Below are 115343 nucleotides of genomic sequence, written 5' to 3' on the forward strand. Positions count from 1 at the left end.
ATTCTTGCAAAGTAACGCCTTGATATTAAGCACCTGTGAAACGCTGAATTCTGCATCTTGAGGTGGCTTGGGTATAAGCACATGCAAACGTAAAAAAAGGCAGTTGAGACTGCCTTTTAATATTTAGACTGTGTAGTTTAAATTAAAACATGTATTGGAATGATACTGAGGCAACATCCATATCTGGGTCGATATCATCTTCTAATTCATAGCGCTCATATTCTAAACGTACTTGCATATTCGTAGTGAAAGCATACTCAATACCTGCACCATAAAATACATCACCACCATTAGTGTCGGCACTAATACTGCCAAGTTCACCTAAGTCTTGCTCAATTTCAGCATCCCATTCTAGCCAGCCACCTTTGGCATAGACAGAAAAACTTTCTGTAATCGGCGCTGCTAATCGTGCAGCCAGTGAAACACCGTCAATTTCAGCTTTAGAATCGATATCGCTTACTTCATCAAAGTTTTGGTATGCAAGTTCAAGGCTTAGGTATTTATTAAATTGCGTACCAATATATCCTTTTAGCATTTGTGAATCATCATCGAAGTCAGTGTCATTTTCGCTGTCTTCAAACTCAAAAGAATATTGACCGTAGCCGATACCGGTATAAATACGCGGAGAATCCATTTCGGTAATATCTGCATGTGCAGCATTGTTAAAACCTAGTAGTGCTAAAGAAAGTGCAGACATTGAAATTGCTTTAATCATTTAATAGCTCCTTTATAAATTAAAAAACGAATGTTTCGCGTCATTCACTAGGAGTATTGCAATGGCAATGCCAACGCAAAAACAAAGCCTAAAGTATTGTTTTTAGGCTTTATTAAGCGATTTTATGACCAGGTTGTTGAAACTGTAAACAGGCGTTCAGTTTGGCAGTCGTAACAATTTCAGGGTGCTCTGTAGAAGTTACCAGGTGCAGTTTTTTAATCAGTGTTGTTTTACGCTTTTTGCAAAAGGGTTTCTGTTTCTATTGCGATCTCTTTCATTTTTATCGCATAGTTTTCAATTTTCTTTTCTTCGTCTGTCACAGCGGTATAAGAAGGTACTTCGATTGGGTAACCTGCTTCATCCATCGCAATAAAACTAATAACACAATGATTGGTTTCAACTAGGTTTTGTGTTTTTGGGTCACCGCAGCGGACTTGAATAAAGATTTGCATGCTGGTTTTACCAGTGTGAGCAATACTGGCTTTAACTTCGACAATTTGGCCAACCAAAATAGGGCGCTGAAACTTTACACCCGCTACTGAAACAGTAACGCAGTAATGACCACTCCAACCTGCAGCACAGGCGTATCCTGCTTGGTCAATCCACTTCATTACCACACCACCATGAACCTTACCGCCAAAATTTACATCGGTAGGTTCAGCTAAAAAACGAAAGGTTACACTTGAAGACGGCATATTTTACTCACTTTTAATCACGACTAATATCAGTTCACCTTTAACGTCTTAATCTGTAAAGGTAAACAGACCTTAAGCATAGCCTAAAAAAGGGGCCGAAGCCCCTGCAATTTAGGATGAATTTTAATTAAATGAGTAACGTTAGTTATTACATATTTGGGTAGTTTGGTCCGCCAGCTCCCTCAGGTGTTACCCAAGTAATGTTTTGACTTGGGTCTTTTATGTCACAGGTTTTACAGTGCACACAGTTTTGCGAATTAATCACAAACTGTTTTTCACCTTCGACTTCTTGTATTTCGTATACACCAGCAGGGCAGTAGCGTTGCGCTGGTTCATCAAATTGCACCAAATTCACTGTAATTGGAATCGAGTTATCTTTTAGCTTTAAATGGCATGGTTGCGATTCTTCATGATTGGTATTTGATAAAAACACCGATGAAAGTTTATCGAAGCTGAGTTTGCCATCTGCTTTTGGGTAGTCGATTTTTTCGGCCTGATCAGCAGTAACTAAGGTGGCATGATCTGGCATGTTATCTTCAAAGTTAAATGGTAAGCTGCCACCAAATAGGTTTTGGTCTAGTGTGTTATAAGCCCCCCCTAAGAACTTACCCAATTTGTGCATAACAGGGCCAAAGTTACGCGATTGATAGAGCTCTTTATACGCCCAGCTTTGTTCAAAGGCCGTTTTATATTCTGCTAAATCGGTATTTTCTTTTCCGTCGCTAAGGGCTGCTACAATCACATCAGCAGCGACCATGCCTGATTTCATTGCGGTATGGTTACCTTTGATCTTGGCAAAGTTTAATGTGCCGGCATCACAACCAACAAGTAAACCACCCGGGAAGTGCATTTTTGGTAATGAGCGCAGGCCACCTTTGGCAATGGCTCTTGCCCCATAGGCTATACGCTCACCGCCTTCTAACACATCTTTAAAGACAGGGTGATGTTTCATTCGTTGGAATTCATCAAACGGGCTTAAATGTGGGTTTGAGTAGTTAAGGTCAACAATTAAGCCTACGACTACTTGGTTGTTGTCGCTGTGATACATAAACGCACCACCACTTGTATCGCCGGTTAATGGCCAGCCTGTGCCATGTACAACGGTGCCTTCTTTATGTTTACTCGGATCGATTTGCCATATTTCTTTGAACCCTAAACCGTAATGCTGTGGAGACGCATCTTTATCAAGGGCAAAGTGTTTGATTAACTCTTTACCTAAATGACCTCGGCAGCCTTCGGCAAATACGGTGTATTTTGCTCTAAGCTCCATACCCGGCATATAACCGTCTTTTTCGTTGCCGTCTTTATCAAGACCCATATCGCCAGTGATAATGCCTTTTACTGTCTCGTCTTCAATGATTAAAGAATGCGCACTAAAGCCTGGGAATATTTCGACCCCTAAGTTTTCAGCTTGTTCAGCTAAAAAGCGACATACATTACCCATAGAAACAATGTAATTGCCCTCGTTATGGAATGTTTTAGGGCTCGCAAAGTGGGGGATGCTGGTGGCTTTTTCACTGTTATTAAACCAGTAAATATCATCTTGCGTTACTTTTGTAGTAACCGGTGCGCCTAATGACTGCCAATCGGGTAGTAATTCATCGAGTGCTTTGGTTTCAAAAACGGCACCAGATAAAATGTGTGCGCCCACCTCAGAGCCTTTTTCTACCACACAGATCATTAATTCTTGTTGTTTTTCTTGTGCTTGTTGAGCCAATCTAATCGCAGTTGATAAACCTGCTGGGCCTGCGCCTACGATGACTACATCAAATTCCATGGTTTCGCGTTCGACCATATAAACCTCTTCTCGGTGACGGACCTGCTGTAAAGAACCTTATTTCATACTTGCAAATGAAACGTTACAGGCTGTGAATACTTTAAGGTTATTTTAGGTTGACGTTTACGTCAACAGGAAGTAGTCTGAATTCATAAAATAAATAAGTTGACGCGAAGGTCAACTTTGAGAACACACAATTGATGGAGTCACGATGAAAGTCCTCGTTCCAATTAAAAGAGTAATTGACTACAACGTCAAAGCACGCGTTAAAGCCGATAAAACGGATGTTGATCTAGCTAATGTAAAAATGGCGATGAACCCGTTTTGTGAAATTGCAATTGAAGAAGCTATTCGTTTAAAAGAAGCAGGGACGGCCACTGAGGTTGTTGCTGTGACTATTGGTAATAAATCATCTCAAGAGCAATTACGTACGGCCTTAGCACTGGGTGCCGATAAAGCCATTCATATTGAAACAGAAGAAAAGCTCGAGTCTTTACATGTTGCTAAATTACTGAGCAAGATTGTAGAGCAAGAATCACCTGAGCTAGTTATTTTAGGTAAGCAATCGATTGACTCTGACAACAATCAAACCGGTCAAATGCTTGCTGCTCTAACAGGTCGTGGCCAAGGTACCTTTGCATCTAAAGTAGATGTACAAGCGGGTACAGTTAATGTAACGCGTGAAGTGGACGGTGGCTTACAAACAGTCGCTCTTAAACTACCTGCTATCGTTACGACAGATTTACGTTTAAATGAACCACGTTACGCTTCATTGCCAAATATTATGAAGGCAAAACGTAAACCACTTGATGTAATTGCTGCTGATAGCTTAGGTGTAGACCTTACGCCTCGCGTCCAGCTGGTTGAAGTAAACGAGCCAGAAAAACGCAGTGGTGGCATTATCGTTGAAGATGTTGCGACATTGGTAGAAAAGTTAAAAACAGAAGCGAAGGTGATCTAAATGAAAACATTAGTGATAGCCGAACACGACAAAGGTGTTCTAAAGCCTGAAACAAATAAAACGATTACTGCTGCTGTTAAACTAGGTTTTGATGTAGATTTACTACTTGCAGGCGAAAACTTATCTGCAATGAGTGAGCAAGCAGCATCTATTGCAGGTGTTAGCAGCGTCCTGATTGCTGATGATGCCGCTTACGCACATCAGCTTGCTGAAAACCTAGCGGATCTGGTTTTATCTTTAGCAGATAACTATTCACACATTGTCGCGAGCGCTACAACAACGGGTAAAAACTTTATGCCACGTGTTGCAGCACTTTTAGATGTTGCGCAAATCTCTGAAATCATCGATGTGATTGATGCTGATACCTTTAAACGTCCTATTTATGCAGGTAATGCGATTGCCACAGTTAAATCTCTGGATAGCAAAAAAGTAATCACCGTTCGTGCTAGTAGCTTTGATATTGCATCAGAGCAAGCACCGGTAGCTGTAAAAAGCGTTACAGGTAAAGGCTCTGTTGGTTTGAGTGAGTTTGTATCAGAAGAACAAACTGAATCAGAACGCCCAGAGTTGACTGCTGCACCTGTGGTTATTTCTGGTGGTCGTGGTATGCAAAATGGTGAAAACTTTTCGTTGTTGAATGGTATTGCTGACAAACTAGGCGCAGCAATTGGTGCTTCACGCGCTGCTGTTGATGCTGGTTTTGTGCCAAACGATATGCAGGTTGGTCAAACCGGTAAAATTGTTGCCCCAGACTTATATATTGCTGTAGGTATCAGTGGTGCGATTCAACACTTAGCGGGTATGAAAGACTCTAAAGTGATTGTTGCCATCAACAAAGACCCTGATGCGCCAATTTTCCAAGTCGCTGACTATGGTTTAGTTGCTGATTTATTTGATGTGTTACCAGAGCTTGAAAGCGCTCTGTAATTCATAACGATTCTGGTTGTTAAAAGCTGTTCACCTTTTAGGTGCGCAGCTTTTTTTATGGTAATTTAAAAACACGAGCTGGAAAGGACGTTATACATAAACCGTTTTTCAATAAACCGATAGTTTAGAAGTTTTCATGCTTGCTTCATCTAACCTTTCGGATATTGGCTAAAGGGATTTTACATTCTAAAATTAAACTATAACTTCATAATCCAGAATCACATTTCAATGTTATTTTAAGGCAAGAACCATGTTCAAAAACCTTTTACTTTTATGTTTTTTATTCTGTCCTTTAATAGTCTTTGCTGGCAGCAGTTTTAGGTTATCTGATGGAGATCTTGTACTTAAAGATATGAGCAAAATCGAAGTTTTAGATAAATTAGGCGCTCCCTTACTCAAAGACGTGCAAAGTTTAGGTATTGATACAGGCGGTAATATAAAGCCCGGTCAAAAGGTAGAAACTTGGTCATATAACCTTAAGGGCTCAATTGGCGGTGAGTATTTAGTATCTATCACCTTTGAAGGAGATAGAGTTGTCGATATTACATCTGTACAAAAGAAAAAATAAAAAGCCGCTCTCGAGCGGCTTTTTATTTGCTAGGCGATACTGATTAGTATGTCGCGCTGCCTTTAGTACGAGGGAAGGCGATAACGTCACGAACGTTGCCCATACCTGTTACATAAGCAACTAAACGCTCAAAACCTAGGCCAAAACCAGAGTGAGGTACAGTACCGTATTTACGTAGGTCACGGTACCAGCTGTAGTCTTCTTTGTTTAAGCCCATTTCTTCTAAGCGCTTATCTAATACATCTAGTCGTTCTTCACGTTGAGAACCACCGATGATTTCACCAATACCTGGTGCAACTACGTCCATCGCTGCCACTGTTTTACCGTCTTCGTTTTGACGCATGTAGAACGCTTTGATATCACGTGGGTAGTTTTTGATAACTACTGGCGCGTTAAAGTGTTCTTCAGCAAGGTAACGTTCGTGCTCAGATTGTAAATCCACACCCCATTCAACAGGGAACTCAAACTTTTTACCACATGCTTTTAAAATTTCGATAGCATCAGTGTAATCAACTTGTGCGAAATCTTTAGTCACGAATTCTTCTAAACGAGAGATAGCTGTTTTCTCAACACGTTGTGCAAAGAATTCCATATCATCACGACGTTCAGTTAATACTGCTTTGAACACATATTTAAGCATGTTTTCAGCAAGTTTAGCGATGTCTTCTAAATCTGCGAATGCAACTTCAGGTTCAACCATCCAAAACTCAGCTAAGTGACGAGATGTATTTGAGTTTTCAGCACGGAAAGTAGGGCCAAAAGTATAGATTTTTGACATTGCCGATGCGTATGTCTCACCATTCAACTGACCAGATACAGTTAAGAATGCTTCTTTACCGAAGAAATCTTCACTGTAGTCAATCTCACCTTTATCTGTACGCGGTAAGTTTTCCATATCTAAAGTTGATACACGGAACATCTCACCAGCGCCTTCACAGTCACTTGCAGTGATGATAGGTGTGCTGATCCAGTAGAAACCTTGCTCGTGGTAAAAACGGTGAATCGCTTGAGCTAAACAGTTACGTACACGTGTTACCGCGCCCATAATGTTAGTACGAGGGCGAAGATGTGCGTGTTCACGTAAATACTCAATGCTGTGACGTTTAGCTGACATAGGATAGGTGTCTGGATTCTCAACCCAACCTAATACTTCAACAGAGTTAGCTTGAATTTCAAAAGACTGACCTTGACCCGCTGAAGGCACAAGAATACCCGTGACAGATACTGAACAACCAGCAGTTAAACGTGTTACTTCATCATAATTATTGAGTGAATTAGGTACTACCGCTTGAATAGGATCAAAACACGAACCGTCATGAACGGCTAAAAATGAAATTCCTGCTTTTGAATCGCGGCGTGTACGGATCCAGCCTTTTACTGTTACTTGGCTGTCAACCGCAACCTTGCCTTCTAATAGCTCTGAAATCGCTAAATGGCTCATCTTCACTCCAATGATATAAGTTGCCTAATATAATAATGCTGTGCATTGCACTTGAATCGACTATCTTACCTTCGTAAATCAAATAAAAAAACTATTCAGACATACTCTTTACTAGTTTTTCTTCAATTGAACAAAATAACAGCGGTTTTTTGCGTAAAATTCGTGATAATTTAATTTCTCACTGCGCTAATTGGTTATTTTGTGGCATTATTAACAATTCTCAACAGGATAACTGTCCTTTAGTTTTTATTTTTTATTGTATTACAGGTGCTATGAAACAAGTTTTTATTCTTCGCGGCTTACCCGGCTCGGGTAAATCATATTATGCGCAAAGCCTAGCTGATGAGTTAGTTGCTGGTAACGAAAGTGAGTATGTCGTTTGCGCAACAGATGATTATTTTTATAACAGCGAAGGTGTGTATCAATTTGATAAATACAAGCTTCCTGAATATCACAACTTAAACCTTGCGCGGTTTATTAATGCTTTAGCAGAAGAAATCCCATTGGTAATTGTTGATAACACCAATATTAAAAAGTGGGAGTTTATCGCCTACGCGCAAGCGGCTACAGCCCTTGGTTATCAAGTAAAAGAAGTGATTGTTGGTGAAATTAAAGATAAATCATTGCAGCACCTTTATGCTAAACGTTGTGAACACAATGTTCCTTTACGAACCATAAGTAAAATGGCGTATATGTTTGAATGGTAAAGTATGAATAAGAAAGGAAGCATGAGCTTCCTTTTTTAATGTCTTCAATACGCCTGTTGATCAATAGCTGCGAATATAGCATCACATAACTTAGTTAGGCATTGCAGATCACTTATATAAGGTGGCATTAGGTAGATAAGTTTACCGAACGGACGGATCCACACTCCTTGCTCTATAAAAAAGCGTTGAATTTTTGCAACATCAACATTACGTTTTAGTTCTACAACACCAATTGCACCAAGGGTGCGAACATCTGCTACGTCTTCAAGTTGTTTGCATTTAGCAAGCTGCTCGGTGAGTACATGGTTAATATGTGCTATTTGTTCTTGCCAAGGTTGTTCGAGCAGTAAATCAATACTGGCGCAGGCAGTTGCGCATGCTAATGGATTACCCATAAAAGTTGGGCCATGCATTAATACGCCGGCTTCACCTTCACTAATACCAATAGCAACTTTGCTGGTGGTTAAGGTTGCAGAAAGTGTCATCATGCCACCCGTTAATGCTTTACCAATACACAAAATGTCTGGTTCTATATCGGCGTGCTCAACAGCAAACAAGGTACCTGTGCGGCCAAAGCCTGTGGCGATTTCATCACAAATAAGTAAAACATCATACTTATCGCAAAGTATGCGTAGATGTTTTAAGTAATCGGGATGGTAAAAATTCATACCCCCAGCATTTTGCACAATGGGTTCAATTATAAATGCCGCAACGTGTTGGTGGTGAGCTACAAAGTAGTTTTCTAGGTTTTCAGCCTCTGTAGAACTAAACTCACCGTTAAACTTAGCACTTGGAGCAGGAACAAAAACATGCTCAGGTAAAAAACCAGAGTACATACTGTGCATTGAATTTACAGGGTCGCAGACACTCATGGCAGCAAAGGTGTCACCATGATAGCCCTTAAGCGGCGTCATTAGTTTTTGTTTACCAGTATGTCCTTTACTCAGCCAGTATTGAAGAGCCATTTTTATTGCTACTTCAACACTGACAGAACCGCTGTCGGCTAAGAACACTTTTTCAAGTGAGGGTGGCGTCATACTAACGAGCTTTTTACACAGTTCAACAGCGGGTTGATGTGTTAGGCCACCGAACATAACATGGCTCATTTTGTTTAGTTGTGTGGCTATTGCTTCATTTAAAACCGGATGGCAATAACCATGAATAGCACTCCACCAAGATGCCATTCCGTCAATTAATACTTCACCCGTCTCTAAAAAAATGCGGTTTGCACGAGCATGACTTACCGGATAAACAGGCAAAGGATTAGTCATTGATGTATAAGGGTGCCAAATATGTTCGCGGTCAAAATTTAGATCTATAGATTGTTTTTTGTTCATATGTAAACTTTAATAGCCTCCTGTTCGTTGACAATGTTACGTCAACTCGTAGACTTAGCCAATCATACCGTCCATTAATTTAAAAAAAGAGACTATTATGGAGCACGCTGTTGTCCGTCACGATTGGACTCACCAAGAAGTAAAAGCATTATTTGAAATGCCGTTCAATGATTTATTATTCAAAGCGGCCAGTGTTCATCGTGAAAACTTCAACCCAAATGAAGTACAAATTTCTACTTTATTATCGATTAAAACGGGTGCTTGCCCAGAAGACTGTAAATATTGTCCTCAGTCTGGTCATTATAAAACGGATTTAGAGCGTGAACGCCTAATGGAAGTTGAAAAAGTGGTAGAGCAAGCACGTGCAGCTAAAGAAAAGGGTGCAACGCGCTTTTGTATGGGGGCCGCTTGGTCTGATCCAAAAGATCGCGACATGCCATATATCGAGAAAATGGTAAAAGAAGTGAAAGAGCTTGGGCTTGAAACCTGTATGACTCTTGGCATGCTTGATAATGAAAAAGCTCATGCATTAAAAGACGCGGGTCTTGATTACTACAACCATAACCTTGATACATCCCCTGAGTATTACCAGCAGATCATTACAACTCGTACTTACCAAGACCGTTTAAACACCATAGATAACGTGCGTGATGCCGGAATGAAAGTGTGTTCTGGCGGTATTGTTGGTATGGGCGAGCAGGCAGCTGACCGTTTTGGTTTATTAATGCAATTAGCTAATTTGCCGCAGCAGCCAGAGAGTGTGCCAATTAATATGTTGGTTAAGGTAAAAGGCACGCCACTTGAAGATGTTGAAGATTTAGATCATTTTGAGTTTATTCGTACCATTGCTGTAGCACGTATTATGATGCCAAAAAGCTATGTCCGTTTATCTGCTGGTCGCACGGCCATGAATGAACAAATGCAATCAATGTGTTTCTTTGCCGGTGCTAATTCAATTTTCTACGGCGATAAATTACTGACTACAGAAAACCCTGAAGCAGACGCTGACATGATGCTGATTAAAAAATTAGGCATGAACCCAGAAAGGCGTGAAGATTATTCTGATGAAGCAGTAGAGGCATCACTTTCATCAAAAGTTGCTGATAAAGCAACATCAGAACTATTTTACGAAGCGTAACATTTAAATGGCTTTTGATTTTATTGCCGAGCATCTTGTTGAGCGTAAAGCTGATGCATTACTGAGAAAGCGTCAGCTTGTTGAGCAAGCAAGTGGGCGCTTTATTCAGGTTGCAGGTAAACAGTATTTAAATTTTGCCAGTAATGACTACCTTGGTTTTGCTGATGATTTTATTGAAATACAAACGCAGCAACTAGGTAGCCACAGTTCAGCGCTAGTGAATGGTTATAATAAAGCACAGCAACAGCTTGAGCAGAGTTTATGCGAGTTATTAGGCTATGAAAGCGCCATGTTATTTAATAGCGGATTTAGTGCTAACAGCAGTGTATTAAAAGCGTTGTTTCAAGATAAAAGCGTGGCGCAATCATCGGCAATCTTCCAAGATAAACTTAATCATGCCAGTTTAATTGATGGTGGACTTCATTCTGCCGCTGCCATGGTACGGTTTAATCATAACGACCTTAAGCATTTAGAATCTCGGTTACAAAAGTCAAAAGCAAAGCATAAGCTCATAGTGAGCGAAGGGGTATTTTCGATGGATGGCGATCAAGCCCCCATTGCAGCACTCTGTAAACTCGCTAAACAATACAATGCCTGGCTGATGATTGACGACGCCCATGGCTTTGGCGTATTGGGTGAGCAAGGTTTAGGCAGTTGTGAGGCAATCAAACCAGATTTACTGATCATCACTTTTGGAAAGGCACTGGCAAGTAGTGGTGCTTGCCTGCTTGCATCAAAACAAATGATTGATTACATGCTGCAGTTTAATCGCGAATACATTTATTCAACAGCAATATCTCCTCTGATGGCTAGTTGTACTCTTGAACGGCTCGAAAAGTTATTAAAAGCGGATAATAGACGCGCTCAGCTTACAGATAATATTGCTTACTTTAGAGCGCTTACCAAAGAGCGTAACTTAGCATTAATGGAATCATCAACGGCTATACAACCTCTGGTATTAGGCGATGCAGAACACACGCTTGCTGTTGCTAATAAGCTTAAAGAAAAAGGCATATGGTTAACCGCTATTCGACCGCCCACGGTACCTTTTAATACCGCACGGCTTCGGATCACCATAAGTAGCGCACATCTTCCAGATGATATAAAACAGCTGGTTGATTCGCTAGTGGAGTGTTTATGAGTGTTCAACTGCAAGTACCTTTAAGCTTTCAAGACAGTAATAAGCTAACAACACAAACTAAGTTCTCAAAAGCGGCTGCGAATTATGCAAGCCATGCCAATGTACAAAAACAAGCGGCTGCGCATTTATTAAAAATGATGGCAAATAAACATCAGCAGGGTACTTGCCTTGATTTAGGGGCTGGGCCATTAGTTAATACGGCAATGCTTAAAACACATTTTGATACTGTATTGGCAATGGACTTAAGTCATTCCATGCTAAGCACAGAGCAAAACCCGCATTGTTTAAAAGTGTGTGCTGATATGGATAACCTACCATTACAGAAAAGTTCGCTAGATTGTGTGTTTAGTAATTTTGCAATGCAATGGTCTGCTGATTTAGAAGCACTACTTAAAAGTCTCTTTTATTCACTAAAAGTAGGCGGAAAGCTTTATTTAAGCTGTGTGGTAGATGGATCGCTCAAAGAGATCAAACAGGCTTTTGCTTGTTTAGATGAGCAAAACCATATTAATCAGTTTCATGGTGCTAATAATATTATTGAGTATGCACAAATGGCCGGATTTAAACTCAATTTTGCAGCCGATAGATGTTATATAGATGCCTATAAATCGCCCTTAGAAGCACTGCGCTCGATAAAAGCGATTGGCGCTACCTCATTGCAAACTAAGAAAAAACGCCAAGGGTTATTAACGAGGCAGGCACTTAATAGTGTTTGTAAAGCATATCCACTGGTTGATGGGCATGCTAGAGTGAGCTATCAAGTTGTCCTTTTAGAATTAGAAAAATAGAATTAACTCAAAAATGAAAGAATTTTTTATCACGGGTACAGACACCGATGCCGGAAAAACCCATGTCACCAGTTTATTATTAAACTTACTAGCGCAACATAAACAGCGTGCGGTTGGTTTTAAACCCATTGCCGCAGGTGCAGAAGAAGCGTTTGGGCAACTAGTTAATGATGATGCATTAACCTTAATGGAAAGCTCATCAATTGGGGTTAAATATAACATTGTTAACCCCTTTACCTATGAGCCACCCATTGCACCACATATTGCTGCAGCCCAAGTAGGCGACAGGCTGACATTTGATAAGCTTGATGCTGCTTATGCGAACGTAAAAGCACTCAATACCGATTATATTCTTACAGAAGGTGCAGGTGGTTGGTGTTTACCTATCAACGAAACCGATTTACTCTGTGATTGGGTTAAATCACAAAATCTTAATGTAATTTTAGTGGTTGGCATGAAGCTAGGCTGCCTTAATCATGCATTACTGACAGCTGCTCATTTTAAAGCGCTAGGTGTTAATTGTGTGGGCTGGATTGCAAATCATGTAGACCCAAACATGCGTGAACAAGAGGCCAATTTAGAAACCTTAAAATCAGCATTACCTTTCCCGCTTTTAGCGATTAGTCCGTATACAGACGGCAGCCCTAAATTAAAAATTTACAAAACCTTACTTGAAATTTTATCTATCAACCCATAATAATTGAGTTGTTACTTTTGACATACTCTGTCACAATTGGTTGCAATTAGTTCCTTGCAACTAATTGCATAAGCCCTAAACTGAGTTGGTAGAACACTCAGATAATTTTATTAACTAACGATTTTTAACCATGTCGTTAGTTAATACAATTGGTATGTTTATTCTGAGGTTTTTATGAAGCGTGTATTTTTGTTTCTACTGACTAACTTAGCGGTAATGCTAGTGTTAGGTATTGTGTTGTCTATTGTGATGAGCGTACTGGGTATTAGCCATCGCAGTTTAGGCGGCATTTTAGTTATTTCAACCGTATTTGGTTTTGGTGGCTCGTTTATTTCGTTATTTATGTCGAAATGGATGGCAAAAAAATCAACCGGTGCACATGTTATTGAACAGCCTCGTTCTGAAACAGAACAATGGTTAGTTTCTACGGTAGCAGCGCAAGCGAAAAAAGCAGGTATCGCGATGCCAGAAGTGGCTATTTACGATAGCCCTGAAATGAACGCTTTTGCGACCGGCCCAAGTAAGAACAACTCGCTGGTGGCTGTGAGCACAGGTTTATTACACAACATGAACCAAGATCAAGCTGAGGCGGTATTGGCACATGAGGTGTCTCATATTGCAAATGGTGACATGGTTACGCTTACTCTTATTCAAGGTGTAGTGAATACCTTTGTTATCTTTATAGCGAAAGTATTAGCAGGTATTGTTGATAACTTCTTAAATAGTGATGAAGAAGAGGGTGGTAGTAGCTGGACTTACTTCTTATTCGATATGATTTTCCAAATGCTATTTGGTGTTCTAGCAAGTATGATAGTTGCTTACTATAGCCGTAAACGCGAGTTCTCTGCGGATGCCGGTGCAGCTAAGCTAGTAGGTGCAGATAAAATGCGAAGCGCCCTTGAGCGTTTAAAGCAAAACCACCCATCACAACTAGAAGGTTCAATGATGGCGTTTGGTATTGCAAGCGGTAAAGGTGTTGCTGAGTTATTCTCATCGCACCCTCCACTTGACGAGCGTATTAACGCATTACGTTAATTTTAAACACGAAAAAGCCAGCTTGATGCTGGCTTTTTTTATTGTTGGCTTTTCTCTCGCTCTAGCTGTTGCGGTAATAATACCTCAACAATTTCACGGGCTGGTAAGGTATACCTTACGCCATCGAACATCACAGAAGTATGCTCATCAATGCTGGTGATCCCTGTTAAAGTCCAGCCTTCGCCGCGCTCTTTACAATACACTGTAGTGGTAGGTTGAATTACTTTAAACTCTTCACTCATCGAACTTAACCTAATTGCTTGTATTTGCCTTTATAGTAAGACAATAATGTCAGCTCATAAAGAAAAAGAAGTAATTACCGTGTCAAGCCACAATGACTTAGCCTTTGACTTACGCCCAATTCGACATAAAGATTGCCAAGCAATTTGGGATATTTTAAAAGATCCTCATGTTCAATCTTTTAATGATTACAGTGCTGACATAACCAAAGGTGACGTTTACGACTTTATTCAAGGCGACATAGAGAGTTTTTATAATCAACAAGGTATTCGGTTGGTTATCGTTTTGCGAAGTACTGGCCAAGTTATTGGTAGTGTTGGCATATTTAACATAATTAACGGGCAGGGTATTTTAGGATTTGAATTGTCATCGCAATACTTTGGCAAGGGGATAATGCAAAAGGTATTAGCCATGTTATTTGGAAAATTGACAACCTTTGTACCAGCGCCGCTAAACACTATTGTAGCTTTAGTTAACCCAAATAATAGTTCATGTATTAAGCTTTTAACAAAATGCGACTTTCAACAGCATGACGCTCAGTGGATAAAATATGTTAGCTAATTACTATAATAGTACAATCTTGTTCTGCTAAGGTTGCTACTATAAAATAGCGCCTCATTTTTAAAAAGGAGCGCTTGCAACTATGGCAAAAGCCAAACCAATTACCAGTATTGAAAGTTACGGCATTTACAGTCATTGGGATGCAAAAGAGAAAGACCTGCCTCAAATCACCGAATTTACAACAGACGTTCCTGCACAGTTAGATATTGAATTTGGTTTTATTGTTAACATTAAAAAGGCCAAAGGACAAAAAATTAAATTTTGCGTTTACCACCCAGATATCCCCGATGAGGATGGCGATATTATGCCGCCGTTTGAGGGTGAACAGTATGTTAAAACAAATGATTGGCAGTTTTACTTAGGTGATACTATATGGGCACCTGTTGATAATAAAGTAGGTATTTGGCGCATGACTATTGAGTTAAATGGCCATATAATTGCCGATAAATCCTTTAACTTATTAAAGGAAGCCGAAGGCACTGCCACTGATTTTTGGAAGCATCGCGGCTATTAAGCTTTAACCTTGTGAGGGACTATGTATAAAGGAAGTTGTTTGTGCGGCAAAGTAAAAGTAACGATTGCTGGTGGTATAGACTCAATTATTCATTGTCATTGCTCGTTGTGTCGTAAAAATTCTGGCACAGCTTACGCAACCAACGGCTTTATTCAACGAGATGGTTTTAACCTAACAGAAGGCAAGCAGCATCTAAGTGCGTTTGAATTTAAACCCGGTAGAATTCGCTATTTTTGTAGCAGCTGTGGCTCCCCAGTTTATAGCGAAAATAAAGATGACCCAAGCCGCTTACGTATTCGCCTAGGTTTATTAGATAGTGATATAAACGAACGTCCGATAAGCCATAATTTTGTGAGCTCTAAAGCAAACTGGGATACGTTTAACACAGAAATCCCATGCTTTGATGGCTTTGAACCTAGTAGAGGGAGGTAATAGCCATGATAGCGAATACACCAAAACCGCCTTATTACGCCGTAATCTTTACGAATATCTTATCTGACGATACCGCTGGTTATGAAGAGGTGGCGAATAGAATGGTGGAGCTCGCAGAACAACAACCTGGGTATTTAGGCATGGAGTCTGCTCGTGATGGGTTAGGTATTACTGTGTCGTATTGGCAAAGCTTAGAAGCAATTAAAGCCTGGAATCAAAACGTAGAGCACTTAAATGCCCAACAAATTGGTAAAGACAAATGGTACAGCGCTTTTACAACGCGCATTGCAAAAGTAGAACGTGATTATTCATTGTAGTAATAATTCTCTGTATAGGAACACATCATACTGTATTCGGCCTTAATATAACCTCAGCGTATCTTTAAATTTAAGTATATTGATAAACAAGATAAGTAGTTATAGAAACTCAGGCGTGGAATCTTCTCGGTTTATCGAATGCGATGGTTTTTCTTGAATTTTTATGACAACATTTTAAATGTTAAACACCCTAAATACACACTTTTAAAAGTAACATGGAAGGAATTCATAGGCTTTCTGTTATATATCCTTGGCGGTCTACCCGCAACAGGTAAGACTGAACTTTCTAAGTTTTTAGCTTCTTCCTTGGGCGCAGTTCATATTCGTATTGATACTATCGAGCAAGAATTAAAAAACTGTGGTTTTAATAAACTACATGACGAAGGTTACAAGGTAGCTTTTGCTCTTGCGTTAGAAAATCTAAAAAGCGGCCTTTCTGTTGTAGCTGACTCAACAAACCCAGTTTTGGAATCTCGAGAAGGGTGGATAAGCGTAGCAAATAAAGCTTCATCACCCTATATAGAAATTGAAGTTATCTGCTTGAATAAAGCCGAACATCGACAACGTGTAGAAAACAGGCAAGCAGATATTCGAAACCTTTTACTTCCATCATGGGAAAGTGTGATTTCAAGAGATTATGACTTGTGGGAAACAGCACGTATTGTCATAGATACTGCGGGCAAAAATCCTGAGCAAAGTAAGAAAGAGTTGAGTGAGTTACTCAATAGAAACAATGAACCATAACAAGCAAGCTGGGTTAGTCAATAAAAGTGCATCAACGAAATGCTTGAAATTGATGTAACTAGAATCAGTTTATTGATTTGGATTGCGAACAAAAAGCAAAATATTTGAGTGTACATTAATTAGAATATATAAAAGCCCACTAAGGTGGGCTTTATGTAAATACAATTACAATGTGTAATTAAATCCGATGGCAATACCATCATCTTCGGTTTGTGACATCTGTGCTTTTTGCTCAGCATCATTACTTGAAAAGTCACTAAAATCTTTACGCGCTTCGATGTATAAAATAGTGTCATCGCCCAAAAAGTAGTGCAAACCTAAAACAGCAAATTGTCGTTTAAACACATCATTAGGATCAGCATTAAAGTTTGGTTGAATCACGTAATCGTCACCAGCATCAAATATGTTGTAGGCTAAGAAAGTGCGGATATCGTTATCGAAACGGTAACTGACTAACGATTCAGAACCGACAGCTTCTTTAATTAACCGACCTAAATTATCAGTATCATGGTTTTCATTTTTATTGATATTCACTGATGCATACCAACCAGGTTTATTAAAATCACCATAGGTCATACCCACACCATAAATTAGATCTGTTACTGATTGTTTTCGCCCGCCAGCATACAGAATCTCAAATTGGCCTCGGTTTACACCTGCGGTAAATTTAAGTTCATCAGTTGCATAGTAGGAGAGGGCAGCACCATAAGTTGAATTAAACTCAACTTTTTGAGCAGCATTATTACCTTGATCCCATAATGCCTGACATGATGCACGCGAAATATCGGCGATATCGCAGGTATAAAAGTCATCTGATTTTAATTGCGTTTGCAATGCTATATGGACATTTCCCCAGTTGTTACGATACTGCAGTACTTTATCGCCTCGACCAGTACCATTTACTGCTCCATCGTCTTTATTGTAGGTGTAGACCCCAGCAGCATTGCCATCCCATACTAGGCTGTAGTTTGTGTTATAAACCACGTCATACCAAGCACCCCATTGCTTACCTACAGTAATTCGTCCATATTTTTCGTGTTTTACACCAACATAACCTAAACGGTTGTATAAAAACTCGTCTTGCACAGTTTCAAAGCGATTATTGTAAACAATGTCACTATTACCTACAGGGTTTACTCCCCACTCTAGGAATGCCAAGGCTTGCCATTCATTTTTTAGCTGGCGTTTAAAATCCAAATTTATACGGGATACACCATTTACAATTTCAGTCTCACCTTGAGTGCTGATCACTCTGGCATCAATAAAGCCACCAACAGTGACACTGTTTTTATCATCTTTATATATCTCAATAGCATGACTGTTAATTGTGACCATGCTCATACTTGCGATTAATGTTGCTATGTAAGTTCTTTTCATAGAAATCCTTGTTTATACATCGTCCCTAATAAGTGTTATTTTGCAAAAGTAGGAGATTATCAGAGCTAAAATAGGGTAAAAAGTGAAAAAAATCAACAAAGATATCAGTTTTGAGGAATATTTATTCATTTTGAGTTCACTATACTGAATTATCAATAAGTTAATGTAGCTAAAAAATGGACACCTTTTGACTTAATGTTTTTAGCATATCTTTTGTATTGGGTTTGTCTGAGCATAAACCGTGCAATAAGGTCATAAAATAGCAGTCTAGTAGAATGGCTGCTTTAACTTTATTAAAATGCGGTTGATCGGCAAATATTAATGATTCCATCAATCTTATGTGCTGCTCCTGAAACGACTCACTAAACAAACGATCGCTGAAAAGAGGTTTGTAAAACTGATGGTGTGTGCAATAGAATTGATAAAAATACTGTGCATAGTGGCTTATTTTTAAACGGGCAGGGCGGTGGATGTCTGTTTCTTTAGCATGCTCCAACACTTCTGCAAATCTGTTTTCTAAGCAGCCCTCTAAAATAGCAACTTTATCTGGAAAATAATTAAATAAAGTACCCACAGCAATATTACTGGCCGCCGAAATTTGTCTAGTAGAGGTGTCAGAAAACCCTTCTTTTTCGAATAATGACCAAGCAGCATCTAAAATTCGCTGTTCTGTGTTATTATTTCTCATGCTAACAAACTCCTTGTTTTATAATGATTATTTAAAAAGTGAGCGCGCTCACATTCGTTTGTGAGCGTGCTCATTTTATGTGCAGTTCAGCATAGATGCTGTATGTCATTTTGTAAAACTACTGAGTTGATTTATTTAAACTATCATGGCGTGCAAAGCGGCTTTAGTTTAAAATTGCATGCAGATTTGTTTTTACTTTTTACCCGCTGGAGGGTACCGCTATCATTAGTACAGCTAATATCACCATGCAATTTGGTGCTAAACCTTTATTCGAAAATATTTCAGCAAAATTTGGCGATGGAAACCGTTATGGTTTAATCGGTGCGAATGGCTGTGGTAAATCAACCTTCATGAAAATCCTAAGTGGTGAACTTGAGCCATCTTCAGGTAATGTCAGTACAGATCCAAACGAGCGTATTGCTAAACTAAATCAAGATCAGTTTGCTTATGAAGAGTTTTCTGTGATCGATACAGTTATCATGGGTCATAAAGAGCTGTGGGAAGTAAAAAAAGAACGTGACCGTATTTATAGCTTACCAGAGATGAGCGAAGAAGACGGTATGCGTGTAGCAGACCTAGAAACTGAGTTTGCAGAGATGGATGGTTACTCAGCAGAAGCTAAAGCCGGTGAGCTACTGATTGGTGTAGGCATTGGTACAGAGCAACACTACGGTCCTATGTCTGAAATCGCACCGGGTTTTAAACTGCGTGTGTTACTTGCACAAGTGCTGTTTTCTGATCCAGATATCATGCTACTGGATGAGCCTACCAATAACTTGGATATTTACACCATCAAGTGGTTAGAAGACGTGTTAAACCAACGCGACTGCACCATGATCATCATTTCGCACGACCGTCACTTTTTAAACTCAGTATGTACGCACATGGCTGACATCGATTATGGCGAGCTTCGTATTTACCCAGGTAATTACGATGAATATATGTTTGCTGCAACACAAGCCCGCGAGCGTTTACTGAGCGAAAATGCCAAGAAGAAAAGCCAAATTGCAGAACTACAGCAGTTCGTATCTCGCTTCTCTGCAAATGCTTCAAAAGCAAAACAAGCAACATCACGTGCTAAACAAATCGATAAAATTCATCTTGAAGAAGTTAAAGCGTCTTCTCGTCAAAGCCCATTTATTCGTTTTGAACAAGAAAAACAGTTATTCCGTAATGCCTTAGAGCTAACTAACTTAGCGCAAGGTTTTGATGACATGCTTTTCAGTGGCCTTGAAGGTTTAGTTGAAGTAGGTGAGCGTATTGCGATTATCGGTGAGAACGGTGTTGGTAAAACAACATTATTAAATACCCTTGCAGGGCGCTTAGCACCAAAGCAAGGTGAATTTAAATGGTCTGATAATGCTAATATTGGTTATTACGCGCAAGATCATGCTGATGAGTTCGAACAAGACATGAACTTATTCCAGTGGATGGAACAATGGCAACAAGAAGGCGACGACGAGCAAGTTGTTCGTAGTTTCTTAGGTCGTATGCTGTTTTCACAAAACGACATTAAAAAGTCAGTAAAAGTGATTTCAGGTGGTGAGCAAGGCCGTATGTTGTTTGGCAAAATTATGATGCATAAACCAAACATCTTATTAATGGATGAGCCAACCAACCACATGGATATGGAATCTATCGAAGCGCTTAACTTAGCACTTGAAGCATACGAAGGGACATTATTGTTCGTATCACACGATAGACAATTCGTATCATCACTTGCTAACCGCATTTGGGAAATCAAAGACGGCAAAGTTATCGACTTTAAAGGTACATACACTGAGTACCTAGCAAGTAAAGAAGCTTAATTAGCTTATGAGTGATTAAAAGCCATGCATGTCATGGCTTTTTTGTGCTTCTAGAGTCGCATCTTGAGATGGTTTAAAGCGATTTATACTGTGTTTTTGATTTTAACAATAGAGCCACTATTATTTGCAATCAATGCCTTGCCTAAATCGCTTTTAATTCCAACTGAAACTCGCATCTTGAGATGGTTTGGGTATATAATACCCGCCACAAAATAAGGACAAAAGTCCGCTTTTTAGAAAACAATTTACTGAGGTGTATTTATGACTGTTGGCATTATTATGGGTTCCAAATCAGACTGGCCAACGATGGAACATGCGGCGTTAATGCTAGAAAAATTCGGCATTGAATACGAGACTAAAGTTGTTTCTGCTCACCGTACCCCTCAATTACTTGCTGACTATGCAAGCACTGCATCTGAGCGCGGCATTAAAATTATTATTGCAGGTGCCGGTGGTGCTGCGCACTTACCAGGTATGGCAGCGGCCTTTACATCACTACCAGTTTTAGGTGTACCCGTTAAATCTAAAACTCTTAATGGTGTAGATTCGTTATTATCTATTTGCCAAATGCCTAAAGGTGTTGCGGTAGGTACTCTTGCTATTGGTGAAGCGGGCGCAGCAAATGCTGGCCTTTTAGCGGCACAAATTTTAGGTTGTCAACAGCCAGAAATTTTCGCAAAAGTTGAAGCATTCCGTAAAGAACAAACAGACACTATCTTAGCTAACCCTAATCCTGCAGAGTAATATGAATATTCTAATTTTAGGTGCGGGTCAGTTAGCTCGTATGATGAGCTTAGCGGGCGCACCCCTTGATTTAAATGTTGTTGCCTACGATGTGGGTAGTGAAAAAATCATTCACCCATTAACCGGTGAAGTTCATAACAGTACATTACAACAAGCTATTGATAGCGCAGACGCAATTACAGCAGAGTTTGAACACATTCCTGATGATGTACTAACACTGTGCTGTCAAAGCAACAAGTTTTACCCGGGTAAAGCGGCGATTAAAACAGGTGGCGATCGTGCACTTGAAAAAGCATTACTTGATAAAACAAATGTTGAGTGCGCGCCTTATCAGCTAATTACCGAAAAAGCACATCTTATTGCTGCGGTAGAGCGTTTAGGTAAGCCACTTGTGATCAAAACTTGCCAAGCGGGTTACGACGGTAAAGGCCAGTGGCGCTTAAAATCAGATGATCAAATTGACCAAATTTGGTCAGAAATGGCAGATTTCATTGCATCTGGTACCGACAGTGCACCGCATTCTATTATTGCTGAGAAGATGATCCCATTTGACCGCGAAGTATCTATCATCGGTGCACGCGACAAAGCAGGTAACACAGTAATTTACCCATTAACTGAAAACCAACACACTAACGGTGTGCTTACACTTTCAGTTGCAGGTAAAGAAAAAGCTGCAATTCAAGAACAAGCTGAACTGGCGTTCAACAAGCTTGCGCAAGAACTTGATTATGTAGGTGTATTAGCAATTGAGTTTTTTGATGTACAAGGTACGTTATTAGTAAACGAAATTGCACCACGCGTTCATAACTCTGGTCACTGGACACAGCAGGGCACGCATTGCTCTCAGTTCGAAAACCACATGCGCGCTGTTGCAGGTTTACCATTAGGCAGTACAGAATTGCTTCGTCCTACTGCTATGATCAACGTGTTAGGACAGCCTTCAATTCCACACTCAGTACTTGCCACTAAAGATGTTGCAAGCCACTGGTATGGTAAAACGGCTAAACCAGGCCGTAAAATGGGACACATCAACGTATCTGCCAATAATCTTCACCAATTAGGTGAGCGATTAGCTGCACTTGCTGAAATATTGCCAGAGCAAGATTACCCAGGTGTAGCTGCTACCAGCACCCAACTTATTTTAAACTAATCAGTTTAAATTCTTAAAAGCCGAGTTTACCTCGGCTTTTAAATTTTTGGCCTTACGCGCAAACTTCGCTAATTTTGTACCTCTTGTCTCAAAGCACTTGCGTCAGGTTTTTCTTCCTATAGACTAATATTTTTATATTAATATTAGCTTGTTATGTTACATCCTCGATTTAGAACAGTCGTGTTTGCCTTTTTTATGGCGCTGTTTATGTCTGGATTTATGTCTTTAGTGATCAGCATTTTTAACGTTGGTTTAATCGATAACATTACAACCATTTGGCTTAAAGCTTGGGCTTTTGCTTTTTGTGTGGCATTTCCTACCGTTATTGTTGTCGCACCTCTGGTACATAAATTAACCAACAAACTAATCAGAGTGCCGTTGTGATAGCTGAACGCCCAAAACAATTTCTTTTTATTACGCTCTTTTTAGCATCTGCTTTGCCATTTGTTGGTTCTGCTACGGCACTTATAGTCGGTGCACTATTTGCCATGACTTTAGGCAATCCATTTGCAGCTCAGTCACAAAAATTTAGTAAATGGATGCTAAAGTTAGCGGTTATTGGCTTAGGCTTTGCTGTTGATTTTAATCAAGTAATAGAAGTAGGGCGCAGTTCTATTGTGCTTACAATTGTCAGTATTACCGCGATTATTGGTCTTGGCGAAATTTTATCTCAGTTATTTAAGTTAAATAAAAACACCGGTGTACTTATCTCATTTGGAACAGCAATTTGTGGTGGCAGCGCAATTGCAGCTATGGCCCCGGTGATTAAAGCCAAAGATCACGAAGTGGCGATATCACTCGCTGTGGTGTTTTTATTAAATGCTCTTGGCTTAGTGTTGTTCCCGATGATTGGCCATTATTTTGGCCTAACTGAACAGCAATTTGGTGTTTGGGCGGCACTTGCGATTCACGATACCAGTAGTGTAGTGGGGGCTTCAGCCGCTTATGGCGCATCAGCACTTGCTATTGCAACAACCATTAAACTAACCAGAGCAATGTGGATCATACCTTATACAAGCATCGCGGGTGTGTTTTGGAAATCAGATGAAAAAGCAAGTATCCCATTGTTTATATTTGGTTTTTTAGCGGCTGCACTGATTAATTCAAGCTTTCCTGAGTATCAAACACTTTGGCATGCACTCAATGTTGGTGCTAAACAAATTTTGGTAATGACCTTATTTTTGATTGGTAGTGGCTTATCTATTTCAGTCTTAAAACAAGCAGGTATTAAACCTTTTATCATGGCGATGATCTTATGGATCATTGTCAGCAGTATTATTTTACTACTTATAGTAGACGGATTTATTTCATGAAAAACGCTTTATTAACTTCCTCTTTAGCCCTGGCTTTAGGTGTATTTGCTAACAATGCAGTGGCTGCAGATTTACGTGTTGCTACCTTTAACGTGAGTATGGATGCAACCAACTATGCTAAAAAAGGCGAAGCTATTGATAAAGATGCTTTAAGCAAAGCATTAGCGAGCAACCACCAGCAAATTCGCAACATTGCCGAAATAATTCAGCGAGTAAGACCTGATGTTATTTTACTTAATGAGTTTGATTATATTGATGCTGATAAAGGTATTAACGTATTTCGTAAAAACTACCTGCAGGTATCGCAAAATAAGCAGGTTGCCATCGATTACCCATATTACTTTATCGCACCAGTCAACACCGGTTTACCTACCGAATTTGACTTAGATAACGATGGTGTAAAGGGGCATTACAAAGGTGACGCACACGGCTTTGGCTTCTTTGAAGGGCATTATGCAATGGCTGTACTTTCTCGCTACCCAATTGATTTAGATAAAGCGCGAACATTACAAACATTCAAATACAAAGATATGCCAAATGCACAAATGCCTATCGACCCCAAAACAGGTAATGATTGGTATTCTCCTGAAGAATGGCAAGCAATTCACCTAAGCTCTAAATCATTTTGGGATTTACCAATAGATGTAAAAGGCAAAACAGTTCATTTACTTGCGTCGCACCCTACGCCGCCGGTATTCGATGGCCCAGAAGACCGCAACGGTAAGCGTAACCACGATGAAGTGCGCTTAATTGCTGATTACATCAACAATGCTAACTACATTTACGATGATAAAGGCCAAAAAGGAGGCTTAAAAGCGAACAGCCGTTTTGTAATTGTTGGCGATTTAAATGCTGCGCCTGAAGGGGGCAAGGCACGTCCAAATACCACAGACCAAATTTTAAAAAATCCATTAGTGAATACCTCTTTTACGCCAACAAGCAAAGGCGCTAAAGAATCGTATAAAGAAGATTACGCTAAAAATTATACCGCTTATTGGCAAGCCAGAGCCGATTACGTACTGCCATCTAATTATGGTATTGAAATAAATGACGGCAGAGTATTTTGGCCAACAGAAAACTCTGAGTTATTCAGATTAATTGAGGATCGCAATGCCTCTTCTGATCATCGTATGGTATGGCTTGATATCACATTGAAATAAGCTGTTATTAAACGGAAAAGTTTGGCTGTTTATCCTATAAAAATTGCTATTTCATCAGTGCTTCTGCTTAAATAAGGCGAATTATAATTACCCTAAAGAAGCACTATGAATTTCAAAACCACTGCTAATAAAACGTTAGTGGCTCTCGCAGTCGCATCTAGCTTTATGCTAGCTGGTTGTCAATCAACCGCCTCAACGCCTTCTGAAGAACAAGTTACCAATGTAGCACCCGTTGTCGTTACTCCTGCTGACACAGGTTCCGCTGAAATCACGTTAGAGCAAGCAATGGCTCACCCTGATTGGTTAGGTAGTCAGCCTGAGCGTGCTTTCTGGAACGGTGATTCTAACAGCATCGTTTATGCACAAAAGCAACAGGGCAATGAGTTACGTGATTTATACGTTCAAGCAATAAACAGCCAATCTGCATCACAATTAGCGTTAAATAAACTACACACTGTAGGCGCTAAAAATGCTGTTTATTCAGCAGATAAAAAGCAACAGGCTTATGCATTTGAAGGTAATATCTTCGTTAAAAACTTAAGCACTGGGCAAATTACTCAAATTACTCACGATAGCGCACAGCAATCAAAACCACAGTTTTTAACTGATGGTAGCCTTGCTTTTCGTCAAGGTAATGCATTTTATAAAGTTGATTTAGCAACGGGTCGTCAAGTTGAATTAGTAAACTTACACCTAGACGATGCACCTAAAGGTGTACAAGAGCCTGACACTTACATTGCAAAAGAACAGCACAAACTAATTGATTACATTGCGCTGACTCACAAAAACAAAAAAGATCGTGAAGAGCGTAAAGCACAAATCAACGAACAAAACGACAGCATTGCTAACGCGCAGTTTTACTTAGGTAAAGGCAAACGTTTAGCAGATGTTCAGCTTTCACCAAATGGCCAAGCACTCGTTGCAGTAACCACTGAGAACCGTTCATGGCGTGACGAAGGCGATATCATGCCTAATTACATTGCCGATGATGCACGTGTAAAGGCTGAGAAAGTACGTCGTCGTGTTGCTGATGAAAAACCAATCAGCTCAGATGTTATCTACATCGACCTTAAATCAGGCGAGCAAACAACCCTTGCATTCGATACCTTACCTGGCTTTGATGAAGACGTACTTGCGGCTGTTAAAAAAGAAAACTACGCCCGTGAAGGCAAAACTTACAAGTCTGAAAAAGCACCGCGCGCCATCAATCTAATGATGGATTGGGGTTGGGACCAAAGTGCAATCCAATGGAACACAGATGGTTCACAAGTGGCACTTATGCTTGAAGCATGGGACAACAAAGATCGTTGGTTAGCTACTGTTGATACACAAAACAACAAACTTGTTTCACAGCACCGTCTGCATGACGATGCATGGGTTAACTATGCATACAACGATTTTGGTTGGTTGAATAACTCAGATACGCTTTACTACTTATCTGAAGAGTCTGGTTACAGCCACATTTACAAAAAGCCACTTAACGGTAAGGCAACACAGCTAACTAAAGGCCAATTTGTTGTTTCAAACTTAACGTTAACAGCTGATAACTCAGCGATTTACTACAAAGCTAACGTTGAGCATCCAGGTCTTTACGAAATCTATCGTGTAAACCCTGCAAACGGTGAATCTGAGCAAGTAACCAACCTTGATGGTATGACTGATTACCAGTTAAGCCCAGATGAAAGCAAACTATTGCTAACTCATTCAAAAATTATGTCACCGCCTGAGCTTTACGTTGCTGATGCAAAAGCAAATACCCAAGCAACGCAGTTAACGCACACGGTATCTGATGAGTTTTTAGCGAAGAAACTAATCGCACCTAAGATTGTTGCTGTGCCTTCAAGCCACACTGATCAGCCAATTTACGCAAAAGTATATTACCCAGCTGATTATAAAGAAGGCGAAACAGGTAAAAACCGTAAAGCGGTTATCTTTAACCACGGTGCTGGTTACCTACAAAACTCACACATGGGTTGGTCTGGTTACTTCCGTGAGTTTATGTTCCACTCACTACTTGCTTCAGAGGGCTACGTAGTAATGGACATGGACTACCGTGCATCAAAAGGTTACGGCCGTGATTGGCGTACAGCTATTTACCGTCAAATGGGTACACCTGAGATCCAAGATTTAGCAGACGGCGTAAGCTGGATGGCAGATAACGCAAACGTTGATACACAAGCTGTAGGCACCTATGGTGGCTCTTACGGTGGTTTCATGACGTTTATGGCGCTATTCACACAACCTGATTTATTCAAAGCAGGTGCTGCACTTCGTCCGGTAACTGATTGGGCTCACTATAATGGCCCTTATACGTCTAACATCTTAAACCACCCAGATGTTGATCCAATTGCCTATGAAAAGAGCTCACCAATTTACTTTGCTGAAGGTCTGAAGAGCCATTTATTAATTAACGCGCCTATGGTTGATGACAATGTATTCTTCCAAGACTCAGTACGCTTAGTACAGCGCTTAATTGAACTTGAAAAAGAAAACTTTGAAACAGCTATCTTCCCAGTTGAACCGCATGGTTTTGTACAACCATCAAGCTGGTTAGATGAATACCGCCGTATTCATAAGCTATTTAAAGAAACGCTTTAATTCAATAGCGTTAATTAAAAACAGCCACTTTAAGTGGCTGTTTTTGTTTGTAATAGAATTATCCAAAAGGGGTTATTTGCAGTAAAATTCACTCACATCGAGTACAGTCTTGCCTTCCTCTGAGTCGTTTTCAAAAATTAAATTATCACCCTCTAAACTCATTTTATAGTCTCTCATCCATGATATATTGGCTATTAATTCCAATTCATAGCGGTTAAACGAAGCAGGGCACTTTAAATACACATAATGGTGAGCAGTTCCAAAAGCTCCAGGGTCTGATGTGTAGACATAAAAGGTGCGATATTCAAATGCCTTTTCTTGGTGAACGTAATCAGTATTTGAGTTAAACATGATATTGAATAATATAAGTAAGCCAATACCAAAGAACATTAAGCATGAATACAAAATACTAATAATAAGGGTCAAATGAGCAAAAATTTTATTTTTAAACGATTCTTTAACGATACTGTATTTTGCTAACAACAGACAAAACCCAATACAAATTGAGCAAAATACTATGGTGTAATAAATATTATCAAGACTTGCCATAAACGTTGGTGAAACAAATTTTAAATTTACCAATAGGCCAAATAGCTCGGCCAAGAGTGGTCCGTAAAGGCAAAATAGGATAATGCGAAGGTAAATATGTCCTTTATTTTCATTCATTTAAAGTTCCTTTTCGAGTTAAAAAGAGTTGTAAAAAGCGAGTAGGGCTACCCGCGATTTTTTATTATTTTTATAAAGACAGGTAAAGCCAATAGTGTGCCGCCAATTGCGCCAATAAAGTGGGCGTCAATGGCAACATTAGAGGCGATTAGCTGACTCACCGACTCACTCGGGCCTGCAATTTGCTCCCAAATCACTTTAGCCCACGTACCCGCAAACAATAACCAGCCTGAAAACATGCCTGCTTGTACATCTTTAACTGCTCCCCAAATGAGCACTCCGTGCAGTAGAGCACTTAATCCGGTGTAAATATGGATATCAGGGCAAAATAGCCACACACCTAAGCCACACCACAGTGCAAGAATGGAAATATTAAACGCATAGCGAGCAGGGCTTGTATGCTCAGCATGTAGAGCCCAAATTAATAAAATTCCGGCACAATTTAAGCCTAAATGAGGCCAATTTGCGTGTACGAATTGACTGGTGAAAATACGCCAAAACTCACCATTTGCGACTAACTCACGGTTAAATTCAAGATATTCATTTAAGTTGAAAAGTGCAAACAAGGAACTTAGTAGTATTAAACACAATGGGGGCAGAATATATTCTAGTTTCAGGGGCAGGTTTATCATGTTATTTTTGTTGTATCTGAGATTGTGACACTATTGTGCACGTTTAATTTTAAGATGCCAAATACACTACGGGATTAAGTATATTTATGTTATTCAAAACCAAAGCTTTGTTAGCTCTTTCCACTTCATTTATCTATTCAACGGCTCTTTTAGCGACTCCTGCAAAAGTTGAAACACGCGAACCCGAAGCTGCAACCGGCTTTGCCCATAAACAGGTTGTTGAAGGCGATAAGTACATGGTCGCAGCGGCAAACCCTTATGCTGTAAAAGCAGGTCAAAAAATGCTTGAGCTAGGTGGCTCTGCGGTTGATGCTGCTATTGCTACACAATTAGTACTCACACTGGTAGAACCGCAATCGTCGGGCATCGGCGGTGGTACATTTATGATGTACTTCGACAACAAAACCAAAAGCCTAACCAGTTTTGATGGCCGCGAAACCGCACCAAGTAACGCTGATGAAACACTGTTTTTAGATAAACACGGTAAAGCCGTTAAGTGGATTGAAGCCGTGGTAGGTGGTCGCTCTGTTGGTGTACCGGGTATTTTAGATGCCTTTGCTTCAGCGCATAAGCGTTATGGTAAGTTAGAGTGGCAAACCTTATTTGGCCCTGCCATTGAATTGGCTGAGCAGGGCTTTATTGTGTCACCACGTTTGCATCAATTACTTGCCAAAGAGTTAAACCCAGGGGTTACAAAGCTTCCTGTTATTCGTGATTACTTTTTCCCTGATGGTAAACCGCTTGCTGTTGGTACGGTAAAAAAGAATCCTGAACTTGCCGCGCTTTATAAAGATATTGCGAAACAAGGCATTGATGCTTTCTATAAAGGTGAAAACGCCAAAGAACTTGTGCATGCAGTGCAAAACTCAGCGGTAGCACCGGGTACTTTATCTGTTGAAGACTTAGCGAATTATAAAAGCAAAGAGCGTGCTCCAGTATGTGTTGATTATCGCCAATACGAGGTTTGTTCAATGGCTCCGCCAAGTAGTGGTGGTGTCGCTGTATTACAGATTTTAGCCTTACTCGAACATAAAGATATGGCTAAACTAAAACCAAATTCAGTACAAGCGTTGCATTACTTTACCCAAGCATCACGTTTAGCTTTTGCTGATCGTAACGTGTATATGGGCGACCCTGATTTTATGCCAATCCCGACACAAGGATTACTTGATAAAGACTATCTTGCAGGTCGTGCAAAGCTTATCTCTGAAAAAGATGCTCACGCAGAAGCAGGTACTCCGCCAAACTCACTTGCTTATGCACAAGATGATGCTTACGAGCTACCTTCAACAACCCATGTATCGATTGTTGATAGCCAAGGTAATGCGGTTTCGATGACCAGCTCTATCGAAATGGCGTTTGGTTCAACAGTAATGGTGAACGGGTATATTTTAAACAATCAGCTTACAGACTTTGCTTTATCACCAACAAAAGATGGCAAACCTTTAGCTAACCGCGTTGAAGCAGGTAAACGTCCGCGTAGTTCAATGTCGCCAGTGATGGTGTTTAACAAAGACGGCAGTTTACGTTTAGTGGTCGGTTCACCGGGTGGTAGTCGTATCATTGATTACGTTGCTCAAGTGGTAGTAGGTGTGCTTGATTGGAACTTAGATGCGCAAACTGCCATTAATTTACCGCGTATTACTAATCGCAACAATTATACAAGCCTTGAAAAGGGCACTGAACTTGCAAACTTTGAAGCTGATTTTGTTAACCGCGGGCACACAGTTCGTATCCTAGATTTAAACTCTGGTTTACATGCTGTTGAAGTAAAAGACGGTAAACTTTATGGCGCAGCCGATCCGCGGCGCGAAGGCATCGCTTTAAGTGATAAAAGCCACTAAAAACAAGCTCAGCAGCCTTAAAGCTGCTGAGTTTTCATGTATACTATTCGTTGTGCCGTTTAGGGCATAAAATTCATTTTCTTCAATGGTCTGACAAGGTGAATTGTCATTGCAATTTCGCCTTTAAGAGTAATAATGTCAGGTCATAATTATGACGCATCAAAGCTTGGAAATATGACTACAAATACCGATCCAAATTATCTTTATATTCCTTATTCAGGCCCAGGTCTGATCGAAACGCCACTATTAAACAAAGGCAGTGCTTTTTCACAAAAAGAAAGGGAAAGTTTCAACTTAGCCGGTTTACTGCCACCGCGTTATGAAACAATTGAAGAACAAGTTGAGCGTTGTTACCAACAGTATTCAAGCTTTAGCGATAATTTAAACAAGCACATTTATCTTCGTGCAATTCAAGATAACAACGAAACACTTTACTACCGTTTAGTACGTGATCATCTTGAAGAAATGATGCCAATTATCTACACACCAACAGTAGGTGATGCCTGTGAAAAGTTTTCAGACATTTACCGCAGTGCCCGTGGTCTATTTATTTCTTACGAAGATCGTTTCCAAATTGATGATATTTTACGTAACGCTACTAAAGGCAAAGTAAAAGTTATCGTTGTGACTGACGGTGAGCGTATTCTTGGTTTGGGTGACCAAGGTATTGGTGGTATGGGTATTCCTATCGGTAAATTATCACTTTACACAGCGTGTGGTGGTATTAGCCCAGCTTACACATTACCAGTGATGATTGATGTTGGTACTAATAACGAAAAACTGCTTAACGACCCAATGTATATGGGTGCTCGTCATAAGCGTATTTCGCAAGAAGAGTACGATGAATTCTTAGACCTATTCATCAAGGCTGTTAAACGTCGCTGGCCAAGTGTTTTACTTCAGTTCGAAGACTTTGCACAACCAAATGCAATGCCATTATTAAAACGCTACCGTGATGAAATTTGTAGCTTTAACGATGATATTCAAGGTACTGCTGCGGTAACTGTAGGGTCTTTATTGGCTGCATGTCGTGTTAAAGGTGCGAAACTTTCAGAGCAAAAAGTAGTATTTGTTGGTGCAGGTTCAGCAGGCTGTGGTATTGCTGAGCAAATTATCAGTACTATGGTTGCTGAAGGCATTAGCGATGAGCAAGCTCGCTCACAAATCTTCATGGTTGACCGTTTTGGTCTACTAACTGATGGTATGGAAGGTTTACGTGATTTCCAACAAGCGCTTTGCCAATCTAAAGAAGGTTTAAGTGAATGGACGTATAGCGGTGAGTACGCATCACTATTAGATGTAATGCACTGTGCACAACCAGATATCTTAATTGGTGTATCTGGCCAACCTGGTTTATTCACAGAGCAAGTTATTCGTGCAATGCATGCATCTTGCCCACAACCGATTATCTTCCCGCTAAGTAATCCGTCTAAGCAAGTAGAAGCACTTCCTTCAGATGTTATTGAGTGGACAGAGGGTCAAGCGATTGTAGCTTCGGGTAGCCCATTTGATCCGGTTGAGTATAACGGCCAAATTTTCCCAATCCCACAATGTAACAATAGCTACATTTTCCCGGGTATTGGTTTAGGCGTTATCGCAGCTAAAGCTACTCGTATCACTGATGCAATGCTGATTGTATCAAGTGAAACATTGGCAGAGTCTTCACCTCGTGCAAACACTGGTAAAGGCAGCTTGCTACCAGCGTTAACCGAAATCCAAGCGTTAAGTAAACGTATTGCCTTTGCAGTAGCGAAAAAAGCGATGGAAGAAGGTGTGGCACTTGAGTTAAGTGATGAGGCTTTATGGGCTGCAATCGAGAAAAACTACTGGCTTCCAGAATACCGTAACTATAAGCGCCGTAGTATCTAAACTATATCGCTTTGAGTGGTTAAAAAAAACAGGCTTTTAATGCCTGTTTTTTTATATCTGAATAATAGGGGTTGTTCATATTGAATTAACCCTTTAAGGTGATAATGAACGGAGTTTTTAATTAAGGAACAGTATTATGCGTAAGTTAGTTTTTACCGCTATGGCCGCCGCACTTAGTTTTAATGTGTTAGCACAAGCAACACCAGATGCGCCGCATATTTATATCCAAGGTAATGCAACGGTTAAAGCAATCCCTGATAACGTTAAGTTAACTGTAGGTATTGTTGAAGTAGATAAAGATTTAATTGCCGCTAAAAACAAAGCTGATGCAACCATGGCCAAAGCCATTAAGCTTGCTAAAAGCCAAGGCGTAGAAGAAAAGGGCGTTTATGCATCTAATATCTCAATTCAACGCCAAACAGAATACAACCGTGAAACAGGTAAACAGGAATTTGTAGGGTACAGAGTATCGCGTAGTCTGTCTGTTACTCTAACTGATATTAAAAAGTACCCAGTTATGCTTCAGCAACTAGTGAATGCGGGTATCAACGAAATTAATCAAACGCAATTTGTATCGAGTCGCTATGAAGAGCTACAAAAGCAAGCGCAAAAGCTAGCCATTAAAGATGCGCGTGCTGCTGCGAAAGAGTTTGCCAGTGATTATGGGGTTGAACTCAAAGGCCTTTATACTGCATCAAGCAGCCCACTCGATACAGGAAGCCAACCTTACATGCGTGCTAGCAAAATGGTAATGGCAGATGCTGCACCAGAAAACTATGTACCTGATGCATACAATGGTGGTGAGCTTACTATTAGCGCAAGCAGTTATGCAGTTTATTTTATCGAAAATTAGTCTATTTATTGTTGCTGGTAAAGCGCGCCAGCAACTTTTCACCTTGTTGCTCTGAAATACGGGCAATCGCTTTTAGCATATTAGTAATTTGTTCACGGTCGTAATCATTACTAATATGCGTATCTATATCTTCAATAATCGCCCCTAAGTAAATAAACAAACTCTTAGTCGCTTTTTCGTTATCAGATGCTCTAAACAATATGTTTTTAAACGCCTCAAGTACGTTAACCATTACATAGGCGTCATTTTTTGCATAATTGCGAATAGGTGTGAAGTTATCATGCAGCAGCTCATCGAATGATGTTTCATGTAAAAACAACTTAGGATGGTTATCATCGCATTGTTTAAGCGAATAATTCACATCATAAATGTCTAATCGCAAAATGAGTAAAATACTCAGCATATCAATAGCTTTTACTGCAGTACCTGGATCATTAATGCCCGGACTCATTGCCTTAACAGCAATCTCAGATATTTGCGTCATTCCATATCGGTAATGATCGCTAACATATTCTTCAATGTAAAAAATAAAGCATGCAAGTAGCTCATCAATGAGCTCTGGTTTGTCAGTTAAATCAGTATCGCATTTTAAAAATGGGTAACCTTTTACAGTAAAAAAACCTTGTTTAACAGAGATATAAATTTTAATGTCGTGCTCTTTACAGATAGCGCACAATTTATCGCTATGAGCGCCTTTAAAATAACCTTCCGTTTTACTTTTTATGCTGTACCAGTCGTCAAAGGTCGGAAAATCATCAACAGGATGTTCATGCTGCATAGCTTTAATACTGTTAAGTTCACTTTTAGTATTTTTGAATAAGTCATTCAGTACATTATCTACTTGGATAGCTCTGGATATAGAGTGAATAAAATAAACAAAGAAACCCAGTGAAATTAAGCCAAGTACCAGTGATATAAATATACCCAGTGAAGGGATGCCCATATTACCATTTCCTATGGTACGAATATTGATGAGCATTAGAATGGTGTAAATTATACTGCCTAAATAAAAGCCTAAAACTAGTTGATGAGATTTACGAGTTATAAGTCCGGGTAATACTCGAGGAGAAAGGCTGGCGCTGGCGCTATTTAAAACTACCATAACCATAGAGAAGCTAAATACAGTTAACGAGAATAATGCTTCCGGCTAAAGTACTTAGGATGGTACGTGCATTTTCTTCACTGTCTACTAGCAATACACTTAGGACTTTCTTAACACTCATTGCTGGATCAGAATACTCAACAGCTGTTGTAATTAAAGCAAAAGTCAAAAATACAACAGACAACATAGACGGATAAAATCCTATGCTGCTGATCATTTCACGGTAATTATCGGCTATTTTTCTTGGCGTAATCATGCACTTCCTTAAGAACTGTTAGACTTTAATTAGGATTTTGAGCTAACCTAGCAAATTATATGTCAGCCTAGCAATAAACAGTGCTAGGCGTCTAACTTTAAATAATAAATGGAATAAATTGTGATAGTTTCAACTTTTGCTGCTATTTTGGCTATTTTGTATATTCAACTTAGCTTTCGCGTTATTAAAATCCGTAAAGCTAAGCGTATTTCTTTAGGAGACGGTGGTGATGCAAGTTTACAAGCCGCGATCCGCACCCATGCTAATTTTATAGAATATGTGCCATTTTCTTTAATTCTGCTATTTTTATTAGAGTATCAAGGGTTACCCAGCCATTTTACTTATATTTTAGGTGCGATGTTATTAGTAGGTCGTTTTTGTCATAGTTATGCATTAGCAGATGAAAAAATGCAGCTACGCGTCGTTGGCATGGTTTTAACGTTTTTAATGATCTTCATAAGTTCGGTTATGTTATTAATAACACAGGTTTTTTAATATGATAAGAGTTGTATTTACGATTGCATTCGTATTTTTTTCGAATCAAGTTGCCGGCAGTACAGAAGATACAGCTCATGTCAAAAAATCAACTATTCCACCAAAAGTTTTAAATATAATTTATCCTAAAACCTTGCCCAGTTTAGTTGAAGACGTTTATTACCCACTTATTTTGTTGGATACAGCACTAAAACGCAGTGGCTACAAATACAAATTAACTGCTGCACCAAAGTTATTAGGTCAAAATAGGGTATTAAAAGAAATTGAACATGGCGGTGATATCGATGTCACCTGGACTATGACTAACAAAGTAAGAGAAGACAAGTTACTGCCGGTTCGTGTTCCTATATTTAAAGGCTTGTTTGGTTGGCGTTTAATGTTCACAACAGAGCCGAAACTACCTTATTTAAGCCGACTAAAAACCCTCGATGATTTAAAGAAAGTTTACTTTGTACAAGGACAAGATTGGCCCGATACCCAAATATTGCGTGACAATGGCTTGGTTATATCAACGTCAGGAAACTTTGATTCGTTGTTTGTTATGCTCGACAGAGGCCGGGGAGACTTATTCCCACGCTCTGTGCTTGAAATTGAAGATGAACTAGCAGTTTTTAAGCAACAAATGCCTCTGGTTGTTTTGCCTCATTTAATGTTGAAATACACCAGCCCAATCTATTTCTTCTTCAACAAAGACAACACCGCAGTTGCAAAAGCAGTCAATAAAGGCTTACGCATAATGATAGAAAGCGGTGAGTTCGATGAAATCTTTTTTAAATACAATGGTAAATTAATAGAAAACGCCCATATTCATGACAAGATTATTGTAGAATTAGAAAACAAAGAACTACCACCGCTAACCCCAGTAGGCGATAAGTCCTTATGGTTACCGATCCAAAAAGTTAAATGAACAACAAAATATTTATTATTGGCCTACCTCGCACAGGCACTACCAGTCTGTGCCATAGTTTTTTACAATTGGGCTATAAAACCGCCCACACAGCGTATACCGAAACAGCCTTAAAAGAAGCAGACGTTATTGCTGATACTCCTGTTTTTAGCGAATTCCCGTTATTAGATGCGCACTTTGCTAATAGCCGCTTTATTAACCTTGAACGAGATTTGTCTAAATGGGTACCTTCGATCCGTCAACTGCTGGCCCGAATGCACACCAATTTAATGCGAAGTGACGGAGGCTTTAACACGCATTTAAAGCGTTGCTACTTTGAGACATTTGGTAAATATTCGTTAGCAGATATTCAGTCTGATGAGTATTTGATTAACTGCTATGAGCAACATCAACAACGTGTTTCTAATTTCTTTAAAGACAAAAAAGCCAACCTATTAACGTTAAATGTTGCACAGCCACACAACGCTAAAGCGTTACAGATATTTTTAGGTACAGATGCAGATATACAGTTCGAGCAGCTAAATATGGGTGGTAAAGTAACGGCTTGGAATGATATTAAACACCCCGATAAAATTGCCTCCACCAGAAACGGCAAAATTGATAAGTCACTTGGTTACAATCACAAGATTTTATAACAGAAATACGCTAAAATCGCCGCCATTGTTAGTTAAGTAGTTCGTTATCATGTTTGAATTAAAATATCACACTCCATTTGAGTGGACAGAAGGTGTCTTGGCAGATTTTGATACCTTTTTACAAGATCATGCCGCTGCTGAGAAGAAAGCCTCAGGTATGGCAATGTCAATGCTATCGCATTATCCTGACCGTCGTAAGCTTGTAAAAGCAATGACAGACTTAGCTCTTGAAGAAATGATACATTTTAAACAAGTGCTTAAGTTATTAATGGAACGTGATGTTTCACTTGGTAATGACCAAAAAGATCCCTATATCAAACAAATTCGTGCGGTATTTAGAAACGGTCGTGATGAGTTTTTAATGGACCGCTTACTCGTTGCAGGTGTAATTGAAGCTCGAGGGCATGAACGCTTTTCATTGGTCGCTGAAGCATTGCCACCGGGCAAAGAAAAAGAGTTTTATGTTGCAATTGCAAAGTCTGAAGAAAAGCACAAAAACCTATTTGTAGAGTTAGCGTACGAGTATTTTGATAAACATGAAGTGGATGCCCGATTAGAAGAAATTCTTGTAGCCGAAGCTGAAATTTGTAAAAAAATTCCGTTTACCGCGGCACTACATTAATTTAAATACTTATGTATTAGGTTGTAAAACCTAATACATAAAATAGGTACTTATAAAACAATAATTAAGTATTTTGTAAATACTTACAACCAGCCCAATTGATTAAATAAACGGTAAATCATTCATATTATCTCCTATAGTTAAAATAGAGCTTTTAACAGGGATAGAAGTATGAAATGGATGATGACTCTTACAACCCTTTCATTAATTGGGATTGTTTTTACAGGTAACTCGATTTATACAGAGCTAAAACTATATAAGTCGAATAAAAAACCGACTGAAATCAGTGCTAGTATGTATCGTTCGCTAATTTGGCACAGTGATGTATATAAAGATAATGTGTTTTTATATACCGCTGAACAGTATTTTAGTGATGGTATCATCGACACCAGTGAATATATTAAATTAAACCGCTTAGCAAAAGAAACCTCAGGGCCACTTATATTTATTCAGCAAGATAATGAGCAATTATGGCATGCTCGTTTGGCCTATAAACAATATCTTGAAGTACATGCATTAACACATGTTGCAACCTTAGACTGAATTTAGCTGCGTAAATGCTTTAATGAGTGGTTTAAGTTCAACAATGGTAGGCTTGCCACTCAAATAATGAGTATCTATATGATAAGTGTTGCCAAGCCAATAAGGTTCAGCAGTGGTGTTATGGCCATGCACAGAAAAGTCTATGCTGGCATTTTTCTTTGTTATCGTTTGTTTCACAATTGTGCGATCCCACAACAACGATGCCGCGGCATATGGTTTATGCTCACTAGGAGCTTGCCAATTCCAATCTGCAGATACTGTGTGCGACAACCCTATTCGCATACCAGCATAGTCAAGCAAATAAGAAAGAGGGCACTGTAAAAGCTGCTCAGTTATCGCTTTTAATTCATCATCGGTTGCTTGAGTATGCCAACGCCCACCATTTTCAACCCATAGTGAATAGTAGCTATGATCATCGGCAAGTAGCGACTCAAGCATCATGTGCTCATGATTACCCAGTGTCATATAAACACCCAGCTCTTTAAAACGTGATAACAACGCAAAATTGTCGCTGCCTCTATCTATTGCATCACCAAGTGAAAATAAAACATCGTTGCTTTCATCAAAATCGACAGCGACTAAAGCTTGCTCAAACTTAGCTAAATTAGCATCGAGATCGCTGATAATAAATACACGTTTATTTTCGTTTACCTTAAGTTTTATTTGCGTTGGGTTATTGGCTATCGCTTGACAGTTAACGTGCTTCAAAATCCTTTCCTTTAATGCAATATCAAACAAACCCTAACATAAATTGTTGCCAATTTAATACTAACTGGCTAGTATGAAGGGCATAATTTTAGGAGTAATAGCCAACATGAACAACTAAACCTGTTATCCATTTTTACATTTTTCTTTGGAACAACAGGGCTAGTAGGCGTTGCTCACTCTTGTCAGTAGTATAAATCAATTACCATTTTGGTGGTCATACGCTTAGTTCAATTCGCTTTATAATTAAACGAATTGCATTACTGTCCCTGTATAACAGGAGGCAGTATGCCCAAATTACAAGCAGCCAACTTATCTTATCAACAGGCCAATGGCGGCCAAGTTCTGAATAATATTTCAGTGTCGTTAAATGCTAAAACAACAGCTTTAGTAGGGCGAAATGGTGTAGGGAAGTCAGTATTAGCATCGCTACTTTGTAATCGCCTTATCCCGTCGTCGGGTAATGTTGTTTGCAATGGTCAACTTGGTTTTTATGAGCAACTAGTTGATAGCCACACATTAAAAAATAAAACGATTATAGACGTACTAGGGCTTAACCACTATTTCAAAGCATTACAGCAAATAAATAACGGTCATTTTACAGAGCACGAACTTAACTTACTTGATGGATTTTGGGATCTGCCCGAGCGATTTTATGCTGAGTTAACTCGTTTAGGCATTTATGGTATTAATGAGAACAGTTGTGCAACAGCATTAAGTGGCGGTCAACTAAGCCAACTCAGATTATGGGCGCTATTTACCATACACCATGACATTATAATCCTTGATGAACCTTCTAATCATTTAGATAAACAAGGTAAAAGCTGGCTTTTAAATCACATAGAACAATTCACTGGGCAGCTACTTTTAATAAGTCATGACCGTGAAATACTTCAAGTAGCCGATGAAATATGGGAACTCACATCTATGGGGTTATCAGTGTTTGGCACCGGTTTTAGTGATTACGTTACCCAAAAAAACTACCAGGTAGCAGCGCTTGAAAATAAGCTATCTCATACTACTAAAGAGCAAAATAAACTGCTATTAGAGCAGCAGCGCAGCAAACAAAAAGCAGCAAAAAGAGCCGCTAAAGGTGTAGTAACAAGAAAATCTGGTAGCCAACCTAAAGTGCTTATGGATGCTAAAAAAGATAAAGCGAGCGCTAATTTATCTTCGCAAAATAAAAATACCGCAAAGCGAGAAGAGCTACTTAATAGTAATAAAAAACATATAGTTAGCCAGCTCGAACAAATAAAACAACAGCAGTTTTATTTTACTAATCCTGACATTAAACAACGCAACGCACTAAATCTTGAAAACGTAATTTTACAATATGGGTCGCAAACCCCCATTAACCTACAGATATTCAATAATGAAAAAATACACTTAATTGGTGTAAATGGCGCAGGAAAATCGACGCTACTAAAAACCTTAACAGATGAGTTAAAAATGAGAGCAGGGCACATACATAGGAATAGCCCGTTGTTGTATTTAGATCAGTACTTTTCCTTAATTAAGGCAGAGCTAACTTTGCTTGATAACTTAAAATCCTACTGTAAGACCCTTGATGAAAGCACCGCACGTACATTATTAGCAAGCTTAGGCTTTAGAAAACATGACGTATTCAAGCAAGCGACACATTTAAGTGGCGGTGAAAAAATGAAGCTTGCCATGTGTATCGTCAGTAATATTGAAAGCACCGCATTTTTGTTACTCGATGAGCCAGATAATCATCTAGACCTTGAATCAAAACAGCTCTTGGCTCAATCATTACAAAACTTTAAAGGCGGATTTATCCTAGTAAGTCATGATAATTACTTTGTAGAAAGCATCGGCTGTAATAGGCAAATTGTTCTATAAAATAGTCATTTAAAAATATGCGTACTAGGGTGGTTGTAGGTAGATTACAAGGAATGACAATGAAATTTAAAGCCACTAACCATGTTTTTATTGCTTCGGCTTTTACCCTTGGTTTACAAATTACCAAGAAGTCGCCGTTACACAATAAATTATGTATTGATTACGTTAAGATAAAACTTATCAAAACTTTCTCCAAAAGGACGTAAGAATGATCAAGTTTATAGAATGTGCTTTGATCATTAGCGGCTATTTACAGCCACTAATTACAATGCTCATTGGTTGTGCAGCGATTTACATAAGTGTTATAACTTTTAAAAATGCTAAAGAAACAAGGTTACATAATGAGTTTTTAGAATTAAACACACTTAAAAGAGATGCAATAAAGCTGATTTCAGAAATGACAGCTGATCAAACCATTTCGACTAATCGAGTTAGAGAGCTTTGCAATGAAGCTATTTTATTAGATCTTGACGAACATGAAGATTATGAGTTCATAAATGCTGAAGCTGAGAAAATCCTCGAAGAACACCTCGTTGTTTATAATGATGTTAAAACAAACCTAGAGCATTTAATTTCTGTCATTCACAAATCAACAAGTATAGATAATGTGATCAATACAATTCATAATCTTGAAGAAATAAAGCTCAAAAATAAAAGTGAAACTGATGCACTTTATAACGAATATAAATTTAGATTTAAGTTAAGACTTCAACAATTTGAAGTAGCCAAAAAAAGAAAATTGCTTATGGCAGAAGCTAATAATAAACCTAATCTTTGAGCTATTAAGTTTAACCATAGTTAATACAGACTTTGGCTATTAAGCAAGCTACAAGCCATCTAGGTGCTTTGAGTCATCTAACAATTTGTATGTCAGTAAAATGATCTCGTAATATGCTCATGGAAATGAAGTAAGTCAGGCTCAGGGTGATAGATTTACGAAATACAAATGAGCATTTTATAGAAACAAAGAAATCGTGAAAAACCAAATTAAGCAAAAAAGGGGCTAAAAAACCTTAAAATCTAACGACTAATGAGGCTGTTTATAAAGACAAATACTTTATTTAACATAATATAAATTATAGGAAGTAACGTATTTATACATAACCACATCTATACTCTGCGTGTGCTAAGTCCAATACTAGACGGTATCGGACATTGTGGTAGTGTTTTATCAACTTATTCATTTAATTCGTGGCTGTTTCTTGAGCTTAGCTACTCCATAGCATATATTAAAACTATCAACTTGAGATGTAACGATAAGATGTAAACGATATGGAATTTGTGAAACCGTTAGAACCAATTTTGATAATTGATGATATGCAAGATATCAGAGATTATTTAAATCAAATTTTAACTGGTCTGGGTTTTGACGATATTTTAGAAAGCCGAGATTTTGAATCAGCAAAAACTGTTATTGAGGAAAAGTCTCCAAATGTTATCTTTCTAGATATTGAGCTTCCTAATACAGACGGCACTGAGATCCTTGAATACTTAAATGACCATCACCCACATACTCATGTTGTTATGTGTTCCGGCCATAATAGTCTTGAGAATGTGCAAAATACTTGGGAACTTGGCGCTAAGGGTTTTATTGCAAAACCATTTAATGCCAAAAAAGTCGATACTGTCATGAAGCGCCTAGAAATGATGGAAACCATCGCAAGTTAAGTAGTTTATGAACTCAACAATCAATCTTATTATAGATGACCTATCTACTGTTATTCTTGGTAAACAACAACAAATTAAACTTGCTCTAGCTTGTTTGTTTAGCGAAGGCCATTTATTAATTGAAGATTTACCTGGGATGGGAAAAACCACATTATCTCATGCACTTGCGGCAGTCTTAGGGTTATCTTACCAACGTATTCAATTCACCAGTGATTTACTTCCATCAGATATACTAGGAACAAATATTTTTGATGCAAAGGAACATGCGTTTTCTTTTCATCAAGGCCCTGTTTTTAGTCAGGTTGTGTTAGCAGATGAAATAAATCGCGCGGGACCTAAAACACAAAGTGCGTTACTTGAAGCCATGGAAGAAAAACAAGTTACTGTTGATTCGGTTAAACATGCCCTGCCTTCTCCATTTTTTGTTATCGCAACACAAAATCCAGTAAATCAATCAGGTACTTACCCGTTACCTGAGTCACAATTAGATCGTTTTTTCATGCGTATTAGCTTAGGCTTTCCTGATAAACAAGCAGAAAAAAGCTTAATTTTAGGTTTGAATAACCGCAATTATGATGAATTACCAGTTCGCATTACCCCTGAGCAACTTGCTGTTATTCAAAAAGAAATATCTTCAGTTACATTGAGTAACGCGGTTGTTGATTATATTTTAGAACTGGTTGATTACACACGCCAAAGCTCTCATTTTGTTAATCCTTTATCGCCAAGAGCCAGTATTGCTATTTCGCGTGCAGCGAAATCATGGGCTTATATTGAAGGACGTGACTTTGTGTTACCTGAGGATGTTCAAGCTGTATTTAGCAGTGTGACTGATCACCGCCTTGGTTTGAACAATCAAGATAGTGGCTATGCATTAAATCATGTGCCTGTAAGCTTATAAGCATGTTAAAGCGCCCTGCTTTTATTATTTCTGAAATTGGCCAATCCATTTTCAATAAATTTTTGAAGAATAAACATAACGTTAATGAGATCTCTCTTCAACATAAAAACATTTATGTATTACCTTCTAAATTAGGCATGAAGTTTTTACTCATTGCACTGCTTAACTTTGTGATGGGCATCAATTATCAAAACAATCTGATCTTGGCGATGGCCTATTTGATGGTAGTTATTTTGGTGTTCTCGATTCTCACTGGTTATAAGAATATGCGCGGTTTATCTGTTAAGTATCTTTTTGCTATAAATAGTTATGCTCCAAAATCTCCCTATGCGCGTTATCAGTTACAATCAACCTCTAGTAGCCGACAAGTAAAATTAATGATATCTGGCTCAGAGTCAGAGACTATATCGCTGGATAACTCGGACAAAAAAACCATTGAAATAGCACTTAACTGTACTAAACGTGGTGTTTACGGTCTTGAAAAAGCAAAAATAATAAGTCACTTTCCATTTGGTTTAGTGTCTGTGTGGAGTTATATTCAGCCGAGTGATGTGATCTATGTTTACCCTACTCCTAAATCAGCAGAAAACTTAGATATTGAGTTACATGAAGAGCTGAACGATGCAGGTGATAATGCACAATCTAGAACAGGTTCTGATGAGTTTTATCAATTAACACCTTTTATTAAAGGCTCAGCTTTGAATAAAGTATCATGGAAACACTATGCAAAAACACAGCAATTGTTGAGCAAAGAATTTACCAGTGATACGACTCAAGAGTTAGCGCTTAATTTTAATATGCTAAGTGGTAATACAGAGTATCGCTTATGTCAGCTATGTTTTTTAGTTAATCAACTTACAGAACAACAAATCGCTTTTTCATTAACTTTGCCAAAAAAGAAAATTTCAAAAGCGTCTGGTGATGTCCATCAAACAGCTTGTTTAAAAGCCTTAGCGGAGCATTAGTTGTGAATTTATCGCTTATTAATGCCGTTTTATCATTCCTATTTATAGCAATCAGTGGCTTATTATTTAGTGAGATCCCTATCTCGTTTTTATTCATATTAGTCGGCTTAAGTTTTTTTAATCTCGTGTTAGACCGGTTTTATAAAAAACTCACTGCACTGATGGCAAATATCCTTGCGGCACTGTGTTTAATTGCTCTTTTTGTAACTGTAGGGATTAGCGATACAGTTAAACTGTTTGTATCTATGATGTTACTCGCTAGCACTTTTAAATTGTTGCAAGCAAAAGCTGTAAAACACTATCAAACCGTATGTTTACTGGTGTTTTTTAACCTTTCCACGGTATATTTGTTCTATCAAGGCATTTTAGAGACCTTTATTGTCAGCTTCCTTTACATCATTAACTTTGCGGTTCTGGGTTATTTATCAAGCCCTAAAAGCTTTAAGGCTGCCAATAAGCAAAGTATTACAACAGTTTTACTCGCATTACCAGTATCAGTTTTTTTAATTTTATTTCTACCTAAACTCCCTGCATTTTGGCAACTTCCGGGGCCAAAGCTTGCAAAAACTGGTTTATCTGAACAAGTTGACCCTTTTGCAATTGCAAAGCTTGCAGAGTCTGATGACCTTGTGTTCAGAGTTGAAGAGCAGCCGAACTCGACCTTACAAGCGCCCTATTATTGGCGCAGTTTAATTCATGATGCCTTTGATGGTCAGCAATGGTTAGTATCGGACATTTTGAAGTCTCAACAATTTAACAACAATCGTAGTGTCAATATTGAAGAACCTAAGGTTGAATATAATGTTATTGCCGAGCCGTCATCATCGAACTGGCTTTTTGCGTTAGGGTTTGCCACGAGTAGTCATAATAATGTGGCGAGCACATACAACGGTTTGCTAAAACGTAAAGGCAATCTAAATAAAAATATTAAATATGCTGCGCAAAGTACGCAAGTAAGTTATAGCCTAACTCCTTTTGAGCAGCGGCTTTATACACAACTTCCCGTTGAAAGTAACCCCAAGACTCGTGAGCTTGTAAATAATTTAGCCAATAAAAATACTACCGCACAATCGTATTTCAATGCTCTATTAGGCTATTTTAATACGCAACAATTTAGCTATACCCTAACTCCTACTCCTATGCTTAATAAAAACACCATTGATCAGTTTGTGTTTGAAAATAAGAGTGGGTTTTGTGGCCACTACGCCAGTACAGCAGCTTTTATGTTTCGTGCGGCAGGTTATCCAGCACGCGTTGTATCAGGCTACTTAGGTGCGGAACGACAAGGCACAACCCTTAATATTTACCAATATGATGCACATGCATGGGTTGAAGTATTTTACTATGAGCGTTGGCATGTTTTCGATGCAACTGAAGTTGTTGCACCTGAACGTCTCAACGGTTCGTTGTCAGAGTTTCAAGCATTGAGCGAACGGTTTAATGATAATTTAAACTTTGGCTTAAAGCGCTGGAGTCACTTAAAAGCGATTAATTGGCTTCGTATAAAATTAGAAGAGCTTGATTACAAATGGACAAATTGGGTTTTAACTTTTGACGAGCAATCGCAACAAAACTTATTTAAAGCGCTTTTTGGTAATAATGCATTTTGGTTAACTCCATTGGTAATAATGGTAACTCTCGCACTTTGTTTTACCAGTTACTTTTTATACAGCAAGCGTTTACCTCGCAGTTCTGAACCCCTTGTTTTTGAACTGATGCAACTTTATCGCTGGGCTGAAAAACAACAAATTCACTACGATGAAACAAACACTCCTTTGCAAAATATCGCTTTGATGAAGCGCTCAAAGCCAACAGTTGCCAGCAAACTAGCTAAATTTGAACAAATATTCATCGAAGTACGTTATCAGCAACAGGCTTTTAATCAAAACCGCAAAAAGCAGGTACGACTTCTGTTACACTCCATCAAAACAGCAAAATAGAGAAAACCATGAATGCAGTAATTATTGGCGTTATTTTGATGCTGGTACTAACACTTTGCCGAATTAACGTTATTGTCGCAATGACACTGAGTGCGATTGTTGCTGGTCTAACTGCCGGGCTTGGTCTATCAGAAACACTGAATGCATTTAATGACGGGCTCTCTGGTGGTGCAGAAATCGCATTAAGCTATGCCATGTTAGGGGCATTCGCTGTGGCTATTTCAAAATCAGGATTGACCCGAATACTTGCTTCAACCCTGTTAAAACAGGTGAATGAGCACAGCCATAAAGGCGAAACAACGCTAAGTTATTTTATTTTAGTTATTATCTTACTTTGCGCGATCTCTTCGCAGAACCTAATCCCAGTGCATATAGCCTTTATTCCGATATTGATCCCACCGTTGCTAGTGATATTCAACAAACTGCGCTTAGATAGGCGTGCTATTGCGTGCATTTTAACTTTTGGTTTGGCAACCTCGTACATGGTTTTGCCCTATGGTTTTGGTGGAATATACCTATATTCAATTTTACATAAAAACTTAACCGATAATGGTTTAGAAATTGTGAATACCCAGGTGCCCATGGCAATGATCATCCCTGCACTTGGCATGGTTGTAGGTTTGTTAATCGCAGTGTTTGTTAGTTATAAAAAACGCCGTGACTATGCTCCACACCCGCTTACTGAAACACCTCAAAATGTTGTTATCGAACAACCTAAAAAAGTGCTTATTGTGGGAATTGCAGCTGTGCTTTGCTCGTTAATAGCTCAAAGTGTTAGCAATTCGATGATATTAGGTGGACTAGTTGGTGTAATGATTTTCAGTTTATTTGGAGTTGTTAAGTGGGAACAAAATAGTGATGTTTTTAGTAAAGGCGTTGCTATGATGGCGATGATTGGCTTTATTATGATTTCTGCACAAGGGTTTGCTTCGGTAATGCAAGCAACAGGTGATGTCACCTCCCTTGTTAGTTCAGCTGCTGGTCTTATGGAAGGGAATAAACCACTTGCTGCTGCATTAATTTTACTTGTTGGGTTACTAATAACGATGGGCATTGGTAGCTCGTTTTCGACGGTGCCTATTATTGCCACCTTATTTGTACCGTTGGCATTAGAACTAAACTTTTCAGTAATGGCCACTGCGGCGCTTGTTGGCACTGCAGGGGCATTAGGTGATGCAGGCTCCCCCGCATCAGATTCTACACTTGGGCCAACATCCGGTTTAAATGCAGATGGGCAACATGACCATATATGGGATTCTGTGGTACCGACATTTATTCATTTTAATATTCCGTTGCTGATCGCCGGTTGGATTGCAGCTATGGTATTGTAAAAGGCCCTTCGGGGCTTTGTTACTGACTAAATAGCACCCTCAAAGCCCTATTTAAATCATGAAAGCGAATCGGTTTAGTTAATACTTTGTTCATTCCCGCATCTATACAGATTGCTTTATCTTGATGCGAAGCATTGGCTGTTAACGCTACTATGGGTAAGGTCATCTTTAATTCATCACGAATGTATTTTGTTGCGGTTATACCATCCATAACGGGCATCATCATGTCCATAAGAACTAAATCAAAGTGTTGTTGTTGTAACTTTTCAATTGCTTGTTGGCCATGATCAGCCAATGTGACATGGTGATTAAGCTTTTCTAAGAAAGCTTTAATCAACACTTGATTGGTCTTATTGTCTTCAGTTACCAAAATAGCGATAGGCTCTAATGTGTTTTCGTCGTCAACTACTTTGGTATCAGCACTTACAACCGTATAGGGGATCTGAATAGTAAACTTAGTACCTACATTTTGTTCACTAACAACTTTAATATCCCCTTTCATTAGATCAACAAGGCTCTTTGTTATGCTTAAGCCAAGACCAACCCCTTCAATCTGCCGGTTTACACCATAGTCATGTTGTTTAAAGGCATCGTAAATTGAATCAATATGCGAAGGAGATATTCCCTGCCCGGTATCTGATATTTCAAAGTGTAGGTATTGGTCAGTGTAATCTGCTACAAAATTAACCGTCCCCACTTTGGTAAACTTAAAAGCATTATCAAGAATATTAAAAAGTATTTGCCCTACTCGCGCACTATCAATATTTATTTTATCCGGTAAGCCGTCTTTGATTTGTGTAGAAAAAACAACATTAGTGCCTTGTGTTATCTCTAAAAACTGTGATGCAATATTCTTCACCAAGGCATTGATGTCGGTTGCTTTAATGTCTAAACTAATGAGCCACTTTCAATTTTAGAAAAATCCAGTACGTCACTAATTAAATCAAGTAATAAATCGGCACTTGAATTAGCATAATCAAGCCAGCGGCTTTGTTTGTCGCTAAGTTTTGAATCAGCAAGTAAATCTAACATTCCGACTATCGCATTCATAGGGGTACGTATTTCATGTGACATCACGGTTAAAAATTTAGATTTAGCAAGATTCGCTTCTTCTGCCTTTTCTTTTGCTAATTGCAAAGCTTGCTCACGGTCTTTGTTTACTGTGATATCTTTTGCAATTCCGAGGTAGCCTCTAAACTGACCCTGCGCATCAAACTGTGGCTTGCCACTAAATGATACCCATGCCGATGGTGAGGAGTTAACTTCAAACTCAAAATCAAGAAACTCAGCACGCTCGGCTAAAAGGTGCTTAAAGTGAGACCATTTTTTAAGCTGTTTTTGTTCTTGCTGAGTAATGATCGCATCGAAATTTTTATGTAAAAAATGACGTTTATATAAATTACTGTGGCTAGCTGTGGTCAGCACATTAATAAACCGCTCTTCTTTATTGGTGCGCCAAAACCATTCACTGGCAAAGTCTCTAAATAATTCTGACAGCTCTCCAAGGCGAGTTAATAACGAGGTTGAATGAAATTTTTGCCTATTTAAACGTGTTAATTGTGAATACTGCCATGCTACTTGCTGTAATAGCACATGGAGCGCTGTTGATGCTTTTTTAGAAAAATAGTCACTTTCTTTAACTGAAAAAAACACAAAACATTGCATGCTTTCTTCAGACAAGGCGACTTTAAATATCAAGGCATCATTAAGTGGCTCTGAGCTTAGGAAAACATGGTTAGTATTAAAAAAACACCATTCGTCGTTACTGGATTTTAGTATTTCCTTTAGTAATTGTTCATCAAATTCAAGGTGTTTTGTGGTTCTCATTTCGAAAGATGCTTTGTCATGTTCGATATTGATTAAACAAAGTTCGTTAAAAGTAAAGTACGGCGCTAATACATGTTCAAGCTGCGCTTTCAACGCTCGACTGTCATTTATACCGTGAAACTTCCGAAGTTCACTCTGTAACTGTTGTAAATTTAATTCAGCCATTGCTTTTCCACGTTGATATTGCGTCGCATATTGCAAATAAATGCCCCACTTTTAGTGTAGACACTAAACCTAGAAAATAAAGTATTTAAATTTCATCACCTTATAAAACTTAACCTTTTGGTACAGACTATGCTTTTAAGTAGCATTGAACGAATAAGGGGTAAGAATCATGAAAATAGTATGCATTGGTGGTGGCCATGGTTTATCTCATATGCTCAGTGCTATAAGACCTCATTGTGCAGAACTAACTGCGATTGTAGCAACAACCGATAATGGTGGTAGCACTGGCAAGCTAAGAAATAGTCAAGATGTTGTTGCATTGGGTGACATACGGCGCTGTTGTTTACAGCTTGCAGATAATGACTCACTTATTCATCAAGTATTTCACCACCGTTTTAATGGCGGTGAACTCGATGGCCACAGCTTGGGTAATTTAGCATTATTAAGTTTAACGCAACAAACAAACTCTGCGACTCAAGCAGTAGCATGGTTTAACGCAATGTTAGGAAACTCTGAAACTATTTTACCCATGTCAGATGAACCTACCGATTTACTTGCGGTGTTACCTTCTGGTTTAAAAGTACTTGGCGAATGCGAAATTGATTCTCTGGCGGAATTACCCGATTACGTCACCCTCTCTCAAAATGTAAATGCCGCACCAGGTGTTATTCAGGCAATAGAAAACGCAGATATGCTTATTATTGGCCCAGGCAGTCTGATTACCAGTGTTATGCCAGCCATGTTAGTAGAAGATATTGCCAAAGCCGTGCAAAACACATCGGCATGTAGAGTGTTTATTGAAAACATCGCTAAAGAAACCAGTGTTATTAAATCGCTCGATATGAAACCTGTTGACTGGCTTGAAGGCATGCTGGGCTATAGTTTTTGCGATTTAAGTATTTCTTTAGATGCACTTAGTGAAATTGTTTCTCATTTTAATGATGTGGTGAAATCGGCTAATCAACAACACGATATAGAGCAGTTAAGCACGGTGTTTGGAGAAATCCTAAAAATGCCGCTCAGTTTAGAGACTGAGCATGAGCAATTAATTCGCGCTGATCAAGCTCTGCGCGTGGGTTGAGGTCTGTGTAAATTGATCTTGCAAAGTACTGATTAGGCTAACAAGTTGGTCATCGAATTGTGCTGCTTTAGCTTTCATTTCAATTTGTTCGGCAAGTTTTCCGACAGCTAATGCACCATAGCTCAGGCTACTGCTTTTTAAGCTATGTGCATTAATTTCGATGTCAGTTTGCTTGTTTGGATCAGCTAGGCTTGAAACAATTTGACTGGATTCAGTGATATAGACTTGCAAAAGCTGTTTAGCTAAGTCATCACCAACATCCTGTTTTAACTGAGAAAATGTAGCATTATCTATCATGGTCTCACCTTGGAGTGAATATGAAATACAGTGTTATTTTATTTGTTGATTCAAGCCTGATAGGTGGAATCGAAAGTCACCTAATTGCTTTAAATAAGCTTTTAGAACGAAACAATATTAAGAGTTCAATCCTATTTTATCAAGATCATAATAACCGGGATTTTTACTATCGCTTAGAGCAAGAAAATATCGTCTATGGTTTTGCTGGCGGGAGCTTAAAAAGTTTAAACGATATTTTAAAATCGTTTCCTCGTTCAGCGTTACTGCACACCCATGGGTACAAGGCAAGTATCATGGGTAAGTTAGTATGCCGCTGGCAAAACCGCCCTTGCATTTCGACTTACCATGCTGGAGAAGTTGGCCGTGGTAAAGTCTTTTTATATAACAAGCTTGATAAGCTTTTAAGCTTCTTTTCTAAAAATTTTGCAGTTTCAAATCAATTAGCTGCCGATATTTACAATGCCGAAGTACTTGAAAACTTCATTTCTATTCCTAATACTAACCAGACATTAGAACCTAAATGCAAAAGCAATTTAAATGTTGGTTTTGTTGGTCGGCTTTCAATAGAAAAAGGGCCCGATATATTTGTAGATGTTGCTAAGCAATTTGCCACTAGTTCTTTAAATTTTCATATGTTTGGCGATGGTCCTATGCGTGACGAACTTGATCTTTCTTCAGTATCCTTTCACGGCATGTGCGAGCAACATGAAATTTGGCAAAAACTCGATGTATTAGTGGTCTGTTCTAGGGCTGAAGGACTGCCAATGGTAGTGCTTGAGGCAATGTCGCATGGCGTATTAGTTATTGTCTCTCCTGTTGGGCAATTACCTCATATTGTGAGTCACTTAACCAATGGGTTATTAATGGCAGATAATTCTGCGCAAGCGCTATCTAAGCAATTAAATAATTTAATCAATTTAACCCCTGACCAAATTACTTACATGCTTACTAATGCACATACTTTGGTCAGGCAACGGTTTGGTGGAGAGCAACAATTCAAGCAACTTAACCGAGTTTATCGAACTAGCTTACTTGCATCTCTTCCCAGCTTTTAATTTTTCGGTATAAAGTTGAAGGGCTCACATCTAATAAAGCAGCTGCTTTAGGAATGTTGTTATCACATGCTTGTATAGCTTGTTCAATGTAACGTTTTTCAACAAGCCATAATGGTTCAATGTCTGCTTGAGTGAACGTCAACAAAGTGTCATTCATGGTAGCTTGTTCAGTATGCAAGCCTGTATCTACAGCAGTAATAATGACTTCTGGTTGCGGTACTTGATGCAACGATGCTAATTGATTCTGATTAGAGGATTGAGGTAATGCGGGGATCATATCCACTTCGATATATGATTCATCATGTAACACCATAATATTACGAATCGTGTTCTCTAATTGACGAACATTACCAGGCCAACTGTAGCCCAAAAATAAGTTTTTTACGCCTTCAGACATCCCTTTATATTGGCGCTTTTCTTCTTTACTTATTTTTTTAAATAACGCATCAGCAATTTCTATAACATCTTTGCCCCGTTGTTTTAGTGGCGGTAAGGCTATTGGAATAACGTGTAAACGATAATAAAGATCTTCCCGAAAGCGACCTTCTTGTACTTCTAGTAACGGGTCTCGATTGGTAGCGCAAACGAAGCGTACATCCACTTTCACTTCTTTTTCACTGCCTACTTGTTGATAACATCCCGTTTGAATAAAACGCAGTAGTTTGCTTTGTAAGTTGATATCCATCTCACAAAGTTCATCAAGAAATAACGTGCCGCCATCAGCTTGACCTGCAGCTCCTTCTCGATTTGCTATAGCACCTGTAAAAGCGCCTTTTAAGTGTCCGAATATTTCGCTTTCAATTAAGTCTTTAGGAATAGCTGCACAGTTTAGAGCAACAAAAGGCTTATTAGCTCGAGGTGATGCTAAATGCACAGCACGTGCACACAACTCTTTACCAGTACCACTTTCACCGGTGATGAACACGGTTGCTTTACTTGCCGATGCAGATTTTATGATTTGATAAACTGACTGCATCACGCTTGAGCTACCAATCAAATCAAAATATTTACCATTTTCGTATGTAGTTTGATAACTTTTTACCGTTTGCTTTAAGTCTTTTAATTTAAGCGCGTTATTTACGGTGATCCTAAAACGATCGGCTTCTATTGGTTTTTCTAAAAAGTCACTCGCGCCGAGTTTAATGGCTTTAATGGCCATTTCTTTGGTGCCATGACCTGTAAGAACAATAACTTGTGGTGCGGTGTCTGAGTCTAACGAAGATAAAATATCCAAGCCATTTATATCGGGTAGCATGACATCTAAAATTATTAAGTCAGGCTCGAATTCTTGTAATGCACACATTGCTTGCTCACCGTTATAAGCGATGCGTGTTTTCACTCCCGTTGGAATCAGATAAGACTGATACATCAAGGCGAGTGACTCAGTATCTTCAACAATGAGTATTTTAGGTGGCATTACTGGCTTCCTTTTTATAGTTTTTATGCTGAGATAAAGTGATTATTTTACAGCTCCTTACTAGTAGCTTAGTGCTTAATTGGTGACTTTGTAAACTCTATATTTAGTGTTTATTGATGACAATTAAAGACGCATCATCAACTTCGTCTGATAGTTTAACTTGGCTTGATTGCCAAAGCTTATATGCAAATTGTTCACTGTGAAGATCTTCGGCCGTTAAATTTGCTATGTGTTGACCCACCTCATTAAAATGTTGGTTGTCTAACCAGCCATCAGTAAATAGTAAAATATGCTCAACATCACTCAGGTCATATTGGTAATGTGAGTAGTGATGCTCATCACTTAAACCAAGTAAAGGGTCTGTTCCAGTTAACTGTATTAACTGCCCTTTTTTAGTAATAACACAAGGAGCAGGATGACCGGCATTGAACCAATGGAATGTGTTGTTTTCTATAAATGTTATTAATAAGGTCACTAAACTCGATTTACACAGTCGTTGTTCACAGAGTGCTGTGTTTAAGGTGCTAAGAACATTTTGTAAGGGGATCTCTGTGGCCAAACAGCCACTCAAAAAACCTTTGATGGCGAAGCTTTCTTTTAAAGCTGTAATGCCATGCCCCATCATATCTCCTAAGATAACTGGCTTTTGTGGCTGGTGGGGATATAAACAGAAATCGCCACCATTTTGTGAAATAATCGAGCCAAAATTATAGGCGGTATGATCTGTTAAACTACGCTGTGTTTGCATTCGCTCTTCGTTAATTAAATATTTTAACGCAGAGAATCGATGAACAATTCGTTCAATACTTTGTAGTAATCGAGTTTTTGTTACGGGTTTTACTAAGTAGTCATCAACCCCTAATAAATTTATCCGTTTAATAAGTTCATCACTATCATCTCCGGTTAGCATGACTACTGATAAATTTGTTTTAATATTTGACTGATTTAATTTTTTTAATAATGGCTCACTTGTGCCATTTTTTAGTTTATGGTCAAGCAACAAAATCGTTGCGCCCGATGTAAGTAGCTCTTGCCAACCTGACTCTATATCTTCACAGCAAATTACCTGAAAGTGGTCGCAAAGATAAGCATTTAGCAAAGCTAACTGAGATTTGTCATCATCGATATAAATCAGTGTTGGTCGTTTATCAATGTTTGATAAATGAAATGAAAAGGTATTTTTGTGCTTCTCTGATGTGTACTTAGCATTTGGGAAGTAGTGCTTAATAAGCGCTACACCCATACCACCTTCTACTAACTCACCACTTTCTAGATGCCAATCAGAGCTATGATTCTCAAACAAATTATAGCTTGGCATTGCATCAGTGAACTCTATAAGCAATTTATTTTTAGGTAATTTATACATTGAAAACTGCAGCTTTTTATCACTTTCCTCGCTATGACGTAGCAAGTTTGTTAGGTACTCAGTAGCGACCAAGCCGGCAGCATCAATATCTTGATTTTTAACACTTATAGCTGTTAATACATGTTTTAGAATATGGCGGATCTCACTAACAATAGGCCAATCTAATTGAAATGATCTTTGATATAAACAATCCATACAAGGCCTCAGTAAGGAACAAATAACCAACGTTGTTTTATCACTTTATTAATTAAAAAATTAGTGAGTGTTGGCCACTTTTGTTGGTATTTATTGAGTGTATTTAAAATACGACTACCAAGCGGTGCAAACTGATGTTGAGCAACAACAATTTTTATATTTTTTATCCCCGCATTGTTTAAATTTGCGACCCCGTGACACAGCGCCTCTTCATTGTTGTAACCAAGTGATACTGTCAAAAAGGTTAATTCAGTACACAGACTTAATGCATGCAGCGGCACATTACCTCGGTTACGTTTCAAGGCCGGGCTCATATCTAAAAAAATAAAATCGTACTCTTGCTTTATTCGTTCAATCGCATCATTGAGTACTGTTTTATTTTTTACCGATTCCAACTCTTTTAGGTGCTGCATGGTTAATAAATCAACATAATCAGTATTAATAATATTAAGCTGACAAGATATATCACTAAAACACCATGATTCTGCTTTTGTTTGCGAATTCAATTTAAAAGGGTTTAAAGGGTTCAAGTCGATAATTAGTACTCTTGAACCTTGTAAACTTAAACGTCTAGCAACACTTGCACACAATGACGTTGACCCTTCGTTGCCTGTTAAAGAAATAAAACAAATGCAACGTGCTTTAGCATTATCTATTTCGTTACACACAGCTTCTAGTTCTTGGTATTGCGCAGGAATTAATTTCATAAGCCCACCACTAAAGCTAGCACAGTTATAAAATCTAAGAAGTTTGATTTAAATTGACTCATTAAATCCTGCCCTTTATCAGGGACATAAAGTGTATCGCCCGCTCGTAGAACCGGTATGTAGGCTGAGTTAGGGTTTTTCACAAACTCTTCTAAATCAAATACTCTTGATTGCTCTTTGCAGCAAGAGTGGTTCACAACCACGATTTTGTCGATGAGTGCTGAACTTGATGGACCGCCTGCTTCTGCTAAAACATCAAGCACTGTCATGGTATCGTCAAAGCTATAGCGTCCTGGTTTTTCAACTGCGCCCATGATTCGAACAACTTGCTCTTTAGGTGTACGTAACCAGTCTTTGTTTTTTTCTGGGATATAAATGGTGTCGCCAGGTAACACATGGGGAAATAATGTTTCATCGCCGGTTTCAAAATACATTGCAAGGTTTAACCTGCTAACTTTAGCCGTATTACCATTACGGTGAGTAATACGAATATTACGTAGGTCTGCATTATCGGTCGGACCATCAGCTGCAGCCAAAATATCAATAAAGTGCATGTTGGTATTAAAAGCATATCGACCTGGTGAACCAACCTGCCCCATAATATAAATTGATTTTCCAGACTCTTGGCGGATCCATTGAGATTTATTGTCTGCAGGGTCAACCGGTAACTCTTCAACAATAATGGTGTCGCCAGCCATTAAATTTGGCAGTTCATATTTGCCCGAATCATTAATAGTGTATTGCTCTAAATCGAAACGTTTGGTCACCTCGCCGTTTCTCACAATTTTAATATCATTGATATTGGCACCCTTAGTTGGGCCGCCGGCATGAGCAAGTAAATCAGTAAAGTCCATTTCAGGGCTCCACTCATAACGGCCCGGAGATAAAATGGCACCGATAATTTTGATGGCACGTTTTGGGGGTACTTTTAACCAGCTTTTTTCGTTTTGATCGGTTTTCTCTGGTACAAAAATCACATCGCCTGGGTTAAGGCTTGGTACTTTTACTGTGACTATGCCTTCGCTGTAACCTTGTAAGTCAAATAAGATGCTTTCGCCTGCTGGAGTTAAGATTTTAATCTGACGAGTTTCAGCAAAGCGTGTTGGCCCCCCAGCATTAGCAAGAATATCTAAAAAGCTTGTATTTTCTGCGGCTTCATAGGCACCAGGCTTTTGTACCTCTCCCATGATGTACACAGTTCTTGATGTGGTATTAACATCATCGACCATAATTGGCACATAGATAGTAGAGCCCGCTTTGAGCTCTGGCATGGTATCGTTGCTTGGTTTATCTAAGTATGCTTTAAGATCAAATACCACTGGGGTTTTATCAACAATGACGCGAATTTTAGTTACATCAGCATAGTGAGTTACGCCCTCTGCACGCATTAATGCATCCAGCACACTCATATTTTCTTTAAAAGAGAAACTACCCGGGTTGTGCACTTCACCCAATAAAGTAATCGCACTGTTATCGCTCGCATCGCCAGAAGCACTTAATGTTTGAGCATCAAAATCAATTTGTACATTACCTAATAGCGGAGAAACAGGCACAAATACAGTATCAGCGCTTTGTAAGCTGGGAAGTAAATCTATGTTGCCTGAGTCTAGATACGCTTTATAGTTGAACTCTATAACTTCATTTGCACGGCGGATTTGTAAGCGGTCTAGTTGGGCGCCGGGTTTTAAGCCCCCAGCTCTGGCTATTACCATTTGAATGTTACCATCGTTTGGAATACTAACTTGTGAAGGTTCATTCACATAACCCATTACATTAATAAAGATATCGCGCGAATGTATTTCTACATAAAAATCATCCATTGCAACAAAGACTTCACTGAGTGATTTTTTGAGCTGTGCTTCAATTTCTTTAAGTTCTAAGCCCGCCACATTAAAACGACCCAGCTCAGGCAGTGTGATAGAGCCATCTTTATCTACCTCAAATGGTTGAGAAAAATCAGCTTCACCAGGTAAATAGACGAAAAGCTTATTGCCCACTTTGATTTCTTCAGCAGCCACTGAGGTTGCGAGAAAAATTAAACAAAGTAATAAAAGTAATTGTTTCATTGTATTACTCCTTAGGCCCGTTTAAGATTTTCGTCCAACTAGATAATGCAGGATGTTGCTCATTTGCTTTTTCATCACCCTTGTCGATAATAATCGCGTTTACACGTCTATCTGAATGGCGCTTAAAACTTGAATCAGGTTGTTCGCTGTAAGGCGATAAACTTCCTTGTGTTAAGGTGGTCATAGTTGCAGGGTTTACACCATAAACACCCAGCCAATGTTTCACTGTTTCGGCGCGTTTAAAAGCCAGTTCATAATTTGTTATTTGCTGACCACTAATATCAGCATGACCGACAAGCAATAACTCAACATTTTTCACTTGTTTAATTAGATCAGCAGCTTGTGCTAAGCGTGAGAGATACTTCGGCGTTACCTGAAAGTCGTTTAACGAAAATTGATTATCGCTATTCAAAAGCTCTGTGATCTGTTCTTTTAGAGAAACACTCATTGGCTCTTCTGCTTTTGTTGCTGCACCGCATTTAGTTAAAGCATTAACCGTCTCGAAGTGTTTAGTTAGTTGATTTAGTCCATGGTAATGAACGAGTAAATCATGCTCGGCATCAGACCACATTTTAGCCGCAATGAGTCGACGAATGCGGTTTTCGTATATCTGTGCTTTTAATAATTGAGCAGGCATACATTGTTGAATACCTTGTGCTTTTAGTAAATCAAGTTTGAGTACGTGATGTTCAAACTCACTAAGTACAATGGTTTCCTGTGTATCGTATATAAGCTCGTTTTGCTCATCGGTTAACGGGTAGTTCTGATATTTTTCAGCCCAGCCGCCTTGCCCTTCATCAGGCCAAGAAGCACATCCACCTAACGTGAGCAAAATTATGATAAAGAGTGTGTGCTTCATAACTCACCTCAAGCTATATCATTTTGTTCAATGAAAGGGATTGTTTTGTCTACTCTTAACAGACTCATTAACTTATGAGGCTGACCAGAGACATTAAGTAATGACAGCTTTTGGCCTTTCTTCTCAATGCGTTTATATAAAAAGACCATCGCACCTATACCAGATGAGTCGATAAAAGTTGTTTCACTAAAATCGAGTACAACGTTGGTTTGTTTACCTTGTGCTACTTCTTCGAATTGATCTTTAAAGCCGTCTACTGCAAGGCCCGAAAAATCATTTGGGAGTGTGATGTATTTACTGTCTGCAGATACTTTTGTGTTGTTAGCCATGATCTTCTACCTTTGTATTTGGTTAGTCATAGTTAACAGTACAACTACAGTGCCAGTTTATAACGCATTGATTTATATATTAATAAAGACTGGTTGATGCATAATGCAAACTTTTTTGATAGTAAAAATTGCATTATGCAACGTAATTTGCAGAACCTGTTATTGTCCTTTACCAGTGAAAACAACAAGTAAGGTTCGCAGGATAATTGATAATTCTAATTTTGCCCATGCAACAGGAGAAGACATACTCAATGAATAAGCGTAATCCCAACCTATCTTACTTCTGGCGTCTTCTATTGTTTCGTCGTATCCGTTCATTACTTGTGCAAGACCTGAGATACCCGGTTTCACCCCGTAAGTACGTTGACAAAAATAGGGAATATCTTTTTCCAGTTTGCCATAGAAAACTGGGCGTTCAGGTCGAGGGCCTATTAAAGACATCTCTCCTCTAAGAACATTAAAAAGTTGCGGAAGCTCGTCGATACGGGTTTTACGCATAAAACGGCCAACCGCTGTTATTCTTGGATCATCTTTACTTGCCCAAACTGCACCTGAGTGTGACTCAGCATCAACAACCATAGAGCGAAATTTATAAACGTAAAAAAGAGACACAAATTCATCTGAGCTTTCGCCCACTCTCAACTGTTTAAATATCACTGGGCCTTTTGAGGTAAGTTTAATTACAACAGCAGTTATTAAGCAGATTGGCCATACAAGAGTGAGAAGTGCTAGCGCGCCAACAATATCAATTGTGCGTTTTATTATTTTAACTAGCGTTTTGGTTGAGACCTTACGAATTGACCTAACCCGTTTCCAAGGTTTGTCAAAGTAGCCAAGTTCGTAGCGAATGATTCCCCACAATGCTAAGAAGTAGCTATTTAATATATAGTTGATCTTATCAATCAAAGGTATAGGTGTTGAAAGTTGGCAAGTTGCTTTGACTATATGTGTAATGTGTAAAGACGCTATAGCTGTTGCAAGAGCTTGTGCCCACAATGTGTGTGCAATAAATGCCTCAAAAATAATGCTGGCATAGATAAAGGCTAAAATAATAGGCATTACACCACGCAGAACTTTATGAGAAAAATAATTAAGAAAAGTCCAACCTAAACGAGGATTTAACAAAATCATTAAGGCTTTAATTTGTTGCCAATTTCCAGCGCCTAAACGTACGCGGCGGGTGTAATCATCGCTTTGTGAATCGCAATCACGTTCGTATATCACAACGTCTTCGTCAAGTACCGCCTTGCCCCCTTTGCCCAATACTTTCATTGATAAAACAAAATCGTCATTTATGGTGTTTTGTTCAAGTTCAAACGCATCGCTTGAGCGCATAGCGAACATAGCACCAGGGACACCAATAACAGCACCAAGGTTCGATTCTGATTTCTTAATTTGATTTTGGTAATGCCAATAAACCTTTTGTGACTCAGGTGCATCGTCATCCAATGTGTACACACCGGTTAAAATACTGATAGAGGGATTAACAAAATGCTCTACAACTTTATTAAGCACATCAATGCTTAATAAGGCACTGACATCGGTAAAAAGTAGAATATCGTTTTGATATTTTGCAATGCCCATCAGGGTATTTAAGCCTTGTACTTTCCCCATATTCTCATCGCGAATATGAAAAAAGCACTGTACTCCTTGGCTATGAAGCACTTGTTGAGCTTGCATTGCCTGTTCTATCGTGTTGTCTGTACAGCCATCAAAATAAACATGGATTGAATAGCGACTGTTATCATAAATTAATGAGGCTAGGTTATGGAGCTTCTCAGCAATGTGCTGCTGTTCATTGTAAGCGCACATTAAAATCGCAATTTTTGGTTGATACTTATCAGCACACTCTTGCTGTGTAGTTGGTTTTAACTTTCTTGAGGCAATCAGTTTTAACAAAATTGGGTAACCGATATGGTGATATATAACAACACACACCAAGGTAATAAATAGAAGCGTAACAAATGTCATACTAACCTCCTACATCAGCAGTGCTGAGTATAAATTATCGTATTTACTGCTCATTGTTCGTGCATCAGCAACCTTAATAGCATGGTGACGGATACAGAGTCCCCGCGGTAAAGTACAAGCTCTTTGAATTGCAGGAGCAAGTTGATTAAAGTCATTAACACTGACAAGTTCACCTTGCTCTGGAGTAACGACTTCATGAATGCCTCCCACATCACTGGCCACAATTGGAATACCACATGCCATTGCTTCAATTATTGAAAGTGGAAGGCCTTCGCGTTGAGAGTACAAACACATCACATCAATACTTGAATAAAATGCACGCATATCATGTACATTTCCCAAAAAATGAACCCGCGAAGTTAAGTGCAAGCTTCTTACCAAATTTAATAAATACTCTTTTTGGTCTCCATCTCCGGCAAATACCATATGAAAATCATCGGGTAAGTAGCGAAGTGAATGAATCATATCTTTATGACCCTTCCCTTCTATAAGTCTTGCTGCGCAGCCGATTAACCTAACATTATTTGGTAAGTTGAATTGTTCACGAGCTGCTTTAGCATCAATAGCCATAAAGTTTTCGCAATCTATGCCATTTAAAATAGTGCGCTCGGGGATAATCGCAGTTTTGGCTCTAAATTCGTCTGCAACAATGCGTGCGTCAGCAACCCAATATATATTAGTTAACGAATCTAATAACTTTGTAAAAGTGCGTTGCTTTGTATTAGTGAGGTACCATGCGTCATGTATTGTTGAAATATGCCGTACTGAACCTTGCGATAACGAACTTGCTATCCCCGCATAAATCAGTGGCCCAATGTGGTGGCTATGTATTATGTCAATATCATGCTCTTTGATTAGACTTTTGATTTTAGCTATAACAGATAAACTGATCCCTGGCTTTTTATCTAAACAAATGACGCGATGACTGAAAGGCTGAAGCTCAGGCCACTGTTCAAATGCAGTATTTCTATCCCCCTCAAGCGAAACAATAATACTTGAATGCTTAAATTGACTGTTTTGAAGCAGCGTTATTGCCATTTTTTCTAAGCCACCTACCTGTAAGTGTTGAACTAAATGCATAACATTCATGATTTTTCTCCTTCAATAATGCCGGTTATTTCCCCGTTATTGACGATAGGAAGTATTGTTACCACCTCAGTGTTAGTTAACTTTTCTATGGTTTGCGTGTCTTTTAAATGGCTATCACAAAGGGCTGCAACAAACACACTTGCACCACCTGTAAATATCCCTAAGATAAGTCCAACTATTGCAGTCATCATAATTGAGGTATTTATTGGTTGCGTTGGGCTATATGCGCGTTCAATTGTCTTAACTTTGTCAGGGCCTTCATATTTAACGAGCTTGCCAGTCACTTTGGCCATTTCGTAACGACTGAGCATATCTTTGTATAGTGATTGTTTTACTTCATAGTCACGCTCGAGTTTACGTAATTGCTTTTCAACATCACTGGTCACTAATAAACGATCGCTCACTAGCTTCACTTGCTCTTCTAACATGGCAAACTCTTGCTCTTGCTGTAGTAAGTTGTTGCGTGCCTCTTCAAGTGCTAACAGTTGAGAAACCAGTACACTTGATTCTTTGTTATCTTGAGAAGGTAAGGTATTCACTAACTGCCAAAGCTGATCGATATTTGTTGTACTTAACTGTTCGCTTTTCTCTAGTAATGCTTGTTGACGGCTTTTTAAATTAACGAGGGTACGTTTTTTCTCGATGATTTTGCTGTGCTTATCGGTATAGCGAGTGCGCAGCAAACTGAGTTCTGATTCTGTACGGATTATTTTTTCTTCTAAGTTTCCTAAAATAGGATTTGCTTGCCCTACTTTGCTTACCAGTGCGTTAAGCTTTGCTTTTGCACCAGATAGAGCAATCATTTTTTGTTGTTTTTCAGTTAGTAAGGTATCAAATGTTTGCCGGTTACTATGAAGCACGGCTGGTAAAGTATTACTGTTTTGACTTTTAAATTCTGCTAGTGCTTCTTCTGAAGCCTCTAATTCTTCACGTAGACTATCAAGTTGTATGTAGAAAAATTGCTCAGACGTATCCAGAGAAGCTTTAGTTGGAGCAAGTAAACGCTCTATAAATTTTTCAACGACCTTTTCAAGCACTGGCTTCATTTGTGCTTGGTTATGCCAAATAAAGTTGATGCGGACCAGCTCATCACCAATCAAAGATAAAGATAAAGCCTTAGACAACTGTTGATGTATTTCTTCAACCTGTTTATTGCTGGCATTTTCAGGGATTAATTGTGTTTCTTTCGCTACAGAGATAAGTACTTTGCGACTGATAACTAAGGTGCGTAACGCTGCAATACGATCTGATAATTGAAATGAGAAAGATAAGTCATCTAAATATGGGTTAAGTAGTGCAGATTCTTCGATTAAAATAGTTGCATGATTGCTGTATTGTTTTTGTGCAAATAAAGCAAGCACAATCACGACGAGTGGCACAATACAAAACGGGATTATAAAAAGCTTAATACGCGTGTATAGCGCATAAAGTCCTAAATATAGTAACCGTTTGATTTGCTCTTTTACTAACATGATTTACCTATTGCTTTGCATTTTGCAAAATGTTTGGGTTATTGATTGCAAATTGAAAATAAATAACCCTGATACATTCATTTAATTAGTAAGTTGCAGGTCTCGAGCCAAAATGCAAAAAGTTGCATGTTGTAGCTATACAAGATGCAGCTTTTAGGTTTTACGATTAAATCAGCAAAATCTTAGTTGTTTACAAACTAACGTGGCTTTTGCTTGCCAACTATGATTATTAGCTTGCTGAGATTGATTAGTTCGCCAGTTTAAGTTTTGCGATTTACTTAAGCTAACTGCATAGTCAATTCGATCGATAAAACCTTGAAGGGTGTCTGCTATTAAGATGGTCTCACGATAAGGATTAACCGCAGCAAAGCGTGTTGTGACGATTGGTGTGCCTGTGGCTATGTATTCTTTTAACTTGAGTGGATCACAAGATCTTATCTGCTCATTATCAACAAACGGTAAGATCGATACTTGCCAATGCTGTGAAAATGAAGCTAAGCGATGATGCTCTACAGCCTTTATATGAGTTACATTGTCCAACTTGAGTAGCTCTGAGAAATCTTCTATGAGGTGTCCTATTAACACTAATTGATACTCAGGCCTCTCTTTAGCAAGAGTCAACAATAAGGCTTTATCAAGCCAAGCATTTAAGGAGCCATAAAAACCAATCATTGGTTTGCTTATTTGCTCAAGTTCTCTGGCTTTTGCTGTTTGCGTAGTAAAAAGTGCTAAATCAACCCCATGAGAAAGCATTTTCACTTTGGATTTTGGCATTTTGTTGGCAAGTCGCTCGCTAACAACATAGATAGTATCTGCTTTTTTGATAAGTTCTCTTTCAAATGGCGCAACCATTTTATGATCAACACCAGCCAGTGCTGAGAAGTCATCACCACAATAGTAAATTACTTTATCTTGCTCTCTTGGAGAGATTAAACTAATTGCTGTTGGCACACTTAACCAATACACAATTGGCTCATCACCTATCAAACCTTTTTTATTAAAAATCCACTTATTATATAACCTTACAATAAGGTTATCGTGCCAAGGTAAAACAGCTAATGTGTGCGCTGTTAAATCTAAATTGAGGCTATGATCAGTTGTTTTAGCATTTGGGCTTGAGCGCTTTGATAAAAAAAGACTTTTTAATTTATTAAAAACTCGTTTCACATCAATCAAGCGAAATGTTGGTTTGCGCATCCCAATCGAGTTAATCCAAATAACCTGATGCTGTTTTGCTAGTTGTTTGAATAGATGCTGTGTACTACTTGGGTGACTTTGCCAATCTTCGCCGAATACAATAAATTTCATAGCGAATTCTTAAGCTGTTTAACAACTTTTGCTGGGTTACCGGCAACGATAGTGTTTGCAGGTACATCTTTAGTTACGACAGCGCTTGCTGCAACAATAGCCCCTTCACCGATTGTTACTCCTGCAAGTACAGTTGCACCAGTACCAATCCAAGCGCCTTGTTTAATGATGATATCGCCTACTTGGCACTCATCATCAGGCTCACCCTTTGCACGTCTTTGTGAATTTAATGGGTGACCAGGAAACCCTGCTAGAAACACCCTACCAGCAAGACGCACATCGTCCTCTAGAATGATATTACGCCCCACTGAAAATGCGTTTTGCCAGCCAATATCAACATTACTGCCAATCATAAGCTTAGGTGTGTATTCGCCCTGACTCCGCCCACAAAATGTTGTAATACCACTAATGCGCGTATTATCTTTACAACTAATTTCGAGTTTGCCTAATATTTGTGGCATTCCTGAATAAAGATATAAATTAGCTTTAGTGCCTTTAATTTGGCTTTTAAATAACGGTGTGTAATAAAAGATACGTGCCATCTCGCTAATAGTTGTGCTAATAAGTAAATGCAGTTTAAACAGCAAAGAATGTACACCCGGGATCACCCAAATTTGCGGATTGCGAATAGCTTTTGCAAATTGAAAAAGTGATTTTGCAAATGGGCTGTCACTTGATTTTAACCAATGTTTAAGTTGTTCACTCATGTGCGTTCTCCCGTTGTCTATCCATTACCAGCTTTTCTAAGGCAATTGTTAAAGCAAGGATTATATAAATAGGCCATGTAAATGCTTGAGTTAAAAAGGTTCCAGACACCATAAAGCCAATTAATCCGCCTTTTAACGCTTTCGCATTTACCGCTATTTTTTCATCATTTAACTGCGTATTTATCAAAAATACTCGGTTTAAACTGCGGTAAATACAGGCAATCACTAATATGAAAATGCATATGCCAACAATGCCTGTTTCACCTAAAACTTGAAACCATGTACTGTGTACTGCATGATTCTTGCCATCCCAATGGGGGCTGTAAAAATAGTAATTAACAACAAAATTATTAACCCCAACCCCCGTTAATGGGTTATGAATCGCCATATTGATCGCTGCTTGCCATGCATAGATACGGCCCATAGCAGATTCATCAACTCCGCCTTCATGTGACCCACCGCTTTGCCTATCAGCAATACCAGCAAACGCCACCATAGCAAGCATTCCAACAGCGCCAATACAGGCTACAACTACGGGGTTCTTAACTTTTTGATAAATAAAGAAGCTAATCACTGCTGCAATACCGAGTAGTCCGCCTCGACTTTGAGTCGCAATAACGCCGCTAATAGCAATCACTAAGCAAATTAATGCAATTATACGTCTGACTTTATGCGCACTTGTATCAAACACTTCTGCTGCTAAAAACGACACAGGGAACATCATTACCAATGACAAGTCATTGGGATCGCCTAATTGCGAACGCAGTTCACGTGAGATTGTCACGCGTGTCCCTTCAACTAAACCAATCCCATTCATTTTGTTACTCAGTGCCACTAAGGCTATGGCAGCACCAGAAATCATGATGCCAATTCTGACTGCATTAAAATGTTTAAGTGATGTCATCCACCAAGAAATTGCAAAGACCATTATGAGCACTTTAGTTAAAACGCCACTCCAGTACTCCATCGCAAGTCCACGATTAGACGCACTGAATACACACACGGTGAGCCAGACAAACCATAAAAAGAACACAAGGTGACTTGTTTGCCAGTGAGGCTTAAGTTTTTGAGAAATGAAAAGGTGCCAAACAATACCAAGCAACGATGCAAGTGCTAGCAGCTTTGGTATTTTAAAAGGCATTAATATTGGAAATGCCTCATGGAGTCTAAAGTAACTAAACAGGATGAATAATATAATAAATGCAACACTGACTTTTACCGCAGTGAAGGCAGCGAATGGCAGAAGCAACAAAGCAAATACAGCAATTGGCCCTACCGTTGCGTATGTCACTGCTACAGCAAAAGTAATTAAAATGCCATTAATTAAAAGCGTGTTTTGTTTATAGTAATTGAGCATAATCATGCCCCTTAACTAGCTTTTTAATGGCAGGTAAAAATAGTGACTTATATTGGAAGGCTAATCCGGTAATGTAAAAGACAAGAATAAGCCCTTTAGCTGTTAGTGAACTTTCAAATTGCAGTGTTACAAAGGTTATTGATACTAATGCAATCCAACTTGGGATAACAGCAAAAAAATCTAGCTGCAAAGGCTCAAGATGTTGACTCAAAATGTAAAAACACACTAATTTAAAGCTTTGCATGATAGCTAAAGCGGCTATGACGCCTTCAACTGCAAAACGTGGCACCAAGAAATACAGTAAAGTTAACCCTAAACATGCAGTTAGCAAATTAACAACAGATACATACACACCATTTTTATGCATGTAACAACCAATATTTAAAATGTCACTGTGATGTCTGATAGCAACAACTAATATTAGCAACACGAGCCATTCGTCATGCCCATGATAGTGAGCTGGTAATACAAAATTAAGTAATAAAGGCGCAATAATGGCCATTATAACGCACAATACAAGACCCGTATTCAGAGACAAAATAGCATACTGTTGATACTGTAATTTGTTTGTTTTGATAAGGTTAAAGCGTTTAGCAAACCACCATAGTCTAATTGGCTCAAAGGTGAATGAGGTTATAATTGCAAACTGAGCCGCGACATAATAATTAGCTAACAATTTTTCATCGAAGTAAGCAACAATGAACCAATTTTCTGCACCATTACCTGCATAAACAAACAACCCCGATGAAATTATAGAAAGTAAAAACACACCCTGAGATTTTTTGATTCGCCAACTAAACTCTGCGTAGCTAACTTTTATTGCATCAGCAATATCATGAACAGTGAAAGCTAAAATAATTAGGGTGCACACAACTCCTGAAATCATCACGCCGGTGATATTATAGCCAAGCACTAATAAAGTAATTGTTAAACAGGTTTGAATTAGTGCATGAGAAACGCTGTAAAAACAATACTTTTGCGCATGATCAAATAGTCGATAATAGGTATAAGGAATACTTAATATGGCTGCTAGCGCAAGATTTATTATTAATAACTTGAGATCTATCAGCTTGATATTGGCGGGTAATGCTTTGATGATATCTTCTGAAAAAACAAATCCAAAAAGAATGAACATTAGACAGAACAATAGAATTAAGATTAAAGCGTCACGGAACAATGCCATTTTTTCTTTAAAAGAATCATATTGTTGCTTTAGCAATAACTCAGGTAACCCTAATGAAACGACCAGAGAACATAATGCAGTCAGTGTTACTAGGAAGTTTAATTGACCAAACTCCTGTTGTTCTAAAAGGCGAGTTGTAATGGGTAAAAGTATAAAACCCATTCCTTTTACCGCAAAAATTGCACATGCAAAGTAGCCTATTTGCTTTAAGTTACTCATGGTCGTTCCTTATAAAGATTCAACCCATTGTGATAACCGTTCTGCCTGTTTTATTGCGTTATAGTTTAGATTTACATGTTGTTTAGCATTTTGACCTAGCATATAACGCTGATGAGGAGAGAGTTGGTGGAATTTAAATAGCATTTTACTGATAGCAGAAATGCTCCCAGGCATGCATTTCATTCCAACTTGGGGTGTGACAATTTCGTTTGCCCCCATTAAGGTGGTGGTGAGTACAGGTAAACCAGAGGCCATAGCTTCTTTTAACACTAACGGGCCTGTATCCCTATCACCGTTTTCTGCAATACAAAATGGTGCGATAAGAGCTGAATAGTAAATTAGGTTTTCGCTGACCCAATCATGTGGTTTTTCACCTAAAAACCGGACAGACTTTCTAATTCCTAACTCTTCAGCCATAAAGATTAAATCGTTCAACATAGGGCCATCACCAACAATATCAACAGTGATCCCAAGCTCTTTCGGAATTTGCCTCAAAGCAGGTAATAAAAACTGCAAACCTTTTTTTTCGACTAACCGCCCTATAAAAATTAGCCTGACGGACTCATTAAGTGATGTGGGGCTATGATTAAATTGACTGGTATCGATACCACAATGCAGTAACTTAACGTTACTGTCAGAAAAGCGCTTAAATTGCATAGCCATTTCTTCACAGACAGCTATCGAAAAATCACAAAATGCGAGTTTAGGTTTTAGATCAGCACTGTTTACATAAACATCATGTCCGTGGCCAATTGATGATACTGTTATATCAGCAAGTTTCGCTGCGACAATGCCATAAGCAAGTGGCCCATGCATAAAATGACAATGTAGATGATCAATCTTTGCCGCTTTTATATAACGTGCAATTTGATAACCGTACGCAAGTAATGATTGAGTTGAAATTGATTTAAATTGAGCTGCAGTGTGAGCTGCTTTTGCTAACTTATAAATATTTAGCATTGAAGGAAATATTGATTTAAACGCTGGTTTAGTGATTTTTTTCACTTCAATAGCGCTGGTTAAGTTAATCAACACACTGGTTTTTTCGAAGGTTAACACCGTCACCTTGTGCCCTGCGTTTAACAGCGCTTTTATTTCTGTTACAACAAAGGTTTCTGATGCAATCGGAAAGCTTGGGACTAATATAGCAATGTGCTTCATAAAAAAAACGCTCCTACAAAAACGGTTATAAGAGCTATGGCAAGTTCCATACCCGACAAAAAAGCCGCTAAATTCCCGAAATGAGATAAAAACATGCTTAGCATTTGCAAAATGCAACGCACAAAGAGAAAAGACTTAGTAATTTAACAGAAAATACAGATTTAAAGCTGGCGTCCAAATTGCGTATCCTTTAATACGTGAAGAAATGCTTTTGGAGCATATTATGAACAGCCAAGTCAGTATTATCATTCCAAACTACAACTGCTTGCAGTATTTAGATACTTGTATTAACAGCATTTATCAGCAAAAAAACGTTCAGTTCGAGATCATTATTGTCGATGATGGCTCCACTGATGGCAGTATCAACTACCTACAACGACTTGCCGCTGAAAAAAATGAAGTACGGATTTTTAGTCAACAACGAAAGGGCGTTGTTGCTGCTCGTAACCTTGCAATTACACAAGCAAAGTCAGAGTACTTAGCTTTTTTAGATGCCGATGATTATTGGTCTGCTGATAAGCTTGCTAGTCAACTTGCATTCCATCTAAAACATCCTGATTGTGTGTTAAGTTTTACTGACTATATGCATTTTAATGAACAGAACGAGGACATTATTGGTTGTTTCGACTATTGGCCTGAATTTAAATGCAATAAAGAAAGTAAAGATTTCCAATTACTTGAAAACCCAATCAGCCAAATGATCACCACCAATATTGTTGGTACATCATCAGTAATGGTTAAACGTTCAGCCATTGTTGATGTGGGTGGTTTTGACAATAAGTTAAGTAGCGCTACCGATTTAGATTGCTGGTTAAAATTAGCTAAACGAGGTTATGTTGCCTACTCAACACAGTGTGCAATGCACTATTTAATGCGCGCCAATTCTATTACAGCAAATAGAGAAAACCGTTTAGCGGCCATGGTCGAAATAATTAATCGTAACCAATCTGTTGTATCAAACAATGAACTTAAAAGAATCAAAGCGAGATTAAGTGAATGCTATGGTGAATTTTATAGGGAGCTTGGTTACTACTCAAAGGCATTAGCCTACTCTTACAAAGCGTTTTGGTTATTTCCACATAAACGAAATTTTAAACATGTTTTGTATGATTTAAGGCATTTACTTGGGGCTCAATCATGAAAACAACCATTGTAATCATTGATGATGATGAAGCTATATTACGTGCCCTATCGCGTTTACTATCACAAGACCATGTTGTTGTATGCTTTAGTGACCCATGTGCAGCGATCAAATATACAAAATTAAATAATGTAAACTTAGTTATATGTGATTTACTAATGCCAACGTTAAACGGTTTAACTGTACTTAAAGAAATTCGCCAGATCCAACCACATTGCTCGCGAATGCTACTTACAGGTTATGCTGAGTTAGAAGCAACTAAGCATGCGATATATAAAAACATTGCCAATATCATCACAGCAAAGCCATGGGATAATTTTGAGTTAACGATGGTAATCAATCTTTTGATAGAAAATAGCTTTCTACGCGCTAATCAATATGTCGAAAAAGAAAGTTGATAGCTTAGTAAATGGTGATCACTACCTTTGATGACTTGCGTGTGTACTCCAGAAAGTCGCGTTCCTTGGCTTACAATACAATTATCAATTGGTAAACCCGCTAACGAAATAGCCAATTTATTTTCAACAGCATACCAACTTGCATAGTTACGACCTTGCTGAGAACAACTGTTGTTATGATTTAAAAAATAACGTGACCAAGGCACAGTATTAAAATCCCCGGCTATAAACCAATGCCCTTTTAATTGAAGCATTTGTTGATCAACTTTCGATAAAAGATAATTTCTTTGCTCCCATAAAAGCTGATTTCTGGGTGATGGCGGATGCAGTAAAATTGTACTCACGACTGTATCTTTGAACAAAAAGTTAAGTTGTACAAAACCTAGTTTTGGGTTATCTAAATACTTAATTTGTTTCTGGATAATTGGATGTTTTGAGATAACAATAATTCCAAATGGCGCCCCTTCAACTTCAGCATAGCCAAATAAATGATAACGTCCTTTAAGTTCACTAAGTAGGTGACGCTGTGTATCATTAAATTCAAACAAAATGAGTATATCGTTGTCGCTATTAACTAGCTGAGTATTAATTATGTCGGTTAAGTATGGATTACTATAATGGACGTTTGCTTGCGCTATTTTTATATCACCTGGTTGAGAGTCAACTTGATTAAAATAATTGTAATGATGAAAGATCAGTACCGTACTAAACACCACGCACACAGCGCCCAATTTCTTAGCCTTATGAACACAAGCCATTGCAAACAGCAAGCTAAACGCAAGCAATTGCCCTCTTAATGAGGCGATAAGATCAAACCAATAGTTATCAACTTGGTTAAAAGCCAATATAAGTATGCAACTGTATAAAGTAAAAAGTATGAAATTCATCGATTCCCCCTTGCTGAATTTATAGTTGCATAATTCATTCCTTGCTGAGCTTTTATTCACCCCAAATATTGTATGATGTGTTCCTTATTATATAAATAATAAGTACCCATAGGTACTTATTACATTAAAAATATTTGTCGATTAATTAATCGAAACCGTTGATCATTTTTTCGCAAACAACCGGTGTTGGTCTATGGTTATCATCAACAGCTACAAACGTAAAGCTGCCAGAAATAGCCAAGTGCTTATCATCTTTATGCATTCTTTCTAAGAAAATCTCAACGTCTACTTTAAGGCTGGTATTACCTACATGTACAACTTTTGAAATAAGCTCAGCAAATGTTCCAGCAGGAATAGCTTCTTTAAAGTCCACACGGTCAGACGAAATCGTTACAAGTGGCTTTCTACAAAAACGCGTAGCAGCAATAAAAGCCACTTCATCCATCCAAGCAAGTGCATCACCACCAAATAAAGTATTATGGTGATTAGTACGGCCAGGAAAAACAGTTTTTGTTACTGATGTTGTTGAATCAGCAATACGCTTTGCAATAATAGCGTCACGATCGATTTGTTGTGTCATAGTCTCTACTTTTCATTAGCTAATGTGTCTTGCATCATTAGCGCAGGGTCAAGGCGTTCATTCTTCCAATTAAAACGCCAGTCTAAATGAGGGCCAGTTACGCGACCAGTCGCGCCAATTTCAGCAATTTTATCACCACGCTTAATTTCATCCCCTATTTTGACATCTAATTTACTTAAATGAATGTAAGTAGAGGTAACGCCATGGCCATGATCAAGAATTAACGTGCCACCTGAGTAATATAAATCTGCATCAGCAAATACCACAGTGCCACTTACAGGCGCATACACTGGAGTGCCTGTTTTATTTGCAATGTCTAAACCAAAATGCGGTCTGCGTGGCTCACCATTAAAGTATCGCTGGCTACCATAAACACCTGAGATACGCCCAGTTGCAGGTTTATAAACTGGGTCTAAAAAGTATCTTAAGTCAGAATCAACTTGCCTAGCTTTACGCACAGCAACAGCTTCACGGCTAATACGCTCAGACACTTCTTTAGGTGGCGAAACATATTTTTTTGCAACACCAGTTATTTTATCAATTTTATAGTTACGCTTGGTGATTGTAATTGCTTGCTCGTGGCTCACACCATTACTATCAACCCAAGAAAGATTGTGATTTGTCTCAGCATCACGACCAAAACCAAATACAAACTCACCATTTTCAGAAAGCTTAAGTTTCTCGCCATTAAAACTAACGCTTTTAGCACCTTCAATTTGGCCTGTTACTAAACCGCCTTGGGTTAGATGTCCTTTTAATTCAACAGCACTTGCAGTAAGTGAGAACAGCCCTGCAAACGCTGCTACTAGTAATCCTTTACGCATAACTGATTGACCCTTTGCCAACACCTTCATAAGCAGTAATTTTTACCTCTGATTCAGGGTATTGGTTTTTAACTTGAGAACTTAAGTAGTCTGCAATGCATTCAACAGTGGTATCGCAAGGTAAAATGTCGCAGCGAGACTTATCAATTGCCATTTCAAAATAGCCTTGCTGTGATGTATACGCAAAACACACATCGTTGTCTTGTGCAGTTACATGTTTAAGGTCTGCTTTGTTAATTTCATCTTCAGTTGTTGCTAGATAAATGTCTTCCCATTTATCTGCCCACTCTTTTTGTAAGCGTGGCATAGCCATACCATCAAGGCTAATGCCAATTTGCGAACGATGACCATGAATAATACGCTGGCAATTACCATCATGCTTTTTAAGGCCATGGCTGTAATGATAGTAAAAGCTTTGGCTATGTTCTGGGTATAAACTGATTTCGATCTTTTCGATGTTACTAGGTAGCTCAGGCATTATCGTTTTAATCAAAAACTCAGTTACTGATTTTTCGTCAACAACATCCGCATCAATTAAGCAAAATGCTTGGTTAGGAGCACTCATAGCTAAGTGATAATTATCACCAAAATGGCAATCTAGCACGCTATGCTCAGCATGCTGTGTTAGTGAACCGTTTAATTTGGCAGGCACTGCAAGTTTGTGGTCGATACAGTTATCAATAATGCCCTTGATTTGCTTTTTAACTAAGCCAAAATCAAGAACCATCGACTCATCATTTAATTGGCCATGCAGAGTTAAATCCACAATCCAGCTCTCGCCAACTGCGCCGCGTTTATTACACAAGTAAGAAAAATCAATCACTGTCAGTGAGTTTACAAAAAGGATCATAAATTTCCTTTAGACTGGTTAAAGAATCACAGCAATTATAATGATTTTTACTTCACAATGCGCGGTTTTATCTCCCTTTATCGGCTACAGTTTAATTAAATGGTCATAAAACAAGCGAAAAATAGCAAATAATTAACTGCTCCGAGTTGTTTAGCGTACAAGTGTACGCTAAAGTACGTGGCAATTTCTAAGCGATGAATGAGAGTTATGGAACCTAAAAACAGCTATACAAAAGAAGAATTGGTCCTTTGTGGTCAAGGTGAAATGTTCGGTGAAGGCAATTGTCGTTTACCAAGTGACAACATGCTAATGATGGACCGCATTATCTCTATCACTGCTGACGGTGGTGAGCACGGTAAAGGTCAAATTGTTGCAGAACTAGATATCAACCCAGATCTTTGGTTCTTCGACTGTCACTTTAAAGGTGACCCTGTAATGCCAGGTTGTCTTGGCCTTGATGCTATGTGGCAATTAGTTGGTTTCTTCCTTGGTTGGTCTGGTGGTCCAGGTCTTGGTCGTGCACTTGGTGTAGGTGAAGTTAAATTCACAGGTCAAATCTTACCAACTGCTAAAAAAGTAACTTATCGATTAGACATGAAGCGTGTAATTAAGCGTAAATTATTCATGGGTATGGCAGATGGTACTGTTGAAGTAGATGGCCGTGTTATCTATGAAGCAAAAGATCTTAAAGTAGGTCTTTTCCAAGATACATCTGCGTTTTAATCTTTAATTAAAGATACAAAAAAGCCCCTAAATGGGGCTTTTTTGCGTAAATAAGGTGCCTATATTAAGTTTTAAACATATTGCGGTTTTCAATGGCTTCTCGCCAGCCACCTAACCATTCAGATTTAGGATCGACTTGTTGATAAGGGCATTGTTCTTTAGAACGGCCTGCCAAGCCTGCTTTATAACCTTGAGAATGAGCTCTTTCTAAACGATCTCTTTTCTGTCTCTTCATAGGTAATATCCTCACCTTTTTATATTTATAGATATGTAGCGAAATTGACATCTACATTTAATGAATAGTTAATAAAACTGTTAAATTCAAATAGCAAAAAGCAATTAAATAAATTGACAATAACTAACGTGCTGATGCTCAAATGAATTAACATTTAAAATTACTAAGTGGTCGTACCTCTTTAACTAAAACCATCTATTAATACACTTAAATTCAGCTAAAAACGATACAGCTCTTTTTAGCTTCAGTATTTGTGACCAACATCATTTGCGCAAAGTTCCCAATTTAATTGTAATCATGACAAATTTATGATGATTACAATTTAAGCAATATAGTTCTTGCATATTAAAAACCAATCGGTCTAATATGGTTGGCATGGAAACAAATAACTCTGTGCCAAGCCGTCGTGGCAGGCCACCAAAAATAGCACGTTCAAATGCAGATACTCGTGCCCTATTAATTAATACCGGGTTAGCTGTATTAACCGAAAAAGGCTTTAGTGCAACCGGCATTGATTTAATCTTAAAATCAGCTCAGGTACCTAAGGGCTCTTTTTATCATTATTTCAAAAGTAAGAATGATTTTGGCCTAGCTCTAATTGATGCTTATGACAGCTATTTTCAGGCCAAGTTAAAGCGCCATTTAACAAATAGTGCAACTACCCCTCTTGAGAGGATTGTGCTGTTTGCCAATGACGCCAAACAAGGCATGGCAAAATTTGAGTTTAAGCGCGGCTGCTTAATTGGCAATTTAAACCAAGAGCTCAGCTATCTTGATGTGCCAATGATTGATCGTATTAAACAGGCTTACACCAGCTGGCAAGCTTTAACTGAGCAGTGCTTAATCGATGCCAAGCAGCAAAAACAAATACCTCAAGTTTCAGATTGTAAAATGCTTGCTGAGTTTTTCTGGATTGGCTGGGAAGGCGCAGTAATGCGCTCTAAACTTGATAAATCAAGTGAACCACTTACCCTTTATACAGCACAATTTTTACGATTAATTTTATAAAGCCGTTTTAATGCGGTTTTATTTTAACCATTAAAAGACGATCGGTCTAAAAGGAGTCACCATGACAACATCAGTAAAATCGGTAGTTATTAATAAAGATGATCAAAGCTATCGAGCCGAATACTCAGACTTTCCTGTAGAGAGCATCCACCAGCATGATGTAAATATTGATGTTGACTACAGCACGTTAAATTACAAAGATGCCTTAGCAATCACAGGTAAAGGGCCAGTGGTAAGAACATTTCCTATGATCCCCGGGATTGACCTTGCAGGCACAGTGACAGAGTCTAAAAGCGATGAATTTAAAGTTGGCGATAAAGTACTGCTAAATGGCTTTGGTGTTGGGGAAAAATACCTAGGTGGCCTAAGTGAAAAGGCGTCTATGAGTGCTGATTGGCTCATCCCCCTACCCACTAATTTAACACCAAAACAGGCAATGCAAATTGGCACTGCGGGTTATACCGCAATGCTAAGTATTATTGCATTAGAAAAACAAGGTATCACGCCCCAAAGTGGTGAAATACTTGTTACCGGTGCCAATGGTGGCGTGGGTAGTTTTGCTATCTACTTATTAAATAAACTTGGCTTTGATGTGGTTGCAACAACTGGCCGTATAAATGAAGCACAGCACCTTGAAAAATTAGGCGCAAAACGCGTTTTACCACGCGAAGAATTCTCAGCACCAGGGAAACCACTCGCTAAAGAGCAATTCGCTGGCGCAATTGATTCTGTGGGTAGCCACACCCTTGCAAATGTGTGTGCATCGATTAAATACGGTGGTGTTGTAACAGCGTGTGGGTTAGCACAAGGCATGGACTTTCCAGCAACGGTAGCGCCGTTTATCCTTCGTGGCATTAGTCTAATGGGTATAGATAGTGTAATGCGCCCTAAAGCTGATCGAATTGAAGCATGGCAACGTCTTAGTGATTTAGTTGAAACTCAGTACCTCGACACCATTTCGCAAGAAATACCGCTATCTAAAGCCATAGAAAATGCAGAAGCGTTATTAAAAGGTCAAATTCGCGGCCGCGTTGTGGTTAATTGCAAAGAATAAGCTCGAATATAAACATTCTTAGCAAGTTAGCTATAAAACTAGGGTAAAGGCAATTATACTTACCCTAGTTTTGTAATACCGGACAGTCTAATGAGTAATAAAGAAATTTTCAGCAATAACCCACTGCAAGGTGTAGGTATCGAGCAAGTAGTGACAGAGCTTGTCGAGCAATATGGCTGGGAATTGCTCCACGCCTACATGCGTTTAAACTGCTTTAAAAATAATCCAGATGTTAAATCTGCGGTTAAGTTTTTACGTAAAACACAATGGGCACAAGAAAAAGTCGAGAACTTTTATTTGTATCGTCTTAAAAACTTACCACGCCCAGATGATGTAAACTATGAATTACCACCTCGAGATCGCGTGATCCCTGCTGATCAAAAACCAGGTGAACCGTGTGAGTTAAGTTTTACCGACGCTAAACGCATTCACGCAAAAAAAGAAGCCAAGCAACAAGCACGAACCCGTAAACAACGTTCAAGTGCGAGTAATCCTTGGGGCAACTAATCAACAATTGCTAGTTACAAGCTGTCAATTTATAAGAGCCGCCTGTTGAGGCGGTTTTTTATGTGAGTTAGCAAGTTAATATCTTCACAACCAGTCAAACTGGTCAATATTATTTTTTATTAATTTAAGGGTAACGTGGTTATGTTAGACTGAGTGCATCATCATTAATGTCATTTAAAAAGGATGTATATGTCTAACTACAACGAATCACCTGAACAAATCGCAAACGCAACGCAAGATTTTGTGATGCAACAAACTATGTTGCGTATTAAAGATCCAAAGCCTTCTTTAGATTTCTACCAAAACGTTTTAGGCATGAAGTTACTGGGTAAATATGATTTTCCTACAATGGAGTTTACGCTGTACTTTTTAGGTTATGAGCAAGAAATGCCAAAAGGCACCGATAAAGAAAAAGCACAGTGGGTGTTTCGCCGCCCTGCTCTTATCGAGCTTACACATAATTGGGGCACAGAAAACGACGATAGCTTTGCTGGTTACCATAGTGGTAATGATGAACCAAAAGGCTTTGGTCATATCGGTATTAGCGTGCCAGACGTGTACGCAGCAAGCGAACGTTTTGCAAAATACGATGTTGAGTTTGTAAAAAAACCAGACGATGGCTCGATGAAAGGCCTAGCCTTTATTAAAGACCCTGATGGGTATTGGATTGAAATACTCTCAGCTGAAGGGATCACTGAGATAATTGAAGAGCATAAGTAAAAGCCAATTACCCACAAACCTGCTATTTAGCAGGTTTTTATTTCATAAATTAGAAATATTAGAATCTAATTTCTAAAAATTAGAAAAACCACTACTTTCATCATCACTTGATACTGTAACTGAAAGCTCATCATCTATACTTTCAAAAACTAAAAAGTTAATTGGCTTACAGCAAACCTGACAATCTTCAATATATTGCTGATTTACGTCTGCTGGATCCAATAAGATTTCTATTTGCTCACCACAATACGGACAAGTAATCTTTTTCTCTGTTAATTGATTCATCAGCCAGACTCCTTACTATTGAGATCTCTTTTAGTGACTTTGTTTAAATACATTCAACATGTAACTATTAAGATTCATCAAAATGCTCAAAACACTTAGGAAGATATCCCCAAATTCTTATTGTTGTTTTACCCTTTTCGTAAGATAAACCTATCTTATCTAAAAGCTCAGTTAAGCTTTCAGAGTGATCAAACTCTTTTATAGAGTGATTCCTTCTGACATCTACTATTTCTTCAATAAAGTATAAATCTAACCACTGAACACCAATAAAAGGAAATGGTAAATGATAGCACCACTCACTATCCCATTCTGATATATGCCCAGTTACCCATTTCGAACGAAAAGGAGGTTGCCAATTTTTCCATTCTCGCACTTCACAAATGAGCTCATTCCACTTTGTATTGTTTGCAGCTCCTACAAGATTCCGCATTTTAATAAATCTTAATGCATCAATTTTATCTTTCTCACTAGCTAAAGCATCAGCCATAGGCAAAAGGCTCATATGTCTAACACTCTTTTGGGATCTCGCGGATAAAACTCATCGGGCTGTCTGGTGCATAAATCAAATTCACGGGTATTTTTGTAAGGTAGCTTCATAAAGCCTGCCACACCTACATCTGTGATACTAACCGCGTATTGCATAAGCTTACTTAATAAACGTTTAAATTCAGGTTCTTTACTGGCATCAAGCAGACGATAGTAATGGTGTATTTTCATCCTATCAGGTAAGGCTTCGAAAATGATACAGCCCGTGTGGTGTATTTGGTTAAGCTCAAATACGCACTTTATGACCTTTTTCGGGAGCTGTAATTGCTCATCTGGGTCTTTACCATCTTCAAAGTAAGAATGCGGTCTGGTTACGTCTGAGGCTTGTACATCCATTACTTCGTAATCAAGCTCAGGTAAATGTTCAAATTTAAACGCACCGGTGCCATCACGCTCTAGCTGAATGGTCTTACGCGCATCAAACAAACAACATTTAAAGAGACCTTTTTGTTCAATCCCTTGTGCTAACATCACCGTGTTGTTAATCGCATCGGTAAACGCAGTGCCGAGTGTTTCATCATGCAGGATAAGTGATGATTCAACAAACATTGAGTTTTCTTTCCAATGAAAACTTAAACCCCCTACTACCGGATATTTTGCTAATCGGCTAATAGAGGCCAAAAATGCTTTTTCGGTGTCGCCGGTATCAAATAAAAACTCTTTGTAGTATCTATCGAGCTGAGCATCGTTTACATCAAGTAATTGTTGATTATGGTCGGCTTGTCTTAAAAATTGCTTTCGAGAACTGTAAACCACTGTATCTGGGTGCTCATCAAACTCACTAAACCAATAAGGGATATAAGGTCGAATGACTTTACGAGGCAGTTCAGGTAGGTACGCTTTAGCCATTGTAGGCATGTTACGCATAAAATAATCACCTGCGCCATCTCGGGTTGCCTTATCTTTTGAAAGCATGCCGTCAATGACTCGGGCAAGCTCCATAGGTAAATTTAAGCTTGTAGCCGGAATAACCGCTGCACCAAATCGGCAAGATTGTGCAGAGGCTAATGCATAAAGAGTTGATGCAACACCTTGTTCATCAAAACGTGGCGATGACTGCCCACCTGACATTTGCTCATCACCAATAAAATACACATCACCCATGCGTGCATTGGTTGTGCTTATATCAGCAGACATAAGATCCATAAAGTTACTAGCAACCGGATTACCTTCAGCGTCTATTTGTGCATAAACAGAGCTGCCCCAGTCTACCAATGACAACTTATTAGTTTGTTCATCATAAACAATGTTAGAGGGTTTAATATCACCATGCACAATTGGCTGTGGGCTTAAGCCATTTTTGTGTTCGCGTAAATCTACCAGCACATTACGTAACCTAAGAGCCAGCGCCATAACTTTTGCTGCGCTGAAACGCCCCTGTTTGATAGAGATTTTTTCTAAGTCTTCACCTAGAGCGCGCTCCATCATTAAGATGCCTTGCTTTTTAATACGCTCAAAGGCATAAAATTTTGGCACGAGTGGGTTTTTAACTTGCGAGAGCATGTAGGCTTCGTCTTCTAAGCGGTCACGTACACTTTGCGCTAGGGTTATCCGTGAAAACTTAAATACCCAAGGTAACTCTTCATCATCAACACCAGCAAAAACAAATCCAAACGCACCAGAACCAATTAATTCAACGTCACTGTAACCAAGCAAGGTAAGTTGTTTAATACAAATGTTAAGCCATTGACGGTGCTTTTTAGCATCATGGTGAGACAGCAAATAAACAGACTGTTCTTCATTGATATAAAAATTGCGGATTTGTTTGGGATTCACTGCATCTCTCAAAGTTAAGCGGCATTTAACCGCTTAATTATTGAATGCTGGGCAGTTAATTACAAGGCTTTTGCTCTTCGATGATCCAGCCTTGATTTTTAAAAACTATTTCTGAAAAAATTAAAATGGCACCAGCAAGTAAAATTAGCTCGTTAAGTGATATTACTTCTGCCATAAATACCCATCCCAAAATAAAAAATGCCAATATATCGAGATACCTGAAATACCAGGCTACTTTGCGTGTTTTACCGTAGGTTAGTTGGAAGCGTTGTACTAATTCACCTTCACACTCTAACGATAAAACTGCTGAGAACTTAAAGAAGGGCCTAACACGTAAAGACAACTGGCAGGCTTTACCATCAATATTAAATTCATGAACAGATTTTGTTTTAAAGTTACGTGATTCTGCTATTAATTCACCGTCTACTTTCAGAACTTCTTTTCCAGAATAAGCCGAACCCCAGTATTCAATTAAATGTTCACCCAGTTTGAAGTTAGCTTTAATTCCTTTGCTCATTGAGACTGTAATGCCATCAGTGTTCATAAAAAATCTCCTTATCATTATGAATTTAAATTACGTTAAAAATAAAAAAACGGCAAGCTAGGCTTACCGTTTTGGTTCTTTCAATGGGTAAAGGGTTACCATTTAAAACTAAAGGCGGATACCGCCATCAATTTCAACAACACGACCTGTAAAGAAGTCATTCTCTACAATGTATTGTGCTGTTTGGGCAATTTCTTCTGCTTCACCAAAACGACCCACTGGCGTTACCGCCATCATGCGTTGTTTTGCTTCTGGTTTCATTGCATCTGTCATCGCGGTACGAATAACACCTGGTGCGATTGCACCAACACGGATACCAAAACGACCTAATTCTTTCGCCCAACCCGTTGTCATCGCAACAACACCGGCTTTAGACGCTGCATAGTTTGTTTGGCCAATGTTACCAGCACGGGCAACACTCGACATATTAACAATAACGCCGCCTTTGCCAGACTCAATCATGTGGCTCGCAGCTTCGCGGCCTGCTAAGAATACACCAGTTAGGTTCACATCAATCACAGATTGAAATTGAGCTAACGACATTTTATCTACCACTTTGCCTTCTTTTGCTTTGATAAACATACCATCGCGTAAGATACCTGCGTTATTAATTAACACGCCGATATGGCCAAAGTCTTTGTTAATCGTGTTGAACGTTGCTACCACAGCGTCTTCATCTGTGACATTAGCAGCATACGCCATGACTTTTGTGCCATGCTTGGCAAGCGCTGATATTGCAGTATCAAGTACGTCTTGTTGCATATCGATAAGGGCGATGTTCGCGCCAAGCGATGCAAATTTCTCGGCCATCGCAAAGCCTAAACCTTGCGCACCACCGGTAATTACGATGTTGTTGTTTTTAATTTCCACAACAATCTCCTACTTCGAGAATAATTTAAAAATAGCGCTAAAATCATCACTACCCGCACCTTGATGCTGAAGCATAGTGTATAGATTCTTCGCCATTGACCCCATTGGGGTAGATGAATTACTTTGCTGAGCCGCTTCCATAGCAAGACCTAAGTCTTTCGCCATTAAATCAACCATAAAGCCCGGTTTATAATCATTACTTGCTGGTGCTGTTTCCATTACACCAGGGCATGGGTTGTAAAGCTCAAGTGTCCAGTTACGACCAGAGCTTGCAGTCATTATGTCACTTAACACTTTTGGGTCGAGCCCATTGTTGATACCCATTTGTAGCGCTTCGCTTGTACCAACCATTAAAATGCTCAGCAACATGTTGTTGCAGATTTTTGCGACTTGGCCTGCACCAATCTCACCAGCATGAAAGATGTTTTTACCCATATCTGCTAGAGCCAGTTTGGCTTTTTCAAAGTGGCTTTGCTCACCACCGACGATAAAGGTTAAAGTGCCCGCTGTTGCACCAGCAACACCACCTGATACCGGCGCATCAACAAAATCAATACCTTTTTGAGCAAGCTCGCTACCCACTTGACGTGCTGATTCTGCATCAATGGTTGAGCAATCAATCACTAAGGTTTTGCTATCAAGTAAGTTAATAAGACCCGTTTCACCTAAGTAAAGCGATTTAACGTGTTTGCTTGCCGGTAGCATACTGATAAAAATATCAGCACCAATTGCACATTCAGCCGCATCGTTTGCAGCAATTGCACCTTTATCGGCAAGCTCATTAACCGCTGCTTTATTTAAGTCAAACACGCGAACTGTATGACCTGCATTGACAAGGTTTGCCGCCATTGGGCCACCCATGTTGCCTAAACCAATAAATCCTATTGTTAATTTAGCCATTTGTTTACCCCTTGGACTTAAGATGACGTTAATGAGTTAAGTGGATGAGATTGCTCATCCCAGCGTGCTGTAAAGAAGCTATCTACAACTGCTTCGTCGATATCGCTAAGCGATTTAAACTGCCAGTTTGGTGCACCGTCTTTGTCGATTAGTAGCGCACGAACGCCTTCTTGGAACTCACCTACTTCGCCACAGCGTACTGACATACCCAGCTCCATTTTAAAGCACTGTGCTAACGTCATCTCTTTTGAATTAGCTAATTGACGTTCAACCAGCGCACAACTAAGCGGACAACCATGCGCTAATGACTTTTGCGCACGGGTAAGCCATTTATCTTCGGTTTCTAAGCTTTGGATGTAGTCAACTTTGCCCTGCAGTGAGTCAAATTCAGCCAGCTTTTGAATAACCTCAAGGTTATCTTTTACGTTACCTTTAGGGACACGACCTGAAATATTATCAATAGAGATTAGAATGTTAGTCAGCTTTTCGTGATTTAATGAGGCTGTTTTTCCCCACTTTTCAGCTGTGATAGCCGTTAAAATAGCGTCATATTTATCTGCTGTTGCATAGTGATCAGCAAGATTAACAAACAATGCATCTTCAGCATTGATAGACGCAGCAGTTAACCCTAAAAATAAACCGACTTGCTCAGGCATTTTATGTAAGAAATAACTACCGCCAACATCTGGGTATAAACCAATGGTTAGCTCAGGCATTGCGATACGCGATGTTTCGGTTACCACACGGTGACTTGCCCCAGCCATTAAGCCAAGGCCACCACCCATAACAATGCCATTACCCCAAAGTAATATTGGCTTTTCATAGCAGTGAATTAGGTAGTCTAATTTGTACTCATGGGTAAAAAAGTCTTCAATGTAGTTAGCAGGCTCACCTGTGCTCATTGCTTTATGCAGGCTTACTACATCGCCACCGGCACAAAATGCTTTTTCGCCAGCCCCTTTTAGAACGACCATAGCAACGGCGTCATCGTCAGCCCATTTTCTAAGCTGAGGCTCTAGCAATTGGATCATGTCGTAATTTAAAGCGTTTAAAGACTTCGGCGCATTGAGTGTCGCAATTGCAATGAGGCCGCTCTCGGCCTCTGCAGTTTCAAACACCACAGGCGCATCTTGATGATTTAGTAGTGTTACGTTAGTCATTAGCCATTTACCCAATTTGCTTTACGCTTTTCTAAGAATGCATTCACGCCTTCTTTTTGGTCTTGCGTATCAAATAATTGTACAAATAACTCACGCTCTAGTGGCAATGCATGAGCCATAGGTTGTGTGCGACCTTTTTGAATAAGCTCTTTACATGCAGTCACAGCAACCGGGCTTTGTTCGCCAACTTGGTTAGCAAGTTTCATTGCCGCAGCTAAGCTTTCGCCAGTGCCAACCACTTCTTCAACAAGGCCAATTTCACGTGCTTTGTCTGCTTTTAAGCGTTCACCACATAAAATCATGCGTTTTGCCCAGCCTTCACCAACAAGCCATGCAAGGTTTTGCGTACCACCAGCACAAGGCAGCAAGCCAACTTTCGCTTCAGGAAGTGCCATTTGAGCTTGCTCTTCAGCAATACGAATATCACAAGCAAGAGCCACTTCCAGACCACCGCCCATGGCATAACCGTTAATTGCCGCGATTGATACACCACGGAAATTTGTTAATGCTTCAAATGCATCACCAAACACTTTAGACATAGTGGCTGCAACGCCTTTATCACCACTAGCAAACACGTTTAAATCGGCACCTGCACTAAAGAACTTTTCACCTTGCCCTGTGATCACTAATGCATAGACATTTTTGTTAGCATTTAGCTCAGTTACAGTGTCTTTAAGCGCGGTTAATGTATCTTGTGTCCAGGTATTCGCTGGCGGGTTATTCATGGTTAAAACCGCTACATTACCTTCAATATTTAAATCAATCGATGGATTAGACATAGGTTGCTCCTTATAGAATGTCGCCAGCTGACTCAGCTAAGATACGACGTGCGATAATCACACGCATGATTTCGTTTGTGCCTTCAAGAATTTGATGCACACGGACGTCTCTGAAATGGCGCTCTAATGGGTATTCTTTGATGTAACCGTAACCACCGTAAATTTGTAGTGCGTCGTCACAGACTTTAAAGCCAACATCTGTAGCAAAACGTTTTGCCATTGCACAGTAAGTGGTTTTTTCACTGTCACCCGTATCAAGTTTAAATGCGGCTAAGCGCACCATTTGACGAGCGGCAACAAGCTCGGTGTTCATATCGGCAATCTTAAATTGCAGTGCTTGGAAAGCAGCTAATGGCTTACCAAACTGCTCACGTTCTTTTAAGTATTCGCGTGCAGTATTAAGAGCTGCTTGAGCTGTACCTATTGAACAAGTTGCAATGTTAATACGACCACCGTCTAAGCCTTGCATTGCAAACTTAAAGCCTTCACCTTCTTGGCCTAGTAAGTTAGCCGCAGGAATTCTGACACCTTCAAAGCTAATTAAACGTGTTGGCTGTGCATTCCAGCCCATTTTTTCTTCAGCTTTACCGTATTCAATACCTGCCGCGTCAGCAGGCACAACAAATGCCGAAATACCGGCTGCGCCTTCACCACCAGTGCGCGCCATAACAACCAGTAAATCAGTTTCCCCAGCACCCGAGATAAACATTTTAGAGCCTGAGATCACATACTCATCGCCCTCTTTTACTGCTTTGGTTTTTAGTGATGCGGCATCAGAGCCAGAACCCGGCTCTGTTAAACAGTAAGAAGCAAGTAACTCACCCATTACTAATTGTTCACAGTACTGGGCTTTAACCTCATCAGTACCAAAGCTTGCAATCATCCACGTTGCCATATTATGAATGGTCAACATAGCTGTCGTTGCTGTACAACCCATGGCAAGCTGTTCGAAAATAATGCTTGAATCTAGGCGAGATAAACCTAAGCCACCCGCTTCTTCCGGGGTATATAAACCACAAAAGCCTAGCTCACCGGCTGCTTTAATGGTGTCTTTAGGGAAAATGTGTTCTTGGTCCCACTTAGCTGCATTAGGCGCAAGTTCAGACTCTGCAAACTGACGGGCGGTTTCAGCAAATGCTTGCTGATCTTCGGTTAAATTAAAGTCCATAGTAGACCTCTATTTGTTGTCTTATTCTTTAAAGAATTATTGTTGTCGTTTAAATGTGTGTTCTTTGAGCGAGCGTTTGCTCGCTCAGCAGTAAATTAATTACGGCTTATTTAAGGTTGATACTCATGTTCGGACCTGAGGCGATATCATCCTCGAACCAACGTGAAGTAATTGTTTTCGTTTCTGTGTAAAAACGAATACCTTGCTTACCATAGGTGTGTTGATCGCCGTAGAATGAGCCTTTCCAACCGGTGAAAGAGAAAAACGGAAGTGGTACAGGAATTGGCACGTTGATACCAACTTGACCTACTTCGATTTCATGTTGGAATTTACGTGCAGCAGCGCCGCTTGATGTGAATAACGAAGTACCGTTACCGTAAGGCGAGTTATTGATAAGCTCAATCGCCTCATCGAGTGTATCTACAAACATACAAGCCAGTACTGGACCAAAGATCTCTTCTTTGTATAAATCCATTTCTGTTGTTACATCAGTAAATAATGTTGGGCCAACCCAGTTGCCTTGTTCGTAGCCTTCAACAGTAAAGTCAGAGCCATCAATTAAGCACGTTGCACCTTGTTCTTTACCACTTGCGATAAGTGATAAGATACGATCTTTAGCTGCTTTTGATGTTTGTGGGCCGTAAGCCGCGTTAGCATCATCCCAAACACCAGGGCGTACGTTTTCAAAGCCTGCTTTAATTTCATCAACCCAGTCTTTTGCTTGACCAACGAATACAGCAACCGAAATACCCATACAGCGCTGACCCGCAGCACCTACAGACGCACCGACTAGGTTATTTACAACATGCGATTTACTTGCATCAGGCATAATTACCATGTGGTTTTTTGCACCCACACAAGCTTGTACGCGTTTAAGGTTTGCAGTGCCTTTTGAATAGATGTATTCACCTACACCACACGAACCAACAAATGAAATAGCGCGTACGGCTGGATCTTCTAATAAACGGTCAACTTGTGGTTTTGTACCATGAACAACTTGTAACACACCTTTTGGCGCACCCGCTTCAACAAATAGTTCAGCTAAACGCATCGGTGTTAGTGGATCTTGTTCTGATGGTTTAAGAATAAAGGTGTTACCACACACAATAGCCAGTGGGAACATCCATAATGGGATCATCGCAGGAAAGTTAAATGGCGTAATACCCGCACAAACACCCAGTGGTTGCATGTAAGAATAGGTATCGATTTTACGCGCTACGTTTTCCATTGTTTCGCCCATCATCAGTGATGGTGCATTGGCTGCTTGCTCAACAACTTCAATACCGCGCCAAACATCGCCTTTGGCATCTTCAAATGTTTTACCCAGCTCATGACAAATAATCGTCGCAAGCTCGTCATGATTTTCTTTTAGTAGTGCTGCGTATTTCATCATAATGCGCGCACGCTCAGAAATTGGCACTTCTTTCCATGTTTTAAACGTTTCTTTTGCAGAGGCAATTGCTGCATCCATTTCGGCATCCGTTGCACACGGAACTTGAGCTAACACTTCTTGGTTTGCAGGATTGATAACATCAATCAACTGCGTTGAACTTGATTGGGTAAATTCGCCGTTGATAAATAAAGGTACTTGGTGCATGAGGCACTCCTCCCCAGTGGGTATAAAGAGGCCGCAACATGATAGTTTTTAAAATACGTTGCGGCTGTGAGAGATTAAAATTCTAAAGCGATTAAATAGCTTCAACTGCCATAGCAACAGCTTCACCACCACCGATACACAGTGAGGCAACACCTTTGCTAAGACCACGATTCTTTAATGCATGAATTAAGGTAACTAAGATACGCGCGCCGCTTGCACCAATTGGGTGACCAAGTGCACAGGCACCGCCGTTTACGTTTACTTTGCTTTCATCAAGTTTTAACTCGTTAATTGCAAGCATAGTCACCATGGCAAACGCTTCGTTGATTTCCCATAAATCAACATCATTAACAGACCAACCGGCTTTTTCTAAAAGCGATTGCATCGCGCCAACTGGTGCTAAAGTAAATTCGCTTGGTGCTTGAGAATGTGTGCTGTGAGCAACAATACGGCAAAGTGGTGTTAAACCTTGTGCTTTAGCATCTGACTCACGCATTAACACAAGTGCTGCTGCACCATCAGAAATTGATGACGAGTTCGCAGCTGTAATTGTGCCGTCTTTTTTAAATGCAGGACGTAAACCTGGAATTTTATCAGGACGTGCATTGCCTGGTTGCTCATCAATCGCAACAGTCACATCACCTTTGCGTGTTGAGATAGTGTGTGCGGCGATTTCATTATCAAATGCGCCTGTTTCAATTGCGCTATTTGCTTTAGTCAGTGAGCTAAGTGCAAAGTTGTCCATTTGTTCACGACCAATTGAATATTGATCGGCAGTATCTTGTGCAAAACAACCCATTGCTTTGTTGTCGTAAGCATCTTCAAGGCCGTCACACATCATGTGATCTTTTACTTCGCCATGACCCATACGCATACCTGAACGTGCATTAGGTAACATATAAGGCGCGTTACTCATGCTTTCCATACCACCTGCAACAGCGGTGTTTATAGAGCCTGATTTAATTAAGTCATGGGCAAACATTGCAGCCTTTAAGCCAGAGCCACATACTTTGTTGATTGTTGTTGCGCCAGTGCCTTGGTTAAGGCCCGCTTTTAACATTGCTTGTCGCGCAGGTGCTTGACCAAGACCAGCTGGTAATACACAGCCCATGATCACTTCGTCAATCTTATCGGCAGATAAACCGGCTTGCTCTAAGCTACTTTTAATAGCTGTAGCACCTAAATCAGTTGCGTGTGCACCACTTAGTGCGCCCATAAAACCACCCATAGGGGTACGTTTTGCGGCAACAATAACAACGGCTTCAGTAGTCATAATTGGCTCCATGTAAGTGGTTATCATCATGTGTTCAAATCATGTGTAACCAAACAGTTAATTTGTTATAGTTTAATTTCGATTTAATTCAGCATACATAATATTTACGTTTACGCCAACGTAAATCTAAAATCAACATTTTTGCGGCCGTTAAAACTGTAAACTTATCTGTATTTTGTTGTATTAAAAATCGAACATCTGCTTACAAGGCTAGATAAATAAAGCTTTTCAACAAATCCAACCAGTTATCTTTATAAGTCTAAAGTATAACTCCCAAATCACCCTTTACCTTTACGTAAACTTCACTTATATTGGAGTTATTCGAATGAGGTAAATAAATCATGAAACAAGACAATCAAACAAACTTTGAAAGCGCAGCAGTTGAACCTGCTAGCAATGAGCAAACGTTTAGTATCAGCGAACTAGCAAAAGAATTTGATATTACCACCCGCTCTATCCGCTTTTACGAAGACCAAGGCCTAATATCACCTGAGCGCAATGGTCAAACCCGTATTTATTCAAAACGCGACAAAGTAAGACTAAAACTTATTCTACGCGGTAAACGGTTAGGTTTTACCTTGGCTGAAACGGGTCGTTTGTTTGAACTTTACGATGCTGATAAATCAAGCGCTAAACAGCTAGTGACTATGCTTGACCTTATCGCAGAAAAAAAAGCGGACCTAAGCCAACAAATGGACGACATTAAAGTTGTACTGATGGAATTGGTTACAGCAGAACGCCGCTGTCGTGAAACCCTTAATAATTTAGACGAATAACCTGACAACAATCTCGTCAACAGACTCTCACAGGAACACACATTATGAGCACTATTTCACTATACAAAGAAATGAACTTCGGACTTGGCGAAACAGCAGACATGATCCGCGATCACGTTAATAGCTTTGCCAGCCAAGAAATCGCCCCACTTGCAGAACAAACAGATTTAGACAATGCCTTCCCTAATCAACTTTGGCCACAACTTGGCGAAATGGGTTTATTAGGTATGACAGTGCCTGAAGAATTTGGCGGTGCTGGCCTTGGTTACCTTGAGCACGTAATCGCAATGGAAGAAATTAGCCGTGCAAGTGCATCGATTGGTTTAAGTTATGGTGCTCATTCAAACTTATGTGTTAACCAAATTAACCGTAATGGGTCACAAGCACAAAAAGAAAAGTACTTACCTAAGCTTATCAGCGGTGAGCACATTGGTGCCCTTGCGATGAGTGAGCCAAATGCAGGTTCTGACGTTGTATCAATGAAATTAAAAGCTGAGAAAAAAGGCGATGTGTTTGTACTTAACGGTAACAAGATGTGGATCACCAATGGTCCAGATGCCGATACCTTTGTTATCTATGCAAAAACAGATTTAAATGCCGGCCCTAAGGGCATTACAGCGTTCATCGTTGAACGTAACACGCCAGGTTTTTCTACTGCACAAAAGCTAGACAAACTTGGTATGCGTGGCTCTAACACCTGTGAATTAGTGTTCGAGAACTGCGAAGTACCAGCAGAAAACATTCTAGGTAACTTAAACGAAGGCGTAAAAGTACTTATGAGTGGCCTAGATTATGAGCGTGTTGTTTTAGCTGCAGGCCCGCTTGGTATTATGCAAGCATGTATGGACATTGTGGTTCCTTATATTCATGAGCGTAAACAATTTGATAGCCCAATTGGTCAGTTCCAGCTTATTCAAGGCAAAATCGCTGATATGTACACGCAAATGAATGCTGCTCGTTCATACGTTTACACGGTAGCTCGTGCATGTGACCGCGGCGAAACAACGCGTAAAGATGCCGCTGGCGCAATTTTATATGCGGCAGAGCTGGCAACTAAGATGGCCCTTGATGCTATCCAAATCTTAGGCGGTAATGGTTATATCAACGAATACGCGACAGGTCGTTTATTACGTGATGCAAAACTATATGAAATTGGCGCAGGTACTTCAGAAATCCGCCGCATGCTAATTGGCCGCGAATTATTCACTGAAAGCCGATAGGACCTTGTTATGACGATTTTAAAATCGAGTGTAAATCCACACGATCCGCAATTTTTGCAAAATCACGACAACATGGCCGCTCTCGTAACTGACTTACGTGAAAAAGTAGCTGATATCCGTTTAGGCGGTGGTCCTGCTCTGATTGAGCGCCACCAAGGCCGTGGTAAGTTGTTTGTTCGTGACCGTATTGAAACGCTTCTTGATGAAGGCTCGCCATTTTTAGAGATTTCACAATTTGCAGCCTTTGGCGTGTATGAACAAGCCATTCCTTGTGCCGGTGTTGTTGCCGGTATTGGTCGTGTGAAAGGCGTTGAATGTATGATCATCGCCAATGATGCAACCGTAAAAGGCGGTACATACTTTCCACTAACGGTGAAAAAACACTTGCGTGCCCAAGATATCGCAGAGCGTTGTCATTTACCGTGTATTTATTTAGTTGATTCAGGCGGTGCAAACCTGCCTGAACAAGATGATGTATTTCCAGATAAATTACACTTTGGCCGTATTTTCTATAATCAGGCTCGTATGTCTGGTAAAGGCATTCCTCAAATTGCAGTCGTAATGGGTTTATGTACTGCAGGTGGTGCTTATGTACCAGCGATGGCTGATGAAAGTATTATCGTAAAAGAGCAAGGTACAATTTTCTTAGCTGGTCCGCCACTAGTTAAAGCGGCTACAGGTGAAGAAGTGAGTGCTGAAGAGCTCGGTGGTGCTGATGTTCACTGTAAAACATCCGGTGTTGCCGATCACTATGCTGAAAACGATGCCCACGCGCTTTCAATTGCGCGCCAATGTATTGAACGAATTAACTATCAGCGCCCAACAGCACCGTTACTTGATGATGTTAAACCGCCGCGTTACGACATTAACGAAATTTACGGCATTGTGGGTACCGACCTTAAAAAGCCATTTGATGTACGCGAAGTAATAGCACGTGTTGTTGATGATTCATCATTTGATGAATTTAAACGCTACTTTGGCGAAACCTTAGTAACCGGCTTTGCAAAAATCTTTGGTCACCCTGTCGGTATTGTTGCCAACAACGGCATTTTATTTAGTGAATCTGCGCAAAAAGGCGCTCACTTTATACAGCTATGTGCACAACGCAAAATTCCTTTGGTGTTTTTACAAAATATTACTGGCTTTATGGTTGGTAAGAAATACGAAGCCGAAGGCATCGCCAAGCATGGTGCGAAAATGGTAACCGCTGTGTCATGTGCTGATGTACCAAAATTCACCGTATTAATTGGTGGCTCGTATGGTGCAGGTAACTACGGTATGTGTGGTCGTGCATTCGAACCAACCATGATGTGGATGTGGCCAAACGCCCGTATCTCTGTAATGGGTGGTGAACAAGCAGCTGGCGTTCTTGCACAAGTTAAACAAGATGGTTTAGCCCGTAAAGGCGAAAGCATGACTGATGAGCAAGTCAGTGAGTTTAAAAAGCCAATTATCGAGCAATACGAAAAACAAGGTCATCCATATTACGCCAGTGCCCGCCTTTGGGATGATGGCATTATCGATCCTGCTGATACCCGCAATGTATTGGGGCTTGCCTTAAGTGCAGCTAAAAATGCACCAGAGCGCGATTCGCAGTTCGGCGTATTTAGAATGTAATGGAGGCCTTATGTCAGTAACACTCGAAATTACAAAATCAAATGTGGCTGTACTGGTACTAAGTCGCCCTGAAAAACACAATGCATTTAACGAAGAAGTCATTAGTGAGCTGATCCGTTTAATTGAACACGCAAACAGTTGCGATGTGCGCGCACTGGTTTTAAAAACCGAAGGTAAGCACTTCTCTGCAGGGGCTGATTTAAATTGGATGAAGTCGATGGCTGGCAATGACTTTGCTGAAAACTTAGCGGATTCTATGCAGCTGGCAAAGCTTATGAAAGTCCTTGCTACAAGCCCTCACCCTACAATTTGTGCTGTACAAGGTGCTGCATTTGGCGGTGCGTTAGGCTTGATTGCGTGTTGTGATATCGCAATTTGCCAAGACGATGCACAGTTTTGCTTAAGTGAAGTAAAGCTTGGTCTTATTCCTGCAGTTATCAGCCCTTATGTCATTAAAGCTATTGGTGAGCGCGCTGCACGTCGTTATTTTTTAACGGCAGAGATTTTTGACGCGCATACAGCTAAGCAACTGGGTTTAATTCACCAGATCACCGGCGATTTACAAACAGCGCTCGATAAACACTTACAAAACCTTGTGAACAATGGCCCTATTGCCGTTAAAGCAGCAAAGCAGCTAATCAATGATGTCGCTGGCAATGTAATAGATGATGCACTTATTGAGTTAACCGCAGAGCGCATTGCACGCATTCGTGTATCTGAAGAAGGCCAAGAAGGTCTGACTGCATTTTTTGAAAAACGCGCCCCTAACTGGCAGAAATAGGAACCATTATGACAACAAAATCATTGAAAAAAATTCTCGTTGCCAACCGTGGTGAAATTGCCTGCCGAGTTATGCGTACAGCAAAGCAAATGGGCTTAACAACGGTTGCAGTTTACTCAGATGCAGATAAACATGCTCAGCACGTAAAGCTTGCTGATGAGGCGTACCATATTGGTTCTGCACCAAGTAAAGACTCATACTTAGTGGCAGACAAAATCATCGATGTTGCAAAACAAGCAGGTGTTGATTGTATTCATCCAGGTTATGGTTTTTTATCTGAGAACTGTGACTTTGCGCTCGCGTGTGAGAAAAATGATATCGCCTTTATTGGCCCACCAGCATCAAGCATTGAAGCCATGGGTTCAAAAACCCGCGCTAAAGAAATTATGCACCAAGCGAATGTACCTTTAGTACCTGGTTATTATGGTGACAATCAAGATACTGAGTTCTTACAAGCTGAAGCTGAAAAAATTGGTTATCCGGTACTGATTAAAGCGGCTTTTGGTGGCGGTGGTAAAGGTATGCGAGTTGTTGAACACGCAAAAGACTTTATCAGTGCTCTTGAAGGCGCAAAACGTGAAGCAAAAGCCGGCTTTGGTAACGATTTAGTACTGTTAGAGCGCTACGTCACTAAACCTCGCCATGTTGAAGTACAAGTTTTTGCAGATAGCCATGGTAACTGTGTGTACTTAGGCGACCGTGACTGCTCTTTACAGCGTCGTCACCAAAAAGTAATTGAAGAAGCCCCTGCTCCGGGTTTATCTGATGCACTTCGTAAAGAAATGGGTGAAGCTGCGGTACGTTGTGCCCAAGCGATTAACTATCGCGGTGCAGGTACGGTTGAGTTTTTACTTTGTGGTGATGAATTCTTCTTCATGGAAATGAACACCCGTTTACAAGTAGAGCACCCAGTAACAGAAATGGTTACTGGTGTTGATTTGGTGAATTGGCAAATCAACATTGCGGCAGGTGAAGCATTACCACTTAGCCAAGCAGATATTCAACTGCAAGGTCACAGCTTTGAAGCGCGTATTTATGCTGAAGATCCAAGTAATGACTTTATTCCTTGTTCTGGCCACATTGATGCTCTATTTACACCGAACGAATCTGAATTTGTACGTATAGATACAGGGATTGCAGCGGGTGATGAAATTAGCCCGTTCTACGACCCTATGATTGCTAAATTAATTGTTCATGACGATAACCGTGAGGCAGCGCTTGGGCGCTTATCAAAAGCACTAGAGCAATTCCATCTAGCAGGTTTTAGCTGTAACGTTAATTTCTTACATAATCTTGCTAACCACCCTACTTTTCAAGCAGGTGCACCCGATACGCACTTTATTGAAGACCAAGGTGAGCGCCTTGTTGCTAAAAACGAGCAACAGTCTGTTATTGCGACCGTTGTAGCAGCCTATGTGTATGCACATCAACTAAAAGGTGAAAACAGCAGCCCATGGCAACAATTAACAGGCTTTATGCTTAACAGTGACGCTAAAACAACAATTCCGTTTGTAGATTTTAACGTTCATGCTATTAAGACCTCAGAAGGCTTTAAAATTAGCTTAGATGGGGTTGACTATACAACCTCGGGCAAGGTTAAAAATGGCCTTGCAAACCTAGTCGTTAATGGCGAAAAAGTTGTGGCTCATATTAATCAAACAGACTCTCACATCACAGTGATGTACAAAGCACAGCAAACGGTGTTAGAGCTGATTGATAAACACTATATTAGTGAACACGAAAGTGATGCATTGCCACTCGCTGCACCACTCAATGGTACTGTTGTTAAGCATTTAGTTGAGGTGGGTAGTACGGTTACTAAAGGTGACGCTGTTGTCATCATCGAAGCGATGAAAATGGAATACACCCTTAATGCCCCGCATGATGGTGTATTAACGAGCTACTGCTTTGCTGAAGGTGAACTGGTGAGTCATGGTGATATGCTCGCGATCGTAGAAGAGCCGGAGGCGTAATGGCACAGTTTCCTGATTTTGTTCGCATTGTAGAAGTTGGCGCAAGAGACGGTTTGCAAAATGAAGCCGCCGTTAGCACTCAAGATAAAGTCGCTCTTATCAACGGCCTTGCAGATGCTGGGCTTAAAGATATTGAAGCAGGCGCCTTTGTGTCACCTAAATGGGTGCCACAAATGGCTGACTCAAGCGATGTAATTAGCGCGTTAAATTTGCCAGACGTTAATTTAAGTGCCCTCACCCCAAATTTACGAGGTGCAGAGGCGGCAAAACAAGTCGGCATACAAGAATTCGCTATCTTTACAGCGGCAAGTGAAGTGTTTTGTCAAAAGAACATTAACTGCTCTATTGATGAAAGTATTGATCGCTTTAAAGATGTGATGGCTTTTGCCAAAGCGAATAACATTCGTGTTAGAGGTTATGTGAGCTGCGTTATGGGTTGCCCATATCAAGGTGATGTCGACTACAATGATGTATTAAAAGTATCACAAAGATTACTTGAGCTTGGCTGTTACGAAATTAGCCTAGGTGACACCATTGGTGTGGGTACAGCGAGAAAAGTCGATGAGTTATTAGATTTACTTTTGCAACATATTGATAAATCAAAACTCGCTGTACATTTTCACGACACCTACGGGCAAGCGCTCACAAATATTTACACCGCCCTAAGCCGCGGTATAGCAACGGTTGACAGTGCTGTTGCAGGCCTTGGTGGTTGCCCTTATGCCAAAGGCGCGTCAGGAAATGTTGCCACTGAAGATGTAGTTTACTTACTGCAAGGGCTTGGCATAGAGCATGGAATTGATTTAGAAAGACTGGCAAAAGCTGGTTGGGCTATTTGCAGTGCATTAAATAAACAACCTGTCAGCAAGGTATCACTTGCTCTAAAGAACACTCAGAATAATTAAGGAGTAGGCTCATGGCCGGTTTCGATAAAGTGGTTTCAAGTTATGAAGCTGCAATGGAAGGTTTAAAAGATGGCGATACTGTTATCGCTGGTGGCTTTGGCTTGTGTGGTATTCCTGAGGGACTTATCAATGAAATTAAGCGTAAACAGACTAAAAATCTAACCGTTGTTTCAAACAACTGCGGCGTAGATGATTTTGGTTTAGGTATTTTACTTCATGATAAGCAAATTAAAAAAATCATTGCTTCTTATGTAGGTGAAAATGCACTTTTCGAAAAACAACTACTCGATGGTGAAATTGATGTAGTACTAACACCGCAAGGTACACTCGCTGAGAAGATGCGTGCCGGTGGTGCTGGTATTCCTGCGTTTTATACTGCTACAGGTTACGGCACTCCGGTTGCCGAAGGTAAAGAAGTAAAAGAATTTGATGGTAGCCCGTATATCTTAGAAGAATCAATTACGGGTGAGTTTGCCATTGTTAAAGCATGGAAAGCCGACCGCTACGGTAATCTTGTATTTCGTCACACAGCAATGAATTTCAACCCGATGGCCGCGACAGCAGGTAAAATTACCGTTGCTGAAGTTGAAGAGATTGTTGAGCCAGGTGAACTTGAGCCAAGCCAAATTCATACCCCAGGTATTTATGTTAATCGCGTGATCAAAGGTAACTTTGAAAAACGCATTGAACGTGTAACAACTCGCGATTAAGGAGCATTCAAATGGCATTATCACGTGAACAAGTTGCAATGCGTGTTGCACAAGAACTACAAGACGGTTATTACGTTAATCTAGGTATTGGTATACCTACTCTAGTAGCTAATTATGTACCAGAAGGCATTGAAGTCATGCTACAGTCTGAGAATGGCCTACTAGGTATGGGGGCGTACCCAACTAAAGACCAAGTTGATGCAGATATGATCAATGCGGGTAAAGAAACCGTGACAGCAGCCACAGGTGCAGCAATATTTAATAGTGCAGATAGTTTTGCCATGATACGGGGTGGTCATGTAGACTTAACAGTATTAGGTGCATTTGAAGTTGACCAGAACGGTAACATCGCATCGTGGATGATCCCAAAGAAGCTAATTAAAGGCATGGGTGGCGCGATGGACCTCGTTGCTGGCGCGAAGAATATTATTGTTACGATGACTCATGCAAGCAAGCATGGTGACTCTAAGTTATTAGAAAGTTGCACTTTACCGCTAACTGGGGTTAACTGTGTAAAGAAAATCGTAACTGATTTGGCCGTACTAGAAGTTAAAGACGGCGCATTTCATCTAATTGAACGCGCTCCGGGCGTGTCAGTAGATGAAATTATTAGCAAAACGGCAGGCAAATTGCTTGTTGAAGGTGATGTTCCAGAGATGGTTTTTTAAACCACTCACATCCCATGTACCGACCTCATTCCCAGTGCCAATGGCGCTGAGTTACCCAAAATCCCTCGCAAGAGGGATTTTTTTTATCTCTTAGCTACAGAACTTTTGCACCAATTTGTCAAACAAATGGTTTAAAATGCCCTAACTTTGTGAGGTGAAAGTCTTTGAAGCTTAGGGTGTTACCTGTTTCAGAAAAATGGTAAAATTCACAATCCACAATAAAAGTAGATTAAACAATCAATTACCGAATGTTTTTTATGCGTTTATGCAAAGATTAGCTATATTTATTTTTTACTCTCTTACTTTTTACATTTTGGGATAATAATTGCTTAGCAGTTAATTAACTAACAAGCGCTATTGAGACTTACTGAAATTAACTATGCAAACACCTATTCGTGGCTTACGCTCATTTTGTTTTGCTGCACGTACTCTTAGTTTTAAAGATGCGGCAAACCAACTTTACCTTACACCTTCTGCCGTAAGCCATCAGATCAAACAATTAGAAGAACAATTGGGTATTGAACTGTTTGAACGTCAAACCCGCTCAATTCGCCTGACAGCTGCAGGTAAGAATTTTTATGACTCTGTGTCACCGCTTATAAAAGCGCTTGAAAAAACCATCAACGAGTTTAGTCAATTACAAGAGAATGTGACTATTAGCATCACACTGCCTGAATTTTTCGCCAGTGAACTGTTAATGCCGAAGCTAAGCGAATGGACTAGTGAACACCCTAATACTAACTTACAGCTTAATACCTTAAAAACGCGTAAAGAGCTGACTAAGCAAAGTGATTTATCGATAGTATTGTCTTCGTCTAAACCGCATGAAGGCGTTGTACATGAGCTGTTTTCGCTATCGTATACACCAGCATGTAATAAAGAAAACTGGCAAGCATGGCAAGAAAACCCATTTCAGGCCTTAAACGAAGTACCTCTTATACTTCACAAAGCGCGTCCTTGGGCTTGGCACCAATGGGCAGAACATGCCGGTGTAGAAGACTTCGCACCAAAGCAAATTATTCAGGTTGATAGTATGTTTGGTGTGGCACGTGCAGCGCAACAGGGTATGGGTATTGCCCTAATCCCCTTACCTATTAGTCAGACTTGGTTTGATGAGCAATGGCTATTTAATTTCACTGATATGCCATTAAAAACCAAAGACAAATACTACTTAGTGCAACATGACCCTAGCGAAACAAATGCACAGCTAGAGCTGTTTATTAAATGGATGATTGATACTTTTAAACATCTAAAATAACAAATAATCACGACCCTCAACTTCATTGAGGGTCTTTTATTGCAAATTTAGCTTTTAGACTTGGTTACTAAAATACTTACTTTATTTTCACCAATTTCAAAAGACGCCTGTTTACCATACTCCACAATAAAAGAAGGTGTAAAATAGCTACCAGCGAGTGTGATTGATGTTTCTACAGCTGCCGTATTATTTTGTTGTGGTGTAACTTTAACTTCATAACTAAACCCCTCACCTATAGAGATGGTCGCAGGTTGTTTTTCTTCCACCAGCATTACTGGCGATGCTAGTAGCTCATTCGCTTTATAAACAGATGTTTCAACTTGAAAGCTATCAGCTGCGAAGCAACTTGTTGATGCTAAAAATACGCCTGCGACTAAAGCTAACTGTTTGTACATATTTATTTCCTTATCTCATTTATAGGGTTTATCCGTAATTAATATCAGTTAGTACGTTTATTTGATACACGGAAATTTCTGAATCTATAACTATGTCTATTAAAGCTCTCGGTAATAAACATCGATAGTATGTGATATTGCTTCATAACGGTTATTTTCATGTTTAAAACAGGCTTTGCGTAGTTCCTTCTCTTCGTAGTTTTTACCTGCTACTACGACTTGATCTAAAGTTTGTGAACTTGCACAGAATTGCTGTTTTGAAATTGTTTCTATTTTAACTGATTCAGCTTTTGAGCGTGGCAATGAACTAGGCTTTGGGTTTTGCTTCATGCCCTGAAGTAACTGAGCTTTAGTAACTGGTACAGTATCTGACCCTATGCCTGGAATATGCAATGTTTGTCTAATCGTATAGTTTTTACTTAATAATGGCGTAAACAAAGATACATCGTTGCTCAAATAAGCCTGCTCAAAATTAAGATAAACAGCAACTTTATCTTCAGCTGCATTGGCAATAACAGGCCCTAAAAGTAACAACGCAAATATCAGTTTCATGGTTATACGCTTATTCTAAATAAATTAAGTCATCAACTATACATACCACCTTAAAGTACCGATTCAGTCATTAATAAACAACAATTTGTTTGTTTTGCATACTCAGCCCCTTTATTGTTCGTTAGCGTAAACTTTAGCTATTTAAACCCCGTGTCTACTTTATCGGGGTCACATCAGACGGCTGACGGCTTTAAGACTAACTCACTACATTAGACTAAAGTCTATAGGTTAAATTTCTTCATCTATTAGGTCATTTTTTATCGTTTGTTGAATTTTCGCTGTTCAATTAAAGTTCATTTGTCGGCGATTGATACCGATTCAAATAGAGGAAAAGATTATGTTTAGTACACTTATGAAACGCGTTGCACTTAGCTCTTTATTAACTTGTTCAGCTATGGCAGTGGCTGATCAGAGTGACTACAAATTGATGGTAATTGACCAATCTATCACTGCTGATATTGCAGAAAACCGTCAATACGAACAAGCATTTAATGACTGTGCTTTAAGTGTTAAAGAGAAAAAATTCTCTGAAGCTGAAACACTTTGCTCAAAAGCAATCAGCTTACTAAATACAAGTAAAGTACCTAGCTATAAACGTCGCGAATTAACATCATTTACGTTAAGCAACCGCGGTGTTGCACGCATCATGTCTGAAAACGACACTGCGGCATTGTCTGACTTTTACGAAGCAGTACAAATTTCAGGTAACGAGTTAGTTGAGCACAACTTAACTCGTGCGAAAAAGAACTTAGCGTTATAAGTTCTAACAGAATTGTGTTGTCTCAAAACCCAGCTTCGGCTGGGTTTCGTCGTTTATGTACTTTGAATGCCTCCCAACACTTAAATAGCTTGTTTTATAGAAGGCTTTCAAATTCAACATTGCTTTATAGAACCCAAAACAAAACAAACGCCAACATAAAACCAAATAACACTTGCAACTATTTGCCAAATATCTAAACCTGAGGTTGTAATAAATGTTGGAATACCAATTAAACCTCGTAAAGTACATATTAGCGCAATAGTAATTAGAGCAGGTTTGAGAAGAGAAACTTTACGGATTAAACCAGCCGCTGAAAAAGCAAACACAGTACAAGCAAACATAAAGCTCGCTACGATTATTGTACCAATGGGTGCAAGCAATGTTCCATGTATTGAAGATTCAATAATTTGTTGAGGAGCCCTAGCAAAAACATACCAGCTAGGCCCGCCAAATATACATAGTACGTGCCAGATAGCAGAAAAAAACGCAATAACACCCGCGCTAATTAATAATTTTGATTGAATACTAAGGCTCAATATTGACTCCGTTCTACTATAATCTTAGGTCTTATCAAAGCAAATCGACTATAGTTCACTATAAATCTTTCTGTCTGGAATTTCACATTCCCAAAAGAGGTAATCTTTTTCGCTGCTGATAAGTTAAAGCTAACATCAAACAAGACTTTATTATTTCTTTTGGTAAAGAAGTTGATAAACATAGAGCTATTGCTCTATTTCCTTGAAAATGGAGCTCTTCACCATATAGTTCACGAAATGTATCTACTAATTTAGTTTGACAGTTGAAAAACAGATAATAATTATTAGGTGACTTTGACTTCCAGTCGATTCGAATAGGGCTGCCTGTTTTTACACTGTAGCTAGGCTCTCCCCATTTTATTGTCTCGTCAACTTCACCTAGGGCCAGTTCAGATGCAATTTCAAAAACTAACTCTCGAATCTCGAAGAGCTTAGTTCTGGCATTTTCAGGGTATTTATCAAATGTTTTTTTTACTTCCTTGTTCATTTGAGTCTCCGTTATTCATTTTATTCAGTCAAAAAGGATGGTTGGAAAATCAATGAAGTAGTGTAGCCATACAATAAGCCCACTTGTATTTTAGACTCACTCACCACTTGGTTCAGATAATGCCTGTTTGTAACTTAAATCAAAATGTTTGAGTAATTGATTCAGGTAGTTCAGGTTTATCTGGTTAGGTTTAAAACTTTGCCCTTTTTCTATATTTGCTATGTGTTTTCTTAGCTTTTCTTTGTCTTTATTCCAAAAAGCGATGTTTCCTAACACAAAGTCATTCCAATACATTTTTGAACCACTTAGCTTTTCATCGGGATCCAATACTTTTTTAGCGTGAAAAACCGCTTGTTGATAATCACCCGCCAAGCCTTCCATTTGAGCTAAATGCCACGTTAACGAGCTTTCTTTTGAATTATTATGAGAAATAAAACGTTTTATCAGAATAGCGGCTTCAGCATGGCAACCTGATTTTTCTAATAACCTAAACCCAGCATCGTATGTCTGATCAAATTGCTGATATGTGAGGTTTAAATCATCTTTTAGCCTTTCTTCAAGCGCTACTTTACAATCTGCAAAAGCAAGATTTGATATAAATAATAACCCGATAGATAAAATTCCTGTTTTCAAAATTCTGTCCTTAAATATACTAATGCCTTAGATGATAACACTGCTGAGAATTCTCACATACAAGGCTCACCACGAACTAAAAATTGCGTGCTCTATATAATCTTGAAGTTGTTATTTATCTGATTTACGGTAAACATTTGGATTCCAAATTTGCATAAACATCTCTGGACTCTCAATTAGTTGAAAACCATATTGCGCGTACAAACCATGCGCATCTCTTGTCGCCAATACCATTCTCCTCAAGCCTTGAAGCTCGGGGTGAGACACTATGCTCTCAAAAAGCCACTTGCTCAAACCTTTGCCACGATGGCTCTCTACTATGAATACATCAGCAAGATAAGCAAATGTTGCTTTGTCTGTTATAAGGCGGGCAAAACCTATTTGAGAGTCTTGGCTGTCATAAACACCAAAACAAAACGAGTTTGCAATGGCTTTTTCTAGCGTATGTTTTGGTATTCCTGACGCCCAGTAGCTTTTTGAAATAAAACCGTAAATCACTTCAAAATCGAGGTCAGTTTTATCTGTGCTGATTTTATATCCTTGCACCGTAATTCCTTCATGAGGTATTGCAAGTTAATTATGAGCTCAATGCTCAGACTATATGTCCTACAATGAACACCTGTTATTTAAGAGATTTATTTTTAACAAAGTTACAAACTGATTACTACTATTTAAAAATTAGCCCGATTATCAAAACCTATCTTCATAAGAAAGCCACAATATAAAGATACAAATACACCTTTATATAAGCTTTAATAAAAAATTTATAAACAATCAGCCATGCTTGTTTAAGTTTTCAATAATGATTCAAAACTACCTTACCTACTCTACACCATACTAAACCTCTGAATGCTGAGTAATTACTCTATAGATTAAATTTCTTCATCTATCAGTTCTAATTTAATCGTTTGTTTAGCTTATAGGAATATTTTAAAGTTCACTCGTTGGCAAGAAACACCAACTTATTCAGAGGAAAACTATCATGTTAAAAACACTTGTAACCACTATTGCACTTAGCTCTTTATTAACTTGCTCAGCGATGGCAGTAGCCGACCAAGCTGATTATAAACTGATGGTTATTGAGCAAGCTCAAACAAACGATAATGTAAGCAATGAATATGAAACTGCATTCAACCGCTGTGCATTAAGCGTAAAAGAAAAGAATTTTTCAGAAGCTGAAAACCTATGTACACAAGCGATTTCACTTCTAAACACAAGTAAAGTACCAGGTTACAAACGCCGTGAATTAACATCATTTGCGTTAAGTAATCGCGGTGTTGCACGCATCATGTCAGAAAATGATACAGCTGCAATCTCAGACTTTTATGAAGCAGTTCAAATCTCAAAAAATGAACTGGTAAATCATAACTTAAACCGCGCGAAGCAAAACTTAGCGCTGTAATAGTTAGCCCAACCAAATTGTTGTCGTAAGCCCGGTCCTTGTGTGTTCTGACTGGGCTTTTTTTTGTCTAAAATATACACTCAAGCCACCTACCCAATAAGATATTTTTTTTCATCTAATGGGTGTATTTTTGTCGTTTGTCAATCAGTAACACTGTTTCTAAATTAATAGAGTAAGTGATGTACTTACATTATTAAGGAGATAAACAATGTTCAAGTTCATACCTCTCAAAACCATCTTGATTACCTCACTTTGCATGAGTTCGAATTGGGTGTTAGCAAATGATATCGACTTTAAACTAATGGTAGTGGATGACGAAGCCTCATCCATTGCGATTATGCAAGGTGACTACAATGCTGGTTTAGTAACGTCTGCTGAAGATCCAGCAAATCAATATATAGCGCCTTTTAATCGCTGTGTTGCAAGTGTAAAGCTAAAGCAGTTTGAAAAAGCTGAAGCTGACTGTACTGAAGCAATAAGCCTATTAAAAGAGATTAAAGCATCTCGATTTAAACGTAATGAATTAACTTCGTTTGCATTAAGTAACCGAGGTGTCGCGCGATTTATGGCTAATAATGATACGGCAGCAATTGCTGATTTTTATGAAGCCTCAAGACTCGATGATAATGAATATGTATCATTTAATTTAAATCGCGCAAAACAGGAATTAAAATTGTGGTAATGACTGATTCTAATGCTGAAAAACCAGCCATAATGGCTGGTTTTTTTGTATCTACGTTAAATTTGATCACGTGGCACAAAATCAAGCACCGTCGCATTAATGCAGTATCTATCTTTACCTCTTGGCCCTTCCCCCGGGAATAAGTGTCCTAAGTGAATACCTGAGCTTTTAGATTTAAGCTCAATGCGCTGCATGCCATAACTGTTGTCTTCATGCATGGTCACACTGTCTTTTACCGGGTGAGTAAATGAAAGCCAACCGGTTCCCGAATTAAACCTATCACGAGTATCGAATAATGGCGCACCACTTAGCTTATCAACAAAAATACCATCCGGTGTGTTTTTAAAGATATCGTATTGTTTACAAAATGGGCTATCTGTTCTGGCATGGAATGCAACTCTGAATGCTTCACTATCACCTAGTTTAAATGCGCCTAAGGCTTTATAAAACTCATCTTTACTCACATAACCTTGTCTCCCATACACTTCTTCGCCATTTTCAATAAATAAGAGTGTGGGTGTCGCCCATGTTGGGGTTTTAATTTTTAAGCCATCAAGCTGATCTGCATGGCGAAAAGTCATTGGAATTGTGCCTTGATAATTATTTGCGACCTCATTTTTAAATTTTTCACAATAAGGGCAATAGCCTTTAGCATCTATCACGACAATTTGCTTATTGGTTAATAATGCCGTGTTATCAACTTGCTGTTTTTCTACTGGCGTAAAAACAACCCCTGTTGAGTGATCAGGACAATAGCCATTAGGGTTTTTCTTTAAATAATCTTGATGATATTCCTCTGCCGCATAAAACGAATCGAGAGGTTTTATAATAGTAACAATCTTGCCGTACCCTGCTGCGGTTAACTTACCTTGGTATTCATCTTTAAGTTTATTAGCAACCTCAAGTTGCTCGTTATTACTAACCAAAATTGTTGAGCGGTATTGAGTGCCAATATCATTGCCTTGGCGATTTAACTGAGTTGGATCATGATTTTCGAAATAGTATTTTAATAATTGTTCTGTCGTTAACTGATTACTGTTGTAAGTCACTTTAACAACTTCTGCGTAGTTATTTTCATCAAATCGACGTGCGCTACGCGTTATGTTTCTATATGTTGCTTTAAAACCGCTACCGTCAGCATAACCAGATACCGCATCTAAAACACCATCAAGTGCTTCGTATCGTTTTTCGGCTCCCCAAAAGCAACCAGAGCCAAGCACAATTGTTTCAATATGTCCGGTTGCGTTGTCTGGCATCTCTTGCGCTGTTGTATGATTCATAGTGAAAATGGCACTGCAAGTGAATAATGTCAGTAATATCGACTTAATTGTCATACTTATTTCCTCGTAAAAGCCTGTAATAGAGCAGACCGAGTAATCCTATTTATTATTTCACCTTAAACGCATGCAAACGGCTGTTCACCGCTAACAATTTAACTCTTAAGCCTATTTACGGTAAAACACAGCTTTTTAACATTGGGATATTAAAAATGAGAATTGCACACAGTTTGTCTGCTCTTGCTCTGGGTATAACACTTGCTACGCAAGTTAATGCGGCAGAGTTCACTTTTGCAAAATCGATTCAACCGAAAGACAACACATTAGTGTTGTTTTTAGACACAGATAGCCAAGTTGCTAACTTTAATTACTTAAAACCAGAAACCCAAAACCACTTAAATAAAGTTATCGAATTTAGTGACTTTAAAGCGGGCTATGGCAAGACATTAGAAGTTATTGCACCAAACGGCAGCGAACACCAACGTATTGTACTTGTAGGCTTAGGTGAGCAAGCTGAACTTAATGCAGCTAAAATGGCAAAGCTTGGTGGTAATGTTCATGCAAAATTACAATCAGCAAAACAAGCAACTGTGAGCCTTGATTTTTCAGAGCTTAAAGATAGTGAAATCAATGCTAAATACGCTGCTGAATTTGCACATGGTGCTAATTTACGTGACCACCGCTTTGAACAATACAAAAAAGAACAAGATACACATGTAGTTAACTATACTGTTGATGTTGATAATTTAGACCAAGCGGTCAAAACCCATAAGTTACTACAAAGCATTGAACAAGGTGTCTTTTTAGCGCGTGACTTAACTTCAGAAGTTGCAACTGAGATGACGCCATCTGATTTTGCAAAAGCCGCACAAGAGTTAAAAAAATTAGGCGTTAAAATTACCATTTTAGAACCAAAACAAATTAAAAAATTAGGCATGGGTGCGTTAGAAGCTGTTGGCCGTGGCAGTGAAGAAGGTTCGCGTTTAGTTGTTGCACATTACCAAGGTAATAAAGACACCCCAATTGCATTGATTGGTAAAGGCATTACCTTCGACTCTGGTGGTTATAGTATTAAAACAGGTGCTTCGATTGCCCGCATGAAATCAGATATGGCAGGCGCAGCAGCAGTACTGGGTACCGTTAAAGCAATGGCACTTGCAAAAGCAGATACCAACGTAGTGGCTGTAATGGGTATGGCTGCAAATATGGTGTCACAATTCTCTGTAGCGCCTGGTGATGTTGTTCGCACAGCAGAAGGTTTAAGCGTTGAAATAGTTAATACAGATGCTGAAGGCCGTTTAGTGCTAAGTGATGCAATGTGGTATGCCCGCGACAAGTTTAAACCAAGTATTATGATTGATGTGGCTACATTGACTGGCTCAAAAATCGGTGCTGTAGGTAATGAATACGCAGCGGTTTTCTCTGATGATGACCAACTTGTTGAGCAACTTACAATTGCAGGAAAGCAGGTTAACGAGAACTTATGGCGCTTACCACTAGGTTACGAAGATGCACTAAAATCGGATATCGCAGACCTTAAAAATATTGGTTCGCATGGTCCAGGTGCAACGACAGCAGCAAGTTTCTTACAAAACTTTGCCGGCGATACCCGTTGGGTTCATATCGATATTGCTGGTAATGCACTTAACAGCAAAGCTAAAGATGAGTTAGCTGAAGGTGGCACTGGTTATGGTGTTCGCTTGTTATCAAACTGGCTTTTAAACAACGCTAAGTAATAACACATAGTAATACGCCAAGCAGCTGTAATGATTTTATAACTGCTTGGCAATCATGAGTTTTTCTAATTAACATTAAACACTCATTTACATCATTAGCACTCACCCTATATGCTAAATAGTATCAAGGGATAATAATAAGATTGACCTGCAATGACGACAAAAAGCACACCAAAGATTATGGCGCTCACTACGCATTGTATCTTCTTCGATGCATATGAAAGTGCTGAGCATGGCTTAAATACACAAAAAAAGATTTGGGCGCTGGCTCAATTTTGCCAATCGACGGGAGATTTCGTTGATGTTGTTCCAGCTAATAACAACTTAACTCTGTATCTAAAAGAGTCTGAAAAGCTAGCAAGTTGGCTGCCATTATTGCTTGAGCAGTGGCAAGAGACTTCGACTAAAGATTTTGCATCAACTCATCACAAGCTACCCACCGTATATGGTGGTCAACATGGCCCTGACATTGCTCATGTAGCTGCAGAGCACAACTTAACTGTTGACGAAGTCGCGCAGTTACATAGTAGTAAAATCTACCCTGTTTTATTTTTAGGTTTTCAACCTGGTTTTGCTTACTTAGATGGCTTGGATCCTAAATTATATACGCCACGTCGAAGCGAGCCGCGCATCTCAGTGCCAAAAGGGTCTGTTGCTATTGGTGGCGAGCAAACAGGCGTATATCCTGAAACGTCACCCGGTGGCTGGCAAATAATCGGTCACACCGACTTTAAATTATTCGATATTAATGCAACCTCTCCCTGTGCTGTTAAACCCGGTGATACCTTAGAGTTTGTTATTCAGGAGGTGTTAAAATGATCACCATCGTTAAACCTGGCATGCAAATGTCTATACAAGATCAAGGCCGCGTGGGTGCTCGTCATTTGGGAATTGGCCAATCTGGCTGTATTGATCCTTATGCGCAGATCATAGTAAACCGATTAGTTGGAAACGCAGACAACAATCCAGTCATTGAGATCACACTAGGTCTTGCTGAAATTAAGTTCGATAACGACTACTACATTGCCTTGCATGGAACAGATATGAAAGCCAGTGTTAATGGTAATGCGATTGAACCAGGCTGGAGTTTTTACATTAAAAAAGGTGATGTGTTAAAGCTAAATGCCGCACGTCATGGGTTTAGAAGCTACCTTGCTATAGGCGGACAATGGCAGCTACCTGACCCTATATTAGATTCCTACTCAACAGATATAACTGCTGGTTTTGGTGGTCTAACCGGACAAGCACTGAAATCTGGAGACAGCTTTGAGGTAATACCAAAATACAACACTAAAGTCGGTTTAGGTGCAATGCTACCACCTAAAAGCACCCAAATACGCATACATGCTGGCCCACATGCTGCAGTTTTGCCTAAAGACACCATAGTTAATTTTATAAATCATTCATGGCATGTATCACCTAATAGTAACCGCATGGGTACACGATTATTAAGTGATGAGTGTAGCTTAGAGCATGATGTGTCATTGCCATCGATGGCAGTAGCACCAGGCAGCATACAGTTACCGCCAAATGGTGAACCAATTGTATTATTGAATGATGCGCAAACAACCGGTGGCTATCCTTTACTAGGAACTGTGATCGACGCTGATCTTCGTCATTTTGCCCAATTAAAGCCAGGTGATTTTTTACATTTCAAGTTTGTTACTCTAGCAGATGCTTTTAAGGCGAAAGAAAAGCTAACAGCTCACCTTAATCAATTAGCCATTGCGCTAAAATACAAAAACAAATAGTTAATCTGATTAGCAAGTGGCTTGCCACTTGCTTTCTTAAGGCTCCCACTTGTCTATACATCTTCAATTAACAAATTGAACAATTAGTTTGCTTAACGCAACGCACCAAAACAGTGCGTAAAACATCACTTTTAATGGCGCTATTTACCACTTCAAACCAGCCTATTTGTTCAAATCAAGTATTTAAATTGCTCACAACTTAGGCAGCCATCCCATTTTGGTGCAAAGCAATAACACTTGGTGCATATTTTATTCTCAAATATTTAAAAAAGCTGTGTGACTTAGGTAATTATTTCTGTTAAAACAAACATTCGCAGTTATATAAATTCTGTTAACTGCGCACATATTTGGAATGAGGAGTCACTATGTGTTCAATATTTGGGGTATTAGATATCAAATCTGATCCCGCCCAATTGCGAAGTCAAGCAATTGAGATGTCAAAACTTTTAAGACACCGCGGACCTGACTGGTCTGGCGTATATTCATCTGATAAAGCTATTTTAGTCCACGAGCGTCTTGCTATTGTTGGTGTATCAAGTGGTGCTCAACCTTTATATAATCCAGAGCGCACACATATCCTTGCTGTAAATGGTGAAATTTATAACCACAAAGAGCTTGCGGCAAATCTAGAAACAGACTTTAAGTTTCAAACTCAATCAGACTGTGAAGTTATCTTAGCTTTATATAAACAAAAAGGGCCTGAATTCTTAGACGACTTGAATGGTATTTTCGCTTTTTGTTTATACGATGAAGAACAAGACGCCTACCTAATAGGTCGTGACCATATTGGTATTATCCCGCTTTACACAGGTCATGATGAGCATGGTAATTTTTATGTTGCTTCAGAACTAAAAGCGCTTTCACCAATTTGTAAACACATTGAAGAGTTTCCTCCGGGTCACTTCTTGTGGAGCAAAGATGGTCAACTTCGTAAGTATTACAGCCGCGATTGGCAAAGCTATGACGCAGTAAAAGACAACGAAGCTAAATCAAGCGATGTTAAAGAAGGCTTAGAAGCAGCTGTAAAACGTCAACTAATGTGTGATGTACCTTACGGTGTTCTATTATCAGGCGGTTTAGACTCATCGGTTATTTCAGCTATCACGCAACGTTTCGCCGCAAAACGTATCGAAGATAATGACGAGTCTGATGCTTGGTGGCCAAAACTGCACTCTTTCTCTGTTGGTCTTGAGGACTCACCAGACTTAGCTGCTGCACAAAAAGTTGCAGATATGATTGGTACAGTTCACCACCCTATCCACTTTACTATTCAAGAAGGTATTGATGCTCTTCGCGAAGTGATTTATCACATTGAAACGTACGATGTGACAACCATTCGTGCCTCAACTCCTATGTACTTAATGGCGCGTCAAATTAAAGCCATGGGTATAAAAATGGTGTTGTCGGGTGAAGGTGCTGATGAGCTTTTTGGTGGTTACCTTTATTTCCACAAAGCACCTAATGCGCAAGAGTTCCATGAAGAGCTAAACCGTAAAGTGTCTAAACTACATATGTTTGACTGTTTACGGGCTAATAAATCTATGGCTGCTTGGGGTGTAGAAGCACGCGTGCCTTTCTTAGATAAAGAATTTGTAGACGTTGCAATGCGTATCAACCCTGAAGCGAAAATGTGTAAAGACGGTAAAATCGAAAAACACATTATCCGTGAAGCGTTTGACGGCTATCTACCAGACGAAGTGTTATGGCGTCAAAAAGAGCAATTCTCTGATGGTGTAGGCTATAACTGGATTGATACTTTAAAAGAGTATGTGAGCGAGCAAGTAAGCGATCAAGACCTTGCTAACGCTAAATATAAATACCCGATTAATACGCCAGATTCTAAAGAAGCGTATTTCTATCGTAGTATTTTTGAAGAGCACTTCCCTGGTGATGCAGCGGCAAAATGTGTTCCGCATGGCAAATCAGTTGCTTGTTCAACACCTGAAGCGCTTGCTTGGGATGAGTCATTCCAAAACAATGCTGACCCTTCTGGTCGTGCTGCTGGCGTTCATAACGACGCTTATAAAAAGTAGTAATTTTGTGCTGCAAGCCCTGTGTTTGCAGCACTTTCCTCTCAACTGAAATAATTTGTTTTGAAATAATACTGTCATCAAATTAATCCTCTACTGCATCAAATTGTTCACAATTCCAACAAAAAACGTAAAAAACCGCATTTATTCGGCTGTTTAGGGACAAAACCATTTACATTTTTTTTCGAACTCCTACACTAAAGACTAAACTTTGGTACAAATTTAGTTCGTCTACAAACTATTTTTCGGTTTCATACGTATAAGTAGTGTTAGCCGAGATGTGCCAACCGGCCGTTTAGCTTTCTGCTAGATATAACTACAACAAGAGGTATTCATGAGCGAACATCATGATAAGTACAGTATCGACAATACCGACTACACCGTCGGTCAGGACAATGTGCAAAAATGGGGTTTTGATGTGCACAACCCTGTATTTGGCATTAGTGCAGGTTTAATTGCGCTATTTTTAGTGGCAACACTTGTGTCAGATGCTGAAACAGCAAAAACAACCCTGAATGGAATTAAAAACGACATTATTAATAATTTTGATGGCTTTTTTATGTGGTCAGCAAACTTATTCGTATTGTTTTGCTTGGCGTTAATTGTTTCACCATACGGCAATATCCGCCTTGGTGGTAAAGAAGCGCGCCCAACTCACTCTCGTATTTCATGGCTTGCAATGTTATTTGCTGCGGGTATGGGTATTGGCTTAATGTTTTGGGGCGTAGCAGAGCCTGTCGCTTACTTTACAGGCTGGTACGAAACACCACTCGGCGTTGAAGCAAACACACCAGAGGCTGCGAAATTAGCAATGGGTGCAACTATGTTCCATTGGGGTTTACACCCTTGGGCAATTTACGCCGTTGTTTCGCTTTCGTTAGCATTCTTTTGCTACAACAAGGGCCTGCCGTTATCAATCCGCTCTATTTTTTATCCTATTTTAGGTGACAAAGCATGGGGCTGGCCGGGCCATCTTATTGATATTCTTGCTGTACTTGCCACCTTATTTGGTCTCGCAACGTCTCTTGGTTTAGGTGCACAGCAAGCCGCTGCAGGTATAAACCATGTGTTTGGTACTGATAGCGGTATTGGTCTACAAATCGGCGTTATTGTTGGTGTTACTCTACTTGCAGTGATCTCTGTTGTTCGTGGTATCGACGGCGGTGTAAAGCTGCTTAGTAATGTAAACATGGTTATCGCATTTGTGTTACTCGTATTTGTTGCTCTCGTTGGTTTTTCAGCAGCGTTTGGTAATCTTCCTAATACTGTTATGGGTTATGTTGAAAACATTATTCCGTTAAGTAACCCACATGGCCGTGAAGATGAAACATGGATGCACGGCTGGACAGTATTCTACTGGGCTTGGTGGATTTCATGGTCACCGTTTGTAGGTATGTTCATTGCGCGTGTATCTGAAGGTCGTACAATTCGTGAATTCTTAATTGCCGTATTACTTGTGCCTACCGTTGTGACTATCTTCTGGATGTCTATTTATGGTGGTATCGCTATTGAACAAGTTATTGATAAAGTGGGTGTACTAGGTGAGAAAGGTTTAACTGATGTACCACTTGCGATGTTCCAAATGTTTGAAGCCCTGCCAATGTCGCAAGTGCTTTCATTCATTGCAATTGTGCTGGTACTCGTGTTCTTTATTACGTCATCTGACTCAGGTTCTTTAGTTATCGACTCTATCACTGCCGGTGGTAAAGTTGACGCGCCAGTGCCACAACGTATTTTCTGGGCAACAATCGAGGGTGCGATTGCTGCAGCGCTTGTTTGGATTGGTGGCACACAAGCTATCGAAGCATTACAAGCCGGTGCCGTATCTACGGGCTTACCGTTTACCTTTGTATTGCTATTAATGTGTGTAAGTTTAATCCTTGGTCTACGTACAGAGCCAAGAAACTAACCACTACCTTTAAATAAAAAACGCCGCTATATGCGGCGTTTTTTATTTATAAGCTTTGCTCATTTAATTTAAATTACTCGTCATAAAATCTGTGCTGTTAAGCACGCTATATGAGCAATTCGCTTAGCGGTGTATCTGGGCGGTAATGATAAGCAATTTGCGCTTGTAACAGCTCTGCGGTGGCAATGGCATCGGTCAGTGCGTTATGGTTTTGATACGCAGGTAACGAGTAACGAATGCGAGAATCCGCAAGACGAACGGAATCAAGCTTAGAATTAAACAACCTACCTAGTAGACCTTGTTTTGCTCTAAGCGCCCTGCTTTCAAGCTCCAACGTGTCTATTACTGCAAACTCAAGGCCTTCACCCAATCGCGATTGTAGCGCTTGATACAAAAAGTGTCGTTCAATGGGAGCAAAATGCACCACTATGACTTTACCTTTTAATGCTGCTAGTAATGGCTCCATAATAGATGAAAAATCTGGCGCGTCACTTACTTCTGAATGGGTAATACCATGAATAACGATCGACTCTTCAGCGAGCTTACGTCTTGGTTGTACAATCCAATGCTGGCTATCTTTACAAAAGATGCGCCTAGCATTAAATGGAATTAAACCAACACTGACTATATCGTCATTTTGAAAATTTAGACCGGTCGTTTCAAAATCAAGCGCCACTAAGGGTACGTCGCTAATTGGCATGTTTAAATCACAAATAGCGGCTTGATAAAACTCTTGAATTAACGGCTGTTTGCTAGCCGCCAATAACTGCTGATACCGAGTCGGCCAATCAAGTTTTACACCTTGTTTAGCCATTACTTCATCCCTGTATTGGCAGAGTATCTGAATTTAAGGAAATTCTGCGCTTTATCTAAAATCGCAAACGCTTCTTTAAGGTTGCGCTGCTCAAAAGGCGATAGTAAATGTGGCTCAAGATCGTTATCTGGGGCTTCGTCTAACTTTTCAATTTGCCATGCTTGGTGGCGAATACGAACCATCGAAATGTATTCTAAGGCATCTCGAAGATCTTGCGCTTTCCCTGCGGGTAAAAGCTTTGCTTCGATGATATCTTCTAAACGCTCGAATGAATTTTGTTTACGACTGCCTATTGCTAAAGCATGAACACGAATTACATCTGATAATGGCGCAGTACCGCGGCGTTTTAAGTTCATAGAACGCTTATGCTGACCATTATGCTCTAGTACAAAATCTTTAAAGAAACCTAAAGGCGGTGTTCTGTTACGGGCATTGGCTGCAAGGTTAGCCAAGAAACGCTTATTCTTACGCCCTTCAGTTGCAATAAATCGTTTGAGCTCATCAGCCCATTTGGTTTTACCGTAAACGCCATCTAAATCAAAAAAGATAGAGCTGTGTAATAAAGCCTGTGGTTTTGGTTCTGCCATCCAGCCTGCAAATTGCTCTTTCCACTGCTCACGAGTTAAACGCCACTTTTTAAATGACGCCATGATTTCCCCTTCGCAGTATTTATAGCCACATTCAGCTAAACCATCACAGACAAAGTCAGCGAGCTTTTGAAAATATTCGTCATGTAATTCCTCGTTAAAGCTATTATCAAGGATAATGGCGTTATCTTGGTCGGTAACAATTAATTGCTCATCACGAGCCATTGAACCTAAGGCAATAAAACAATAAGGAATGGGTGGCGGGCCAAATTTTTCTTCGGCTAAATCAAGTAAACGCTGTTTAAAGGTACGCCCTATTACAGCCATTGCTGTACCAATCATATGAGAGTTAGCGTCTTCGTTTACCATGCGTACAAACACGTTAGGTAGCTGACGTGCATAATGCGCTAAATCTTCCACAGATTGCTGAGCTAAAATACCCCGCACTAACAATAAACTGCTTTGTGATTCATATCGCAAAATGTCAGATAACGAAATAACACCGATGGGCTTTTTCTTAACAACGACAGGTAGGTGATGAATGTTATCTCTGAGCATAGCAAGCACAGCCTCAAACACATAGGCGTTGCTATCGAGTAAGATAAGATCCGTTTGCATAATTTGCTCGGCAGGTGATTCGTAACTTAAGCCTTCAGCAATCACACTGGTGCGCAAATCTCGGTCTGTAATTATGCCAACTACTTGACCATCGTCATCATCAGGATCATCACTGATGGGTTTATCGGCATCTGTTACTAACACAGACGATACCGACTCTTGTGTCATCAATTGGGCAACCATTTGCACAGACGCGTCTTTTGCTACGGTTACTACATCTCTGTGCAGTAATGATTTAACTTT

At 39.4% G+C, this 115343-nt stretch carries 115 protein-coding genes and 1 pseudogene (1 of these 116 running past the window's edge); 62 read left to right on the forward strand and 54 right to left on the reverse strand.

The genetic code is table 11. The features are described 5' to 3' along the window. Positions 1-142 precede the first annotated feature (142 nt). The 3 genes from ACSFVZ_RS03995 to ACSFVZ_RS04005 all read right to left on the reverse strand — a co-directional run bounded on the left by ACSFVZ_RS03995 (position 143) and on the right by ACSFVZ_RS04005 (position 3205). Positions 143-715: an outer membrane beta-barrel protein gene (locus ACSFVZ_RS03995; protein WP_435558157.1), complete on the reverse strand. Its 573-nt coding sequence runs from the start codon at positions 713-715 to the stop codon at positions 143-145. Between the two features lie 230 nt (positions 716-945). After that, positions 946-1410: an acyl-CoA thioesterase gene (locus tag ACSFVZ_RS04000; protein ID WP_054561436.1), complete on the reverse strand. Its 465-nt coding sequence runs from the start codon at positions 1408-1410 to the stop codon at positions 946-948. 148 nt (positions 1411-1558) lie between these two features. Further along, the gene (locus tag ACSFVZ_RS04005) at positions 1559-3205 is read right to left on the reverse strand and encodes an electron transfer flavoprotein-ubiquinone oxidoreductase (protein ID WP_138556917.1); all 1647 of its coding nucleotides are present in this window, start codon (positions 3203-3205) and stop codon (positions 1559-1561) included. Between the two features lie 193 nt (positions 3206-3398). On the opposite strand from ACSFVZ_RS04005, the gene ACSFVZ_RS04010 reads away from it, so the two are divergent. From ACSFVZ_RS04010 to ACSFVZ_RS04020, 3 genes are all read left to right on the forward strand, one after another. Next, positions 3399-4148 carry an electron transfer flavoprotein subunit beta/FixA family protein gene (locus tag ACSFVZ_RS04010; protein ID WP_119851781.1) on the forward strand — a complete coding sequence of 250 codons (750 nt, stop codon included), beginning with the start codon at positions 3399-3401 and terminating at the stop codon, positions 4146-4148. Then, positions 4149-5075, forward strand: a complete 927-nt coding sequence (locus ACSFVZ_RS04015) for an electron transfer flavoprotein subunit alpha/FixB family protein (protein WP_435558158.1) — start codon at positions 4149-4151, stop codon at positions 5073-5075. It begins immediately after the preceding gene. Positions 5076-5325: 250 nt separating this feature from the next. After that, positions 5326-5643, forward strand: coding sequence for a hypothetical protein (locus ACSFVZ_RS04020; RefSeq protein ID WP_435558159.1), 318 nt, complete (start codon positions 5326-5328; stop codon positions 5641-5643). A 43-nt stretch (positions 5644-5686) separates the two neighbouring features. On the opposite strand, the gene asnS is transcribed toward ACSFVZ_RS04020, so the two are convergent. Continuing rightward, positions 5687-7084 carry an asparagine--tRNA ligase gene (gene asnS / locus ACSFVZ_RS04025; protein WP_135924437.1) on the reverse strand — a complete coding sequence of 466 codons (1398 nt, stop codon included), beginning with the start codon at positions 7082-7084 and terminating at the stop codon, positions 5687-5689. A 272-nt stretch (positions 7085-7356) separates the two neighbouring features. On the opposite strand from asnS, the gene ACSFVZ_RS04030 reads away from it, so the two are divergent. Further along, entirely contained in the window at positions 7357-7791 is a 435-nt protein-coding gene (locus ACSFVZ_RS04030; protein ID WP_135924440.1) for an AAA family ATPase, read from the forward strand. Positions 7792-7835: 44 nt separating this feature from the next. On the opposite strand, the gene bioA is transcribed toward ACSFVZ_RS04030, so the two are convergent. Then, complete coding sequence (gene bioA, locus ACSFVZ_RS04035) at positions 7836-9128, reverse strand: adenosylmethionine--8-amino-7-oxononanoate transaminase (protein WP_435558160.1); 1293 nt, start codon at positions 9126-9128, stop codon at positions 7836-7838. A 97-nt stretch (positions 9129-9225) separates the two neighbouring features. Here bioA and bioB point away from each other — a divergent pair, with 97 nt between their 5' ends. The 5 genes from bioB (at position 9226) to htpX (ending at position 13927) form a co-directional block, all read left to right on the forward strand. Beyond that, on the forward strand, positions 9226-10266 hold the full coding sequence (gene bioB, locus ACSFVZ_RS04040) for a biotin synthase BioB (protein ID WP_135924446.1): 1041 nt from the start codon (positions 9226-9228) through the stop codon (positions 10264-10266). Positions 10267-10273: 7 nt separating this feature from the next. Continuing rightward, on the forward strand, positions 10274-11407 hold the full coding sequence (locus tag ACSFVZ_RS04045; RefSeq protein WP_435558161.1) for an aminotransferase class I/II-fold pyridoxal phosphate-dependent enzyme: 1134 nt from the start codon (positions 10274-10276) through the stop codon (positions 11405-11407). Continuing rightward, the gene (locus tag ACSFVZ_RS04050; protein ID WP_435558162.1) at positions 11404-12195 is read left to right on the forward strand and encodes a methyltransferase domain-containing protein; all 792 of its coding nucleotides are present in this window, start codon (positions 11404-11406) and stop codon (positions 12193-12195) included. Before ACSFVZ_RS04045 ends, ACSFVZ_RS04050 begins: the two co-directional genes overlap by 4 nt. A 13-nt stretch (positions 12196-12208) precedes the next feature. After that, positions 12209-12892 (forward strand): dethiobiotin synthase, encoded by a 684-nt coding sequence (bioD, locus tag ACSFVZ_RS04055; protein ID WP_435558163.1) that lies wholly within the window; start codon positions 12209-12211, stop codon positions 12890-12892. Between the two features lie 174 nt (positions 12893-13066). Then, positions 13067-13927 (forward strand): protease HtpX, encoded by an 861-nt coding sequence (gene htpX / locus ACSFVZ_RS04060; RefSeq protein WP_135924457.1) that lies wholly within the window; start codon positions 13067-13069, stop codon positions 13925-13927. Between the two features lie 38 nt (positions 13928-13965). On the opposite strand, the gene ACSFVZ_RS04065 is transcribed toward htpX, so the two are convergent. Then, positions 13966-14169, reverse strand: a complete 204-nt coding sequence (locus ACSFVZ_RS04065) for a hypothetical protein (RefSeq protein WP_435558164.1) — start codon at positions 14167-14169, stop codon at positions 13966-13968. 46 nt (positions 14170-14215) lie between these two features. Between ACSFVZ_RS04065 and ACSFVZ_RS04070 the strand changes: the two genes are divergently transcribed. The 5 genes from ACSFVZ_RS04070 (at position 14216) to ACSFVZ_RS04090 (ending at position 16735) form a co-directional block, all read left to right on the forward strand. After that, positions 14216-14728, forward strand: coding sequence for a GNAT family N-acetyltransferase (locus ACSFVZ_RS04070; protein ID WP_435558165.1), 513 nt, complete (start codon positions 14216-14218; stop codon positions 14726-14728). An 82-nt stretch (positions 14729-14810) separates the two neighbouring features. Continuing rightward, positions 14811-15242, forward strand: coding sequence for a DUF3859 domain-containing protein (locus tag ACSFVZ_RS04075; protein WP_135924463.1), 432 nt, complete (start codon positions 14811-14813; stop codon positions 15240-15242). Between the two features lie 21 nt (positions 15243-15263). Further along, positions 15264-15674, forward strand: a complete 411-nt coding sequence (locus tag ACSFVZ_RS04080) for a GFA family protein (RefSeq protein WP_435558166.1) — start codon at positions 15264-15266, stop codon at positions 15672-15674. Between the two features lie 5 nt (positions 15675-15679). Beyond that, entirely contained in the window at positions 15680-15991 is a 312-nt protein-coding gene (locus ACSFVZ_RS04085; RefSeq protein WP_435558167.1) for an antibiotic biosynthesis monooxygenase family protein, read from the forward strand. Positions 15992-16129: 138 nt separating this feature from the next. Beyond that, complete coding sequence (locus ACSFVZ_RS04090) at positions 16130-16735, forward strand: P-loop nucleotide/nucleoside kinase family protein (RefSeq protein ID WP_435558168.1); 606 nt, start codon at positions 16130-16132, stop codon at positions 16733-16735. Positions 16736-16900: 165 nt separating this feature from the next. On the opposite strand, the gene ACSFVZ_RS04095 is transcribed toward ACSFVZ_RS04090, so the two are convergent. Together ACSFVZ_RS04095 and ACSFVZ_RS04100 are read right to left on the reverse strand one after the other, a co-directional pair. After that, a complete protein-coding gene (locus tag ACSFVZ_RS04095; RefSeq protein WP_435558169.1) occupies positions 16901-18112 on the reverse strand; it encodes a porin in 1212 nt (403 codons plus the stop codon). Between the two features lie 169 nt (positions 18113-18281). Next, the gene (locus tag ACSFVZ_RS04100; RefSeq protein ID WP_138556933.1) at positions 18282-18800 is read right to left on the reverse strand and encodes a TetR/AcrR family transcriptional regulator; all 519 of its coding nucleotides are present in this window, start codon (positions 18798-18800) and stop codon (positions 18282-18284) included. A 221-nt stretch (positions 18801-19021) separates the two neighbouring features. Between ACSFVZ_RS04100 and ACSFVZ_RS04105 the strand changes: the two genes are divergently transcribed. The 7 genes from ACSFVZ_RS04105 to ACSFVZ_RS04135 all read left to right on the forward strand — a co-directional run bounded on the left by ACSFVZ_RS04105 (position 19022) and on the right by ACSFVZ_RS04135 (position 27573). Then, a complete protein-coding gene (locus ACSFVZ_RS04105; protein ID WP_435558275.1) occupies positions 19022-20608 on the forward strand; it encodes an ABC-F family ATPase in 1587 nt (528 codons plus the stop codon). Positions 20609-20869: 261 nt separating this feature from the next. Further along, the gene (gene purE / locus ACSFVZ_RS04110) at positions 20870-21352 is read left to right on the forward strand and encodes a 5-(carboxyamino)imidazole ribonucleotide mutase (protein WP_435558170.1); all 483 of its coding nucleotides are present in this window, start codon (positions 20870-20872) and stop codon (positions 21350-21352) included. 1 nt (position 21353) lies between these two features. Further along, positions 21354-22502 (forward strand): 5-(carboxyamino)imidazole ribonucleotide synthase, encoded by a 1149-nt coding sequence (locus ACSFVZ_RS04115; protein WP_435558171.1) that lies wholly within the window; start codon positions 21354-21356, stop codon positions 22500-22502. Between the two features lie 153 nt (positions 22503-22655). Beyond that, complete coding sequence (locus ACSFVZ_RS04120; RefSeq protein ID WP_135924483.1) at positions 22656-22886, forward strand: DUF2798 domain-containing protein; 231 nt, start codon at positions 22656-22658, stop codon at positions 22884-22886. Beyond that, positions 22883-23815 carry a YeiH family protein gene (locus ACSFVZ_RS04125; protein ID WP_295507983.1) on the forward strand — a complete coding sequence of 311 codons (933 nt, stop codon included), beginning with the start codon at positions 22883-22885 and terminating at the stop codon, positions 23813-23815. Before ACSFVZ_RS04120 ends, ACSFVZ_RS04125 begins: the two co-directional genes overlap by 4 nt. Further along, entirely contained in the window at positions 23812-24975 is a 1164-nt protein-coding gene (locus ACSFVZ_RS04130; RefSeq protein ID WP_435558172.1) for an endonuclease/exonuclease/phosphatase family protein, read from the forward strand. Before ACSFVZ_RS04125 ends, ACSFVZ_RS04130 begins: the two co-directional genes overlap by 4 nt. Positions 24976-25080: 105 nt before the next feature. Beyond that, the gene (locus tag ACSFVZ_RS04135; RefSeq protein WP_435558173.1) at positions 25081-27573 is read left to right on the forward strand and encodes a prolyl oligopeptidase family serine peptidase; all 2493 of its coding nucleotides are present in this window, start codon (positions 25081-25083) and stop codon (positions 27571-27573) included. Positions 27574-27645: 72 nt separating this feature from the next. Here the strand turns inward: ACSFVZ_RS04135 and ACSFVZ_RS04140 are convergent, their stop codons facing one another. Together ACSFVZ_RS04140 and rrtA are read right to left on the reverse strand one after the other, a co-directional pair. Next, entirely contained in the window at positions 27646-28239 is a 594-nt protein-coding gene (locus ACSFVZ_RS04140) for a hypothetical protein (protein ID WP_435558174.1), read from the reverse strand. A gap of 47 nt (positions 28240-28286) precedes the next feature. Further along, positions 28287-28871, reverse strand: a complete 585-nt coding sequence (rrtA, locus tag ACSFVZ_RS04145; RefSeq protein ID WP_435558175.1) for a rhombosortase — start codon at positions 28869-28871, stop codon at positions 28287-28289. An 86-nt stretch (positions 28872-28957) separates the two neighbouring features. Here rrtA and ggt point away from each other — a divergent pair, with 86 nt between their 5' ends. From ggt to ACSFVZ_RS04160, 3 genes are all read left to right on the forward strand, one after another. Beyond that, complete coding sequence (ggt, locus tag ACSFVZ_RS04150; RefSeq protein ID WP_435558176.1) at positions 28958-30715, forward strand: gamma-glutamyltransferase; 1758 nt, start codon at positions 28958-28960, stop codon at positions 30713-30715. A 174-nt stretch (positions 30716-30889) separates the two neighbouring features. Further along, positions 30890-32584, forward strand: a complete 1695-nt coding sequence (locus ACSFVZ_RS04155; protein WP_135926277.1) for an NAD-dependent malic enzyme — start codon at positions 30890-30892, stop codon at positions 32582-32584. A 136-nt stretch (positions 32585-32720) separates the two neighbouring features. Then, positions 32721-33437, forward strand: coding sequence for an SIMPL domain-containing protein (locus ACSFVZ_RS04160; RefSeq protein WP_295508003.1), 717 nt, complete (start codon positions 32721-32723; stop codon positions 33435-33437). Between the two features lies 1 nt (position 33438). Here ACSFVZ_RS04160 and ACSFVZ_RS04165 read toward each other — a convergent pair. Further along, positions 33439-34795 (reverse strand): annotated as a pseudogene (locus ACSFVZ_RS04165) (DUF2254 domain-containing protein). Between the two features lie 120 nt (positions 34796-34915). Between ACSFVZ_RS04165 and ACSFVZ_RS04170 the strand changes: the two are divergent. The 5 genes from ACSFVZ_RS04170 (at position 34916) to ACSFVZ_RS04190 (ending at position 37997) form a co-directional block, all read left to right on the forward strand. Beyond that, a complete protein-coding gene (locus ACSFVZ_RS04170; protein ID WP_135924515.1) occupies positions 34916-35290 on the forward strand; it encodes an MAPEG family protein in 375 nt (124 codons plus the stop codon). Between the two features lies 1 nt (position 35291). Further along, a complete protein-coding gene (locus tag ACSFVZ_RS04175; protein WP_435558177.1) occupies positions 35292-36197 on the forward strand; it encodes a substrate-binding periplasmic protein in 906 nt (301 codons plus the stop codon). Then, complete coding sequence (locus ACSFVZ_RS04180; RefSeq protein WP_435558178.1) at positions 36194-36832, forward strand: sulfotransferase; 639 nt, start codon at positions 36194-36196, stop codon at positions 36830-36832. The genes ACSFVZ_RS04175 and ACSFVZ_RS04180 overlap by 4 nt, the downstream gene beginning before the upstream one ends. Before the next feature lie 49 nt (positions 36833-36881). Beyond that, on the forward strand, positions 36882-37454 hold the full coding sequence (locus ACSFVZ_RS04185; protein WP_135924522.1) for a MiaE family protein: 573 nt from the start codon (positions 36882-36884) through the stop codon (positions 37452-37454). A 171-nt stretch (positions 37455-37625) separates the two neighbouring features. Then, positions 37626-37997: a hypothetical protein gene (locus tag ACSFVZ_RS04190; protein ID WP_435558179.1), complete on the forward strand. Its 372-nt coding sequence runs from the start codon at positions 37626-37628 to the stop codon at positions 37995-37997. Here ACSFVZ_RS04190 and ACSFVZ_RS04195 read toward each other — a convergent pair. After that, positions 37989-38705 (reverse strand): metallophosphoesterase, encoded by a 717-nt coding sequence (locus tag ACSFVZ_RS04195; RefSeq protein WP_435558180.1) that lies wholly within the window; start codon positions 38703-38705, stop codon positions 37989-37991. The genes ACSFVZ_RS04190 and ACSFVZ_RS04195 overlap by 9 nt on opposite strands. A 285-nt stretch (positions 38706-38990) precedes the next feature. On the opposite strand from ACSFVZ_RS04195, the gene ACSFVZ_RS04200 reads away from it, so the two are divergent. From ACSFVZ_RS04200 to ACSFVZ_RS04230, 7 genes are all read left to right on the forward strand, one after another. Continuing rightward, complete coding sequence (locus tag ACSFVZ_RS04200; RefSeq protein WP_435558181.1) at positions 38991-40562, forward strand: ATP-binding cassette domain-containing protein; 1572 nt, start codon at positions 38991-38993, stop codon at positions 40560-40562. A gap of 208 nt (positions 40563-40770) precedes the next feature. After that, a complete protein-coding gene (locus ACSFVZ_RS04205) occupies positions 40771-41340 on the forward strand; it encodes a hypothetical protein (protein WP_435558182.1) in 570 nt (189 codons plus the stop codon). Between the two features lie 494 nt (positions 41341-41834). Then, positions 41835-42230: a response regulator gene (locus ACSFVZ_RS04210; RefSeq protein WP_135924536.1), complete on the forward strand. Its 396-nt coding sequence runs from the start codon at positions 41835-41837 to the stop codon at positions 42228-42230. A 7-nt stretch (positions 42231-42237) separates the two neighbouring features. After that, positions 42238-43131, forward strand: a complete 894-nt coding sequence (locus ACSFVZ_RS04215; protein WP_253039369.1) for an AAA family ATPase — start codon at positions 42238-42240, stop codon at positions 43129-43131. Between the two features lie 2 nt (positions 43132-43133). Next, on the forward strand, positions 43134-44096 hold the full coding sequence (locus ACSFVZ_RS04220; RefSeq protein WP_435558183.1) for a DUF58 domain-containing protein: 963 nt from the start codon (positions 43134-43136) through the stop codon (positions 44094-44096). Positions 44097-44098: 2 nt separating this feature from the next. Next, positions 44099-46036 (forward strand): transglutaminase TgpA family protein, encoded by a 1938-nt coding sequence (locus tag ACSFVZ_RS04225; protein WP_435558184.1) that lies wholly within the window; start codon positions 44099-44101, stop codon positions 46034-46036. An 8-nt stretch (positions 46037-46044) separates the two neighbouring features. Beyond that, positions 46045-47367: a Na+/H+ antiporter family protein gene (locus tag ACSFVZ_RS04230; protein ID WP_435558185.1), complete on the forward strand. Its 1323-nt coding sequence runs from the start codon at positions 46045-46047 to the stop codon at positions 47365-47367. A gap of 19 nt (positions 47368-47386) precedes the next feature. On the opposite strand, the gene ACSFVZ_RS04235 is transcribed toward ACSFVZ_RS04230, so the two are convergent. Beyond that, the gene (locus tag ACSFVZ_RS04235) at positions 47387-48226 is read right to left on the reverse strand and encodes a response regulator (RefSeq protein ID WP_435558276.1); all 840 of its coding nucleotides are present in this window, start codon (positions 48224-48226) and stop codon (positions 47387-47389) included. A gap of 29 nt (positions 48227-48255) precedes the next feature. After that, positions 48256-49359, reverse strand: coding sequence for a histidine kinase dimerization/phospho-acceptor domain-containing protein (locus ACSFVZ_RS04240; protein WP_435558186.1), 1104 nt, complete (start codon positions 49357-49359; stop codon positions 48256-48258). 169 nt (positions 49360-49528) lie between these two features. Between ACSFVZ_RS04240 and ACSFVZ_RS04245 the strand changes: the two genes are divergently transcribed. Next, the gene (locus ACSFVZ_RS04245) at positions 49529-50440 is read left to right on the forward strand and encodes a gluconeogenesis factor YvcK family protein (protein WP_435558187.1); all 912 of its coding nucleotides are present in this window, start codon (positions 49529-49531) and stop codon (positions 50438-50440) included. Here ACSFVZ_RS04245 and ACSFVZ_RS04250 read toward each other — a convergent pair. Then, positions 50405-50737 carry an Hpt domain-containing protein gene (locus ACSFVZ_RS04250; protein ID WP_435558188.1) on the reverse strand — a complete coding sequence of 111 codons (333 nt, stop codon included), beginning with the start codon at positions 50735-50737 and terminating at the stop codon, positions 50405-50407. The genes ACSFVZ_RS04245 and ACSFVZ_RS04250 overlap by 36 nt on opposite strands. Before the next feature lie 20 nt (positions 50738-50757). Between ACSFVZ_RS04250 and ACSFVZ_RS04255 the strand changes: the two genes are divergently transcribed. Continuing rightward, positions 50758-51792 carry a glycosyltransferase family 4 protein gene (locus tag ACSFVZ_RS04255; RefSeq protein WP_435558189.1) on the forward strand — a complete coding sequence of 345 codons (1035 nt, stop codon included), beginning with the start codon at positions 50758-50760 and terminating at the stop codon, positions 51790-51792. Here the strand turns inward: ACSFVZ_RS04255 and ACSFVZ_RS04260 are convergent. The 14 genes from ACSFVZ_RS04260 to ACSFVZ_RS04325 form a co-directional block, all read right to left on the reverse strand. After that, positions 51761-53209, reverse strand: coding sequence for a sigma-54-dependent transcriptional regulator (locus tag ACSFVZ_RS04260; RefSeq protein ID WP_235382118.1), 1449 nt, complete (start codon positions 53207-53209; stop codon positions 51761-51763). The two genes, ACSFVZ_RS04255 and ACSFVZ_RS04260, sit on opposite strands and share 32 nt — an antisense overlap. A gap of 103 nt (positions 53210-53312) precedes the next feature. Further along, positions 53313-54770, reverse strand: coding sequence for a SpoIIE family protein phosphatase (locus ACSFVZ_RS04265; protein WP_435558190.1), 1458 nt, complete (start codon positions 54768-54770; stop codon positions 53313-53315). Between the two features lie 8 nt (positions 54771-54778). Then, on the reverse strand, positions 54779-55477 hold the full coding sequence (locus tag ACSFVZ_RS04270; protein ID WP_135924562.1) for an AAA family ATPase: 699 nt from the start codon (positions 55475-55477) through the stop codon (positions 54779-54781). Then, entirely contained in the window at positions 55474-57543 is a 2070-nt protein-coding gene (locus ACSFVZ_RS04275; RefSeq protein WP_435558191.1) for an SLBB domain-containing protein, read from the reverse strand. The genes ACSFVZ_RS04270 and ACSFVZ_RS04275 overlap by 4 nt, the downstream gene beginning before the upstream one ends. Positions 57544-57547: 4 nt before the next feature. Further along, on the reverse strand, positions 57548-58402 hold the full coding sequence (locus ACSFVZ_RS04280) for an OmpA family protein (RefSeq protein ID WP_435558192.1): 855 nt from the start codon (positions 58400-58402) through the stop codon (positions 57548-57550). A gap of 8 nt (positions 58403-58410) precedes the next feature. Beyond that, the gene (locus tag ACSFVZ_RS04285) at positions 58411-58731 is read right to left on the reverse strand and encodes an STAS domain-containing protein (RefSeq protein WP_138557532.1); all 321 of its coding nucleotides are present in this window, start codon (positions 58729-58731) and stop codon (positions 58411-58413) included. 159 nt (positions 58732-58890) lie between these two features. After that, a complete protein-coding gene (locus ACSFVZ_RS04290) occupies positions 58891-60702 on the reverse strand; it encodes a sugar transferase (RefSeq protein WP_435558193.1) in 1812 nt (603 codons plus the stop codon). 9 nt (positions 60703-60711) lie between these two features. After that, the gene (locus ACSFVZ_RS04295; RefSeq protein ID WP_435558194.1) at positions 60712-61791 is read right to left on the reverse strand and encodes a glycosyltransferase; all 1080 of its coding nucleotides are present in this window, start codon (positions 61789-61791) and stop codon (positions 60712-60714) included. Then, positions 61788-63263, reverse strand: a complete 1476-nt coding sequence (locus tag ACSFVZ_RS04300) for a GumC family protein (RefSeq protein ID WP_135924576.1) — start codon at positions 63261-63263, stop codon at positions 61788-61790. The genes ACSFVZ_RS04295 and ACSFVZ_RS04300 overlap by 4 nt, the downstream gene beginning before the upstream one ends. A gap of 171 nt (positions 63264-63434) precedes the next feature. After that, complete coding sequence (locus ACSFVZ_RS04305; RefSeq protein ID WP_435558195.1) at positions 63435-64571, reverse strand: glycosyltransferase; 1137 nt, start codon at positions 64569-64571, stop codon at positions 63435-63437. After that, the gene (locus tag ACSFVZ_RS04310) at positions 64568-65278 is read right to left on the reverse strand and encodes an acyltransferase (RefSeq protein ID WP_435558196.1); all 711 of its coding nucleotides are present in this window, start codon (positions 65276-65278) and stop codon (positions 64568-64570) included. The genes ACSFVZ_RS04305 and ACSFVZ_RS04310 overlap by 4 nt, the downstream gene beginning before the upstream one ends. Next, positions 65271-66635: an O-antigen ligase family protein gene (locus tag ACSFVZ_RS04315; RefSeq protein ID WP_235382112.1), complete on the reverse strand. Its 1365-nt coding sequence runs from the start codon at positions 66633-66635 to the stop codon at positions 65271-65273. Before ACSFVZ_RS04315 ends, ACSFVZ_RS04310 begins: the two co-directional genes overlap by 8 nt. After that, positions 66619-68037: a lipopolysaccharide biosynthesis protein gene (locus ACSFVZ_RS04320; protein ID WP_435558197.1), complete on the reverse strand. Its 1419-nt coding sequence runs from the start codon at positions 68035-68037 to the stop codon at positions 66619-66621. Before ACSFVZ_RS04320 ends, ACSFVZ_RS04315 begins: the two co-directional genes overlap by 17 nt. A gap of 9 nt (positions 68038-68046) precedes the next feature. Next, a complete protein-coding gene (locus tag ACSFVZ_RS04325; RefSeq protein WP_135924587.1) occupies positions 68047-69198 on the reverse strand; it encodes a glycosyltransferase in 1152 nt (383 codons plus the stop codon). A gap of 223 nt (positions 69199-69421) precedes the next feature. On the opposite strand from ACSFVZ_RS04325, the gene ACSFVZ_RS04330 reads away from it, so the two are divergent. Together ACSFVZ_RS04330 and ACSFVZ_RS04335 are read left to right on the forward strand one after the other, a co-directional pair. After that, on the forward strand, positions 69422-70339 hold the full coding sequence (locus tag ACSFVZ_RS04330; protein WP_135924590.1) for a glycosyltransferase family 2 protein: 918 nt from the start codon (positions 69422-69424) through the stop codon (positions 70337-70339). Continuing rightward, positions 70336-70737 carry a response regulator gene (locus tag ACSFVZ_RS04335; protein WP_135924592.1) on the forward strand — a complete coding sequence of 134 codons (402 nt, stop codon included), beginning with the start codon at positions 70336-70338 and terminating at the stop codon, positions 70735-70737. Before ACSFVZ_RS04330 ends, ACSFVZ_RS04335 begins: the two co-directional genes overlap by 4 nt. Here ACSFVZ_RS04335 and ACSFVZ_RS04340 read toward each other — a convergent pair. The 4 genes from ACSFVZ_RS04340 to ACSFVZ_RS04355 all read right to left on the reverse strand — a co-directional run bounded on the left by ACSFVZ_RS04340 (position 70713) and on the right by ACSFVZ_RS04355 (position 73878). Beyond that, positions 70713-71624 (reverse strand): endonuclease/exonuclease/phosphatase family protein, encoded by a 912-nt coding sequence (locus tag ACSFVZ_RS04340; protein WP_435558198.1) that lies wholly within the window; start codon positions 71622-71624, stop codon positions 70713-70715. The genes ACSFVZ_RS04335 and ACSFVZ_RS04340 overlap by 25 nt on opposite strands. 145 nt (positions 71625-71769) lie before the next feature. Further along, a complete protein-coding gene (locus ACSFVZ_RS04345; RefSeq protein WP_135924597.1) occupies positions 71770-72204 on the reverse strand; it encodes an acyl-CoA thioesterase in 435 nt (144 codons plus the stop codon). 5 nt (positions 72205-72209) lie between these two features. Beyond that, positions 72210-73028, reverse strand: coding sequence for a M23 family metallopeptidase (locus ACSFVZ_RS04350; protein ID WP_435558199.1), 819 nt, complete (start codon positions 73026-73028; stop codon positions 72210-72212). After that, complete coding sequence (locus ACSFVZ_RS04355; protein ID WP_435558200.1) at positions 73021-73878, reverse strand: 6-carboxytetrahydropterin synthase; 858 nt, start codon at positions 73876-73878, stop codon at positions 73021-73023. The genes ACSFVZ_RS04350 and ACSFVZ_RS04355 overlap by 8 nt, the downstream gene beginning before the upstream one ends. A 207-nt stretch (positions 73879-74085) precedes the next feature. On the opposite strand from ACSFVZ_RS04355, the gene fabA reads away from it, so the two are divergent. Then, entirely contained in the window at positions 74086-74601 is a 516-nt protein-coding gene (fabA, locus tag ACSFVZ_RS04360) for a bifunctional 3-hydroxydecanoyl-ACP dehydratase/trans-2-decenoyl-ACP isomerase (protein ID WP_054553819.1), read from the forward strand. Positions 74602-74665: 64 nt separating this feature from the next. On the opposite strand, the gene rmf is transcribed toward fabA, so the two are convergent. Continuing rightward, a complete protein-coding gene (gene rmf, locus ACSFVZ_RS04365) occupies positions 74666-74836 on the reverse strand; it encodes a ribosome modulation factor (RefSeq protein WP_138557519.1) in 171 nt (56 codons plus the stop codon). A 375-nt stretch (positions 74837-75211) separates the two neighbouring features. Here rmf and acuR point away from each other — a divergent pair, with 375 nt between their 5' ends. The 4 genes from acuR to gloA all read left to right on the forward strand — a co-directional run bounded on the left by acuR (position 75212) and on the right by gloA (position 78125). After that, positions 75212-75844: an acrylate utilization transcriptional regulator AcuR gene (gene acuR / locus ACSFVZ_RS04370; protein WP_435558201.1), complete on the forward strand. Its 633-nt coding sequence runs from the start codon at positions 75212-75214 to the stop codon at positions 75842-75844. A 61-nt stretch (positions 75845-75905) separates the two neighbouring features. Further along, on the forward strand, positions 75906-76898 hold the full coding sequence (acuI, locus tag ACSFVZ_RS04375) for an acrylyl-CoA reductase (NADPH) (protein ID WP_435558202.1): 993 nt from the start codon (positions 75906-75908) through the stop codon (positions 76896-76898). Between the two features lie 90 nt (positions 76899-76988). After that, positions 76989-77405: a VF530 family protein gene (locus ACSFVZ_RS04380; protein WP_105180503.1), complete on the forward strand. Its 417-nt coding sequence runs from the start codon at positions 76989-76991 to the stop codon at positions 77403-77405. 189 nt (positions 77406-77594) lie between these two features. Beyond that, positions 77595-78125, forward strand: a complete 531-nt coding sequence (gene gloA / locus ACSFVZ_RS04385) for a lactoylglutathione lyase (RefSeq protein ID WP_435558203.1) — start codon at positions 77595-77597, stop codon at positions 78123-78125. A 72-nt stretch (positions 78126-78197) separates the two neighbouring features. On the opposite strand, the gene ACSFVZ_RS04390 is transcribed toward gloA, so the two are convergent. From ACSFVZ_RS04390 to ACSFVZ_RS04440, 11 genes are all read right to left on the reverse strand, one after another. Further along, the gene (locus ACSFVZ_RS04390; protein WP_435558204.1) at positions 78198-78410 is read right to left on the reverse strand and encodes a CPXCG motif-containing cysteine-rich protein; all 213 of its coding nucleotides are present in this window, start codon (positions 78408-78410) and stop codon (positions 78198-78200) included. 67 nt (positions 78411-78477) lie between these two features. Then, complete coding sequence (locus ACSFVZ_RS04395) at positions 78478-78897, reverse strand: DUF6678 family protein (RefSeq protein ID WP_435558205.1); 420 nt, start codon at positions 78895-78897, stop codon at positions 78478-78480. An 11-nt stretch (positions 78898-78908) separates the two neighbouring features. Beyond that, positions 78909-80732, reverse strand: coding sequence for a protein kinase domain-containing protein (locus ACSFVZ_RS04400; RefSeq protein WP_435558206.1), 1824 nt, complete (start codon positions 80730-80732; stop codon positions 78909-78911). Between the two features lie 55 nt (positions 80733-80787). Then, positions 80788-81276, reverse strand: coding sequence for a hypothetical protein (locus tag ACSFVZ_RS04405; protein ID WP_435558207.1), 489 nt, complete (start codon positions 81274-81276; stop codon positions 80788-80790). Positions 81277-81384: 108 nt separating this feature from the next. Further along, positions 81385-82146: an SDR family oxidoreductase gene (locus ACSFVZ_RS04410; RefSeq protein WP_435558208.1), complete on the reverse strand. Its 762-nt coding sequence runs from the start codon at positions 82144-82146 to the stop codon at positions 81385-81387. A 9-nt stretch (positions 82147-82155) separates the two neighbouring features. Then, entirely contained in the window at positions 82156-83046 is an 891-nt protein-coding gene (gene mmsB / locus ACSFVZ_RS04415) for a 3-hydroxyisobutyrate dehydrogenase (RefSeq protein ID WP_435558209.1), read from the reverse strand. Positions 83047-83063: 17 nt separating this feature from the next. Beyond that, a complete protein-coding gene (locus ACSFVZ_RS04420; RefSeq protein ID WP_435558210.1) occupies positions 83064-84206 on the reverse strand; it encodes an enoyl-CoA hydratase/isomerase family protein in 1143 nt (380 codons plus the stop codon). Continuing rightward, positions 84206-84985 carry an enoyl-CoA hydratase gene (locus ACSFVZ_RS04425; protein WP_105180497.1) on the reverse strand — a complete coding sequence of 260 codons (780 nt, stop codon included), beginning with the start codon at positions 84983-84985 and terminating at the stop codon, positions 84206-84208. Before ACSFVZ_RS04425 ends, ACSFVZ_RS04420 begins: the two co-directional genes overlap by 1 nt. 10 nt (positions 84986-84995) lie before the next feature. Then, positions 84996-86153 (reverse strand): acyl-CoA dehydrogenase family protein, encoded by a 1158-nt coding sequence (locus ACSFVZ_RS04430; protein ID WP_435558211.1) that lies wholly within the window; start codon positions 86151-86153, stop codon positions 84996-84998. A gap of 106 nt (positions 86154-86259) precedes the next feature. Continuing rightward, on the reverse strand, positions 86260-87750 hold the full coding sequence (locus ACSFVZ_RS04435) for a CoA-acylating methylmalonate-semialdehyde dehydrogenase (protein WP_135924628.1): 1491 nt from the start codon (positions 87748-87750) through the stop codon (positions 86260-86262). Positions 87751-87841: 91 nt separating this feature from the next. Continuing rightward, the gene (locus ACSFVZ_RS04440) at positions 87842-89023 is read right to left on the reverse strand and encodes a thiolase family protein (protein ID WP_135924630.1); all 1182 of its coding nucleotides are present in this window, start codon (positions 89021-89023) and stop codon (positions 87842-87844) included. A gap of 341 nt (positions 89024-89364) precedes the next feature. Between ACSFVZ_RS04440 and ACSFVZ_RS04445 the strand changes: the two genes are divergently transcribed. The 9 genes from ACSFVZ_RS04445 (at position 89365) to ACSFVZ_RS04485 (ending at position 98931) form a co-directional block, all read left to right on the forward strand. Then, positions 89365-89799: a MerR family transcriptional regulator gene (locus tag ACSFVZ_RS04445; protein ID WP_036968456.1), complete on the forward strand. Its 435-nt coding sequence runs from the start codon at positions 89365-89367 to the stop codon at positions 89797-89799. A 44-nt stretch (positions 89800-89843) separates the two neighbouring features. Next, on the forward strand, positions 89844-91019 hold the full coding sequence (locus ACSFVZ_RS04450; protein WP_135924632.1) for an isovaleryl-CoA dehydrogenase: 1176 nt from the start codon (positions 89844-89846) through the stop codon (positions 91017-91019). A gap of 9 nt (positions 91020-91028) precedes the next feature. Next, positions 91029-92636: a carboxyl transferase domain-containing protein gene (locus ACSFVZ_RS04455; protein ID WP_135924635.1), complete on the forward strand. Its 1608-nt coding sequence runs from the start codon at positions 91029-91031 to the stop codon at positions 92634-92636. A gap of 10 nt (positions 92637-92646) precedes the next feature. After that, positions 92647-93417: an enoyl-CoA hydratase/isomerase family protein gene (locus ACSFVZ_RS04460; RefSeq protein ID WP_054553800.1), complete on the forward strand. Its 771-nt coding sequence runs from the start codon at positions 92647-92649 to the stop codon at positions 93415-93417. An 8-nt stretch (positions 93418-93425) separates the two neighbouring features. Further along, complete coding sequence (locus tag ACSFVZ_RS04465; RefSeq protein WP_435558212.1) at positions 93426-95390, forward strand: acetyl/propionyl/methylcrotonyl-CoA carboxylase subunit alpha; 1965 nt, start codon at positions 93426-93428, stop codon at positions 95388-95390. After that, positions 95390-96295, forward strand: coding sequence for a hydroxymethylglutaryl-CoA lyase (locus ACSFVZ_RS04470; RefSeq protein ID WP_435558213.1), 906 nt, complete (start codon positions 95390-95392; stop codon positions 96293-96295). Before ACSFVZ_RS04465 ends, ACSFVZ_RS04470 begins: the two co-directional genes overlap by 1 nt. Before the next feature lie 11 nt (positions 96296-96306). Next, a complete protein-coding gene (locus ACSFVZ_RS04475; protein ID WP_435558214.1) occupies positions 96307-97005 on the forward strand; it encodes a CoA transferase subunit A in 699 nt (232 codons plus the stop codon). An 11-nt stretch (positions 97006-97016) separates the two neighbouring features. Continuing rightward, entirely contained in the window at positions 97017-97673 is a 657-nt protein-coding gene (locus ACSFVZ_RS04480; protein ID WP_062564432.1) for a 3-oxoacid CoA-transferase subunit B, read from the forward strand. A gap of 379 nt (positions 97674-98052) precedes the next feature. Then, entirely contained in the window at positions 98053-98931 is an 879-nt protein-coding gene (locus ACSFVZ_RS04485) for a LysR family transcriptional regulator (RefSeq protein ID WP_135924646.1), read from the forward strand. A 47-nt stretch (positions 98932-98978) separates the two neighbouring features. Here the strand turns inward: ACSFVZ_RS04485 and ACSFVZ_RS04490 are convergent, their stop codons facing one another. Further along, on the reverse strand, positions 98979-99326 hold the full coding sequence (locus tag ACSFVZ_RS04490) for a hypothetical protein (RefSeq protein WP_435558215.1): 348 nt from the start codon (positions 99324-99326) through the stop codon (positions 98979-98981). A 99-nt stretch (positions 99327-99425) separates the two neighbouring features. Next, complete coding sequence (locus ACSFVZ_RS04495; protein ID WP_135924651.1) at positions 99426-99878, reverse strand: hypothetical protein; 453 nt, start codon at positions 99876-99878, stop codon at positions 99426-99428. A 337-nt stretch (positions 99879-100215) separates the two neighbouring features. Here ACSFVZ_RS04495 and ACSFVZ_RS04500 point away from each other — a divergent pair, with 337 nt between their 5' ends. Further along, positions 100216-100638 carry a hypothetical protein gene (locus tag ACSFVZ_RS04500; protein ID WP_435558216.1) on the forward strand — a complete coding sequence of 141 codons (423 nt, stop codon included), beginning with the start codon at positions 100216-100218 and terminating at the stop codon, positions 100636-100638. Positions 100639-100751: 113 nt separating this feature from the next. Here ACSFVZ_RS04500 and ACSFVZ_RS04505 read toward each other — a convergent pair whose 3' ends face one another. The 4 genes from ACSFVZ_RS04505 to ACSFVZ_RS04520 form a co-directional block, all read right to left on the reverse strand. After that, a complete protein-coding gene (locus tag ACSFVZ_RS04505) occupies positions 100752-101174 on the reverse strand; it encodes a hypothetical protein (protein WP_435558217.1) in 423 nt (140 codons plus the stop codon). 82 nt (positions 101175-101256) lie between these two features. Next, positions 101257-101661, reverse strand: coding sequence for a DUF1801 domain-containing protein (locus tag ACSFVZ_RS04510; protein WP_435558218.1), 405 nt, complete (start codon positions 101659-101661; stop codon positions 101257-101259). A 96-nt stretch (positions 101662-101757) separates the two neighbouring features. Continuing rightward, positions 101758-102294 (reverse strand): hypothetical protein, encoded by a 537-nt coding sequence (locus ACSFVZ_RS04515; protein WP_435558219.1) that lies wholly within the window; start codon positions 102292-102294, stop codon positions 101758-101760. Positions 102295-102405: 111 nt separating this feature from the next. After that, the gene (locus ACSFVZ_RS04520) at positions 102406-102840 is read right to left on the reverse strand and encodes a GNAT family N-acetyltransferase (protein ID WP_435558220.1); all 435 of its coding nucleotides are present in this window, start codon (positions 102838-102840) and stop codon (positions 102406-102408) included. Positions 102841-103276: 436 nt separating this feature from the next. Here ACSFVZ_RS04520 and ACSFVZ_RS04525 point away from each other — a divergent pair, with 436 nt between their 5' ends. Both ACSFVZ_RS04525 and ACSFVZ_RS04530 read left to right on the forward strand, forming a co-directional pair. Continuing rightward, positions 103277-103696: a tetratricopeptide repeat protein gene (locus tag ACSFVZ_RS04525; protein WP_135924667.1), complete on the forward strand. Its 420-nt coding sequence runs from the start codon at positions 103277-103279 to the stop codon at positions 103694-103696. Between the two features lie 208 nt (positions 103697-103904). Continuing rightward, positions 103905-104378 (forward strand): tetratricopeptide repeat protein, encoded by a 474-nt coding sequence (locus ACSFVZ_RS04530; RefSeq protein WP_138557494.1) that lies wholly within the window; start codon positions 103905-103907, stop codon positions 104376-104378. A 56-nt stretch (positions 104379-104434) separates the two neighbouring features. Here the strand turns inward: ACSFVZ_RS04530 and msrA are convergent, their stop codons facing one another. Continuing rightward, positions 104435-105658 carry a peptide-methionine (S)-S-oxide reductase MsrA gene (gene msrA, locus ACSFVZ_RS04535; protein ID WP_435558277.1) on the reverse strand — a complete coding sequence of 408 codons (1224 nt, stop codon included), beginning with the start codon at positions 105656-105658 and terminating at the stop codon, positions 104435-104437. A gap of 209 nt (positions 105659-105867) precedes the next feature. On the opposite strand from msrA, the gene ACSFVZ_RS04540 reads away from it, so the two are divergent. The 5 genes from ACSFVZ_RS04540 to ACSFVZ_RS04560 all read left to right on the forward strand — a co-directional run bounded on the left by ACSFVZ_RS04540 (position 105868) and on the right by ACSFVZ_RS04560 (position 113081). Further along, entirely contained in the window at positions 105868-107391 is a 1524-nt protein-coding gene (locus tag ACSFVZ_RS04540) for a leucyl aminopeptidase (RefSeq protein WP_435558221.1), read from the forward strand. 153 nt (positions 107392-107544) lie between these two features. Beyond that, positions 107545-108210, forward strand: a complete 666-nt coding sequence (gene pxpB, locus ACSFVZ_RS04545; protein WP_199526458.1) for a 5-oxoprolinase subunit PxpB — start codon at positions 107545-107547, stop codon at positions 108208-108210. Continuing rightward, positions 108207-109142, forward strand: a complete 936-nt coding sequence (locus tag ACSFVZ_RS04550; RefSeq protein ID WP_199526457.1) for a 5-oxoprolinase subunit C family protein — start codon at positions 108207-108209, stop codon at positions 109140-109142. The genes pxpB and ACSFVZ_RS04550 overlap by 4 nt, the downstream gene beginning before the upstream one ends. Before the next feature lie 365 nt (positions 109143-109507). Continuing rightward, the gene (gene asnB, locus ACSFVZ_RS04555; protein WP_435558222.1) at positions 109508-111175 is read left to right on the forward strand and encodes an asparagine synthase B; all 1668 of its coding nucleotides are present in this window, start codon (positions 109508-109510) and stop codon (positions 111173-111175) included. A gap of 331 nt (positions 111176-111506) precedes the next feature. Then, a complete protein-coding gene (locus tag ACSFVZ_RS04560; protein WP_135924685.1) occupies positions 111507-113081 on the forward strand; it encodes a BCCT family transporter in 1575 nt (524 codons plus the stop codon). Positions 113082-113187: 106 nt separating this feature from the next. On the opposite strand, the gene ACSFVZ_RS04565 is transcribed toward ACSFVZ_RS04560, so the two are convergent. Together ACSFVZ_RS04565 and ACSFVZ_RS04570 are read right to left on the reverse strand one after the other, a co-directional pair. Next, positions 113188-113895 (reverse strand): 3'-5' exonuclease, encoded by a 708-nt coding sequence (locus ACSFVZ_RS04565; protein WP_435558223.1) that lies wholly within the window; start codon positions 113893-113895, stop codon positions 113188-113190. Continuing rightward, positions 113895-115343, reverse strand: the 3' portion of a protein-coding gene (locus tag ACSFVZ_RS04570) for a DUF294 nucleotidyltransferase-like domain-containing protein (RefSeq protein WP_199526453.1). Its footprint extends 450 nt past the window's final position; the window shows 1449 of its 1899 coding nt (coding positions 451-1899); its start codon lies off the right edge, out of view — the gene reads right to left on this strand; its stop codon occupies positions 113895-113897. Before ACSFVZ_RS04570 ends, ACSFVZ_RS04565 begins: the two co-directional genes overlap by 1 nt.

Source organism: Pseudoalteromonas nanhaiensis (assembly GCF_051235485.1).
Classification (GTDB): domain Bacteria; phylum Pseudomonadota; class Gammaproteobacteria; order Enterobacterales; family Alteromonadaceae; genus Pseudoalteromonas; species Pseudoalteromonas lipolytica_C.

What these genes read in the sequence shown, in the direction of transcription:
- ACSFVZ_RS03995 (WP_435558157.1), bottom strand. Translation starts at nt 715, where the DNA reads ATGATTAAAGCAATTTCAATGTCTGCACTTTCTTTAGCACTACTAGGT.
- ACSFVZ_RS04000 (WP_054561436.1), bottom strand. Translation starts at nt 1,410, where the DNA reads ATGCCGTCTTCAAGTGTAACCTTTCGTTTTTTAGCTGAACCTACCGAT.
- ACSFVZ_RS04005 (WP_138556917.1), bottom strand. Translation starts at nt 3,205, where the DNA reads ATGGTCGAACGCGAAACCATGGAATTTGATGTAGTCATCGTAGGCGCA.
- ACSFVZ_RS04010 (WP_119851781.1), top strand. Translation starts at nt 3,399, where the DNA reads ATGAAAGTCCTCGTTCCAATTAAAAGAGTAATTGACTACAACGTCAAA.
- ACSFVZ_RS04015 (WP_435558158.1), top strand. Translation starts at nt 4,149, where the DNA reads ATGAAAACATTAGTGATAGCCGAACACGACAAAGGTGTTCTAAAGCCT.
- ACSFVZ_RS04020 (WP_435558159.1), top strand. Translation starts at nt 5,326, where the DNA reads ATGTTCAAAAACCTTTTACTTTTATGTTTTTTATTCTGTCCTTTAATA.
- asnS (WP_135924437.1), bottom strand. Translation starts at nt 7,084, where the DNA reads ATGAGCCATTTAGCGATTTCAGAGCTATTAGAAGGCAAGGTTGCGGTT.
- ACSFVZ_RS04030 (WP_135924440.1), top strand. Translation starts at nt 7,357, where the DNA reads ATGAAACAAGTTTTTATTCTTCGCGGCTTACCCGGCTCGGGTAAATCA.
- bioA (WP_435558160.1), bottom strand. Translation starts at nt 9,128, where the DNA reads ATGAACAAAAAACAATCTATAGATCTAAATTTTGACCGCGAACATATT.
- bioB (WP_135924446.1), top strand. Translation starts at nt 9,226, where the DNA reads ATGGAGCACGCTGTTGTCCGTCACGATTGGACTCACCAAGAAGTAAAA.
- ACSFVZ_RS04045 (WP_435558161.1), top strand. Translation starts at nt 10,274, where the DNA reads ATGGCTTTTGATTTTATTGCCGAGCATCTTGTTGAGCGTAAAGCTGAT.
- ACSFVZ_RS04050 (WP_435558162.1), top strand. Translation starts at nt 11,404, where the DNA reads ATGAGTGTTCAACTGCAAGTACCTTTAAGCTTTCAAGACAGTAATAAG.
- bioD (WP_435558163.1), top strand. Translation starts at nt 12,209, where the DNA reads ATGAAAGAATTTTTTATCACGGGTACAGACACCGATGCCGGAAAAACC.
- htpX (WP_135924457.1), top strand. Translation starts at nt 13,067, where the DNA reads ATGAAGCGTGTATTTTTGTTTCTACTGACTAACTTAGCGGTAATGCTA.
- ACSFVZ_RS04065 (WP_435558164.1), bottom strand. Translation starts at nt 14,169, where the DNA reads ATGAGTGAAGAGTTTAAAGTAATTCAACCTACCACTACAGTGTATTGT.
- ACSFVZ_RS04070 (WP_435558165.1), top strand. Translation starts at nt 14,216, where the DNA reads ATGTCAGCTCATAAAGAAAAAGAAGTAATTACCGTGTCAAGCCACAAT.
- ACSFVZ_RS04075 (WP_135924463.1), top strand. Translation starts at nt 14,811, where the DNA reads ATGGCAAAAGCCAAACCAATTACCAGTATTGAAAGTTACGGCATTTAC.
- ACSFVZ_RS04080 (WP_435558166.1), top strand. Translation starts at nt 15,264, where the DNA reads ATGTATAAAGGAAGTTGTTTGTGCGGCAAAGTAAAAGTAACGATTGCT.
- ACSFVZ_RS04085 (WP_435558167.1), top strand. Translation starts at nt 15,680, where the DNA reads ATGATAGCGAATACACCAAAACCGCCTTATTACGCCGTAATCTTTACG.
- ACSFVZ_RS04090 (WP_435558168.1), top strand. Translation starts at nt 16,130, where the DNA reads ATGCGATGGTTTTTCTTGAATTTTTATGACAACATTTTAAATGTTAAA.
- ACSFVZ_RS04095 (WP_435558169.1), bottom strand. Translation starts at nt 18,112, where the DNA reads ATGAAAAGAACTTACATAGCAACATTAATCGCAAGTATGAGCATGGTC.
- ACSFVZ_RS04100 (WP_138556933.1), bottom strand. Translation starts at nt 18,800, where the DNA reads ATGAGAAATAATAACACAGAACAGCGAATTTTAGATGCTGCTTGGTCA.
- purE (WP_435558170.1), top strand. Translation starts at nt 20,870, where the DNA reads ATGACTGTTGGCATTATTATGGGTTCCAAATCAGACTGGCCAACGATG.
- ACSFVZ_RS04115 (WP_435558171.1), top strand. Translation starts at nt 21,354, where the DNA reads ATGAATATTCTAATTTTAGGTGCGGGTCAGTTAGCTCGTATGATGAGC.
- ACSFVZ_RS04120 (WP_135924483.1), top strand. Translation starts at nt 22,656, where the DNA reads ATGTTACATCCTCGATTTAGAACAGTCGTGTTTGCCTTTTTTATGGCG.
- ACSFVZ_RS04130 (WP_435558172.1), top strand. Translation starts at nt 23,812, where the DNA reads ATGAAAAACGCTTTATTAACTTCCTCTTTAGCCCTGGCTTTAGGTGTA.
- ACSFVZ_RS04135 (WP_435558173.1), top strand. Translation starts at nt 25,081, where the DNA reads ATGAATTTCAAAACCACTGCTAATAAAACGTTAGTGGCTCTCGCAGTC.
- ACSFVZ_RS04140 (WP_435558174.1), bottom strand. Translation starts at nt 28,239, where the DNA reads ATGAATGAAAATAAAGGACATATTTACCTTCGCATTATCCTATTTTGC.
- rrtA (WP_435558175.1), bottom strand. Translation starts at nt 28,871, where the DNA reads ATGATAAACCTGCCCCTGAAACTAGAATATATTCTGCCCCCATTGTGT.
- ggt (WP_435558176.1), top strand. Translation starts at nt 28,958, where the DNA reads ATGTTATTCAAAACCAAAGCTTTGTTAGCTCTTTCCACTTCATTTATC.
- ACSFVZ_RS04155 (WP_135926277.1), top strand. Translation starts at nt 30,890, where the DNA reads ATGACTACAAATACCGATCCAAATTATCTTTATATTCCTTATTCAGGC.
- ACSFVZ_RS04160 (WP_295508003.1), top strand. Translation starts at nt 32,721, where the DNA reads ATGCGTAAGTTAGTTTTTACCGCTATGGCCGCCGCACTTAGTTTTAAT.
- ACSFVZ_RS04175 (WP_435558177.1), top strand. Translation starts at nt 35,292, where the DNA reads ATGATAAGAGTTGTATTTACGATTGCATTCGTATTTTTTTCGAATCAA.
- ACSFVZ_RS04180 (WP_435558178.1), top strand. Translation starts at nt 36,194, where the DNA reads ATGAACAACAAAATATTTATTATTGGCCTACCTCGCACAGGCACTACC.
- ACSFVZ_RS04185 (WP_135924522.1), top strand. Translation starts at nt 36,882, where the DNA reads ATGTTTGAATTAAAATATCACACTCCATTTGAGTGGACAGAAGGTGTC.
- ACSFVZ_RS04190 (WP_435558179.1), top strand. Translation starts at nt 37,626, where the DNA reads ATGAAATGGATGATGACTCTTACAACCCTTTCATTAATTGGGATTGTT.
- ACSFVZ_RS04200 (WP_435558181.1), top strand. Translation starts at nt 38,991, where the DNA reads ATGCCCAAATTACAAGCAGCCAACTTATCTTATCAACAGGCCAATGGC.
- ACSFVZ_RS04205 (WP_435558182.1), top strand. Translation starts at nt 40,771, where the DNA reads ATGATCAAGTTTATAGAATGTGCTTTGATCATTAGCGGCTATTTACAG.
- ACSFVZ_RS04210 (WP_135924536.1), top strand. Translation starts at nt 41,835, where the DNA reads ATGGAATTTGTGAAACCGTTAGAACCAATTTTGATAATTGATGATATG.
- ACSFVZ_RS04215 (WP_253039369.1), top strand. Translation starts at nt 42,238, where the DNA reads ATGAACTCAACAATCAATCTTATTATAGATGACCTATCTACTGTTATT.
- ACSFVZ_RS04220 (WP_435558183.1), top strand. Translation starts at nt 43,134, where the DNA reads ATGTTAAAGCGCCCTGCTTTTATTATTTCTGAAATTGGCCAATCCATT.
- ACSFVZ_RS04230 (WP_435558185.1), top strand. Translation starts at nt 46,045, where the DNA reads ATGAATGCAGTAATTATTGGCGTTATTTTGATGCTGGTACTAACACTT.
- ACSFVZ_RS04240 (WP_435558186.1), bottom strand. Translation starts at nt 49,359, where the DNA reads ATGGCTGAATTAAATTTACAACAGTTACAGAGTGAACTTCGGAAGTTT.
- ACSFVZ_RS04245 (WP_435558187.1), top strand. Translation starts at nt 49,529, where the DNA reads ATGAAAATAGTATGCATTGGTGGTGGCCATGGTTTATCTCATATGCTC.
- ACSFVZ_RS04250 (WP_435558188.1), bottom strand. Translation starts at nt 50,737, where the DNA reads ATGATAGATAATGCTACATTTTCTCAGTTAAAACAGGATGTTGGTGAT.
- ACSFVZ_RS04255 (WP_435558189.1), top strand. Translation starts at nt 50,758, where the DNA reads ATGAAATACAGTGTTATTTTATTTGTTGATTCAAGCCTGATAGGTGGA.
- ACSFVZ_RS04260 (WP_235382118.1), bottom strand. Translation starts at nt 53,209, where the DNA reads ATGCCACCTAAAATACTCATTGTTGAAGATACTGAGTCACTCGCCTTG.
- ACSFVZ_RS04265 (WP_435558190.1), bottom strand. Translation starts at nt 54,770, where the DNA reads ATGGATTGTTTATATCAAAGATCATTTCAATTAGATTGGCCTATTGTT.
- ACSFVZ_RS04270 (WP_135924562.1), bottom strand. Translation starts at nt 55,477, where the DNA reads ATGAAATTAATTCCTGCGCAATACCAAGAACTAGAAGCTGTGTGTAAC.
- ACSFVZ_RS04275 (WP_435558191.1), bottom strand. Translation starts at nt 57,543, where the DNA reads ATGAAACAATTACTTTTATTACTTTGTTTAATTTTTCTCGCAACCTCA.
- ACSFVZ_RS04280 (WP_435558192.1), bottom strand. Translation starts at nt 58,402, where the DNA reads ATGAAGCACACACTCTTTATCATAATTTTGCTCACGTTAGGTGGATGT.
- ACSFVZ_RS04285 (WP_138557532.1), bottom strand. Translation starts at nt 58,731, where the DNA reads ATGGCTAACAACACAAAAGTATCTGCAGACAGTAAATACATCACACTC.
- ACSFVZ_RS04290 (WP_435558193.1), bottom strand. Translation starts at nt 60,702, where the DNA reads ATGACATTTGTTACGCTTCTATTTATTACCTTGGTGTGTGTTGTTATA.
- ACSFVZ_RS04295 (WP_435558194.1), bottom strand. Translation starts at nt 61,791, where the DNA reads ATGAATGTTATGCATTTAGTTCAACACTTACAGGTAGGTGGCTTAGAA.
- ACSFVZ_RS04300 (WP_135924576.1), bottom strand. Translation starts at nt 63,263, where the DNA reads ATGTTAGTAAAAGAGCAAATCAAACGGTTACTATATTTAGGACTTTAT.
- ACSFVZ_RS04305 (WP_435558195.1), bottom strand. Translation starts at nt 64,571, where the DNA reads ATGAAATTTATTGTATTCGGCGAAGATTGGCAAAGTCACCCAAGTAGT.
- ACSFVZ_RS04310 (WP_435558196.1), bottom strand. Translation starts at nt 65,278, where the DNA reads ATGAGTGAACAACTTAAACATTGGTTAAAATCAAGTGACAGCCCATTT.
- ACSFVZ_RS04315 (WP_235382112.1), bottom strand. Translation starts at nt 66,635, where the DNA reads ATGCTCAATTACTATAAACAAAACACGCTTTTAATTAATGGCATTTTA.
- ACSFVZ_RS04320 (WP_435558197.1), bottom strand. Translation starts at nt 68,037, where the DNA reads ATGAGTAACTTAAAGCAAATAGGCTACTTTGCATGTGCAATTTTTGCG.
- ACSFVZ_RS04325 (WP_135924587.1), bottom strand. Translation starts at nt 69,198, where the DNA reads ATGAAGCACATTGCTATATTAGTCCCAAGCTTTCCGATTGCATCAGAA.
- ACSFVZ_RS04330 (WP_135924590.1), top strand. Translation starts at nt 69,422, where the DNA reads ATGAACAGCCAAGTCAGTATTATCATTCCAAACTACAACTGCTTGCAG.
- ACSFVZ_RS04335 (WP_135924592.1), top strand. Translation starts at nt 70,336, where the DNA reads ATGAAAACAACCATTGTAATCATTGATGATGATGAAGCTATATTACGT.
- ACSFVZ_RS04340 (WP_435558198.1), bottom strand. Translation starts at nt 71,624, where the DNA reads ATGAATTTCATACTTTTTACTTTATACAGTTGCATACTTATATTGGCT.
- ACSFVZ_RS04345 (WP_135924597.1), bottom strand. Translation starts at nt 72,204, where the DNA reads ATGACACAACAAATCGATCGTGACGCTATTATTGCAAAGCGTATTGCT.
- ACSFVZ_RS04350 (WP_435558199.1), bottom strand. Translation starts at nt 73,028, where the DNA reads ATGCGTAAAGGATTACTAGTAGCAGCGTTTGCAGGGCTGTTCTCACTT.
- ACSFVZ_RS04355 (WP_435558200.1), bottom strand. Translation starts at nt 73,878, where the DNA reads ATGATCCTTTTTGTAAACTCACTGACAGTGATTGATTTTTCTTACTTG.
- fabA (WP_054553819.1), top strand. Translation starts at nt 74,086, where the DNA reads ATGGAACCTAAAAACAGCTATACAAAAGAAGAATTGGTCCTTTGTGGT.
- rmf (WP_138557519.1), bottom strand. Translation starts at nt 74,836, where the DNA reads ATGAAGAGACAGAAAAGAGATCGTTTAGAAAGAGCTCATTCTCAAGGT.
- acuR (WP_435558201.1), top strand. Translation starts at nt 75,212, where the DNA reads ATGGAAACAAATAACTCTGTGCCAAGCCGTCGTGGCAGGCCACCAAAA.
- acuI (WP_435558202.1), top strand. Translation starts at nt 75,906, where the DNA reads ATGACAACATCAGTAAAATCGGTAGTTATTAATAAAGATGATCAAAGC.
- ACSFVZ_RS04380 (WP_105180503.1), top strand. Translation starts at nt 76,989, where the DNA reads ATGAGTAATAAAGAAATTTTCAGCAATAACCCACTGCAAGGTGTAGGT.
- gloA (WP_435558203.1), top strand. Translation starts at nt 77,595, where the DNA reads ATGTCTAACTACAACGAATCACCTGAACAAATCGCAAACGCAACGCAA.
- ACSFVZ_RS04390 (WP_435558204.1), bottom strand. Translation starts at nt 78,410, where the DNA reads ATGAATCAATTAACAGAGAAAAAGATTACTTGTCCGTATTGTGGTGAG.
- ACSFVZ_RS04395 (WP_435558205.1), bottom strand. Translation starts at nt 78,897, where the DNA reads ATGGCTGATGCTTTAGCTAGTGAGAAAGATAAAATTGATGCATTAAGA.
- ACSFVZ_RS04405 (WP_435558207.1), bottom strand. Translation starts at nt 81,276, where the DNA reads ATGAACACTGATGGCATTACAGTCTCAATGAGCAAAGGAATTAAAGCT.
- mmsB (WP_435558209.1), bottom strand. Translation starts at nt 83,046, where the DNA reads ATGGCTAAATTAACAATAGGATTTATTGGTTTAGGCAACATGGGTGGC.
- ACSFVZ_RS04420 (WP_435558210.1), bottom strand. Translation starts at nt 84,206, where the DNA reads ATGACTAACGTAACACTACTAAATCATCAAGATGCGCCTGTGGTGTTT.
- ACSFVZ_RS04425 (WP_105180497.1), bottom strand. Translation starts at nt 84,985, where the DNA reads ATGTCTAATCCATCGATTGATTTAAATATTGAAGGTAATGTAGCGGTT.
- ACSFVZ_RS04430 (WP_435558211.1), bottom strand. Translation starts at nt 86,153, where the DNA reads ATGGACTTTAATTTAACCGAAGATCAGCAAGCATTTGCTGAAACCGCC.
- ACSFVZ_RS04435 (WP_135924628.1), bottom strand. Translation starts at nt 87,750, where the DNA reads ATGCACCAAGTACCTTTATTTATCAACGGCGAATTTACCCAATCAAGT.
- ACSFVZ_RS04440 (WP_135924630.1), bottom strand. Translation starts at nt 89,023, where the DNA reads ATGACTACTGAAGCCGTTGTTATTGTTGCCGCAAAACGTACCCCTATG.
- ACSFVZ_RS04445 (WP_036968456.1), top strand. Translation starts at nt 89,365, where the DNA reads ATGAAACAAGACAATCAAACAAACTTTGAAAGCGCAGCAGTTGAACCT.
- ACSFVZ_RS04450 (WP_135924632.1), top strand. Translation starts at nt 89,844, where the DNA reads ATGAGCACTATTTCACTATACAAAGAAATGAACTTCGGACTTGGCGAA.
- ACSFVZ_RS04455 (WP_135924635.1), top strand. Translation starts at nt 91,029, where the DNA reads ATGACGATTTTAAAATCGAGTGTAAATCCACACGATCCGCAATTTTTG.
- ACSFVZ_RS04460 (WP_054553800.1), top strand. Translation starts at nt 92,647, where the DNA reads ATGTCAGTAACACTCGAAATTACAAAATCAAATGTGGCTGTACTGGTA.
- ACSFVZ_RS04465 (WP_435558212.1), top strand. Translation starts at nt 93,426, where the DNA reads ATGACAACAAAATCATTGAAAAAAATTCTCGTTGCCAACCGTGGTGAA.
- ACSFVZ_RS04470 (WP_435558213.1), top strand. Translation starts at nt 95,390, where the DNA reads ATGGCACAGTTTCCTGATTTTGTTCGCATTGTAGAAGTTGGCGCAAGA.
- ACSFVZ_RS04475 (WP_435558214.1), top strand. Translation starts at nt 96,307, where the DNA reads ATGGCCGGTTTCGATAAAGTGGTTTCAAGTTATGAAGCTGCAATGGAA.
- ACSFVZ_RS04480 (WP_062564432.1), top strand. Translation starts at nt 97,017, where the DNA reads ATGGCATTATCACGTGAACAAGTTGCAATGCGTGTTGCACAAGAACTA.
- ACSFVZ_RS04485 (WP_135924646.1), top strand. Translation starts at nt 98,053, where the DNA reads ATGCAAACACCTATTCGTGGCTTACGCTCATTTTGTTTTGCTGCACGT.
- ACSFVZ_RS04490 (WP_435558215.1), bottom strand. Translation starts at nt 99,326, where the DNA reads ATGTACAAACAGTTAGCTTTAGTCGCAGGCGTATTTTTAGCATCAACA.
- ACSFVZ_RS04495 (WP_135924651.1), bottom strand. Translation starts at nt 99,878, where the DNA reads ATGAAACTGATATTTGCGTTGTTACTTTTAGGGCCTGTTATTGCCAAT.
- ACSFVZ_RS04500 (WP_435558216.1), top strand. Translation starts at nt 100,216, where the DNA reads ATGTTTAGTACACTTATGAAACGCGTTGCACTTAGCTCTTTATTAACT.
- ACSFVZ_RS04510 (WP_435558218.1), bottom strand. Translation starts at nt 101,661, where the DNA reads ATGAACAAGGAAGTAAAAAAAACATTTGATAAATACCCTGAAAATGCC.
- ACSFVZ_RS04525 (WP_135924667.1), top strand. Translation starts at nt 103,277, where the DNA reads ATGTTAAAAACACTTGTAACCACTATTGCACTTAGCTCTTTATTAACT.
- ACSFVZ_RS04530 (WP_138557494.1), top strand. Translation starts at nt 103,905, where the DNA reads ATGTTCAAGTTCATACCTCTCAAAACCATCTTGATTACCTCACTTTGC.
- msrA (WP_435558277.1), bottom strand. Translation starts at nt 105,658, where the DNA reads ATGAATCATACAACAGCGCAAGAGATGCCAGACAACGCAACCGGACAT.
- ACSFVZ_RS04540 (WP_435558221.1), top strand. Translation starts at nt 105,868, where the DNA reads ATGAGAATTGCACACAGTTTGTCTGCTCTTGCTCTGGGTATAACACTT.
- pxpB (WP_199526458.1), top strand. Translation starts at nt 107,545, where the DNA reads ATGACGACAAAAAGCACACCAAAGATTATGGCGCTCACTACGCATTGT.
- ACSFVZ_RS04550 (WP_199526457.1), top strand. Translation starts at nt 108,207, where the DNA reads ATGATCACCATCGTTAAACCTGGCATGCAAATGTCTATACAAGATCAA.
- asnB (WP_435558222.1), top strand. Translation starts at nt 109,508, where the DNA reads ATGTGTTCAATATTTGGGGTATTAGATATCAAATCTGATCCCGCCCAA.
- ACSFVZ_RS04560 (WP_135924685.1), top strand. Translation starts at nt 111,507, where the DNA reads ATGAGCGAACATCATGATAAGTACAGTATCGACAATACCGACTACACC.
- ACSFVZ_RS04565 (WP_435558223.1), bottom strand. Translation starts at nt 113,895, where the DNA reads ATGGCTAAACAAGGTGTAAAACTTGATTGGCCGACTCGGTATCAGCAG.